Source organism: Sphingobium sp. KCTC 72723 (assembly GCF_014280435.1).
Classification (GTDB): Bacteria; Pseudomonadota; Alphaproteobacteria; order Sphingomonadales; family Sphingomonadaceae; genus Sphingobium.
The window spans coordinates 4,136,613-4,246,863 of sequence record NZ_CP060388.1; the positions used below are offsets into that span (position 1 = coordinate 4,136,613).

The following is a 110,251-nucleotide window of genomic DNA, read 5'->3' on the forward strand; positions in this document are numbered from 1 at the left end:
GAACGAGGATATGGTGGGTCATAAGTTGGGCGAATTCGCTCCGACCCGCTTCTTCCCCGGCCACGCTGCCGACAAGAAGGGCAAGCGCTAATGAGCAAGGAAAAAGCTCCCCGTCGCGTCGCCGACAATGAAGCGCTGGCCGTTGGCACGCAGATCCGTGGTTCGGCTCAGAAGCTGAACCTAGTTGCGACGCTCATCCGCGGCCGCAAGGTCGAGGACGCGCTGAACATCCTCGCCTTCTCCAAGAAGGCGATGGCCGTGGACGTTCGCAAGGTGCTGGCTTCGGCCATCGCCAATGCGGAAAACAATCATAACCTGGACGTCGATGCACTCGTCGTCGCGGAAGCATCGGTAGGCAAGGCGTTCACGCTCAAGCGCTTCCATGCCCGTGGCCGCGGCAAGTCGACCCAGATCCTCAAGCCTTACAGCCGCGTGCGCATCGTCGTTCGTGAAGCTGGCGAAGAAGCGGAGGCGTAAGCACATGGGTCACAAGAGCAATCCGATCGGTCTGCGTCTCCAGATCAACCGTACCTGGGACAGCCGCTGGTTCGCCGAAGGCGCCGACTATGGTCGCCTGCTGCTGGAGGATCTCAAGATCCGCCAGTATATCTTCAAGAACATGCCGCAGGCCGCGATCTCCAAGGTCGTGATCGAGCGTCCGGCCAAGCTGTGCCGCGTGTCGATCTATGCCGCTCGTCCGGGCGTCATCATCGGCAAGAAGGGTGCAGACATCGAAAAGCTTCGTCGGAAGCTGGGTGCGCTGACCTCGTCCGACGTGTCGCTGAACATCGTCGAAATCCGCAAGCCGGAAGTCGACAGTCGTTTGGTCGCACAGGGCATCGCTGACCAGCTGGAACGCCGCGTGGCATTCCGCCGGGCCATGAAGCGTGCGGTGCAGTCGGCTCTGCGTCTGGGTGCCGAAGGCATCAAGATCACCTGCGGCGGCCGTCTTGGCGGCGCAGAGATCGCGCGTGTCGAATGGTATCGCGAAGGCCGCGTTCCGCTGCACACGCTGCGTGCGAACGTCGACTATGCCGAAGCCACGGCGCACACCGCCTATGGCGTTTGCGGCATCAAGGTATGGATCTTCAAGGGCGAAATTCTCGGCCATGATCCGTTCGCGACCGACCGGCTTATGCTGGAGGCTCAGACCTCCGGCGTGCGTCCGGCGCGCTGAGAATAAGAAGGTAATAGCGTCATGCTGCAACCGAAGAAAATGAAGTTCCGCAAGACCTTCAAAGGTCGGATCAAGGGCGATGCGAAGGGCGGCACTGCGCTGAACTTCGGATCCTATGGTCTTAAGGCGATGGAGCCGGAGCGGATCACTGCGCGTCAGATCGAAGCGGCTCGCCGTGCGATCACTCGCCACATCCGTCGTCAGGGCCGTTTGTGGATCCGCGTGTTCCCCGACGTCCCCGTGACGAAGAAGCCGGCGGAAGTCCGTCAGGGTAAGGGCAAGGGTTCGGTCGAATATTGGGCGGCTCGCGTCGCTCCCGGCCGTATCCTGTTCGAACTGGACGGCGTTCCCGGTCCGCTCGCAGCAGAGGCCTTCTCGCGCGCCGCGATGAAGCTGCCCATCAAGACCAAGGTCGTTGCCCGCCTCGGCGACACCTCGCATCTGGAGGGTTAAGTCATGGCGAACGTTGCTGACCTCAAGACCAAGACGGACGACGAACTGTCGACCGAACTCAACAACCTGAAGCGCGAGCAGTTCAATCTGCGTTTTCAGGCGGCCACCAACCAGCTGGAAAAGCCCAGCCGGGTCAAGGAAGTCCGCCGCTCGATCGCGCAGATCAAGACCCTGCAGACGGAGCGTAACAGCTCCGCCGCGAAGTAAAGGAAACACACGATGCCCAAGCGCGTGCTGACGGGAACTGTGGTTTCCGACAAGGCCGACAAGACGGTGGTCGTTCGCGTGGAGCGCAAGGTAAAGCACGCGCTCTACGGTAAGATCATTCGTCGCTCGAAAAAATATCATGCCCATGACGAGGGCAATGTCTACAAGGAAGGCGAGACGGTCCGCATCGAGGAAACCGCTCCGATTTCCAAGCTCAAGACCTGGAAGGTCATCGAGCGCGTGGACACCCACAAGTCGCCGGAAACGGCGGCCTGAGGGAAAGCTCACCGACTCTTTGAGTCTAATTGCGACGCGGGGCTGGCCTTTTCGATCAGAAAGGGTTACAGGCCCGCGCTTCGCGTATGACTCCTAGGGTCCAGGCACGAAATTCGGAACCGCCGGGAATCTTCCCGGTAGGCCAAATAAGAAGGAACCGGATCCATGATCCAGATGCAATCCAATCTTGACGTCGCTGACAACAGCGGCGCCAAGCGCGTCCAGTGCATCAAAGTGCTGGGCGGGTCGAAGCGTCGCTTCGCTGGCGTAGGCGACATCATCGTCGTTTCCGTCAAGGAAGCCGCGCCACGCGGCAAGGTTAAGAAGGGTGACGTGCATCGCGCGGTCATCGTTCGCACCGCCAAGGACATTCGTCGCGCCGACGGCAGCGTCATCCGTTTCGACGGTAACGCCGCTGTCCTGATCAACAAGAATCAGGAGCCGATCGGCACGCGCATCTTTGGCCCCGTGGTTCGTGAGCTGCGTGCAAAGCAGCACATGAAGATCATCTCGCTTGCTCCTGAGGTGCTGTAATGAGCGCTGCTAAGATCAAGAAGGGCGACAAGATCGTCGTCCTCGCTGGCAAGGACAAGGGCCGCACTGGTTCCGTGCTCCAGGTGCTTCCCAAGGACGACAAGGTCCTGGTGGAAGGCATCAACGTGCATGTGAAGCACCGCAAGCCCGACCAGGCCAATCCGCAGGGCGGTATCGAGCGCAAGGCTGCGCCGCTCCACATTTCGAACGTGGCGGTCGCTGACAGTGATGGCAAGCCGACGCGCGTTCGCTTCGAGGAGCGCGACGGCAAGAAGGTTCGCGTCGCCGTCAAGTCCGGTGAGGTGCTGTAATGGCTGATACTTACATTCCGCGCTCCAAGGCGCTCTATGACGCTGAAATCGTGAAAGCGATGACCGAAAAGTTCGGTTACAAGAACGTTATGGAAATTCCCCGGATCCAGAAGGTCACGCTCAACATGGGTGTGGGCGAAGCGACCCAGGATAAGAAGAAGGTCACGTCGGCCGCCGAGGAAATGGAACTGATCGCTGGTCAGAAGCCGGTCATCACCAAGGCGAAGAAGTCGATCGCACAGTTCAAGCTGCGTGAAGGTATGCCGATCGGTGCGAAGGTTACGATGCGCCGCGAGCGCATGTATGAATTCCTTGACCGTCTGATCAACATCGCGCTGCCTCGCGTGCGCGATTTCCGTGGTCTGAACCCCAATAGCTTTGATGGCCGTGGCAATTTCGCCTTTGGCATCAAGGAGCAGATCATCTTTCCGGAGATCAGCTATGACCGCGTCGATAATGTTCGCGGCATGGACATCATCGTGACCACCACTGCGAAGACGGACGACGAGGCGCGCGAGCTGCTGCGCCTGTTCGGTTTCCCGTTCCCGCAGGAAGAAGAGAAGCAGGCGGCCTAAACGGTCCCGCTTCTCTCCCCCACCGTTAGGCTAAGGAAGAGAACTTAAGTCATGGCGAAACTGAGTTCGATCAATAAGAACGAGCGCCGCAAGCAGTTGGTAAAGAAATATGCCGGCCGTTATGCGAAGCTCAAGGCGATCGCGAATGATACCAGCGCAGACGATACGGATCGTTTGATGGCGCGTCTGAAGATGGCGGAAGTTCCGCGTAACGGCAACCCGACTCGCGTGCGTAACCGCTGCGAACTGACGGGGCGCCCGCGCGCTTATTACCGCAAATTCCGGCTCTGCCGCATTCAGCTGCGCGATCTGGCCAACAAAGGCCTGATCCCCGGCGTCACCAAGTCGAGCTGGTAAGGATATCATCTCATGGCATTGACCGATCCCCTGGGTGACATGCTCACCCGCATCCGTAACGGGCAGCAGGCGAAGAAGGACAGCGTTATGTCCCCCGCTTCCAAGCTGCGCGCTCGCGTGCTCGACGTGCTTCAGCGCGAAGGCTATATCCGTGGTTATTCCGAGGAAACCCTTGGTGCCCACCCCGGCCTGCGCATCGAACTGAAATATTTTGAAGGCCAGCCGGCCATCAAGCATGTTGCTCGCGTGTCCAAGCCTGGCCGCCGCGTCTATTCGGGTTCCAAGGAACTGCCGATCGTGCGCAACGGCCTGGGCATCACCATTGTCTCGACGCCCAAGGGTGTTCTGTCCGACGCGGAAGCGCGTGAACAGAATGTCGGCGGCGAAGTACTCGCGGAGGTGTTCTGATGAGCCGCACGGGTAAAAAGCCGGTTGCCGTCCCTGCGGGCGTCACCACGTCGATCGAAGCCGGCCAGCTGTCGGTCAAGGGCCCCAAGGGTACCCTGGCCATGCCGCTGTCGGACGAAGTGACCTACACGCTCGAAGACGGCTCCGTCACGGTGAAGCCTGCAAATGACGGCAAGCGCGCTCGCGCTTTCTGGGGTATGCAGCGCACTCTGATCCAGAACCTGATCACTGGCGTGACCGAGGGCTTCTCCAAGAAGCTCCTCATTACGGGCGTTGGTTACCGCGCCAACTCGCAGGGCAAGACCCTGAAGTTGCAGCTTGGCTACAGCCATGACGTCGATTTCGCGATCCCTGAAGGGATCGAGATCAAGACCCCGGATAATACCACGGTCGAGATCAGCGGGATGGACAAGCAGCAGGTCGGTCAGGTCGCTGCCGAGATCCGTCGCTGGCGTAAGCCCGAACCCTATAAGGGCAAGGGCATTAAATACGCTGGCGAGTTCATCTTCCGCAAGGAAGGGAAGAAGAAGTAAGATGGCAAAGCTTTCCCTCTTCGCGCGGCGTCGCCGCCGCGTTCGCACCGCGCTCAAGGCTGTTTCGGGCACCCGCCCGCGCCTCAGCGTCCACCGTTCTGGCCGTCACATCTACGCCCAGGTCATTGACGACGTCGCCGGTACAACCGTCGCTGCCGCCTCGACCCTGGACAAGGATGTGCGCGGTAAGACCGGTGCCACTTCCGAAGCTGCTGCTGATGTCGGCAAGCGCGTTGCCGCTGCGGCAACGGCTGCTGGCGTCACGCGCGTCGTTTTCGATCGTGGTGGCTTCCTTTTCCATGGCCGCGTCAAGGCGCTGGCCGATGCGGCCCGTGAAGCCGGGCTGGAGTTCTGAGCATGGCTGACGAAAACACCATCGAAACCGGCACGCCTGTCGAAAGCGCGCCTGTCGAAGCGACCGAAGGTCGCGGTCCCGGCCGTGGCGGTCGTGGCAACCGTGGCGGCGGCGGCGATCGCAACCGTGGCGAGCGTGGCGGCCGTGGCCGTCGCGACGACCGCCGTGGCGGCAATCGCGATGAAGATCAGGGCGAAGAACTGATCGAAAAGCTGGTTCACATCAACCGCGTCAGCAAAACCGTAAAGGGCGGTAAGCGCTTCGGTTTCGCGGCTCTGGTCGTCGTTGGCGACGGTAAGGGTCGTGCGGGCTTTGGTCATGGCAAGGCGCGCGAAGTGCCTGAAGCCATCAGCAAGGCGACGGCTGCTGCCAAGAAGGCAATGGTTCGTGTTCCGCTTAAGGAAGGCCGCACGCTGCACCATGATGGCCTGGGCCATTTCGGTGCCGGCAAGGTGACGGTTCGTTCGGCTCCGGCCGGTACGGGTATCATCGCAGGTGGTCCGATGCGCGCTGTGTTCGAAAGCCTCGGCGTTGCAGACGTCGTGACCAAGTCGAACGGCACGTCGAACCCCTACAACATGATCCGTGCGACTTTCGCTGCACTTGGCGAACAGACCAGCCCCAAGTCGGTGGCGCAGCGTCGCGGCAAGAAGGTCGCTGACCTTCTGCGTCGCGGTGGCGCTTCGGTCGAAGTCGCGGCGGCTGATGCCGACGCGATTGTGGAGTAAGCGACATGGCCAAAATCAAGATCAAACAGATCGGTTCGCCGATCCGTCGCCCCGCCGACCAGAAGAAGATTCTGATCGGTCTGGGCCTTGGCAAGATGAACCGCGTGGTGGAACTTGAAGACACCGCCGAAGTGCGCGGTGCGATCAAGAAGCTGCCGCACATGGTGGCGGTCGTCGAAGGCTGAGCCTTCCGACCCGATGAAAAGAGGCGAAGGAGGGGGTGACCCCTCTTTCGTTTTTTTCAGAGGCGCGTTACAGGCGCGCTTCTGAAAATCCCAGCATAGGCAGGGATCTCATGCCGGATGGCGCGTCCTTGCAAGAGGAAACCCCCGGCTCTCACTGGCTGGCTGCACCCGCAAGGGCGCGTCCAGATCAACCCGGCCCCAGCCTCCGCTGGGGCATCGGTATGATTGTCCAAAGACAATCATACCTCGCGCGAACCAAGCGAAAGCGAGTGCACGATATGACTTTCAAACTGAATGACATCCGCGACAATGATGGCGCCCGCAAGGGCCGTATGCGCGTTGGACGCGGCATCGGCTCCGGCAAGGGCAAGACTGCCGGTCGCGGTCAAAAGGGCGCCAAGGCGCGTTCGGGCGTCGCCATCAACGGGTTTGAGGGTGGTCAGATGCCGCTCCACATGCGTATCCCTAAGCGTGGCTTCAACAACATCTTCGCGAACGATTATGCGATCGTGAACCTGGGTGCCGTGCAGGTGGCGATCGACGCCGGTAAGCTGGACGCCAATGCGACCATCGACCAGGCAGCCCTTAACGCTGCCAACCTGACGCGCGGTGGCAAGGACGGCGTCCGTCTGCTGGCCAAGGGCGAACTGACCGCGAAGGTCAGCTTCCTGGTTGCCGGCGCTTCCAAGAGCGCGATCGAAGCGGTCGAGAAGATCGGTGGTAAGGTCGACGTGATCGAATTCATCCCGGCTGCTGAAAAGGCAAAGGCGAAGAAGGGTACCACTCTGGCCGCCAAGAAGGCCGCTCGTAAGGCCTGATCTGCCTTTCTGAGACTTGCAAGCGCGGCCCCGCTGCCCGATATGGGTTGGCGGGGTCGTGCGTATCGGGGGCCAGCTTTGTCGTTTGTGCGGCAACTCCCCGTTCGACACGCCGGACCCGTCCCGCTAAGGGATGAGCGATTCCGCGCCGGAGCATGTGCTTTCCGGCCAGAGTGATTTGAAGGGCAGCCACCATGGCATCGAGAGCCGACCAGCTCGCATCCAATCTCAGCCTCGCGAAGTTCAGCCAGGCGACCGACCTCAAGAAGCGCCTGTGGTTTACACTGGGCGCCTTGATCGTGTTCCGTTTCCTCAGCTTCGTGCCGTTGCCCGGCGTCGATCCGACGGCCTTGTCGCAGTTGTACAGCCAGACCAATGGCGGCATCCTCGACATCTTCAACACCTTCTCCGGTGGGTCGCTGTCGCGCATGAGCCTGATCGCGCTGGGCGTGATGCCTTATATCACGGCGTCGATCGTCGTGCAGCTTGCCGCCAGCCTCTCGCCGCAGCTTGCTGCGATCAAGAAGGAAGGCGAGAGCGGTCGCAAGAAGCTGAACCAGTGGACGCGCTACGGCACCGTCGGCCTGACCGCCGTGCAGGGCTATTTTATTGCGGTGGGTCTTGAAAGCTTCGGCGCGCAATCGGGTGTAGCGGCGGTCATCGAGCCGGGCCTGCTGTTTCGCCTGACGGCGGTCGTATCGCTGATCGGCGGCACGATGTTCCTGATGTGGCTGGGTGAGCAGATCACTTCGCGCGGGATTGGCAATGGCGTATCGCTCATCATCATGGCAGGCATCGTTGCGCAATTGCCGGTGACGCTCAGCAACCTGTTCAAATCTGGCAGTGAAGGGTCGATTTCCGGTCTGCTCATCATGCTGGTCATGATCATGGCAGTCGGTCTCGTCCTTTTGATCTGCTTCATGGAGCGTGCGCAACGCCGGGTACTGATCCAATATCCCAAGCGTCAGACCCGCCAGGGTTTGATGCAGGCCGATCGCAGCCATTTGCCGCTCAAGGTGAATACCGCTGGCGTCATCCCGCCGATCTTCGCCTCGTCGTTGCTGCTGATGCCACTGACGATCTCGCAGTTCGCGGGCCAGACAGTTGCAGGCGAAAGCAAATGGGGCGACTTCGTCCTGACGTTGAACCAGTATCTGTCGCATGGCAGCCCGGTCTATATGGGTCTTTATGGCCTTGGCATCGTATTCTTCTGCTTCTTCTACACTGCCGTGGTGTTCAACCCGGAAGAGACGGCAGATAATCTCAAGCGCAATGGCGGCTTCATTCCCGGCATCCGTCCGGGCAAGAATACCGAGCATTATCTGGATTATGTGCTGACGCGCATCACGGTGATCGGCGCTGCCTATCTGGCCTTCATCTGCCTGGTGCCGGAGTTCGCAATCGCCAGGGCGGGAATTCCATTCTACCTTGGTGGGACTAGCCTGTTGATCGTCGTCAATGTTACGGTGGATACCGTGACCCAGATACAGAGCCATCTGCTCGCCCATCAATATGGCGATCTGATCAAGAAGGCGAAGCTAAAGGGCCGGATGCGCTAAGCGCGACGACAGATAAAGCGCAAAAATAGGGGAGTATGCGCGCGATGAACATCATTCTGCTTGGTCCTCCAGGTGCGGGCAAAGGGACGCAGGCTACGCGCCTGGTCGACAGCCGTGCCATGGTTCAACTCTCGACGGGCGATATGCTCCGTGCCGCCGTGAAGGCCGGAACGCCCGTGGGCCTTCAGGCCAAGGCGCTGATGGAAGCGGGCGCATTGGTGCCTGACGAAGTCGTGTCCGGCATCATCGGCGAAGCGCTCGACGCGCTATCGCCGGATACCGGGGTGATCTTCGATGGCTATCCCCGCACGGAAGCGCAGGCCCATTCGCTCGACACCATCCTGGCCGATCGCAAGCGGTCGCTCGATCATGTCATCGAACTGGAAGTGGACGAAGACGCGCTGGTCGAGCGTATCACTGGCCGCTTCACCTGCGCCAGTTGCGGCGAAGGCTATCACGACCTGTTCAAGGCACCCAAGGTCGATGGCGAGTGCGACAAGTGCCAGGGCCATGAGTTCAAGCGTCGCCCCGATGACAATGAGGAAACGGTGCGCACGCGCATGGCCGAATATCGCGCCAAGACGGCGCCGATCCTGCCCATCTACGAAGCGCGCGCTATCGTGTCGCGGGTGGACGGGATGGCGGACATGAACGATGTCAGCCTTGCCGTTGCCGCTATCTTGGATGGCGAGGCGGCCTGAGCTAATCTCCTCCTTTCAATTGGGGAGGGGTTGTGATGCGCATGGCGAAACTATTGGCATGGGCCGGAGCAGCGATGGCAGTTCCGGCCCATTGTGCTGTCACGGCGACCAGCGATATCGGTTTCGCGACCCAAAGCAGCATGGAGATTGCCGCCGACGCGCAGACTGTCCATGGCTTGCTGGTAAAGCCTGAGCGGTGGTGGAACGGTGCGCACACCTACAGTGGCGACGCGGCGAATTTGCGAATCGATGCGCGCGCCGGGGGCTGTTTTTGCGAGACGATTCCTGCACCCGCTGGACAGGCGGGCAGCATAGAACATGGCCGGGTCATCGCCATCATGCCTGGCAAGCAGCTGCGCCTCTCGGCCGCCTTGGGTCCGCTGCAAAGCGAGGGAGTGATTGGCACGCTCGATTTCGTGATCATGCCGTCGGGCAAAGGCGTTCGCGTCACCATGACCTATGTCGTGGGTGGCTATCTGCGCAGCGGTCCGGCCCGGATGGCCCCTCTGGTCGATCAGGTGTTGAGCGAGCAGTTGCAGGGGCTGAAGCGGGCAAGCGAGGCACCCGCATTATAACCCTCCACCCCAGTCAGAGCGACCGTCTGCAATAAACGGGAAATAAAAAAGCTGGGCCGATCCGGCTATATTAACTGCGATATTAACGGATTCATTGCTGCGATATTGCTATGGCATGGCAATGGCCGGATCTTCCCCATCCCGCGCTCGCCTGACCGAGCTGGACGCCTTGCGCGGTATCGGGGCGCTGTGCGTGCTGGTATTTCACTACAGCACGCGCTTTCACGAAATCTTCCCACAGGCCAGTCATGTCCCTTTTACCTTTCCGGGCGGGAATTACCGGGTTCTGCTGTTCTTCACCATTTCGGGCTTTGCCATCTTCTTCACATTGGAGCGGATCGGGTCCGTTGCGGATTTCATTGTCAATCGCTTTGCGCGGCTTTACCCGGCCTATCTGGTGGCGATGTTGCTGACGCTGTCGATCGAATATCTTGCCCATGCCACGCGGCTGCTGATCGGTCCGGCGGCGATTCTGGCCAATTTCACCATGTTGCAGGGCTTTGCCTTTCTGCCCGAAGTGGATGGTGCCTATTGGACGCTGACGATCGAGATTGCATTCTATGTGTGCATGATCGCGCTGTGGCGGTTCGCCGGGTTGAAGCGGTTGGAGCCTGTCGCAGCGCTGTGGCTGGGGGTGCGGTGGGTCTATGCGCTGTGGCCCGATATGCCCGAACGTATCATCATGCTGCTGGTGCTGCGTTACCTACCTTTCTTCGTCATCGGGATGCTGTCCTACCGGGTGTGGGCGGGGCAGCGGCGTTGGCGGCAACAGGCGCCCTATGCCCTGCTGGCGCTGGCGTCGGTGGCGACGATCGAGACATGGGATGTGACGCTGGTCGCTTGCGTCCTGCTGGTGGCCTTTGCGGCGCTGATCGCGGGGCGGCTGCGTATCCTGTGCCTGCGTCCGCTCGTCTGGCTGGGCGGGATCAGCTATTCCTTCTACCTGATCCATCAACATGTCGGTTTCGTCGTCATGCTGGAGATCGCAAAGGCAGGCTATAGCCCATGGCTGGGCTTCTTTGCCGCCTTTGCTGTAGCGTTGATATTGGGGACGCTGATCAACCGGCTGGTCGAGCGGCCTGCGGGGGAGGCGATCCTTGCTTGGTGGAAGCGTCGTCGCGCCCGGCAATGCGTGACCATCGCCCCGGCCTGAGAGCGAGGGCGCTGCCGGACTGGCAGCGCCCCTTTCATCACTTGGCGAGCGGTGCGGCCGCGGCCGCGTTTTCGGGCAGCCCGCCCATTTGCGTCACCATCTTGGTATAGGCGTCCAAATAGGCCAGCACGATGACCTGACCGATGTCGGTGCTTTGATAGCCACCGCCACCGACCGCCGCCAGGCCGCCCATCCAGCCAAGGCCGCCACCGCCGCCGAAGCTGAGGTCGGATTTGCGGAAATAGCCTTCGGCCATCACTTCTTCTTCGGTGGTGCGGGCGTTGACGACCGACAGCATGACGTTCGCCTCGCTCTTTTTGACCGAGATGCCGCCCAGCAGCGCGCCGCCGATCCGGCCACCCAGCATCCCGCCCAGCATCCCGCCAATGGCGTTGCCGCCGCTATTCTTGTTGGTGGTCACGATGTCTGGCTGGATGAAATAGTCCGCTGCCTTGACCTGTCCCTTGCCCAGGTTCGACCCGGCCTGCAATTCGCCGGAGTCGGCCATTGCCCGTTCCAGATTGCGGCTGGCCATGGAGCGGCCGCGATTGACCAGACCGAAACAGCCGGACTGTTGCACGAACAGTTTGATGATCGCTTCGGGGCTGCCCAGATTGAGTTCGCGCCACCATTGATTGTCCGGTTCCACGATGGCGACGGTGCCAAGGCGTTTGGTGCAGCGGGGAATTTCCATCTGCTTCTTGGTCTGGGCCTGCCGACCCGACGACCCCCTGTCCGCCGCCATCACCGGGCTTGCGACCATGGTCAGCGCGGTGGTGAGGGTCATGAATTTCGTGAAAATCCGCATCTTGTGCATCCCCGTTTAGTTGCCGAAGTCCTGTTTGATACGCGCCCCGATTTTCCATCCCGACTTTAGCACATGCCCGATACTGTTCAAGGCAAGGCGCGGTATAGGACAGGCCTTTTATCGGTCATGCGCGATCCTGCTGACAGGGCCGACGACTCCTGCTATCGGCGCGCAATGACGCAGCTTAGCCACATCCGTAACTTTTCTATCATCGCCCATATCGACCATGGCAAGTCCACGCTGGCCGACCGCCTGATCCAGCGGACCGGCGGCCTGACCGACCGTGAAATGAGCGCCCAAGTCCTTGATAACATGGACATTGAGAAGGAGCGCGGCATCACGATCAAGGCGCAGACGGTGCGCCTCGACTATGTCGCCAAAGACGGCCAAACCTATGAACTCAATCTGATGGACACGCCGGGGCATGTCGACTTCGCCTATGAAGTGTCCCGTTCGCTGGCCGCGTGCGAGGGCGCTTTGCTGGTCGTGGACGCGGCGCAGGGCGTGGAAGCGCAGACGTTGGCCAATGTCTACCAGTCGATCGAGCATGATCATGAGATCGTGCCGGTACTCAACAAGATAGATCTGCCGGCTGCGGAACCCGAAAAGGTGCGCAAGGAAATCGAGGATGTCATTGGCCTGGACGCATCCGAAGCGGTGCTGGCCAGTGCCAAGTCGGGCATTGGCATCGACGAGATTCTGGAAGCCATCGTCAAGAAGATCCCGCCGCCAAAGGGGGACCGCGACGCGCCGCTGGAGGCGATGCTGGTCGATAGCTGGTACGACCCCTATCTGGGCGTCGTCATCCTCGTCCGTGTGGTCAATGGCGTCATCAGGAAGGGGCAGGCGATCAAGTTCATGATCGGCGGCACCGAACATCTGATCGACCGGGTCGGATGTATGCGGCCCAAGATTGAAACGCTGCCCGAACTGGCAGCGGGTGAGATTGGCTTCATCACCGCACAGATCAAGGATATCACAGAAACGCGCGTCGGCGACACCATCACCACAGTGAAGAATGGCGCGTTGAAACCGCTGCCGGGCTTCAAGGAAGTGCAGCCGGTGGTGTTTTGCGGGCTGTTCCCGGTGGACGCCAACGACTTCGACAAGCTGCGCGATTCGATCAGCAAGCTGCGCCTGAACGATGCGTCGTTCAGTTTCGAGATGGAAAGCAGCGCGGCTTTGGGCTTTGGCTTCCGCTGCGGGTTCTTGGGGTTGCTGCATCTGGAGATTATTCAGGAGCGGCTGACGCGCGAATATGATCTGGACTTGATCACCACTGCGCCGTCGGTGGTCTACAAGATCCAGCTGACTTATGGCGCGGGCGAGATCGAGCTGCACAACCCGGCCGACATGCCCGACCCGACGAAGATCGCGGATATCGAGGAGCCGTGGATCGAGGCGATCATCTATTGCCCCGACGAATATCTCGGCTCCATCCTGAAACTATGTCAGGACCGGCGTGGCATCCAGAAGAACCTCACCTATGTCGGCGGACGGGCGCAGGTGACCTATGAACTGCCGCTCAACGAAGTGGTGTTCGATTTCTACGATCGGCTGAAGTCGATCAGCCGTGGCTATGCCAGTTTCGATTATCACCAGATCGGTTATCGCGAAGGCGATCTGGTCAAGATGAGCATCATGGTCAATTCGGAAGCCGTCGATGCGCTGTCCATGATCGTCCATCGCGGCACGGCGGAATCGCGCGGGCGCGGTATGTGCGAGCGGTTGAAGGATCTGATCCCCCGCCATCTGTTCAAGATCCCGATTCAGGCGGCGATCGGTGGCAAGGTGATCGCGCGCGAAACGATCGCCGCGATGCGGAAGGACGTGACCGCCAAATGCTATGGCGGCGACATCAGCCGCAAGAAGAAGCTGCTCGACAAGCAGAAAGAAGGCAAGAAGCGGATGCGCGAATATGGCAGTGTCCAGATTCCGCAGGAAGCCTTCATCGCCGCGCTGCGCATGGGCGACGAGAACTGATCGACCCGCGCGCCGCGCTCACCGGACAGTTGGTTCGGATCGAGCGGGCGGCGGCGTTTCTGGCCAATGGCATGTCGCTGGGCCGCTGTCCGCGCGCGGCGGCGCGGCGACGCGGCGCGATGCCCGCCAAGATGATCGGCAACGGGTTGCGCGAACTCGACCTGTTCCTGACCGACCTGATCGTGGAAGCGCAGCGCGTGAACCGGCTGGGCGCGGGCGCGGGCGCGGACCCCGGCGTGCATCCGGGGCGGCGGATTTACAGTGCGGCAGAAGCATGGCGACGCGCGGGCGGTCCGCTGGGGCTGGCAGGCGTGGAGTGCGCGCGGTTGCGAAGGATGCGGGCGGCGCAGAACCGGCTATGTTTCGGGCGATTGCGCGGGGGCGACGCGGAAGCGGCGATGGTGCGCGATTGCGGGGAATATGCGCGGTTGGCGGGTGTTGTGCTGGCGGCGGTGGCTTCGCGCCATTCGCAGCTATTCAGCGGCTTGATCATTGAGCCTAAAAGCTGACATAGTTTTTCCGTCAACCAGCGCGCGCGAATGGTGGCATTGAAGCTCGACACTGGTGCCGTCGCAAGTCTCGCGATAAAAGGCGTTCGGAAGTAGGACTACAAGGGGTAGCGATGGACATTGTTTCCGGCATTGGCGCCGTAACGTCGGCACTTGGCATTGCCAAGACCCTGCGTGGCATCGAAAAGACCTATGATGAAGCGACGTACAAGGCACAAGTCGCGGATCTCATTAACGCATTGACTGACGCCAAGCTGGCGATGGCTGATGCCAAAGAAAGTCTTGCTGAGAAGGATAAGGAAATTGAGCGGTTGAGGGCCAGCTTTGAATCTAAGGCGAGGCTTGTTCTAGGTGACGGTGGCTATAGTTATTTGACTGATGAACAGTCCAATCCCTTGGGCTATCCAGTTTGCCCGAAGTGCGAACAAGTCAACGGCCGGATTATCCAGACTAAGGAGCATGAAAGCAGCGGGAAGGCCCGGTGTCCCGCCTGTAGCGACGTTTACACGCCCGTAATCTGCTACCTCCCCAAAGGTAGCGGTTATGTAACCAAGCAAGATAAAGAAAGCGCCGATTGGAGTGCGGCAATGTCGAGTTCTCGCACTAGCCCCTACTTTTAACGATTTTGCTAGGCATGAGAGGCGAGACGTCCGCTTTGGCTTGCGGCTCTCTCGAAAGCCGTTCGTCGGCTCTCGGCCCCCCCCCCTCACAACTCCCCAATCCTCGGCCCGCCCTTCGCCGCCTCATCGCCACCCGCCACTCCTTGCCCTTGCGCATACCAGCGTTCGAACGCCAGCCGTTCGTCGCCCTGGATGGTGCGCGGGCCGCGTGGGTCGGCTTCTTCCTTCGCGCGGAGGCGGCGGATTTCGGCCAGGACGCGGTGCATATGGGCGAGGGCGTCTTCGCTGCCAGGGCCGCCTTTTTGCTGATGTTCCTTGAAGGCGGCATATTCGACCGGGTCGACGCCCTGGGGAATGAAGCGACCCGCCGCGCGGCTGCGCAGCAGGAACATCAATAGCGCGTCATTATAGGCGCGGCGGGTGCCGACCAGCTTGCCATGGCTGTAGATTGGCATTTCCACACCATAAAGCGCGCGTTCCATCGCCACATCTTCCAGTCGGGCGATGCCATGGCCAAGCGCGGCGCGCCAGGCTTCGTTGAAACCGTTCGCGCCCTTTTGCCGCCGCAACTGATAGGCGCTGTCCGCCGACATGCCCACCTGCGCGGCGGCTCGTTTGACCGATCCGCTATCGGCCAGCGCGGCGATGAAGGCGTGCTGGCGCTCCGGCGTCCAGCCATCGGCGCGGAACCGGGGTGAAATCCGGCAGCGAGGCCGGCGCGATCCGGCGGGTCATGGCATGTTTCTGCATGGGCAAGCATATAACCTATATGGTTATATGTAGGATAGGCCTAAGGCATATTGCGACGCAGGTGTCGGCGGGAAGCTCTCGGTCGGCCCTAAGCGCCCGCGCACCAGTTGATCGGCGTACGCGACCATGGCTTTGCGTAGCGTTTGAGGATCATGAGTTGGCCTAGCGATACGCCGTCGCGCACCAACAGGCGAGCGGACGTATCTGTGTCCGCGCTGTCGGGGAGAGCCTGAAAACTGCCGCCGTTCAGCATGGCGGCGAGCGCGATGCGGCCCTCATGCGCGCGCTTTGCCTCGCACGCCGGGCCGGTCTGGCTTGGCACGCGAATGTCGGACAGGTGGTAACGGCGCCCGGCATAGGCGTAACTGTCGGGGGAAAGGACGCAGGCCTGGCCCCTGGGATCATCGCACAGGGCAAATTCGGTGGTGATGAGCGTGGCCGTTTCCGCAGGCGCCATGTTGCCGGTGGAAGCGGGCATCGCGGTGCGGAACAGGAAAATCGCCGCGCCCGCGACTATCAGCGCCAGCAGGACCATGCCGATCGGCACGATGCGCGATCGGCTTTCGGGAGTATCGTCCGCTGCTTCGTCCGATTGGTCGGGCGTGCGGTCACCAAGGTCGTACAGGTTGCGGGCCATGAGCGGTTTTCCAGTAATATATGTAAGTTTAGCGCTATCGGTGCAAAGATTTCGTTAACCAGCGGGCCGGGCGCTGGCAGCTTGACGCAAGGGCGGGCGGCGTGGTGAAAGCGGGCGGGCAAGGCAATGGAGGCGGCATGAGCGAGGCATGGTTGTATGACGAGCATCCCGCGATGTTCCGGGCGCATCCTTTGCTGTTCACGCTGCTGCTGGTGTCGGTGGTCGGCATCGTGGCGATCGGCATTTGGTGGGTGCTGCACAAGGGCGAACGGCTGGCGCTGAGCGAGCGGGAAGTGCTGCTGGAGCGGGGCTTGCTGGCCAAGCAGCGCACGGAAGTGGCATTGTCGAGCATCCGCAGCGTGCGCATTACCCAGAGCCTGGGCCAGCGCCTGTTCGATGTCGGCCATGTCGAATTGTTCAGTGCGGGCGATGTCGCCGAAATCGCGGTGAAGAACATGCCGCGTCCGGGCCGGATTCGCGCGATCGCGGCAGCGCGCAACCTGGATCTTTTGCCGCAACGATAGGCTATTCGCATCGCCGCCCTTGACTTGGGCGCAATTATTCCAACGATAGCAATCATAAGGGAGCCGCCAGAGAGCATCCCCGCAGGCAGGATGGACGCCAGGAAAGGACGCCGGTTGCATCACGCGACACGGCGATCGAAAGGGACGTCTGCATGGTGGGCTTGCGCGTGATGCCGTCATTACTGGACCTGACGGCGCAGCAGCGGGCGGACATCCGCCAGGCGTGCAGCTTTGCCTGCGTGCGGTGCGGGGTCACTATCTATCGCTATCTGGGCCTGCCCGACGGGCCGGGCGCGACATTGCTATGCCCCACCTGCCACGGGCTGGTCGAGGAAGGGCGGCTGACCCCGACGCAGGTGCATAGTTTCCACGCCAACCCGGTGGTGCGCCAGCGCCATTTCGCGCGCGACCGTCTGCCCTTTTCCGCCGAATTGCCGCAACTGATCGTCGGGGGATCGCGCCTGCTGCGCGACACGCCGATACCGATCATGCTGGATGGCGAACCGATCCTGATCTTTGCCCCGCCGCGCCGGACCAATGGCGCGACTCGCATCAGCGTGCGGCTGGGCGGGGCGGATGGCGAGCCGGTGCAAGTGATCGACGGCAATGAATGGATGCCGACCGATGGCAGCTGGCACTTCCTGCTGCGCGGCGACCGTTATTCGATGATGGCGGCGCGGGGCGATGGCCTGGCCGTGCTGCGCGTGGTGACGCGCAACCGGATCGCGGTGGAACATTTGCGCACCACGATTCGCGGGCGACGACTGGAAGTGACGCCCGACTGGCTGGAAATCGACGGCAAACGTTATGTCGACCGGATCGGCAGCGGGACGCTGATCGGGCTGGAGTTATAGCGGGCGCTTTTGACACTCGGGGCGGATAGGCCCAAGGCGGGCCGATGCAACTGACCCATTTCGATATCGACATTTTCCTGCGCGACCATTGGCAAAAGAAGCCGGCGCTGATCCGCAATCCGTGGGACCAGTGGCGCAACCCGCTGGACCCGGACGAGCTGGCCGGGCTGGCGTGCGAAGATGGCGTCGAATCGCGCCTGATCCGCGCGACCGACACGATGCTGGCGATGGAAAGCGGGCCGTTGCCGCAGGACCGCTTCGGTGCGCTGGGGCGGGAGCCGTGGACGTTGCTGGTGCAGGCGGTGGACCAGATGGTGCCGGACGTCGCGGCGCTGATCGAACCGTTCCGCTTCGTGCCGGACTGGCGGATCGACGATGTGATGGTCAGCTATGCCACCGATGGCGGCGGCGTGGGCGCGCATTTCGACCAGTATGACGTGTTTCTGATTCAGGGGCTGGGGCGCAGGCGATGGCGGGTGGGGCCGCGTTGCGACGCGGCGACGCCGCTGTTGCCACATGACGATTTGCGCCTGATCGCGGATTTTCAGGCGACCGACGAATGGGTGCTGGAACCGGGTGACATTCTCTACGTCCCGCCCTGCTTCGCGCATGACGGCGTGGCGGCGGGCGATGATTGCATGACCTATTCGATTGGATTTCGTGCGCCATCGCGCGCCGAACTGGTCGAACATTGGAGCGAGCAGCTGGTCGACGCCCTGACCGATGAAGATCGCTATGCCGACCCCGATCTGGCGCGGCAGGACCATCCGGGGGAAATTGCTCCGGCGGCGATCGGCAGGCTGCATGGGCTGGTGCTGGAATCGCTCAATGACCGGGATGCCTTTGCGCGCTGGTTCGGGCAATATAGCAGCCAGCCCAAATATGCCGACACCGATTGGCGGCCCGAAGAAGCGGCGGACAGCGACCTGATCCGCGCGCTGATCGCGGCGCATGTGCCGTTGTGCCGCAATCCTGCGAGCCGTTTTGCCTTCATGGCGCGGGGGGCGGACGGAGTGACGCTGTTCGTGGACGGGCAGAGTTTCGACTGTGCGGGGGAGGGCGCGGCGTTCGCGCGGGCCGTGTGCGGGCGGGGGGATATGGATGTCGATCCGGCGCTGGCCGGGTCGGACGCCGCCGTGGCGCTGATCGCGGCGCTGATCGACCAGGGCAGCCTGGCCTTTGACGAGGGGGAGTGACGATATGGCGCTGATTTTGTTCAACAAGCCGTTCAATGTGCTGTGCCAGTTCACCCCGGAGTCGAACGGGCCGGAACGCGCGACGCTCAAGGATTATATCGCCGTGCCGGGCGTCTACCCCGCCGGGCGGCTGGACACCGATAGCGAAGGGCTGCTGCTGCTGACCGACGATGGCCGGTTGCAGGCGCGGATCGCCGACCCCCGGTTCAAGATGGCCAAAACCTATCTGGCGCAGGTGGAGGGCGAACCGGACGAGGCGGCGCTCGACGCGCTGCGGCGCGGCGTGACGTTGAAGGACGGGCGGACCCTGCCCGCCGAAGTCGAGCGGATCGACGACCCCGCTTTATGGCCGCGCGACCCGCCGGTGCGGTTTCGCAAGACGGTGACCGATTGCTGGATCAGCCTGACCATCCGCGAAGGCAAGAACCGCCAGGTCCGCCGCATGACCGCCGCCGTGGGCCATCCCACGCTGCGGCTGGTGCGCTGGCAGGTGGGCGAATGGACGCTGGACGGCGTGGAGCCGGGGACCTGGCGGGATGTTGGGTGAGGGAAGGGCAGGATTGACTGGCCGCCCGCTGCGCATCCTTGCCAAATCTGCAAAGTTCACACCGTCGCAGGCTCCGCATTTGCGCGAGGACGGACGGGTAGCGCGGATTTCGCAATAGGAGAATTTTTGCGAAGTGCGGGGCAAGGCGCATGGACGCGCGGGGAGGATGAGGCGGACGGGGAGAAAGAGCAGAGCGATAGTGGTATGAGGTGAGGGTGTAGGACAGGGGTGTTGTGGCCGATTTCGGAATGTCGGCTCACCGGAGGGTAAGAAGGCATAGCCGCCGGTCCTCTCTGGGGCAGGCGACACGATCGTAGGCGGCAATAGCTGCCTGTCGCCCATTGGCCAAGGTGCGACCTCTGTCCCTATCGATTCAATCATGCCAACGTCAGCCCAACGATCCAAGCGTGACCGCGCGTTCGATCCTGCTATGGCCGAGGCGGGCAGTGTTCAATCATGGCGTGGCCCAAGTAGGAGAAGATGCATGCTTTTTCACACGATGGTGGGGTCGAACGACATCGACCGGGCGAAGCGCTTTTACGACACGGTGCTCGGCACCCTCGGAGTTGGGGAGGCGACGATCAACGTGGCCGACAGTGGCCACACGCGCCTGATCTACAACAGTGGAAATGGGGCCAATTTCATTGTCACCCAGCCCATCAATGACGAACCGGCATCCGTCGCGAATGGCAGCACCGTTGCTTTTTCATGCGATTCGCCAGAACAGGTGAAGCAGTTTCATGATGTTGCAGTCGCCAATGGTGGCACGTCGATCGAGGTAGCGCCCGGTCCTCGCGAAACAGCGTCTATGGGTACGATCGTACTCGCGTACTTCCGCGATCCAGATGGAAACAAGCTATGCGGCATCCACTTCCCCAAATAACCCTGCTTTGCATCGTTTAGCCTGAGTCAGCTGCCCGCCAATGCTTTGGTGGGGCAGCTGGGCGCTCTCTTCCCGTTCCATTTTTCGTCCGAAGGTGGATAATCCGTTCACTGCAAGGCCGTAGCGATTTAGGCGGGCGATATGCCCTCGATGGTGAAGGGTTTCGGACGCTTGCGTACGAAAGCCTCCCATGCAGGAACCCGCGGGCCCAACAGGATGACCTATGGGGATTTAAGCTTTGGGCTGGTTTGGTCGAGTGGAGCGGAGGCGTCGATTGACGCGCGACGCTGGCGGCGCAGCCGGCGTTGGTGTGCTTTAGGTATATGTCGGCGGGTTTCGCCGTGACGCTGCCAGGGTCCGAAGTCGGGATAGCCGATGGCAGGCACAAGCCTTGTCCCTGGCCACAGCGCGGGGCGCACGGCCATTGTTGCAGGTTGATCATGCCGGGTCATGACGCGAACTCCCGGATCGGGAGGAGCAACGGTGGCGGTGCTCGTGGCTGACACCAGCGTGCGAAAGTCTCGATGACGACCATCCGCCCGCCGCAACACGGGCATGGTGAGCAGGTGTCGAGCGGAGCATCAGGCGTCGGCACCTCCGGCTCAGACGGAACGGCCAGCAGTCTGCGGGCGAGCGCGAGATTATCCCTGCGCGTTGCGCTGGCGAGCAGGCCGTAGTGTCGGATGCGATGGAAGCCACGCGGCAGGACATGCAGCAGGAAGCGGCGGATAAACTCGTTGGCGGTCAGGGTCATGATTTGGTGGCGTTCAGCGCCGTCGTGTCGATAATCCTTGTAGCGGAGCGTGACGCCGTCCTGGTCGAAGCTGATCAACCGCCGGTTCGAGATGGCGACCCGGTGGGTATAGCGCGACAGATAGGCGAGCACTGCCTCGGGACCAGCAAAGGGTGGTTTTGCGTACACAACCCAGCGCTTTTGCCGCACCGGTGCCAGGTGCCGCAGGAAGGTCCGGCGGTCAGCCAGATTGCTCATGGCTCCAAAGAAGTTGAGCTGCCCTGCATCATGAAGGGCGATGAGCCGGGTGAGGAAGATGCGGCGGAAAAGCTTTCCCAGAACACGTACCGGCAGGAGGAAGGCGGGACGCGAGGATATCCAGCGCGTCCCGTCGTGCGCGATGCCCCCGCCTGGCACGATCATGTGGACATGGGGATGGTGGGTCATGGCTGATCCCCATGTATGGAGCACCGCCGTGATGCCGATCCGGGCACCCAGATGCTTGGGATCGGCGGCAATGGTCATCATCGTCTCTGACGCTGCCCGGAACAGCAGATCATAGACCAGCGTCTTGTTCTGCCATGCGATGTTGGCGATCTGGGCCGGAAGCGTGAACACGACATGAAAGTAGCCGACCGGCAGCAGGTCGGCCTCGCGCTCGGCCAGCCAGGTGCGCGCGGCTGCGCCCTGGCACTTGGGGCAGTGTCGGTTCCGACAGCTGTTATAGGCGATCCGCCAATGCCCGCAGTCCTCGCAGGCCTCGACATGGCCGCCCAGAGCAGCGGTGCGGCAATGTTCAACCGCGGACATCACCCTGAGCTGGTGCAGGCTGAGATGACCGGCATGTGCTATCCGGTAAGCAGGCCCGGCGGACCGGAAGATGTCGGCGACCTCAATGTTGGGGCGCACCGCCTCAACCGGCGGGCACCTTCCCCTCCATCAACGCCATCAGCGTGTCGAGCGGGCCCGATACGGCGTGGATCGTTCGGGTGGAGACCTTGGTATAGAGAGCCGTCGTCTCGAGTTTGCTGTGGCCAAGCAGGACCTGGATCACGCGGATATCGACATTCTGTTCCAGGAGATGCGTTGCGAAGGAGTGACGCAGGGTGTGGGGGCTGATGCGTTTGCGGATTCCCGCCACTTCGGCAGCCTCCTGAACGGCCCGGTGCAGTTGCCGCGTCGATATTGGATCAGTGATATTCTGGCCTGGTAACAGCCAGCCATGCGGGATCAGGACACCGTGCTTCCTGCCCTCGCGCCACCACATCCGCAGCAGTTCGAGCAGTTGCGGCGAAAGCATGGCATTACGGTCCTTGCCGCCCTTGCCCTGTTCGATACGGATCAGCATACGCTGGCTGTCGATATCGTCGACCTTGAGGTGGGCAACCTCCGACACACGCAGGCCCGCGCCGTAGGCCACGCCCAACGCCGCCTTATACTTGATACTCGCGGCGGCCTGGAGCAACTGCGCGGCTTCTTCGACGCTCAGCACTTGCGGTAGTCGGGGCACGTTACGGGTGATCACCAGTGCGCGTGACAGATCCCGCCGCTTGAGCGTGGTCGTGAACAGGAAGCGCAGCGCCGACACCGCGCCGTTGATCGTGCTCGGCCTGACGCCGCTCTCATGCTGCATTAACTGAAAGCTGCGCAGATCCTCTTCCGTTGCCGTATCGGGCGGGCGGCCCAGAAAGGCGGCCAGACGCTTCACATGGCGGATATAATCCTTCTGTGTATGGGGCCCAAGACCTCGCATTATCATGTCGTGCTGCATCCGTTGACGCAGTGGGCTGATCGGAGCAGTATTGATCGAGACAGTCATGGCAAGTTCCTCTTCGTTGAAGGAACTTCCAACCTCAGACGGCGACCTCGCCCCGCCAAAGGCCCTTATTTACAGCACTACGACGCCCCACGCGACCCTCCCGCGAAGCGGGTTCGTGCAGGGGTGGATAGCAGACGGTCCGATTTTTTGAGCTGCCCAGGCCAATTGAGATGCCAAGATAGTCTAACGGTGTTTGTCAGTCGCAAGACTCGGGTGGAGTAAGCCTGCTGAGCAGAGCTGGAACTGCACGATATCCTCGGTCGGTGAGGCGATATTGCAGTATTTGAACAGAGGCCACCTGCTCGCTTGCTTCGGTCATCCAACCATATTCACTCAGACAATGCCAGAACTGCGCATTCGGGCTGCTGTGTATCGTCGTGCCGACACCGGCATCATTTTCAAGCAATAAGGAGAGAATTGAGCGATCCCCGGCAGAGAGCGATCCATATAAAAGCTTAATTTCAGGATCGCACGCCAATGCCTCGGTGATTTCGTCGAAGATGGTCATCATCAGCTTCTCAAATAATCTTCCATCATGGCGACGTGGCGGAGTTGAAGCGTGACCTTCTCGCAAAAGCCACTTCTCGGTTGCGGCGCAGGTTCGAAATCATCGGGACAATCGCTGAAGCCGATGTGATCGGCGCGCTGAAGTTTGTCGAACGCTTCCCATCGTTCGGCCTTCGCATAACAGTCGAGACGGAAGCCTTCGACTACGATGAAGCCCGGAACTTCCTTTTCCTTTCCCCACCAGAAAATAGCGCGCCGTCCGGTGGGGCGCAGCCATTCGGCTAGCTTGGGAACAAGTAGAAGGGCGTTGCTAGGGGCGGGAGTCCAAACGCGATCTCCCGGGGTGACACTGGTCAGTCGGTCGAACGACGATTCAAGATCGATGCCAGCGTAGAATGGGCAGTGGCGGCCTTCGCTTCCATCGGGCCGGCGTAGATTGAACCTGCTGGTCAAGGGTTCATTATGGAAAAGGTCCACTTCGCGATGCAGATTAGCAAGGCCAGCCAAATTCCTACGTTCTAGAAATACGACCCTTCGGGCGATCATGGCCGCCGTATCTTCGGGATATCCGCGATGTCTGGCCATCGCATTCGCGTAGGCGGCCACCTGCTTCATATCGAGCTCAACGTCTCCTCCATAGCAGTCGGGCTGCGTGGGCAAGCCCGATACGACGTTCTGTTGAACGGGTGGTGTCGTTCGCCTGCCGAATACACGCTTGAGGATCACGTCGGTTGCTGCCTGTCAGTTCAAACATTGGCCGACGTTGAACATGACGGCTGACAATACGCTCGCTTTTAGCGAGCATCTCTTAAGATTTGATCTCTGTGCCGACGACAAAGCCGATCGCAGACAGATGTCTGCTTTTGGTCGGCGGCGGACCGGCAGCTTTTCCCTCGCCAGATGGGCCGGTCGAATCTGAACGAATGGCCGCTTCCGGGAGATGAGAATGAGCCGCTGGATGGCCACAAATGTGAAGGGTTTCGGGCGCTTGCGTACGAAAGCCTCCAGTGCAGGAACCCGCGGGCCCCATGTGCTGGTCTATGGGTAAAAAGGCTTTGGGATGGTGCTGGCGGGTAAGCGCTGCCGATCCAGAAGTGCCGCTGCTGGTCCGATCAACGTGATTTCGTGCGGCGTCAGATTGCTAGGTGCGTTTGTTTTGCTGGCCGGTGTGCCCTGGGCCCGGCGTAATTCTATGATGGGCATGCACTGGGTCATCGGCCAGGACACCATGGGCGTGACCGTCATGCAAGGCGAGCCATGCCGGATCATGGCGCATGTCTCCGGGCGGGCGGCGCTGGCTGCGGCGGAGCGCGCGGTTGGTACCAGCGGACGAGGGTTTCGACGATAGTCATATGCCCGCCGCAACATGGGCATGGCGGTCGATGATCGGGCAGCTTGTCGGGCTCGGGTTCCTCGATCGGCGCAGCAACGCCCAGCAGCCTGCGGGCGAGCGCCATGGCCTCCTTGTGCGTCGAACTGGCGAGCAGACCGTAATGCCGGATACGGTGGAAGCCACGCGGCAGGACATGGATCAGGAAGCGGCGGATGAACTCGTCGGTCGCCAGCGTCATGACCTGCTGGCGTTCGGCCCCGTCGCGGCGATAGTCCTTATAGCGGAAGGTCACGCCGGTCTCGTCGAAGCCGATGAGGCGCCGGTTCGAGATGGCGACACGGTGGGTATAGCGCGAGAGATAGGCCAGCACCGCCTGCGGCCCTGCAAATGGCGGTTTGGCATAGACCACCCAGCGCTTCTTACGGATGGGCGACAGATATCGCAGTAAGGCCTTACGCGAGGCCAGGCCCGCCAAGGCGTTGAAGAAGGCCAGCTTCCCAGCGTCGAACAACGCCAGCAGGCGTGTGAGGAACAGTCGGCGGAACAACGCGCCCAGCACGCGCACCGGCAGTAGGAAGGCTGGACGTGACGAGATCCAACGCTTGCCGTCCAGCGTGATACCGCCGCCGGGTACGATCATGTGCACATGCGGGTGGTGAGTCAGTGCCGATCCCCAGGTGTGCAGGACGGCGGTGATGCCGACCCGCGCGCCGAGGTGTTTGGGATCGGCGCCGATGGTCAGCATCGTGTCCGCAGCTGCGCGGAACAGCAGGTCATAGACCACCGCCTTGTTCTGCCAGGCGATGTCAGCGATCTCGGCGGGCACGGTGAACACGACGTGGAAGTAGCCGACCGGCAACAGATCAGCCTCGCGCGCGGCCAGCCAGGTGCGCGCTGCGGCGCCCTGACATTTGGGGCAATGCCGGTTGCGGCAGGAGTTATAGGCGATCCGCCAATGCCCGCAGTCGTCGCAGGCCTCGACGTGGCCGCCCAGCGCGGCGGTGCGGCAGTTCTCGATCGCCGTCATGACCTTGAGCTGGCCGAGACTGAGATGCCCGGCATGGGCTGCGCGATACGCTGGCCCGGCGCTACGGAAGATGTCGGCGACCTCGAGTGAGGTGCGCACCGGTTCAACCGGGAGGACCCCTGCCTTCCATCACGGCAACGATCTGGTCGAGCGGACTGGCCACCGCCCGCATGGTCTTGCTCGAAACCTGAGTATAGATGCCGGTGGTGTTGATGTTCACGTGTCCCAGCAGGACCTGGATGACGCGGATATCGACACCCTGCTCGAGCAGGTGAGTGGCGAACGAATGCCGCAATGTGTGCGGGCTTACCCGCTTGTAGATCTCGGCGCGCTCAGCTGCTTCCTGCACGACGCGATGCAACTGGCGCGCTGAGACCGGATCCGTGCCGTTGCGGCCAGGGAACAGCCAGCCATGCGGCAACATCACTCCGCGCCGCTTGCCTTCGCGCCACCATTGGCGAAGCAAATCGAGCAGGTGCGGTGAGAGCATGGCGTTGCGATCCTTGCGTCCTTTGCCCTGCTCGACACGGATGATCATGCGCTCGCTGTCGATGTCATCGACCTTGAGGTGGGCAACCTCCGAGACGCGCAGGCCCGCGCCATAGGCAACGCTGAGGGCTGCTTTGTATTTGATGCCTGGCGCAGCCTCGAGCAGCCGCGCTGTCTCCTCAACGCTCAAAACCACCCGCAATTTGGGTGTGAAGCGAACGACGACAAGCCCCAGCGCCATCTCCGGTCGCTTGAGAGTTATACTGAACAGGAAGCGCAGTGCCGATACGGCTCCATTGATTGTTGCCGGACCAACGGCGCGTTCATGCTGATCAATCTGAAAGCGCCGGAGGTCTTCGATCGTGGCCGTATCGGGAGGGCGACCGAGAAACGCGGCAAATGATCGGACGTGCCGGATATAGTCCTTCTGCGTGTGCTCCCCAAATCCACGCATCGTCATGTCCTGCAACATACGCTCGCGCAGTGAATTGTTCGGGGTCGGGGAAGTGATGGCATCCATGGTGAGTTCCTTTCCGTTGAAGGAACTCCACGGTCGCGAGGCGACATCGCCGCTCGCAAAGCCTGAACAATACTACGCTACGTCACCCCAAGCGACCCTCCCGCGGAGCGGGTTCGTGCAATGGCGCATTCCCGCCATCCGCCTCAGCCATATTTCGTACCCGTAAACAGAAAGGGCGCAGCACCATCGTGCCACGCCCGTTTTCTATCTCTCTCCGACCGGCGAACCGATCGCCCTGCTTATTCCGCCGCGTTGGCCGCTGCGTTTTCGGCGGGGGCTTCTGTCGCGTTACCAGCTTCGGCGGCGTTCGCGCCTTCTTCCGCTGCGGCTGGCGCGGCATCGGCGGCGGGGAGGGGGAGGTTGGAGCCTTGGGTGTTGAGCCAGGCGATCAGGTTGGCGCGGTCGACCGGGTTGCCAAGGCCAGCGAAGGTCATCTTGGTGCCGGGCGCATATTCGCGCGGGCTGGTCAGCCACTTGTCCAGTGCTTCGAACGTCCAGTTGCCCGGAACCGACTTCAAGGCTTCGGAATAGGCGAAGCCGGCGACATGGCCGTGCGCCTTGCCAACCGCACCGAACAGGTTGGGACCGATGCCATTGGCACCGCCCGACGTGACGGTGTGGCACGCGGCGCACTTGGCGAACACCTTTTCACCGGCAGCCACATCGGCGCTGGCGAGCAGGGTGTTGAGGCCGGGACCGGCAGCAGCGCCTGCGCCTTCGGCTTCGACGCCTTCGATGGCGTAGCCCATTTTTTCGGGGCGTTCGTCATGGAAATATTTGGAACTGACGATCGCGCCGCCCAGCGCTATGATCCCCGCGAACAGCGCCCAGCCCGCTACGGTGTTGAAACGATCGCCCATTTCGCTCGATTTCCCTTGCGTTTCTGTCTTGGCGGCTGTCTTCCGCGCCCCCTCTTGTGCGCTGCCATAATGGCGGGAACGCGAGTGTGCAAGCCGGGTTGGCACGGGAAATGCGCGGTCTGGCTTTGCGCGCCGCCCTGCCGATGCTTGCACGGGGGCGGTCAACTGCCTAAGCGGCCAAGCATCCATGGAAAACTATCCCGCACCCGCGCGCGCGATCGTCGCGCAATTGGCCCAAAAGGCCGCCGCCGATCCGGCGCGCGCCGTCGCCTATCAGGGCGCGCCCGGCGCCAATTCGCATCTGGCGGCGCTCGGCTACGCCCCCGATTGCGTGCCGTTGCCATGCTTTGCGTTCGAAGATGCAATTGATGCAGTGCGGAACGGTCAGGCGGCGCGCGCCATCATCCCGATCGAAAACAGCCTGCATGGCCGGGTGGCGGACATGCATTTCCTGCTGCCCGAATCGGGGCTGCACATCATCGACGAATATTTCCTGCGCATCCGCCATTGCCTGATGGCGCCGGACGACAGCCCGGTCAAAAGCGCGATCAGCCACCCGCAGGCGCTGGGCCAGTGCCGCCATTATCTGCGCGAACGCGGGATTCAGCCCGTCGCCTATGCCGACACGGCGGGCGCGGCGGCGCTGGTGGCGGAAAACCGCCTGCCCGGCGAAGGCGCGATCGCGCCCTATCTGGCGGCGGAACTTTATGGCCTGCGCCTGATCGCCGAGAATATCGAGGATAGCGACGATAATATGACGCGCTTCCTGGTGCTGGCGCGCGAACCCAAGATGCCGGTGGCCAATGTCGGCCCGGTGATGACGACATTTTTGTTCGAGGTGAAGAATGTCCCCGCCGCGCTCTATAAGGCGATGGGCGGTTTTGCGACGAACGGCGTCAACATGACCAAGCTGGAAAGCTATCAGCGCGGCGCGAGTTTCGCCGCGACGGAATTTTTCTGCGATATTGAGGGGATGCCGGGCGATCCGGCAGTCGACCGGGCGCTCGCGGAGTTGGAATTTCATACCAAATGGGTGCGGCAACTGGGCAGTTACCGGCAGGCGCGTCCAAGAACCTGAGGCATAGCCAATCCGGTTGGTGACGGGCGGACGGGGTGCGGCTATAGGGACCGGCAATGGTCGCAGCTATCCTCTATTCCGCCGTGGCGATGAGCGTCATCGTCGGCGTGCGTTACCTGATCGCCAGCGGCGGATTCGCGCTGGCGACGCGGCTGCGCCAGCCGGGCCTGTATCGCGGGCTGGACCGGCAGATCGCACGCGAAATCTCCTGGTCACTGGCGTCCGCCTTCATCTATGGCATTCCGGCGGGGGTCGTTGCGTGGGGGTGGCAGGCGCGCGGCTGGACCAAAATATATAGCGACATGGACAGTTACCCGCTCTGGTATCTGCCGCTGTCGGTGATTGTCTATCTCGCTGTCCATGACACATGGTTTTACTGGACCCACAGGTGGATGCACCGGCCAAAGCTGTTCCGCATCGCCCATGCCGTCCACCATGCAAGCCGCCCGCCGACGGCGTGGGCGGCGATGAGTTTTCACCCGTGGGAAGCGTTGACCGGCGCGGTGGTCATCCCCGCGCTGGTGCTGCTGGTGCCGATCCATGTCGGCGCGCTGGCCGTGGTGCTGAGCATCATGACGGTGATGGGGGTCAGCAATCATATGGGGTGGGAAATGTTCCCGCGCGCTTTGGTGCGCGGACCGGCGGGCCGGTGGCTGATTACTGCGACCCATCATCAGCGGCATCATGACTTTTATAATTGCAATTACGGTCTGTATTTCCGGGTGTGGGACCGGCTGTGCGGCACCGATAAGGGGCTGGGCGATTTTGCGAAGGTGAAGGCGTGACGCGGCGTGCTTTGGCCGCGTTGCTGGCGATGGCGGGATTGACCGGGGCTGCGCCGGTCACGCAACCGCAGGGGCTGAGCATGGCAGTGGAAGGGATGCGATCGGCCAGGGGGCAGCTGTTGGTATGCGTCACCCGCACGCCCGCTTATTTCCCCGATTGCAGCCATGACCCCGACAAGCGCCATTTTGCGGTCGCGGCGCAGGGCGCGGCCAAAGGCGGGGCAGTGTCACTCGGCATGTTGACGCCCGGCGACTATGCCATTGCCATCGTCCATGACGAAAATGGCAATGGCAAGCTGGACACGTTCGCGGGCATCCCGCGCGAAGGGGTGGGCTTTTCCCGCAACCCGGTGCTGCGCTTTGGCGCGCCCAGTTTCCGGTCGGCCAGCTTCCCGGTCGCAGGCGGCCCGGTGGAACAGGATATTCGCGTCAAATATTTCCTGTGAAGTGCGCGGGGAACCTGCAACAGTTCTGAAACATTATTGCCCCCGACAGCCATTGTCGCATCAGGGGTCCTATGAACCAGCTTTCCCGCATCTTCGCTTTCTCGCTCTGTTTCGCCGCTGCCACGCCTGTGCTGGCGCAGGAGGTGGAGGATCATAGCAGCCTGACGGTGGGCGTGGGGCTGGCCGCGCTTCCCAGCTATGAAGGGTCGGATAGTTCGCGCACGATCGTGGGACCGCAGGTGCGCGGCAAGCTGCACGATTATGCGTTCTGGACGCGCGGCCCGGCGCTGTTCATCGATGCCATCCCCAATCGCGACGACAGCGGCATCGACCTGCAACTTGGCCCGGTGCTGGGCGCGCGGTTCGACCGGACGAGCCGCAAGGCGATCAACGATCGCGCAGTCGAGGCGCTGGGCAAGCGCGACGTGGCGATCGAAGTCGGCGGCTTCGTGGGCGTGGGCAAGACCGGGATCATCACCAGCGCCTATGACAATCTGTCTGCGCGGGTCGCGGTGACCAAGGATGTCGCGGGCGCGCATGAAAGCTATATCGTCACGCCTGCGATCGAATATTTCACGCCATTGTCGATCAAGAGCTTCGTCGGGCTGGCGCTGTCGGCCGATTATGTCGGCAAGAAATATGGCCGCTATTATTTCGACGTGACCCCGGCGCAGGCGATTGCCAGCGGCCTGCCCGCCTATGGCAATGCCGGGTCCAAATCAGGCTTTCGCCGCGTCAACGCCAACATTACCGGCGGCTATTCCCTGTCGGGCGACATTCGCCGGGGCTGGACCATCTTCGCGCTGGGCGGCTATTCGCGGATGCTGGGTCGCTATGCCGACAGTCCGGTGGTCGCCATCGCCGGGTCGAAGGACCAGTGGATCGGCGCATTGGGCGTAGGCTATACTTTTTAACCGATCTTGCGCGTGAAGGGTGACGCTTCCCATATTGGAAGATATGGCAAGCGGCATACCGCATAGGCAGGAGAATGAAGCGTGGCGACCCTGGGATTGAGCGAAGCGGACAAGGCAGCAGTCGAGGCGTTTCGCCGCGACGTGGTGGACCCGTCGCGCACTCAGTTGGTGATCGTGGATTTCTGGGCCGAATGGTGCGGTCCGTGCAAGCAACTGACCCCGGTGATCGAAAAAGTGTGCGCCGATTATGCGGCCAAGGGCGTCAGCCTGGTCAAGGTCAATGTCGACGAAAATGGCTTCATCGCCAGCCAGTTTCGCGTCCAGTCCATCCCCACCGTCTATGCCGTTTTTCAGGGGCAGCCCGTCGCTGATCTCTCCCAGGCGCGAACCGAGGGGCAGTTGAAGCAGATGATCGACCAGCTGCTGGCCCAATTGCCGATCGAATCGGACGAAAAGGCGCAGCTTGTGGAAATCGCGCCGATGATCGCCATGGCGGAGGAGATGCTGGCGCAGGGTGACGCAGAGCGTGCCTTGTCGGCATTCATGCAGATTGCCGATATGGTGCCGGACAATGTCGATGTGGCGGCGGGACTGGCGCGGGCTTTGATCGCGCTGGGCGATCTGGACGATGCGCAAGCGGTGCTGGATGCGCTGCCCGCCGAAGCGGCCAAGCATGGCGCGGTCGCGTCGGCCCGCGCGGCGATTGCACTGGCGCGCGATGTCCGCCCGGTGGCGGATCTTTCGGCGGTAGAGGCGCGGGTTGCCGCCGATCCCGACGATCATGCAGCGCGCTTTGAACTGGCGGGCGGGCTGATGGCCAATGGCGACCGCGACGGCGCGGCAGAAGCGCTGCTGGACATCGTGCGGCGCGACCGGACGTGGCAGGACGGCGCAGCGCGCACGCAATTGCTCACCATATTCGAAGCTGTGGGTCTGGAAGACCCATGGGTGTCGGCGCAGCGGCGCAAGCTGTCGCAAATCCTGTTTTCATAAAGGCGCCGACCATGCCCATCGCCCGCGTCTCCATATTCCCCTTGTCGGGCGCGCTGCTGCTGCCGGGCATGGACCTGCCGCTGCATATTTTCGAGCCGCGTTATCGCGCGCTGATCCATGACGCCATGGCGCGCGACCGACGCATCGGCATGATCCAGCCACGCAGCGAAGGGCCGGTGCCGAGCCTGTTCGATGTCGGGTGCCTGGGTCATGTCAGCCAGATCGAGGCGCTGGACGACGGGCGCTTCAACATCATCCTGACGGGACTGGCCCGGTTCCGGTTCGTGCGCGAATTGCCGGTGACGACGCAATTCCGCCAGATCGAGGCGGATGTGGAGCAGGCGCCGCAGGAAGATGAAACGCTGCACATGGTGGAGCGGGCTGCATTGGAGCAGGAATCGCGCCGCTTTGCCGATTCGCTTGGCTATGTGGTCGATTGGACCGCCGTGTCGCGGCTGGACGATACGGCGCTGGTCAACGGCATCGCCCAGATCGCGCCGTTCGACCCGGCGGCCAAGCAGACGCTGCTGGAAGCGGACACGCTGTCCGAACGGTCGGAGCGGATCATCCAGCTGATGCAGATCGTCGGCCGGATCGAACGTGACGGCGGGGCGACGATGCAGTGACACAGGATGGGCCACCGATCGACCCATGGTTGCTGGAAAAGCTGGTCTGCCCGCTGACCCGCACGCCGCTACGCTGGGACGGCGCGCGCCATGCGCTGCTGTCCGACGCGGCGGGACTGGCTTATCCCGTGCGCGACGGCGTGCCGGTGCTGCTGGTGCGCGAAGCGGTAGCGATCTAGTCGATGACCCGACCCGACCTCCGTTCGTCCTGAGCCTGTCGAAGGACGCCCGCCGACATATGGCTTTCCACGCTTATCTTTTGCGATGCAGCGACGGCAGCTTCTACGCCGGGCATACGGATGATTTGGAAAGCCGCATCGCTGCGCATCAGATGGGTTTGCTTCAGGGCTATACCATTTCACGCAGGCCCGTCTTTCTGGTGTGGACCGAAGGCTTTGGCACGCGGGACGAGGCATTGTCCGCAGAACGGCGAATCAAGGTTGGTCGCGTGCGAAAAAGCAGGCTTTGATCGACGGCGATTGGGACCGATTGCGCCTGTTGGCACGAAACCGACAAGCGCGCGGTGAGGCTGGCGCGCGTCCTTCGACAGGCTCAGGACGAACGGATATTGGTTGATGTGACGCAAGTCATTTGAACGCGGCGATACATTCCACTTCCAGCGGCGCGCCCAGTGCCAGCCCGTCCGCGCCGAACGCGCTGCGGGCGGGCAGGCGGTGTCCCTTGAAATAGGGCAGATAGGCGGCGTTGAAACGGGGCCAGTCGGCCATGTCGTCCAGCATTACAGTGCATTTGACGATGTGGCCAAAGCCCAGGCCATTATCCTTCAATATCTTGCCGATCGAATCCATCGCGCCCCGGACGGCGGCGTCGAACCCGTCCTTATGCGCGTCCATCCCCTGCGGCACCTGCCCGATCTGGCCGGACATATAGAGCGTGTCGCCCACGCGGACGGCGGGGGAGAAGGGCAGGCTGGCAGGCATCGGCTGGGGCGCGGGCTGGGCCAGGGCGGGCGTGGCGGTCAGCAACAGGGCGAGCAGAAGGGGGAGCTTCATGGATATTCTCCTGTTTCTCAGGCGCGGGGGAGGGTGTTGAGCAACCGCTCCACATCCCTGCCATCGTTGAACACCGATGGCGATATGCGCAGATGATGGTCGTGCAGCGACAGGCGCACGCCCGCCTTTGCGAGCGGCGCGGCGAGGCGCGTCTTGGCGTCGGGCAGCAGCGCCGTGAGTAGCGGCGCAGTGGTGCCGGGCGGGGTGATGAGGACATAGCCCTTTGCGCGCAACCCTTCGCGCAATTCGCCGATCAATGCCTGCGCATGGCGCTGGATCGCGGCGACGCCGAGCGATGCGATATAATCCATCGCATGGTCGAGCGCGGCGGTAATCCCCTGCGCATAGGTGCCGGTGCCGAAATGGCCGAGCGTGCCGGGGCGCACACTGTAGCTGGTCGGGGCATCGCCCGGCGGGTCCATCGGAAAGACATGGGTTTGCGGCGGCGACAGGCCGATACCCGGCGGCGCACCGGGGGCAGCAAAGCCATAATAGCCATATTCGCTGCGCGGCAGGGCATCCAGCACGCCGCGCCGGGCATAGAGGAAGCCAAGCCCGAAATCGCCCATCAGCCATTTATAGGTGGCGCAGGCGGCGAAATCGACCCCGCTGGCGTGCAGGTCCACCGGCACCGCGCCCGCCGCATGGATGATGTCGGCATAGACCAGCGCGCCGGCGGCGTGCGCGATGTCGCACACGGTTTTTAGGTCATGCTGGAAGCCATTATAGGTGGAGACGAGCGACAGGCTGACCAATGTCGTGCCGGGTGTGATGGCGCGGGCCATGTCCTCGATGGCGATGCGGCCGTCGCGCGCCTGAACCCAGGCGACGTCCACGCCCTGTTTTGCCATTTCCTGATACATGGGGAAGGCGGCGTAGAAATGGAGCGTATCGGTGACGACCCGGCCTCTGTTGGCCGGGAAGCCCAGCGCGCGCAGCACCGCTTGCTCGCCCATGGTGGTGGACTGGACCCAGGTGACTTCGTCCGGGGCCGCGCCGACCAATGCCGCGAATTTGGCGATCAGCTTCGCGCGGTCCACCGGCGGCCGGGCCATGGCGAAGGGATCGAGCGTGCGGGCGGCGACATAGGCGTCCATCGCGGCGCGCGCGCCCAGGCTGATCGGATGAGTCGATGCGCTGTCGAAATAGGCGAGCGGGGTGGCGGCGAAGCTGGCCTTGTCGGGCAGGGACGGGGCAGAGGCCGGAGTCGCCGCACGGGCCGCCTGCGCCGCCAGCGGCAGCGCGACTGCCGCGCCCAGCGCCTGACGACGGCTCAGCGTCATGCCAGAATCTTGATGAAGGCGGCCTTGAACGCCTGCATTTCGGCGGGTGTGCCAAAGGAGACGCGGACCCAGTCGTCCATATGTTTGCGCGGGCCGCCGATGAAGATTTTCTGCGCGGCAAGCGCGGCGGTGACGTCCGCGCCGGGGCGGTCGACATGGATCATCGCAAAGCTCGCCTCGCCGGGCAGATAGCGCATCCCGCGCGCGGCGAGCCAGGCGTAGAGATCGTCGCGCACGGCCTTGTTCGCGGCCTTGCGGCTGGTGAGCAGCGTGGGGTCCAGCAGGCTGGCTTCCGCCGCGATCACGGCGGGCATCGGCGTGATGTTGGTGCCGTAACGGGCCATGCCGTCGAGCAGATCCTTGCGCCCGGCAATCAGGCCGCAGCGCAATCCTGCTAGGCCGTAAATCTTGGAGAAAGTGCGCGTCACCAGCACGTCCGCGCCCCTGGCGACCAGATCGAGGCAGGAGGTTGCGTCGCTGAAATGAATATAGGCTTCGTCGATCAGCAGGATTGCGCCCTTGGGCTTGTTGGCCAGCAGCCAGTCGATATCGGCGCGGGTCGTGACAAGGCCGGTGGGGTTGTTGGGGTTGCACAGATAATAGACGCCTGCGTCCGGCGCAGCGGCCAGCAATGTGCGCGGGTCGGCGGCGAAATCGCCCGATAATGGCACCGCGACCGACCGGGTGATGCTCTGGTCGTTCAGGCCCAGAAAGCCCTGATCGAAGGTCGGTTCGAAATAGGCGATCGGGCGGTCGGGCGTGGAATAGGTCAGCGCGACCGAACGGAGCGGCATGAAGGAACCGGGATGAACCTGAACCTGATCGGGCATCAGGCCGTTCTGCCGCGCGAACAGGCTTTCCAGTTGCCCGGCAAAGGCCATGCCATAGCGCCCCGATAATGGCGGCAGTTGCGCCAGCGCCGCGAGCGCGGCGGGGCAGGGACCGACGGGATGTTCGTTGCTGTTGAGGAAGATGCCGTCGCTCAGCGTGGCGACCATGCCCGCCGGGTCGTCGGGCAATGCGACCTTGCGCCCGCGCTGGGCCAAAGCAGGTGTCGCAGCGGCAATCGACGTGGCCGCCACCGCCCCGCGCATCAGCATCCGGCGGGACATTATGTCAGGCAATCGGCTCATGCAGTCCCCTCCATAGGAAAAGGGCCGGTTCGTTTCCGAACCGGCCCTCCTTCGTGACGTAGATTAGAATTTGAAGTCGATACGCGCGTAATAATAGCCGCCTGCCGTGCCGTAGGGGCCATGGCCATAGGGGCTGTTATAGGAACCAGCGCCGTTTTGGTATGGCGACACGCCGGGATTGACGACAACCCCCGTGCCGGTCACCAGCTTGGGCACTTCGGGAACCTTGTCGAACAGGTTGTTCGCACCAATCGAGAAGGTCACATTGTCGGTGAAGTCGTAACCGACTTCCAGATCGGTGATGATCGCCGATTTGACCACGCCGTTGAAGTAGAGCTGGTTGGCATTGACGCCATTGACCAGCGCCCCGTCGGCGATCAGGAAGCCGCCGCTAGGCACCACGCCGCTGCCCACGCCCGGACGCACAAGGATGCTGGTCTTGGCATAGAGGGTTTCGCGCAGATTGACGGTCAGCCTGTCTGCCTTGAGCAGCGCACCGAAGCCGACCTTATATTTGGGCGTCGTGTCTTCGATATTGCTTTCCGACGCCGCGTTGAACAGCGGATATCCGACCTTGTTGTTGGTGATCTTCGTCTTGTTATAGTTGCCGTTCACCGACAGGTTCAGCGAGCCAAAGCCCAGTGAAACCGGATAGGCGATGGAGAAGTCCACGCCCGTCGTCTTGGTGTCGATACCGTTGGTGAAGCTTTGCACACCCACGGTCTGGAGCGCAGTGTCGAGGACGATGCCCGCAGCGGCAAGAGCGCTGAAGATCGCGGCGGCGCCGGGCTGGACCACGCCACCCTGAACGGCGTTACGCGACGCGGTAGCAGCAATACGATCCTTGATCTTGATCATATAGGCATCGACCGTGATCGCCAGCTTTGGCACCGGACGCATAACGATACCGGCCGAGAAGTTCTTCGATTTTTCCGGGCCGAGTGGGCCAAAGCCCAGCAGCGCGGCGGCCGGGGTGCCGGCGGGCAGCTGTGCCACCGCGCTGGTCGGCCCCACGTTGATCGTCGAATATTTCTGTTCGGCCAGTGTTGGAGCGCGGAAGCCGGTGCTGGCCGTGCCGCGAATTGCGAAAGCATCCGAGAAATCGTAGCGGGTCGTGATCTTGCCGATCAGCGTATCGCCAAAATCGGTATAGTCTTCATAACGCCCGGCAAGATCGACGCTCCAGCCTTCGACCGGCTCGGCGATGAAGTTGATATAGCCAGCCTTCGAACTACGGTTGAACTTGCCTGCGTCGGTGTTCTTGTAACCGGGGAAGGATTGCACGCCGGTCTTGTAGGTCGAGTAGAAATCGCCCTGGACGATTTCATAGGTGTCCTTGCGATATTCGCCGCCGAAAGCGAAGGTCAGGGGCGACGCCATGCCCGCGTCAAATTCCTTGCGGATGTCGGCGGTGACCGTGGTCTGGCTCAGGCGGAAGCCACCGTCATACGCCTTGTCAGGCGTATTGGGGACGCCCACGCCCAGCCGGGCTGCGGCAAAGCTTTCCTGCCACACTTCGCGATGCGCGGAATTTTCGGTCCAGATGTCGTTCTTCTGATGCCCGTAGCTGGTGCTGAGATCATAGTTCCAGCCGCCGCCGACTTCACCCTTGGCACCGACGGTGAAGCTATACTCATCCTCGATCACATGCTGCAACGGGACCATGCCGAACGTGCCGGTGTCGCTGTAGCAGATGTTGGGGTCATAAGCGGCGGTGGTGACTGCGCCGCCAAGGTTGCCGGTTTCGTAGCAGATGCGCTTGGGATGACGATAACCCTGCTTGGCCCAGCCTTCGCGGCGGGCGACATCGCCAAAGGCATAGACTTCAACGCCACCGAAATCATAGCCTGCGTTGACGAACAGCAGGTTGAGTTCGGTCTTGGGCTGGCCGCCGTTGATGTTGGCGAGCGCGTCGCCGGTCAGGTTGGACCATTGCGCCGGTGCGTTGGGCTGAAGCGTGCCGTCGGCCTTCGTCACCTGAACCTGGCCGTCGCCCAGCGTGGTATAATCCTGACGGCGATGGAACAGGCTGATGTTCATGAAGCCGTCTTCGCCCAGCTTCACGCCATAATTGCCGGAGATGGAGAAGAGTTCGCCCTGGCTGTCATAATGCTGACCGCCGGTAATCTTGATCGAACCGCCTTCGGCATCATCCTTGAGGATGAAGTTGATAACGCCTGCGATGGCGTCGGTGCCGTAAACGGCTGCTGCGCCTTCCTGAAATACTTCGACCTGCTTGACCGAATCTGGCGGGATCAGGTCGATGCTGGGCGCGGCCGAGCCGGAGAAGGCACCCAGAACCTGAAGGATGCCATTGCCGTGGCGACGCTTGCCATTGACCAGAACCAGCGTGTGGTTGGGTGACAGGCCGCGCAGGCGGGCGGATAGCGAGAAGCTGGAAAGGTCAGTACCCTGCGTCTGCGCCGTGAAGGACGGAACGATCTGGGTCAGTACCTGGTTAAGGTTGGGCTGGCCGACATGGGCGATGGCATCTTCGCCCAACACCTGGATGGGCGCTGCGCTGTCGGCGGCCTGCATACCCACGGCGCGCGTGCCGGTGACGATGATCGCGGTGCCTTCATCGACCTGCGGTGCTTCCTGCGGCACTTCTTGCGCGATGGCGCAGGCCGACCAGGACGATGCCAGGATCAAGGAAAGTTTCAGTGCGGAAAAGCGTGTCATTCATGCCCCCTGTTCAATATCTTTTGATGACAAGGGGATGGACGAAGCTGAAACGCGAAGCCGCTAGTGCGCTGCACAAAATTTGAAATATTTTTGGTTTAGGCGATCATCGCGGTAGCAGAAATGGCCAGTTGCCCGATAAAGGCGTCATGGTGCGCCGCATCATATATGCAGCGCACCCGATATAGACAGCGTGCAGGGTCAGGATGCCATCGCCGCGTCGATCAGCGCCTTGGCCTCTGCGCCTTCCCAATCCATCGCGCCGATCACTCGCACCATTTCCTTGCCCTGCGCGTCATACAGGACGGTTGTAGGCAACAGGCCAGTGGCATAGTCGAAGCCGAAATGATTTTCAGGGTCGGCCCAGCCTTTCAAATGGGGCAGATCATGTTTGGCGAAGAAGGGTTTGACGGCCTTTTCGCCCTGCGTATCCTGAGAAATGGTCAGCACGGCCAGCCCCTTTGGCCCATAGGTCGCGGCGATCCGGTCGAGCGTGGGCATTTCCGCGACGCAGGGGGTACACCATGTGGCCCACAGGTTGACCAGCATCGGCTTGCCGGCAAAATCCTGCAACGTCGTTTCGCCGCCATCGGGATTCTGGAAGGCAAAGGTCGGCGCGGGCGTCCCCGCCTTGCTGCGGTCGAGCCTGTAGTTGAACGCGCCATCCTCTTTCGACGCGGCGTTGCCGGACGCGGGAACCTCATCGCTCATGCTCGCATTGGCTTGCCCAGCGGGCGGGGATTGCCTATCGCAAGCCGCCAGTCCGGCGGTCAGGAGCAGTAACATCAGCGCGCGCGAAACAGGTTCCAAGGGAGAAGGCTCCAACAGCATGTGGGGTGGCCGGTTCGCCGCCGGCCCGGCGTCTGTGATGCGAGAGATAAATGCCTCCATCCCCTTCGACAAGCGATTGTGGAAACAGGATATCGCCGGGTCCAAGGCGCATGTCGCGATGCTGGCCAAACAGGGCATCGTCGAGGGCGAGGATGCGCAGGCGATTACCGAGGGGCTGAACCGGGTTGCGGCGGAATATGAAGCCGACGGCGTGCCGGTCAACATGGACCTGGAAGACATCCATATGGTCACGGAGTCGCGGCTGGCCGAGTTGATCGGCCCGGTCGCGGGGCGGCTGCACACCGCGCGCAGCCGTAACGATCAGGTGGCGACCGATTTTCGCCTGTGGGTGCGCGACGCGATGGATGAGGTCGACGCGGGTCTTGCCGGATTGCAGGCCGCGTTGCTGACGCGGGCCGAGGATCATGCCGACGCAGTGATGCCGGGCTTTACCCATCTGCAATCGGCGCAGCCAGTCACGCTGGGCCATCATCTGATGGCCTATCATGAAATGATTCGTCGCGACCGCAGCCGCTTTGCCGATGCGCGGGTGCGGATGAACGAATGTCCGCTGGGTGCCGCCGCGCTTGCTGGCACGGGCTTCCCGATCGACCGGCACGCGACCGCAGCGGCTTTGGGCTTTGCCCGGCCGACCGACAACAGCCTGGACAGCGTATCCGACCGCGACTTCGCGCTCGATTATCTGATGGCGGCAACGCAACTGGCGCTGCATCTGTCGCGGCTGGCGGAAGAATTCGTCATCTGGGCCAGCCAGCCCTTCGGCTTTATCAAGCTGCCCGACGCCTATTCGACCGGCAGTTCGATCATGCCGCAAAAGCGCAATCCCGATGCTGCCGAACTGGTGCGGGGCCATGCGGGCCGGGTGATGGGTTGCATGACCAGCCTGTGCGTCACGATGAAGGGGCTGCCGCTGGCTTATTCCAAGGATATGCAGGACGACAAGCCGCCTGTGTTCGAGGCACATGACCTGATCGGCCTGTCGATCGCGGCGATGACGGGCATGGTCGAAACCGTGACGTTCCGCACCGACCGGATGCGCGCCCTTGCCGAAAGCGGCTTTGCGACTGCCACGGATCTGGCCGACTGGTTGGTGCGCGAAGGCAATATTCCCTTCCGCGAGGCGCATCATATTACCGGGCGCGCGGTCGCGGCGGCGGAAAGCGCAGGGGTGCAACTGGCCGACCTGCCGATCGAGACGCTTCAGGCCATCGACGCGCGGATCGACGATCGTATCTATGCCGTGCTGACGGTCGATGCGTCGGTCGCCAGCCGCCAGAGCCATGGCGGCACCGCGCCGAGCCAGGTGCGCGCGCGGATCGCGGAAGCGAAAGGAGCATGAGGATGCGCGGTCTTGTCACGCTGGGGTTCGTCATACTGGCGCTGTCGGCCTGCGGCGGTCGCCAGCCGTTGAAGCCGGTGAAGGATCAGGCCTTGCCCGCCGTGCCGGTGGGCGCGGCGACTGCGCCAACGGCCATGGACCTGATGCAGGCCAGCACCCAGGCCCGGCCGCAACGCAACGTGGAATTGCTGACCCAGTCGCAAAAGCGGCAAGCGGACGAATTTGACCTGCCGCCTGAAAAAAAGCCAAAATAAGCAAGAATTGGCGTAAAATCGGATCGTCATTGCTTCGCTGCGCTCGCAATGACGCACTAAACTACAGGACAAGAATTTGGACCATTTCGACTATGTGGACGGTGCCATGCAGGTGGAGCAGGTGCCGATGGCGGCGATCGCCGACGCGGTCGGCACGCCGGTCTATATCTATTCCACCGCGACGCTGGAGCGGCATGTCTCTGTGTTCCGCGCCGGTCTGGCCAGCCTCGACAATCCGCTGATCGCCTTTGCGGTAAAGGCCAACCCCAATGCCGCCGTGCTGGCGACGCTGGCGCAGCTGGGTCTGGGCGCGGACGTGGTGTCGGGCGGCGAATTGCTGCGCGCGGTCGCGGCGGGGATTCCTGCCGACCGGATCGTCTTTTCCGGCGTGGGCAAGACGGCGGACGAAATGCGGCTGGCGCTGGACCATGGCATTTTCCAGTTCAATCTGGAAAGCGAGCCGGAAGCCGAAATGCTGTCGGACGTCGCACTGTCGATGGGCAGGCGCGCCCCTGTGGCCTATCGCATCAACCCGGATGTCGATGCTGGCACCCATGCCAAGATTTCGACCGGCAAGTCGGAAAACAAGTTCGGCATCCCTTATGACCGGGCGCTGGAATCCTATGCCGCCGCGCGCGATCTGCCCGGCCTGGATGTGCAGGGGGTGGCGGTCCATATCGGCAGCCAGTTGACGGACCTGGCTCCGCTGGAGGCGGCTTTCGTCAAGGTCGGCGCACTGGTCGAGAAGCTGCGGGCGGCGGGGCATGACATTCGCACCGCCGATCTGGGCGGTGGCCTTGGCGTCCCCTATGATCCCTCGCAACCTTTGCCACCCAGCCCCGCCGATTATGGCGCGATGGTGACGCGCGTGACGCAGGACTGGCCCGTGCGGCTGATGTTCGAACCGGGCCGGGTGATCGTGGGCAATGCCGGGGCGCTGCTGTCGCGGGTCGTCCGGGTGAAGCAGGGCGCAAAAGCCCCCTTCGTCATCGTGGACGCGGCCATGAACGACCTGCTGCGTCCCAGCCTTTATGACGCATGGCATGATATTCGCGCCGTTGCGCCCACGGGCGAACGGGCGGCGGCCAATGTCGTGGGTCCGGTATGCGAGACGGGCGATACCTTTGCCATGCACCGCGATCTGGACGTGGTGCAGGCGGGCGATCTGGTCGCCTTCATGACAGCGGGCGCCTATGGCGCGACGATGGCGGGGACGTATAACAGCCGCCCGCTGACCCCCGAAGTGCTGGTAACGGGCGACAAATGGGCCGTGGTGCGCGCCCGTCCACCGATCGAGGCGCTGATCGAGGGTGACACTATTCCCGACTGGCTGGCGCAGTAATGCACAGCCTGCCCGTTTTCATCCGCCTGACGGGCAGGCCCGTAATCCTGACCGGGACCGGCGAAGCGGCCGACGCCAAGCGCCGCTTGCTGGAACGGGCAGGCGCGCGGATCGTGGGCGAGGATGACGGGGAGGCGCGCATCGCCATCGTGTCGGATGGCGATGGGGCGACGGCGCAGCGGTTGCGCGCGCGTGGCGTGCTGGTCAATGCGACCGATAATCCCGACCTGTGCGATTTTACTTTGCCCGCGATCGTGGACCGTGATCCGGTGCTGATCGCGATCGGCACCGGCGGGGCGTCGGCAGGGCTGGCCAAGGCGCTGCGGCAACGGTTCGAAGCGATGCTGCCCGCGCGATTGGGGGCGCTGGCGACAGCCTTGTTCGATGCGCGGACGGCGATCCGCGCGCGCTGGCCCGATGCGGCGGCGCGGCGGCGGGCGATCGACGCGGGACTGGCACCGGGTGGAGCGATCGACCTGTTGCGGGCCGAAGCTGCCGATGGCGTGCCGCGCTGGATCGCGGGGCAGGGTGACATGGAAGCCACGCGGCTGGAGCCGATCAGGCTGGCGTCCAACGATCCAGACGACCTGACGCTGCGCGCGGCGCGATTATTGGGGGAGGCGGACCGGGTCTATCACCAGCCTGTCGTGTCGGCGGCAGTCCTGGACCGGGCGCGGGCCGATGCCGTGCGGATCATGGTGGACATGCCGCCAGCCGATCCCGGTGAGGGTCTGTCTTTGTGGGTGACGCTGGGCTTAAGCCTCAGCCGTTAGCGGCGCTCAATCGTTCGACTTCGTCATGCAACGCCTGAATGGAGGACACCAGCCGGGCGCGATCGACCTGCAATTCGCGCAGCGCTTCGCGGGTTTCCCCCAGTTCCACGGCACGCCGGGCGATGCGGGCATCCAGTTCGGCATTGTGCCGGGTCAGCGTTCCGAGCATTTCGGCGCGCTGGCACAAATGCCGCATCCGCGCGTCCAGCACGTCGAAATCGAACGGCTTGACCATATGGTCGTCCGCCCCGGCCTCCAGCGCCTCGACCGTGGACTGGCTGTCCAGCCGCCCCGCCAGCATCACGAAGCAGGCGTTGCCGGCAAGGTTGGCGGCGCGAATCTTCTTCATCGTCGCAACGGCGGGCAGCATGGTCAGCCCCATGTCGACCAGAATGATGTCGACCGGGTGCGTGACCAGCAGGTTGACGGCGACGAAACCATTTTCGGCCAGCGCCACGTCATAATTCAGATGCGACAGCCGCCGGGCGACAACCCCGCGCGCAGTGGGATTTTCGTCGATCAGCAACACGCGCAGGCGGCGCTGCGGGCGCGCGGCTTCGTCGATCGCTGCGGGACGACGGATGGTGTTGCGCTTGAAGAACTGCATGGTCGATGCCTCCTGCCTCACCGTCACGAATAGGATCGCTACGCAAAGAAATGGTTAACGCGGCATTTGCCACATTAACGCGATTTAATTGGTTCGCCTGCGGACCGCGCCATAGCCTGTGCTGGTTCATCCCTGACGGAGAAATGCGATGCCCCAGACCGTGCCTCAAATCGCCATCGACGATATTGCCGACCTGCCCGCAGGGACCAGCCTGTTCGGATTGCAGGACAATGATGTGCTGGACATCAGCCTGATGGACGTTGTGATCGCGATTATCGACCAGCCGTGATTCCGGCGAATCTGGCGGCGGCGCTCGCTGCCGCACAGGACGCGCCGGTGGCCGGGGCGCTGGAGCTGATCGCGCCCTATCTGCGCGACATCGGCTGGTTCGACGCGCTGCTGTCCAATGGTTGCGCCGCCATGGCCACCGACATCTGGCACCTGCCAGCGTTTCGGGCGAGTCGCAGCGGCGCGGCGCGCCACCTGATCCTTGCCCGGACGGAGCGGGTCTGGCTGTCCGCGACGGTCATCGACCCGTCTGCCCGCGCCGCGTCGCGGGTGCATTTTTCCGGCCGTCATAGCCTGTGCCGCCCGCTTAACCGCACGATGCACGGGGATATGTTCGTTCTGGACGGCGACCGGGCCGTGGGCGTGGACGCGCGGTCCTGCGCCGTCGGCGAATTGCTGGAACTGGACGAGGGGCATCAGACGCTGCGCATCCATGCAGGCGACACGCCGTTTATGCTGCTGCGCGCGCAGATTGCGCCTAAAGGTCCGGTGCATTCGCGCATCCATGATGGCGCAAGCGGCGCAGCGGTCGCCATCGCGCAGGCGGATGAGGGCCATGCCCGCGCGCTGATGCTGTTGTCGCTGCTGCGTGTGCAGGGGCGGACGGACGCGGCGGCGCAGTTTCATCAGGCGCTCGATACCCCGATTGGGGGGCAGCGCTGGGCGGTGATGCGCGAATATCTGGCGCTCGATACGCGCGCCGCGCTGCCTGTTTTGCGCGCGATGGTGGACAACGACATGGACGATGCCGTGCGCGTAGTGGCCGCCCAAACGCTTGACCAGCTGGAGCGCGTGCCATGCCCCGCCTGATCGCCCCGACGCAGGAGGATGCGGTCATCGACCTCGACGCACTGGTGGACTGGTGCGAAAGCGCAGCGTTCGATCCGCGCGATGCCGACGGGCTGGCGGCGGCGGCACCGATGTTGCAGGCGCTGGGGCGCAACCGCTCGTTTCTGGCCGACCTTGCGATCGCCGAACTCAAGACCCGTTGTGCCGGGCAGCGCCGCCATAATCCCTATTCGGCGCAAGTGATGCTGTTGCGCCCGCCGACCGGCCGCTATGTGCTGCGCGCGGCCTTCTGGCCTGCGCAAAACGACCATGTCGTGCGGATGAGCGGCACCGCGCCTTTCATCTACCATGTGCCGCACGACCATGGGTTCGATTTCCTGACGGTCGGCTATCTGGGGCCGGGCTATGGGTCGGACTATTATGCCTATGACGGCGATGTCGCGGGCGCGGAAGGAGAGGCGGTGGCGCTGCATTTCGTGGAGCGCAGTTACCTGAGCGAAGGGCGGACGTTGCTCTATCGCGCCAATCGCGACATTCATGCGCAATTGCCGCCTGCCTCGCTGTCCGTCTCGCTCAATATCCTGGCCAGCGCGCCCGATCAGGGCTGGCGGCGGCAATATCGTTTCGACATCGACAACAGTGCGATTGCCGAATGTATGACGGTGGCGAGTGCGCAATTGCTGCTGGAACTGGCGGTCGGATGCGGCAGCGGCAACGCCATGGACCTGGCGCAGGATTTTGCGCGGCACCACCCCGCCGACGCGATGCGCCGCACGGCGTTCGACGCGGTCGGCATGGCAGCGACGGACGATGCCGCCCGGCTGGCGCATTGGGAATGGGGCGTGCGCAGCGACAGCGCGCTGGTGCGGCATGGGGCGGAAGCGGCGCTGCGTCGCGTCCGTAACGGACCGGATTCGCCTTGTCTTTCTGCCGTCGGAACGGTCGAATGACGGGCATCGGCGGATAATGGATCGCATGTGGGCAGGCGCATGGAATGTCATGGATTAGGCAGCGATTTCATGCCGGTGGCGCAGGCGCTGAGCGCGCGCGGTTTCGATGTGGCGATGCTGGCGATCGGTGGGCATCAGCCCAGCGTGAAAACCGGCGACGCGACCATATTATGGCAGGGGGAGGATGATCCCGCTGCCCGCGCCCGCGCGCTAGAGGGCGGCGCGCAGGATGTGGTCGGGCCGTGGATGCACCCGGCCGAAACCGTGGCGCGGATCATCCGGCTGGCACAGGCGGACCAGCCCCGGCTGGTGCTGGGCGACCTTATCATCCATCTGGTCGACCGGCGTGTCGAGCGGGATGGGCGGGCGGTGCCGCTGCTGGCGCGTGAATATGCGTTGCTGCTGTATCTGGCGCGGCGACCGGGCGAAGCGGTCAGCCGCGACGCATTGCTGCACGCGGTCTGGCGGTTGCGGCAAGACCCCGGCACCAACAGCGTGGAAGTACATATGTCGCGGTTGCGGGCGAAGGTCGATCGCGGCTTTGGCCGGGCCTTGCTGCATACTGTGAAGGGGCGGGGTTATGCGCTCTGTCCGGCGGGATTTTCCGTGCCGTCGGGCGCATAGGCGCGCAGGAACAGGGCGACGGCGAAATCGGCATCGGCGTGGATTTGCGCGGGGGAAGCACGCTCGATCTGGCCCATCAGCATCTGTTGATGGCCCCCTGCCATCGCCAGCGCCATCAGCGCGCGGGCGGCGTCCATCGTATCGGCACGGCGCAACTGGCCCCGCGCCATCGCGCCATCCAGAAAGCCCGCCATCAATATCCGCGTATTCCGGGGTGCCAGGTCAAAGAAGATGCGGCTGAGTTCGGGGAAGCGCCGTCCTTCGGCAATGATGAGGCGATTGAGCGCGATCGCTTCGGGCGACGTCACCTTTTCCACCATGCTGCGACATGCGCGGGTCAGGGTGGGACCGATGTCGCCCTGTGGGTCCAATATCTGCGACAGGCGCGCGCGATACGCCTTGGCCACCCGGTCCAGCACGGCGGCGAATAAATCCTCTTTCGACGGAAAATGGTTCCATAACGTGCCTTTCGACCCGCCCAATGCCGCCGCTATTCCCGACATGGTGGTCCCGGCATAACCATGGTCGAGGAAATAGGTTTGCGCCACGGTCAGGATGGCATCGCGCCGGTCCTGCCGTCGGGCTTCCCTGCGCCCCGCAGGCGGCGGGCCGGGGGGCGGAGGGGCATCCACCATCGTCATAAAAGCGTACCATATAGTATGGCAATTTTGTTGACAAGGGTAGGCGGGAGCGGCAAAGGCGAATTTCATACTAGGTGGTACGGTTTGTTATGACGGTGAGTCGCATGGCCCTTCCTTCCCGCGCGATGACGGCGGCGTTCGCAGCCTTGCTGCTGGCGTCCTGTGCGGCGGTTCCCGATCTTGGTACCAAGCCGGTCGTTCGCGCCGCGCAAAGCGTGGAAGCGCAGCGCAGCCTGCCAGGCGCGACCGAGGCGCTCTGGCCCCGCGACGATTGGTGGAGTGGCTATGGCGACGCGCAACTGACCGCGTTGATCGAGGAAGGACTGCGCAACGCGCCTGACATGGCGATCGCTGCGGCCCGTTTCCGTTCGGCGCAGGCCATAGCGCAGCAGGCGGGGGCCGCGTTGCTGCCATCGGCCGATCTGGACGCGAAGGCCGGGGCGACCAAGCAAAGCTACAATATGGGCCTGCCCAAGGAATTCGTGCCACAGGGTTGGCTCGGCACCGGCCAGCTTGCGCTCAATCTGGGTTTCGACCTGGACCTGTGGGGCAAGAACAAGGCGGCGCTGGCCGCCGCCACGTCGCAGGCGCGGGCAGCGGAACTGGACGGGCTACAGGCCCGCCTTGCGCTGACCACTGGCATTGCCGACGCCTATGCCGATCTGGCGCGCCTGTATGACGAAGCCGACATTGCCCAGCGCACGCTGGACATTCGCCTCGCCAGTCAGAAACTGGTGGCGCAGCGGCGCGCAAACGGGCTGGAAACGCGCGGCGGCGTGCGGCAGGCGGACGCCACCGTTTCGACCGCACGGGCGCAGCTTGCAGGCGCGCGCATGGCCATCGAATTGCGGCAGCATCAGATTGCGGCGCTGGTCGGCGCAGGGCCGGATCGCGGGCTGACGATCACGCGGCCGCAACCGGGCAAGCGCGCGGCGATGGGCCTGCCCGCCGATGTCACGACCAATCTGGTCGCGCGGCGGCCCGATATTGCTGCTGCGCTCGCCCGGACGGAGGCTGCGGCCAAGCAGATCAAGGTGGCGCGCGCGGATTTCTTCCCCGCCGTTCGGCTGAGCGCGCTGATCGGCCTGCAATCATTGGGCTATAACACGGTGTTTAACAATGGTGCCGCCAATGGCGTGGCCCAGCCCTTCGTCAACAATCTGTTCAACAAGGATTCGCTGTTCGGCAATGCCGGGCCGGCGGTCAGCCTGCCGATCTTTCATGGCGGCGCATTGCAGGGCCAGTATCGCGGCGCACGCGCCACTTATGACGAAGCGGTCGCGGCCTATGACAGGACCGTGCTGGCCGCCTACAGGGAAGTGGCCGACGCGGTCACCAGCCGTCGCACGCTCGACGCGCGGTTGACCGATGCGCGCGCAGCGATGACGGCATCGCAGGAAGCCTATGGCATCGCGCGCAAACGTTATGAAGGCGGGCTGTCCACCTATCTCGACGTGCTGAATGTGGAGGACCAGTTGCTGTCCACGCGCCGCGCGGTTGCCGATCTGGAAGCCAGCGCTTTTTCACTCGACATCGCTCTTATTCGTGCGCTGGGCGGCGGCTTTGCCGACGGCGCGATCCAGTCCGGGGACAATGCGCATGGCTGACGCCGCATCCGAAACCATTACCGACACCAGCGACACGACCGATGCCGGTCGCGCCAGCACGCGCAAGACATGGCTGACCCGGCTGGCGCTGCTGGTTATCATCCTGGGCCTGATCTGGACCGCCTGGTATCTGCTGGTCGGGCAGAATGAGGTCGGCACCGACAATGCCTATGTCAACGCCGACATGGCGCAGGTGACGCCGCTGATTTCCGCGCAGGCGACGCAGGTGCTGGTCACCGATACGCAGATGGTCAAGCGTGGCGACATATTGGTGAAGCTGGACCCCACCAATGCCCGCATCGCCGTGGCGCAGGCGCAGGCTGATCTCGCGCTGGCGCAGCGCCGCTTTCGCCAGACGGCGGCGACCAGCGGCGCGCTGTCGGCGCAGGTCGATGCGCGCGGGGCCGACATTCTTCAGGCGCGCGCTCAGTTGGCCAGCGCGCAGGGCGATTATGACAAGGCCCGTGTCGACCTGAACCGGCGGGAGGCTTTGGCCCCCGATGGCGCGGTGTCGGGCGATGAACTGACCAGCGCGCGCAAGGCGTTCACATCGGCCCGCGCCGCGCTCGACCTTGCCCGTGCGGGCGTGACCACGGCGCAGGCGACCCGCAGCGCGGCGAGCGGCCAGCTGGCCGCGAACGACGCGCTGGTGCGCGGTGCCAGCGTCGATACCGACCCGTCGGTCATGGCGGCGCAGGCGAAGCTGGATGCGGCCAAGCTGGACATGGACCGCACGATCATCCGCGCGCCGATCGACGGCGTGGTGACCAAGCGGCAGGTGCAGGTGGGTCAGCGCGTCGCGCAGGGCAGCGCGATCATGACCATCGTCCCGCTGGCGCAGGTCTATGTCGACGCCAATTTCAAGGAACGCCAGCTGCGCGGCGTGGCCGTGGGGATGCCCGCCAAGGTCACGTCCGACCTGTATGGCAGCGACGTCGTCTATCATGGCAAGGTCGTGGGCTTTGCCGGTGGCACCGGATCGTCGCTGTCGCTGATCCCGGCGCAGAATGCGACCGGCAACTGGATCAAGGTGGTGCAACGGGTGCCGCTGCGCATCGCGCTGGACCCCAAGGAACTGGCGGCCCATCCGCTGCGTGTCGGCCTGTCGATGGAGGTCGAGATCGACCTTTCGGCCAAATAGAGGACGACTGGCGACATGAGCGGCGCGGACGATATTTTCTCGCGGCTGTCGCCGCGGACCCGGACATTGGCGGGACTTGTGCTGGCCATGAGCAATTTCATGGTCGTGCTGGACCTGACCATCGCCAATGTGTCGGTGCCGCATATCGCAGGCAATCTGGGCATATCGCCCGATCAGGGGACGTGGATCATCACGTCCTACGCCGTTGCCGAGGCGATCTGCGTGCCGCTCACCGGCTGGCTGGCGCAACGCTTTGGCGTGGTGAAGATGTTCACTTGGTCGATGGTCGGCTTTGGCCTGTTTTCCGTGCTGTGCGGCCTGTCCATGTCGCTGACCATGCTGGTCGCCTGCCGCATTGGCCAGGGGCTGTGCGGCGGGCCGATCATGCCGATGTCGCAAACGCTGATGCTGCGCATCTTTCCCCCCGAACAGAGGGGACGGGCGATGGGGCTGTGGGCGATGACCACGCTGCTCGGCCCGGCGATGGGACCGATCATCGGCGGTTACATCAGCGACAACTGGTCCTGGCACTGGATATTCTTCATCAACCTGCCGATCGCGGTCGTGTGCGTATTTGCGGCACAAGCGCTGCTGCGTCCGGTGGAAACCGAAACGGCGCGCGTGCCGATCGACCGGATGGGGCTGTTCCTGCTGATATTCTGGATCGGCTGTTTGCAGATCATGCTGGACATCGGGCGCGACCATGACTGGTTTGCCGATCCGCTGATCGTCATATTAGCGTTGCTGGCGGCGATTGGTTTTGCTGCGTTCATCATCTGGGAACTGACGGAAAAGCATCCGATCGTGGATCTGCGGGTGTTCCGTCATATCGGCTATACGTCGGGCGTATTCACGCTGGCGCTCTGTTTTGGTGCCTATTTCGCCGGCATCGTCGTCATTCCCCAATGGTTGCAGACGTCGCAGGGCTATACCGCGACATGGGCGGGCATGTTGACGGCGATGACTGCCGTGGCGGCGCTGATGGCGGCGCCGGTCGCGGCAAAGATGATGGCGAAAACCGACCCGCGCCTGATGATTTCGGGGGCCGTCGCCTGGCTGGGCCTCATGACGCTGTGGCGCGCGCAATGGACCAGCGGGATCGATTTCTGGTCGATGGCCGCGCCGCAATTCATTCAGGGCTTTGCCATGCCCTTTTTCATGATTCCGCTGACGACGCTGACGCTGGGATCTGTCGAGCCGGATGAAACCGCGTCTGCGGCAGGGTTACAGAATTTCCTGCGCACCATGGCAATTGCGGTGTCCACATCGCTGGTCCTGACCGGCTGGGGCGATGCGCAGCGTGTGTCGCGCAACGACCTTGCCGCCAATTTGCAGCCCACCGATACGCTGTCGACGCTGGCGGCAATGGGCTTTTCGCCGGAACGCGCGCGGCAGATGATTTCCAATATCGTCGAACAGGAAGCGATCGTGATGGCGGTCGATCATATCTTCCTGATATCGGCAGCGGTGTCCTTCTTTGCCGCAGCGATCGTGTGGCTCGCGCCGCGCCCAAGGGCAAACGTGGACACGTCCGCCGCGCATTGAGCGCTGCGGGTGCCTTCCGCCAATTGACGCGGCGCAGCATCACGGCCACCTAGGGGCGCGAAGGGGCGGGACAATGCGAATCGTCATCATCGATGACAGCGGCCTGCGTGCGAGTGTCCTGGAGGAAGGGCTGCGCGACGCGGGTTATGACGATATTCATATCGTGCCGCCGCGCGGCGGGTTCGTCGCGCGGTTGGAACGCATGGCCCCCGATGTCGTGCTGATGGACCTGGGCAGCCCCAGCCGCGACACGCTGGAAGAAATGTTGTCGGTCAGCCGTGCGCTCGCCCGGCCGATCGCCATGTTCGTGGACCAGTCCGACGACGCGATGATCGGCGCGGCGATCGACGCGGGCGTATCTGCCTATGTCGTCGATGGTCTGCGCAAGGAACGGGTCAAGCCCGTGCTGGAACTGGCGGTGCGCCGCTTCAATGCCTTTGCCAAGATGCAAAGCGAACTGGACGAGGCGCGCACGGCCTTGTCCGATCGCAAGGTCATAGACCGGGCCAAGTCCATCCTGATGAATCAGCGCGCTTTGTCGGAACAGGATGCCTATGCGCTGTTGCGGTCCGCCGCGATGAACCAGGGCAAGAGGATCGTGGAGGTCGCACAGGCACTGATTACCGCCAGCGACCTGCTGGGAGGAGGATTATGACGACGAGCCTGCGTATCGCCTTCCTGCCGTTGACCGATGCGGCCGTGCTGGTCGCCGCGCGCGAACGCGGTTTTGCGGAGGAAGAAGGCATCGCCCTAGACTTGGTGCGCACCACCAGTTGGGCGACGTTGCGCGACCGGCTGGTCTATGGTCAGGTGCAGGCCGCCCATATGCTGGCCCCGCTGGCGGTTGCGGTGACGCTGGGGCTGAGCCAGCAGCCTGCGCCGCTGGCCGCGCCCTACAAACTCAACGTCAACGGCAACATGCTGGTGATGGCGTGCGAATTTGCCCGCGCGCTGGACCCGAACCTTGTCAGTCGTCTGGCCGATCCGCTGGGGACCGCGCATGATTTTGCCGCCGCCATCGGCCTGTGGCGGCGCAAGCCGGTAATTGGCGTCGTCCACCGTTTTTCCAGCCATGCCGTCATGCTGCGTTACTGGCTGGCGAGCGCGGGTATCGATCCCGACCGGGACGTGGTGCTGCGCGTGCTGCCGCCGTCGCTGACGGTGGAAGCGATGCGAGGCGGGGAGATTGACGGTTTCATCGCGGGCGAACCGTGGGGCAGCGCTGCGGTCGAGGCGGGACTGGCCGAAACTGTGGCGATCGGCGAACGCATCTGGCAGCGCGGGGTGGAAAAAATACTGGCCTTCCGTGAGGCGTGGATGGAGGAAAATCCCGATACGGTCGACCGGCTGCTGCGCGCGCTGGCGCGGGCGGCGACATGGTGCGACGACCCGGCCCATCATGGCGATCTGGCCGACCTGCTCGCCCGGCCCGATTATGTCGATCAGCCTGCCGACATCATCCTGCGCGCCCTGTCGGGTGGCATAGTGGCGCGAGCGGGCGAAGCGCCGATTCCCAATCCCGATTTTCTGCTGTTCGCGCGCGAAGCCACGCCCTTTCCGTGGCGCAGCCAGGCATTGTGGATCTATTCGCAACTGGTGCGCTGGAACATGGTCGATCATGACCCGGCGACCGCCGCGAAAGCGGCTGCGGTGTTCCGGCCCGACATTTTCCGCCGGGCGCTGGTGAATAGCGACATGGCCATGCCGGGCGCCAGCATGAAAGTGGAAGGGGCGCTGGGTTCTCCCCTGGCGGTGGGATCGCGCCGGGGCGAATTGACGCTGGGACCGGACCGATTCTTCGACGGGCGCATGTTCGACCCGGAACGGATCGAGGAGTTTCTTGCTTCCTTTCCGCCGCTGCGTTGAAAAAGCCGTGAAAATTGTGCCTTGCAACATGATGCGATTCGCGGGATAAAGGCATTGTCGCGCGATGAAGCGCGTTTATACGGATGTGCGTTCCCAAGGGCGGGACTGCCATCCCCATCCACATCGCAGCAAAGCCGCTGACCGGACATGCCATAGGGCGTCGTCCGGCCTGCGGCTTTTTTTCGTGTCCAATTCCGTTTTCTGGGGACGTATCATGGCAACTGCTTATTGGGATCGCGACAAGGAGGGTGAGCAGCCCGCCGTCGCGACCAGCTTCTGGAAGGCCGGCCACACGCCGACCCTTATCGCCGCTTTTCTCTATTTCGACCTTGCCTTCATGGTGTGGGTCTTGCTGGGGCCGCTTGCCCCGATGATTGCCACCACGCTGGCGCTGACCCCGGCCGAAAAGGGGCTGATGGTCGCCACGCCGACGCTGATGGGCGCGCTGCTGCGCGTGGTCAACGGCCTGCTGGTCGACCGTATCGGCCCGAAATTGTCGGGCGCGATCAGCCAGGTGATCGTCATCGTCGGCTTGTTCACGGCCTGGATGATGGGCGTCAGCAGCTTTGAAGGCACGCTGGCGCTGGGCGTCGTGCTGGGCTTTGCGGGGGCAAGCTTTGCCATCGCGCTGCCGCTGGCCAGCCGCTGGTATCCGCCCGAACATCAGGGCAAGGCAATGGGCCTGGCCGGTATGGGCAATAGCGGCACGGTATTGGCGTCGCTGTTCGCCCCGGTGCTGGCCAAGCTGTTCGGCTGGAACGCGGTGCTGGGCCTGGCCTGCATCCCGCTGTCGATCGTGTTCGTGGTCTATATGATCATGGCGAAGGACGCGCCCAATGCGCCAGCACCAAAGAAGATCGTCGATTATTTTCAACCGCTTAAACAAGCCGATGCCTGGCTGCTCATGGCCTTTTACGCCGTCACCTTCGGCGGTTTCGTCGGGCTGGCCGCTTCGCTGCCCATCTACTTCACAGACCAGTTCGGCCTGACGCCGATCGTGGCGGGGTACTGCACCGCAGGCTGCGTGTTCGCCGGGTCGCTGGTCCGTCCGATGGGCGGGGCGCTGGCCGACAAGATCGGCGGCGTGAAAGCGTTGATGATCGTCTACATCATTGCCGCCATCGCGCTGGCCGGGGTCGCTTATGCCACCACCCTGCCTGCGGCGCTGGGCCTGTTCGTCCTTGCCATGCTGGCGCTCGGCACGGGCAATGGTTCGGTGTTCCAACTGGTGCCGCAGCGGTTTCAGGCCGAAATCGGCGTGATGACCGGGCTGGTCGGCATGGCTGGCGGCATTGGCGGCTTCTACCTTGCCAGTTCGCTGGGCTTTGCCAAGCAGCTGACCGGCAGCTTTTCCGCCGGGTTCCTGATCTTTGCCGGGCTTTCGGTGCTGGCCTTCGTCGGCGTCGCGCTGGTCAAGGCCCGCTGGCGCGCAACCTGGACCACGGGCGCACGCATCTGATTTGACGAGTTTGGAGGGGCGGGGGCGGACCTTCCCAAGGAAGGCCGCCTCCTTAACAGTGTCGCAACATCATCCAGGGGGGATGAATTTCCATGAAATATATGATCGCAACGGCGGCCACATTGGCCGTCGCAGGGAACGCCATGCCTGCTGCACATGCTCAGGACATCGTCCTCAAGCCCGTCGCCGAAGCCCGGCTGCGCTACGAACAGGCCGACCAGAAGGGGCTGGCGAGCGAGCAGTCCGACGCGCTGACCGTGCGCGCCCGTGCTGGCCTGACCGCCAGCAGCGGCGCGCTGTCGGCGACCGTGGTGGGGCAGGGGACGCTTGCGGTCATCGACAAATATTATGACGGCCTGAATGGCGCTGCGACTCGGCCGATCGTTGCCGATCCTGAAAATATCGCGCTCTACATCGCCCAGCTGCAATATAAGACCAAGACACTGACACTCACCGGCGGGCGGCAGAAAATCGCGCTGGATGACGAACGCTTCGTCGGCAATGTCGCCTTCCGTGACAACGGCCAGACGTTCGACGCGGTGCGCGCCGAACTGACCCCGGCCAAGGGGCTGAAGGTGGACCTGTCCTACGCCTGGAGCGTGCGCACCATCTGGGGTTTTCAGGGCAAAAATGCGCGGCAGCAGGCGGTGAGCGGCGACAATATCTTCGCTAACCTGTCCTACGTCACGCCCATCGGCGCGCTGACCGGCTTTGCCTATCTCGTCGATCAGGATGAAGCCGCGATGCAGGGCTTTCGCATGTCCAGCCAGACCTATGGCGTGCGGCTGGCAGGCGCGCGTCCGCTGTCGAAGGTGGCGAAGCTCAGCTACCAGCTCAGCTATGCGCGCCAGTCGGACTATCACCGCAATCCCAACGATTACAGCGCCGACTATTGGCTGGCCGACGCGACGCTGGACGTGAAGGGATGGAAGCTCAACGCAGGCTATGAAGTGCTGGGCGCGAGTCGGGGTGCCGCTCTCACCAGTTTTCAGACGCCGCTCGGCACCAATTTCAAGTTTCAGGGCTGGGCCGACAAGTTTCTGATCACCCCTGCCAATGGCATCCGCGACCTGTATGTCGGCGGCGGTTATGGCTGGAAACAGCTGGGTCCGCTGTCGGGCGTGGCGTTGATGGCGACCTGGCATCGCTTCGACAGCGACCGGCTGGACCAGCATTATGGCAATGAGATCAACCTTATCGCATCGGCGAAGGTGAAAAAGACGGCCCTGTCCGTCCGCTACGCCCGTTATGATGCCAAGGTGACGGCGACCGACACTCACAAACTGTGGATTCAGGCCGACTGGGCCTATTGATCGACCGCGAACGGAATCGCTTGAGCGTGTCGGCGATTCCGTTTATGGTGCAATGCAAGAGGACAGAGTTGTCCTTCCAACCATAGCCAATATGATCCAGGGACGGGTCGTTGCGGCACTTATGATGGCAAAGCCGCCATCCTGACTTCCGGTTCTAACCGGGGGTCAGGATGGCGGCTTTTTTGTTTTCTGGAGTGACGAGGATGGAATTTCAGGACGGAGTGAGTCCGGTGACGGACAGCGGGGACGACATCCTCGTACCGATGGACGATGTGCGCGAGCATCTGGTCGTGGTCGGCAACGGCATGGCCGGGTGCCGCGCGGTGGAAGAATTGCTGGCGCGCGACGCTGGACGCTACCGCGTCACCATCTTCGGCGCGGAACCGCATGTGAACTATAACCGCATCATGCTGTCGCCGGTGCTGGCGGGCGAAAAAACGTTCGATGACATCGTCATCAACGACCGCGCCTGGTATGCCGACAATGACATCGAACTGATCGTCGCGGACCCGGTGACCGCCATCGACCGCGCAGCCAAGAGCGTCACTGCCAATAGCGGCCGCACCGTGCATTATGACAAGCTGCTGATCGCCACAGGGTCCGACCCGTTCATCATCCCGGTGCCGGGCAAGGATCTGCCCGGCGTCATCAGCTTCCGCGACATGCAGGATGTCGACACGATGCTGGCGGCGGCTGAGGCTGGCAAAACGGCGGGAGGCGGCAGCGCCGTCGTGATCGGCGGCGGCCTGCTGGGGCTGGAAGCGGCGCACGGGCTGACGTTGCGCGGCATGAAGGTCACCGTCATCCACCTGATGGACACGCTGATGGAACGTCAGCTGGACGAAGCGGCAGGCTGGCTGCTCAAGAGCGCGCTGGAAGCACGCGGCCAGACGATCCTGACCGGCGCGAACACTGCCGAAATCTTTGGGCAAGGCAAGGTCGAGGGCGTTCGTTTGAAGGATGGCCGCGAAATCCCCGCCAGTCTGGTCGTGATGGCCGTGGGCATCCGCCCGTCCACTGCGCTGGCGCGCGAAGCGGGGCTGGCGGTCAATCGCGGCATCCAGGTCGACGATCATATGGTCACCAGCGACGTTGACGTGCTGGCGGTCGGCGAATGTGTCGAACATGACGGCAATGTCTACGGCCTGGTCGCGCCGCTGTGGGACATGTGCCGCAGCCTGGCCGATGGCCTGACCGACCGGCACACAGGCTATAAGGGCAGCGTGACCTCCACCAAGCTCAAGGTTGCGGGTCTGGACGTGTTTTCCGCCGGCGATTTCTCCGGCGGCGAAGGGTGCGAGGATATCGTGCTGCGCGACGCTTCGCGCGGCGTCTACAAGCGCGTAGTCGTCAAGGACGATCGCGTCATCGGCGCGGTGCTGTATGGCGATACCGCTGACGGTGGCTGGTATTTCGACCTTCTGAAAAAGGATGAGGATGTCGCCGACATTCGCGACCTGCTGATCTTTGGCCAGTCCTTCGCCTCTGGAGGAGGCGTGATGGACCCTAAGGCGGCCGTTGCAGCGCTCTCGGACGATGCCGAGATTTGCGGCTGCAACGGCGTGAGCAAGGGGCAGGTCGTCGCCTGCATCGAAAAGGGCGCGTGCAGCCTGGACGCGGTGCGCGCGGGCTGCAAGGCTTCGGCCAGCTGCGGCAGCTGCACGGGGCTGGTCGAAAATATCCTGGCGCTGACGCTGGGCGACGATGTCCAGTCCGGGCCGAAGACGATGTGCAAATGCACCAGCTTTGGCCATGACGATGTGCGCCGCGAAATCGTGGCGCAGGACATGCGTTCCATCCCCGAAGTGATGCAGAAACTGCACTGGTCCACGCCCGACGGCTGTTCTTCATGCCGGCCTGCGCTCAATTACTATCTGCTCTGCGCGCTGCCCGGCGTCTATGTCGACGATCAGCAGAGCCGCTTCGTCAACGAACGGATGCACGCCAATATCCAGAAGGACGGCACCTATTCGGTCGTTCCGCGCATGTGGGGCGGCCTGACCAACCCGCGCGAATTGCGGGCGATTGCCGACGTGGTCGAAAAATATGACGCGCCGATGGTGAAGGTCACCGGCGGCCAGCGGCTCGACATTTTCGGCATCAAGAAGGAAGATCTGCCTGCCGTCTGGGCGGATCTCAATGCGGCGGGCATGGTATCCGGCCACGCCTATGGCAAGTCGCTGCGCACCGTCAAAACCTGCGTCGGGTCCGAATGGTGCCGCTTTGGCACGCAGGATTCGACGGGCCTTGGCGTCAAGACCGAGCGGATGACCTGGGGGTCGTGGATGCCGCACAAGTTCAAGATCGCGGTGTCGGGCTGCCCGCGCAATTGCGCGGAAGCCACGATCAAGGATTTCGGCATCGTGTGCGTCGATTCGGGCTATGAACTCCATGTCGGCGGCAATGGCGGCATTCATGTCCGCGTCACCGATTTCCTGTGCAAGGTATCTACTGAGCAGGAAGCGCTCGATTACTGCGCCGCCTTCACGCAGCTTTACCGCGAGGAAGCCCGCTATTTGGAGCGCACCGCGCCTTGGATCGAACGGGTAGGGGTCGATTATGTCAAAGCCCGGATCGCGGACGATGACGCAGGCCGCGAAGCGCTGCGCGCCCGTTTCCTCTATTCGCAAAGTTTCAGCCAGGACGACCCGTGGGCGCAGCGCGCCGCCGGTGCCGAAACCGAGCTGCACCAGCATCTCCAGCCCATCTCCATCGCTGCGGAGTGAATGACATGACCGACTGGATCGACATCGGCACATTGGCCGACATTCCCCAACGCGGCGCGCGCACCGTCCATATCGGCGGCGAAAAGGAAATCGCCGTTTTCCGCACCGGCGACGACCATGTGTTCGCGCTGATCAACGAATGCCCGCACAAGAAAGGGCCGCTGAGCCAGGGCATCGTCCATGGCCACAACGTCGCCTGCCCGCTGCACAACTGGAACATCGCGCTGAAAACCGGGGAGGCGCAGGGCGAGGATAAAGGCTGCACCCCCACGATCGCGGTGAAACAGGAAGATGGCCGCATCCTGATCGCCCGGCCTGTTTCGATGAAGGATGCGGCGTGAGGAAGCACAACCAAAAGCCCCTCCCCTTCAGGGGAGGGGTTGGGGTGGGGGCGTGCCTGAGACGCTGCGCCCGATGGATAGCCCCCACCCCCGTCCCCTCCCCTGAAGGGGAGGGGCTATAATGGCCGAACCTATCCGCACCACCTGCGCCTATTGCGGCGTCGGCTGCGGCATCGCGGCGACGCCGACCGGCAGCCGCGCCGTGACGATCAGGGGCGACGAAGCGCATCCGGCCAACGCCGGAAAGCTGTGTTCCAAAGGCACGCATCTGGGCGAGACGGTGGGCCTTGAAGGCCGTTTGCTCCATCCCATGATCGGCGACAAGCGCGCCAGTTGGGACAAGGCGCTCGATCTTGTGGCCAAACGTTTCCGCGAAACCATCGCCAGACATGGTCCCGACAGTGTCGCCTTCTACGTCTCCGGCCAATTGCTGACCGAAGATTATTATGTCGCCAACAAGCTGATGAAGGGCTTTATCGGGTCGGCCAATATCGACACCAACAGCCGCCTGTGCATGTCGAGCGCAGTCGCGGGCCACAACCGGGCCTTTGGTGAGGATGTCGTTCCCGCCAGCTATGACGATCTGGACGAAGCGGACCTCATCGTGCTGGTCGGGTCCAACACCGCCTGGTGCCACCCGATCGTCTATCAGCGAATCCAGGCCGCCCGCGCCACGCGCGGCACGAAACTGGTGGTGATCGACCCGCGCCGCACCGAAACCTGCGAAGGCGCGGACCTGCATCTGGCGCTGAGGCCCGGCAGCGACGTCGCGCTGATGAACGGGCTGCTCGCCTGGATGGATCAGGCGGGGCAACTGGACGCGGATTTCATGGCGCGCAGCGTCAACGCGCCCGACGGCTTCTGGGACCATATCCGCACCGGCCATGACCTGTGGACGACGGCCAAGGCGTGCGATCTGCCGCCCGCCATGCTTCAGCAATTTTACGAACTGTTCGCTGCGAACCCGCGCACCGTCACGATGTTCAGCCAAGGCATCAACCAGTCGATTCGCGGCACCGATCAGGTCAATGCGATCATCAACGTCCACCTCGCCACCGGCCGCATCGGCAAGCCGGGTGCCGCGCCCTTTTCGATCACGGGTCAGCCCAACGCCATGGGCGGGCGCGAAGTCGGTGGCCTTGCGTCCACGCTGGCGGCGCATATGGATTTTGCGCCGGACAATGTCGCGCGCGTCGGCCGCTTCTGGGCCGCGCCGACCATGGCGACCAGGCCGGGGCTGAAGGCCGTCGACCTGTTTCGCGCGATCAACGAAGGGCGGATCAAGGCGCTGTGGGTGATGGCGACCAACCCCGCCGTTTCGCTGCCCGACGCCAATCGCGTCCGCGAAGCGCTGGAAAGCTGCCCCTTCGTCGTCGTGTCGGACGTGATGGCCACCACCGACACCGCCGTCCACGCCCATGTCCGCCTGCCCGCCGCGGCATGGGGCGAAAAGGACGGCACCGTTACCAACTCGGATCGCACGATCAGCCGCCAGCGCGCGCTGCTGCCGCTGCCTGCCGAAGCGAAACCCGACTGGTGGATCGTGACGGAAGTCGCGCGGCGCATGGGGTTTCGCAATGCTTTCGCTTATGATCGGCCCGCCGACATCTGGCGCGAACATGCGCGCCTGACTGCTTATCAGAATGACGGCGCGCGGCTGCTGAACCTGCGCGGTCAGGCGACCATGGGCAACGAAGCCTATGACGCGATGGAACCGTTCCGCTGGGGCGACACGCCCTTCGCCGATGGGCGTTTTTCGACTCCCGATGGCAAGGCGCGGCTGCTGCCGGTCAGCCAGATGGATGTTCAGGCACCGCTGCGCGACTGGCCGATGACGCTGAACACCGGGCGCTATCGCGACCAGTGGCATACGATGACTCGCACCGGCCTGTCGCCCAAACTGGCGCGCCATCGCGAGGAACCGCTGGTCGAAATCCATCCCGCCGACGCCGCCGCGCTCGGTATCGCCGATGGCGATCTGGCCCGCGTCGCCACGCCGCAGGGCGAAAGCCTGTTCCGGGCGGCGATCAGCACTGGCCAGCGCGTTGGTGAAATATTCACCCCGATCCACTGGACAGACCAGCAATCGAGCGGGGGGCGCACGGGCTTGCTGCCCCGCCCGTTGGTCGATCCCCATTCGGGTCAGCCGGGCTTCAAATCCACGCCCGTTCGCGTCGAAAAAGTCGCTACCGAATGGAAAGGCTTCCTCATCCTGCGCGGCGACGAACCCGTGCGCGTGCCATGCCTGTGGGCCACCCGCATCACCGTACCGGGCGGCGCGCTGTATGAAGTGGCGGGCAATGGCGATGCGGCGCGGCTGGAAGCCTGCCTGCCCAAGGGTGAGCGCGTAGAGGCGATCGACCAGACGCGCGGTACGCGCCGCGTCGCGATCATCCGCGACGGCAAGCTGGCGGGCGTGCTGATCGTCACCCGCACCGGCATATTGCCGACCCGCGACTGGCTGATCGGCCAGTTGGCGGTCGAAAGCGTCGGTGCATCGGTGCTGGCGGCACGTGGGCCGGGCAATCAGCCGGATAAGGGCGCAATCATCTGCGTCTGTTTCGACATCGGTTTGAACACTATCGTCGCCGCCATCCGCAGCCAGCAACTGGTGGACGTGCCTGCCATCGGTGCAGCCCTTGGCGCAGGGACCAATTGCGGTTCCTGCCGCCCCGCACTTGCCAACATCCTTGCCCAGACTCGACAGGAGACGCTCCATGCAGCCGAATGAACTGATCGCGCGCGGCGAAGTCTGGCTGGTCGGCGCGGGGCCGGGTGACCCGGATCTGCTGACGCGCAAGGCGGAAAAGCTGATCTGCGCTGCCGACATCGTCTTTTACGATGCGCTGGTCGGGCCGGGCGTGCTGGACCTTATCCCCGATGACGTCGAGCGAGTGAGTGTGGGCAAGCGTTCGGGCCGCCACAGCAAGCAGCAGGAAAGCATCAACGATCTGTTGCTGGCCGCCGCGCGCGCGGGCAAGCGCGTCGTCCGGCTGAAGGGTGGCGATCCGTCGATCTTTGGTCGTTCGGCGGAGGAAATGGATCATCTGGGCGAAGGCGGCGTGCGCGTGCGCATCTGCCCCGGCATCACTACGGCCAGCGCGGCGGCGGCCAGCGGCCACGCCTCGCTCACTCTGCGCGGCAAGGCGCGCGGGCTGACGCTGGTGACGGCGCATCTGAAAGCGGGCGAACCGCTCAAGCTGGACTGGGACGCACTGGCCCGGCCCGGCGGCACGCTGGGCATCTATATGGGCCGCGCGGCGGCAGGCGAAATCGCGCGCAGCCTGATCGGTGCGGGGCGTGACCCCGAAACCCCGGTGATGGTCGCGGTCAACGTCTCGCTGCCCGGCGAACGCCTCATCCGGGGCAAGTTGTCGGCGCTCGCTTTTCTGGTCCAGACGATCAGCGACGAAGACCCGACGCTATTGCTGATCGGCGAAGCGGTCGCAGGCAATGGCGTTCCAGTGGAAGTTGCGGCGCGCGTGGCCGCGACGGTTTGATCCAGCGAATCACAACCCCGCCAGATCCTCCGGCCGGTTGATATTGGGCAGTATCAGCCCCGGCATATCCACCACGCGCGCGCCGATCCGATCGACAAAGCCCCGGATCGAACGATTATTCTCCTCCGCCAGCTGCGCGTCCAGCACATCGGCCAGCGTCACTGGCCACCAGCCCAGCAAAGGCTGACCTTTAAGGATCGCTGCCTCTGCGCCGATCAGCGCCACGGGCAGATCCGCCGGATAGAGCGGCATGTCGCATCCGTTGGTCAGCACCCCGGCAAAACCTTCCGCGCGCGCATGATGCAGCGCAGCGTTCAATCCCCCCAATGGTCCCAAGTCCGGCGCGGGCCGATCTGCCAGGCCACCCTCACGCCCGCAAATCACGATGCTTGCGACATGCGGCGCAAGTCCTGCCACCGCATGGTCGATCAGCGTCCGCCCGTCCGGCATCACCGCCAGCGCTTTGTCGCTGCCAAAGCGGCGCGATCGTCCACCGGCCAGCACCGCGCCCAATATCCCTGACCCTGCCATATCGCCCCGCACATGAATGTCCCAAGCCGATAGCATATGAGTGTCATGGTCACCCCCGTCAAAAAGCGTGCCGGACCTGCATGGCATTGCGTTGCGGCACGCCGGGCCATAGGGTCGCTTCATGCCCGCAGCGCCGCCGATCCTGTCCGTTACCTTCGGACACCCCACATCGTGACGCACCATTCGCCCGATGTCCCCTTCACTCGCCTGACCCCGGACGGTCAGGCCGATCCGGTCGCCCGCGCGTTGGCGCAGGAAGTGCCGATCGCGGTCGAGTTTAACGGCGTCGGCTATGCGGTGTTGATGGCGACCCCGCATGATATTGGCGATCTCGTGCTGGGCTTCGCGCTGGCCGACCGGCTGATCGGACCGGACGACGCGCCCTTCGCCGTCGATGTCCATGATACCGGGCAGGGGATGGTCGCGCGCGCCACGCTGCCTGCCGACCGGACCGATGGTCTGCTGGACCGGGTGCGGCACCGCCTGTCGGAATCGGGGTGCGGCCTGTGCGGCGTTGAAAATCTGGAACAGGCGATGCGCCCGCTGCCGCCCGTTACGGCGCAATCACGCGCAGAACCCGCCGCCATTTTCCGTGCGCTGGGTGAACTGGCTGCGCACCAGCCGCTTAACGCTGCCACCGGCGCGGCCCATGTCGCGGCTTATGTCGGCGCGGACGGGACGATCGGCTGCGCGCGCGAAGATGTCGGGCGGCACAATGCTTTCGACAAGCTGATCGGGGCGATGAAACGCGCAGGCACCGACTGGGACGGTGGCTTTGCCTTGCTGTCGTCGCGCTGTTCCTATGAACTGGTGGAAAAAGCGGTGCTGAGCGGATGCCCGCTGCTCGTCACCATTTCCGCGCCCACCGCGCTGGCAGCCCAGCGTGCGGAACAGGCCGGGCTGCCGCTGGTCGTGCTGGCCCGGCCCGACGCGCTGTTGCATCATGGCAACGCTTTGCGGCCTTAGCGACACGGGCGGCTTGGCACCGCTCCACCTTTCCCCTAGAGCGCGCGGCGCAGGGGCGGTTCATCGTCCTTGCAATAGATCGCGCCGGTGCCTCGCAAGAGGCTGAAAACGGGAATGTGGTGCGGGCGGGAAACTGCCCTATTCCACGGCTGTCCCTGCAACTGTAAGCGGTGAGCGCGATGCACAGAGGGTTTCAAAGACCCGGTCACTGAACCTTTTGGGTTCGGGAAGGCTTGTGCATCGCCGCTATGACCCGCGAGCCAGGAGACCTGCCGGCGTCTGGTCGCTCTTGCCCTGATCCAGGGGATGGTCATGGCACGGTGGTTTTCCGTCGAGCGACGCTATGCGGCCGGGGCCGCATCGTGCCGTGCGGCGGGGGGTGGCGTCATCCTGCATCGCGGCGCGACCGTTGCGAAACGGACGCCCCGGCCTTGAAGTCGCACATGACGCTCAGGGCTATTATCATGGTAAAAACAGGGATTTCTCTTCTCGCGCTGCTGGCGGCCACGCCTGCTTTGGCACAGGATGACAATATCGTCGTCACCGCGTCGGGCATTGCCCAATCGCGCGACGAAGTCGGCCAGGCAATCACCATCATCGATGCAAAGACGATCGACACGCGGCAGGCGGTCGATGTGGTCGATCTGCTGGCGACCACGCCGGGGGTCCGCTTCAACCGCAATGGTTCCACTGGCGGCGTGACCGGCGTGTCGCTGCGCGGCGCGGAAACGACGCAGACGCTGGTGCTGATCGACGGGGTCAAGGTCAACGACCCCAGCGGCATTGGTGACGGCTATGATTTCGGCCATTTGCTGACCGGCAATATCCGCCGGATCGAAGTGCTGCGCGGCTCCAACTCGGTCGTGCATGGCAGCCAGGCGATCGGCGGCGTGGTCAACATCATGACCGGCGTGCCGGCGGAAGGTTTCGGGGCCAACGCCTCGGTCGATTATGGCTATAGCGATACGCTGAACGCGAAAGCAGATGTGTCTGGCACCAGCGGCATGGCGTCGGGCGGCATTGGCGCAGCCTATTTTCGCACCGATGGCATTTCGTCGGCTGTGGGTGGCACGGAAAAGGACGGCTATGAAAATATCGCCACCAATGCCCGGCTGAAACTGGCGTTCAGCGACGCGCTGAGCCTCGATCTGCGCGGCTATTATATCCATGCTGACCTCGACTATGACAGCTTCTTCGGCGCGCCTGCCGACAGCAGCGACGTGTCGAAAATGGACCAATATGTCGGCTATGCGGGCCTCAACCTTGCCCTGCTCGACGGTCGCCTGACCAGCCGCGCGGCGGTGACTTACTTGCGCAACGACCGCGACTATTATTTCGTGCGCGGCACCGACGCGGATTATGGCTATTCCGGCACCAACCTGCGCTTTGAATATGAAGGCGTATATGCCCCGGTCGATCAGGCCAAGCTGGTGTTCGGCTATGAACATGAGCGCCCCGATTACGACTTCTTCGGTTTCGGCAGTACGTCGTCGGCGAAGATCAATATCGACAGCGTCTATGCGCTGGCGATCGTCAAGCCCTTGACTGGCCTGTCCGTCACTGGCGGCGTGCGCCATGACGACCATAGCCAGTTCGGCGGCGCAACCACGTTCGGTGCGAACGCCAACTACACGCCCAATGCGGGCGCGACCAATGTGCGATTAAGCTATGGCGAAGGGTTCAAGGCACCCTCGCTCTATCAGCTTTACGACACATTCAGCGGCAACAGCGCGCTGCGCCCCGAACGATCGAAAAGCTACGACATCGGCTTCGACCAGAGCCTGGACGGGGAGCGGGCGATCCTGTCGGTCACGGCGTTCCTGCGCAACACCACTGACCAGATCAATTACGACAATGCGACCTTCAGCTACAGCAACCTCGACCGCACCCGTGCCAAGGGCGTGGAAGCGAGCATTGCGCTGAAGCCCGTGGACGCGCTGACCGTGACCGGCAGCTATAGCTATGTCGATGCGCGCGATCGGTCGGGTGGGGCTACGGATGGCAACCTCCTGCCGCGCCGCGCGGTCAACGCGGTCAGCGTCTCGGCAGACTATGTCTGGTCCTTCGGCCTGTCCACCGGCGCGACGCTGACTATGGTGGGCGACAGCTTCGACAATGCCGCCAACACCCGCCGCCTCGACGGCTATGCGCTGGCGGGCCTGCGTGCCGCGTTGTCGCTGGGCGAGCATCTGGAAGTCTATGGCCGCATCGACAATCTGTTCGATGAAGCCTACGCCACCGCCTATGGCTATGGCGTTTATGGCCGCTCCGCCTTTGGCGGCGTGCGTGTCCGCTTCTGACGGGGGACAAGGGGGGACGGGCGCGCAGCCCGTCCCTTCACTTATGCGCGTTCAACCGCGCAATGATACCCTGCGCCGCCTGCACATAGGCCGGGCCGCCACATACGGTCCAGCTTTGCGGCACGCTGATGCGCGGCACGGATTTCAGCGCGGGATGCTGGAGCATCTCGGTCCCCTGATCGACCACCGCCACGCTGCCGCTTTCGACGATCAGCCAGTCGGGCCGCGCCGCGACCATCGCCTCCAGCGGCACCTGCGCCAGCGCGGGCTTGCCCAATTTGCCTGCCAGATTCACAAGGCCCACCCGGCGCATCAGGTCGTCGACCAGCGTGCCGGTGCCGGTCATATAGCCGCGCCGCTGATAATAGGCCGCTACCCCGCCACGCTTCGCTTTTGGCAGCGCTGCCAGATCGCGGTTCATCCGCGCGATCAGCCGCTCGCCGCGCTCAGGATGCCCCACCGCCCGCGCGACCTGCCGTATCTGATCGAGGATCGCGCTATAGCTGTCCGCACTGGCCAGCCCCAGCATGGTCCATTGCCCCGGCGGCGCGCCCGCGACCCTGTTCGGCCCGATGGGATAGCCCAATATCAGGTCGGGCCGGATCGCCAGCACCTCCTCCGAAGCGCGCCGCAGCACGCGAAGCCCAAGTGCAGCCTCTGCCGCCGCCGACAATTCGGGATCGCGCGCATTGCTGCTGAGTGCCGCAATCTGCCCCTTGTCCGCCAGCGCGATCAGATACTGGTCGGCACAGACATTGAGCGACACGATCCGGCGTGGCGCAGCATGGGCCGCGCTGGTGAGTGTCAGGGCGGCCGCTGCAAGGGTCAGGAAACGGGTCATGGAGCCTGTCTGTTAGCACGTCATGTTCTTGCGAAGGCAGGAATCCAGTCCCACCGTCAGAACTGGGTTCCTGCCTTCGCAGGAACACCCTGCTTTGCCAACCGCCAAGGCGCTCACAAATGACCGTCCGCCGCCATCCTCTCCTCATCCCCGCGCTGCTCCTCATTCTGCTCGTCGCGGCACTGGGGTCGGTGCTGCTGGGCGCTGTCGCGATCAGCCCGGCGCGCATCCTTGCCGTCCTGACCGGCGGCGGAGACGATATCGCGCGCGCCATCATCCTGGACCTGCGCCTGCCGCGCCTGCTGCTGGGCCTCATCGTCGGAGCCATGCTGGGCCTGTCGGGTGCGGCGTTGCAGGGCTATCTGCGCAATCCACTCGCCGAACCCTCGGTGCTGGGTGCATCCAATGCAGCGGCGCTGGGCGCGGTGTGTGCGCTCTATTATGGCATCAGCGCGCTTCACCCGCTCGTCCTGCCGATGCTCGCCATCACATCTGCGCTCGTCGCCATTGCTGCCCTGTTCCTGCTGGCCGGATCTTCGGAAAGCCCGCTCACCTTGATCCTCGCCGGAATCGCGGTCGGCACGCTCGCGGGCGCGGGGATCAGCCTGTCGCTCAACCTGTCGCCCAATCCCTTCGCCGCGATGGAAATCATGAGCTGGCTGATGGGCAGCCTGGAAAACCGCAGCTATGTCCATGTCGCTGTCGCATTGCCCTGCGTCGCGATCGGCGCGGCGCTGCTGCTGGCCGACGGGCGGACGCTCGACGCCCTGACATTGGGGGAGGAAGGCGCGCAGGCGCTGGGCGTCAATCTCAATGCCGCGCGTTGGCGGATGATGCTGGGCGTCGCGATCGGCGTGGGCGGGGCGGTGGCGGTGTCGGGCGCGATCGGCTTTGTTGGCCTGATCGTCCCGCATATCGTCCGCCCGCTGACCGATCGCTCGCCCTCCGCCGTGCTGCTCCCCTCGCTGATCGGCGGGGCGGCGCTGCTGACACTGGCGGATGTTGGCGTGCGGTTGATCCCCACCGCCAATGAACTCAAGCTGGGCGTCGTTACCGCGCTGCTGGGCGTGCCGATATTCCTCATGCATCTGATGCGGGAGCGGCGGCTATGGTGAGCATCAGCGCGCAAAGCCTGTCGGTTCGCCTTGGCCGCCATGCAGCGGTGCAGGCCGTTGATTTGATGCTGGAGCCGGGCCAACTGGTCGGCATCATCGGACCCAATGGCGCGGGCAAATCCACATTGATCCGGGCGATGCTGGGGCTGGCCAAGCCGCAGGCTGGCCGGGTGCTGATCGATGGGCAGGACGTGTCCCGGCTCGACCGGCGCAGCATCGCGCGCGCCATCGCCTATCTGCCGCAGGGGCAGACGCTCCACTGGCCGCTGGCCGTCGAACGGCTGGTCGCGCTGGGCCGCCTGCCGCATCTGGGACCGCTATCGCGCCTGGCGCCTGCTGACGAAACCGCCGTTGAAGCCGCCATGACTCGCGCCGATGTGGCGCATCTCAAAGGTCGGATCGCCACCGAATTGTCGGGCGGGGAGAGGGCGCGGGTGTTGCTGGCGCGCGCGCTGGCCGTGGGCGCGCGCGGCCTGATCGCCGACGAACCGCTCGCCGCGCTGGACCCCGGCCACCAGATCGACGTGATGGACCTGTTGCGCGAAGAAGCCCGCAGCGGCGCGCTGGTCGTCACCGTGTTGCACGACCTGGGCATGGCGGCGCGCTGGTGCGACCGGCTCGTGCTGATGGATCGCGGCGCGCTGGTCGCTGACGGCGCGCCGCTCGACGTGCTGACCGCCGACCGGCTGGCCAGCGTCTATGGCATCACTGCCTGCATCGATCCGGGCAATGGCTGGCCCCTCATCCTGCCGACCGGGCGCATCAAAAATCCTCCCCTGTAAGGAGAGGGGGACCGTTCGCGCAGCGAATGGTGGAGGGGTGTCATGCTATCGAGAGTGCGACACCACTCCGTCTGCCCTGCGGCCAGCCACCTCCCCTTGCAGGGGAGGATTGGACACTATTCCCCAAAGCCCTTTGGCGCAGGTGCCACGACCGTCACCGTGCCAGCGCCCACTTCCGACACTTCCAGCGCCCGTTCGGCCACTCCGTTACGGCCAAAGCGGAACGCGCCGTCGATCCCCGAAAAACCGCCGCCATCGCGCAGCCGCGTAGCGGGGAAGGGGGTGCCGGGCTTCCAGTCGCGCGCGATTCGCACGGTCAGCAGCACCGCGTCATAGCCCAGCGACGACAGGCGAAATGGCGTGCTGCCATAGCGCGCGCGATATTTGCCCGCCAACTGGCCATAGAGCGTGTCCGAAACGCTGGCGAACCATGCCCCGCGCAGCACCGGGCTGGCGGCCAGCGTGCCTTCGGTATTCCACAATTCGGTGCCGAGCAGCCGCGCCGTCGCGCCGCCATTTTTCCGCACGATCGGCGCGACCTGCAACGCCACCTTGCCACTGTCGGCGATCAGGACCGCGTCATAACTGGACGCGGCCTGCAATTTTTTCACCGCTGCCGTGATCGACGCCGGGCTGCGGTCGAACGTCTGGAGCGATACGACCGTGCCGCCCGCCTGCTCCACCGCGCGCAACATCGCATTGCCCGCCCGCTCGCCATAGGTGCCACGCGGCACCAGCGCGGCGAACTGGCTCAGTCCCTTTTCCCGCGCAAAGCCCACGACCCGTTCGATCGACTGGTTGGGGTTATAACCCATGATGTAAACGCTGCCGCCTGCAACGCCGGTGTCGTTGGAAAAGCTGATGACAGGCACATTGGCGCGCGCGGCGATTGGCCCGATCACGCGCGCATCCTCCGCCAGCAACGGTCCCAATATCAGGCGGTTACCCTCCGTCAACGCCCGGTTCGCCGCTGCCGCTGCGCCCAGCGCGGTGTCGTAAGTGGTGATGCGTACCTTGTCCGTTTTGGTGTCCATCAATGCCAGTGTGGTCGCGTTGGCGATCGACTGACCCACGCCCGCATTGGGTCCGCTCATTGGCACCAGCAAGGCGACACGATGGCGCAAGGTGTCGGTGGGCAGCCCTTCGCTGACTTGCGGTCCGGTCGGCTGGACGGGTCCGGTGGGCGTGGTCGGTGCCGGTCCCTTTGGCACGATGGATTGACAGGCGGCCAGCAGCAGCGTGCCTGCCGCAAGCACAATGCGCGCGCCGCGCTTTAGCGAAGCGAACAAGTCCGCTTGCGGGATGGCATCCGTCTCTGTCATCTGGCGTCCTTATGGAAACTCAATCATCGGGTCTTGAACCTGGGCTTTACATCGTCGCGGGGCCGATCGGCAACCTTGGTGACCTTACGCCGCGCGCGGCGGAAATTTTGCGGCTGGCCGATGTGGTCGCCGTGGAAGATACACGGGTCAGCGCGCGCCTGTTGCGCCATGCCGGGTCGGATCGGCCGATGGTCCCCTATCATGATCATAGCGCTGACCATGTCCGCAACCGGCTGGTCGAGCGGATGGCGGGCGAATCGGTCGCACTCCTGTCGGATGCTGGCACCCCACTGATTTCCGATCCGGGCTACAAGCTGGTGCGGGATGCGCGCGCGGCGGGGCGCAGCATCACGACTCTGCCCGGACCCAGCGCGGCGATCGCGGCGCTGACGCTGTCGGGCCTGCCGACCGACCGTTTCCTGTTCATGGGTTTTCTGCCCAGCAAGGCGAAGGCGCGCGGCGACGCGCTGGACGAAGTGGCGGGTCTGCGCGCCACGCTGGTCTTTTACGAAAGCGGCCCGCGCCTGTCGGAAAGCCTGTCGTCTATGGCCGCGCATCTGGGTGACCGGGACGCTGCCGTCAGCCGGGAAATCAGCAAGACGTTCGAGGAAACGGCGACCGGCACGCTGCTTGAGCTGTCCGCCCGTTACGCCGACGCCCCGCCCAGGGGCGAAATTGTCGTCACCGTCGGCCCGCCCGGCGAAGCGCCGCCCGCCAGCGCGGAAGATGCCGACGCTGCGCTGATCGAAGCCATGACGCGCCTGCCCGTGTCGAAAGCGGCGGGGGAGGTCGCCAAGAAACTGGGTCTGGACCGGCGCACGCTTTACGACCGGGCGATGGACCTGAAGGGGTGACGCGCGCGCAGGCGGAAAGGAAGGGACGTCAGGCCGAACGCATTGCCGGCTGGTGGCTGCGGCTCAAAGGCTGGCAGATTATCGGACGACGGATGCGCACCCCGGCGGGCGAAGTCGATCTGGTCGCCCGGCGCGGCGCGATGATCGCTTTTGTCGAGGTGAAGGCGCGCGCCACCGCAGCAGAGCTTGACCTGGCCATCGACGAACGGCGGCTGGCCCGCGTCGCGGCGGCGGCGGAAATTCTCTGGTATGATCTCGCCAAACCGGGCGACGACATGCGAATCGACGTCATCCTCCTTGCGCCGGGGCGTGCGCCACGCCATCTGGCGAACGTCTGGCATGGGGGATAACGGCCCCTTCCGCCCCCAAAGGAAGAAGGATGAGCATGACCACCCTCAACCCCCTGACCGTCGCTGTGCAGATGGACCCGATGGAGGGCATTGGCATTGCGGGCGATTCGACCTTCCACATCATGCTGGCGGGGCAGGCGCGCGGGCATCGCCTCTACCATTATCTCGCCAACGACCTGACTTTCCGCGATGGCCGCGTGCTGGCGAAGGCGCATCCGGTCAAGGTGCAGAAGGTGCCGGGCGACCATTTCGCCTTCGGCCCGGCGGAAATGATCGACCTTGGCCGCGACGTCGATGTCGTGCTGATGCGGCAGGATCCGCCCTTTGATTTAAGCTACATCACCGCCACCCACCTGCTCGAACGGGTGCAGGAAGAAACGCTGGTGGTGAATGATCCCGCCAGCGTCCGCAACGCGCCCGAAAAATTGTTCGTGCTGGATTATGCCCGCTTCATGCCGCCCACCATGATCACGCGCGATCTGGCCGAAGTGCGCAGTTTCCTGGCCGAACATGGCGAAATCGTCGTCAAGCCGCTCTACGGCAATGGGGGCGTCGCCGTGTTTCATGTCGATGCGAAAGGATCGAACCTGTCGTCGCTCGTGGAACTCTTCAAGGCGTCATGGGTCGAGCCTTTCATGGTGCAGGCATTCATCCCCGGCGTCGCGGAAGGCGACAAGCGTATCGTGCTGGTGGATGGCGATGTCGCAGGCGCAGTGAACCGCATCCCCGGCGCGGGCGAAATCCGCTCCAACCTGGCCGTCGGCGGATCGGCGGCAAAGACACAACTGACCGACAAGGAACGCGAAATCTGCGCCGCGCTCGGCCCGGAACTCAAGCGACGCGGCCTGTTGTTCGTGGGTATCGACGTGATCGGCGGCGAATGGCTGACCGAAATCAATGTAACTTCGCCCACCGGCATCGTGTCGATCGACGCTTTCGACGGCACCGACACCGGCGGCCTGATCTGGGACGCGATCGACGCCCGGCTGGCGGCACGGGCAGCGGCCTGACCCCCATGCCCCACCCCCGTCATCCCGGCGCAGGCCGGGATCTCCCTTTTCTTTGGGACCTGAAATGCAGGCGAGATGCCCGCCTGCGCGGGGATGACGGAGCGTTGAACCCATGACGGACTGGGTTCTCCGCCTGATCGACGCGGGTGGCTATTGGGGCATATTCGCGCTGATGGTGCTGGAAAATGTCTTTCCGCCGATCCCGTCCGAACTCATCATGGGCATTGGTGGCATCCGCGTGGGTCAGGGGCGGATGGCGATGGAGTGGCTGCTCGTCGCCGGGACGATCGGCACTACCGTCGGCAATTATTTCTGGTATCTGGTCGGGCATATATTGGGCTTTGGCCGGTTGAAACCGCTGGTGGATCGCTTTGGCCGCTGGGCGACGCTGGAATGGCGCGATGTCGAGGCGCTGGACCGGCTGTTCGGCAAATATGGCCAGATCGTCGTCTTCGTGTTCCGCTTCATGCCCGCGCTACGCACCATGATCTCGCTGCCCGCCGGCCTGTTCCGCATGGGTCATATCCGCTTTCTCGCCTGGACGGCGGGCGGGGCGCTGATCTGGAACATATTGCTGGCTTATGCGGGCGTTATTTTGGGTAAGAATTTTCAGGACATCGACCGCTATGTCGGTCCGGCCGCGACGGCCTGCGTCGTGGGCGCGATACTGATCTACCTGTGGCGGCTGGCGACCTGGCGACCCAAGGGTTAAAACGGCACCTTAACGCCCACCATCACCCGTTTCGACGTCGTGCCATTGCCAAAGCTCTGGCTTTCGACATGGACATTCCCCTTCACATTGCCGAACAGACGGAACTCCGCGCGGCCCAGCGGTGGCTCGATGCCGACAGGCTCCCGCTCGATCCGCTGGCTCTGCTTGCGCGCCGTCACGACGATGGCGTCGGGCGGCGCGGCGGGACGCACCGTGCGCAGGTCGAAATCGGCAGGCACGCCTTGCAGGGCCAGGATGAGACGCAGCATGGCGACAGGCTGGCGCGCAATTACGGCATCATGATGACGCGGTCAGGCGCGCGGATGCGCGGCGCGATAGACGTCCATCAGGTGGGCTGCGTCCACCTGCGTATAGACTTGGGTGGACGACAGGCTGGCATGGCCCAGCAATTCCTGCAACGACCGCAAATCCGCCCCGCGCCCCAGCAGATGCGTCGCAAAGCTGTGGCGTAACGCATGGGGCGTCGTCCGATCCGACAGGCCCAGCCGCCCGCGCGCACCCTGCACCGCGCGGCGAATCAGCGCAGGCGATAATGGTCCGCCCCGCGCGCCGCGAAACAACGGCTGGTTGCGCGCCTGTGGATGGGGGCATTGCTCGACATAGGCCAGCATCGCGTCGCGCACCTGCGGCAGCAGCGGGACCATCCGCGTCTTGTTGCGCTTGCCCGTTACCCGCAGCACATCGCCCAGCGGCAGCACGTCACCCTGCAACCCCATCGCTTCGCCAATGCGCAGCCCCGCGCCATAAAGCAGCAGCAGCACTGCCCAATCGCGCGCGCCGATCCACGGCTCGCGCGCGCCCTCGGCAATGTCCTGCGCCAGCGCCACGACTTCATCAGGCGAAATGGGTCGGGGCAGGCCACGCTTGACCCGTGGGCCTTTCAACTGCGGGATCGCCGCATCCTCTCCCCCGCAAAAGCGCAAAAACCCGCGCACGGCAGACAATTCCCGTGCCGCCGACAGATTGCCGATGCCATCCATCCGCCGCGCCGTCAGAAACGCGCGCAGGTCCGCCTGTTCCAGCTTTGCCAGCCGCGCCGCATCGGCGACTTGCCCATGATGTTCGGTCAGAAAGGCCTGCAACCGCTCCGCCGTGGCGACATAAGCCCGCACCGTATGAGTCGAGCGCCGCCGGTCGAGCGCCAGATGCGCGCGCCAGCGTTCGATAAGGTCGGATGCAGCCATATCCCCGGTCTAGAGCAGGACGGAGGCCGATGGAATCCCTCCCGCCCTTGAAATCCAGCCGGAAAGTGGCACATGGACCTTATGGCACTCCCTTTCGATCCGGCCGATCTGCCGACCGGCATAGCGATGCCGCTGTCTCCACTGGTGGCGCGGGTGCTGGCACCCAATCCATCGCCCTTTACCTATACCGGCACGCAAACCTATCTGGCCGGGGCGCACGATGTCGCAGTGATCGACCCCGGCCCGGACGATCCGGCGCATCTGGCCGCGCTGACTGCCGCCATCGCTGGCCGTCCGGTCGTCGCGATCCTCTGCACCCACACCCACCGCGACCACAGCCCCGCCGCGCGCCCCTTGAGCGACGCAACCGGCGCGCCGATCATCGGTTGCGCGCCGCTGACGCTGGACGATGACGGCCCGCGTGCCGACGCCGCGTTCGATGCGGCCTATCGCCCCGACCGGGTGCTGGGCGATGGCGACCGGGTGAGCGGGCAGGGCTGGACGCTGGAAGCCGTCACGACGCCCGGCCACACCTCCAACCACCTCTGCTTCGCCCTTTCGCAAGAACAGGCGTTGTTCACGGGCGATCATGTCATGGGCTGGTCCACCAGCGTCATTTCGCCCCCCGATGGCGACATGAGCGCCTATATGCGCTCCATGCAGCGGCTGCTCGACCGGGACGACTACGTCTATTACCCCGCCCATGGCGAACCGATCGACAATCCCCAGCGGCTGGTGCGCGGCATGATGGGTCATCGCAAGCAGCGGGAGGGGCAGATATTGCGCTTCCTCGAACGCAACGGCACCAGCGCCATCCCCGACATGGTCGCCGAAATGTACAAGGGCGTCGATCCGCGCCTGCACCCGGCCGCCGGGCGCTCGGTGCTGGCGCATCTCATTGATCTCGACGGGCGGGGCATCGCCGCGCCGCAGCCGGACGGACGATGGCAGATCGCCTGAAACGCTACGCCGGGCCGGTGGCCGTCGCGCTGCTGATCCTGATCGTCGGCGGCGCGATGCTGGTCGGCTGGCAGCGCTATAATCGCGACTATGTCGTCAGCGTGGAGGATGACGGGTCCGCCGTGACCAAGGTGATCGCCGCGCGCATCGCCGGGACCAGCAGCCTCAAAGTGTCGGAAATGTCCGGCACCATACAAAGCACGGCGCAGGACGTGCGCGGCTTTGGCCTGCTCAAATCCGACCAGTTGGTGAAAATGCCCTTCACGGTCGATTATTTCGTGGACGTCAGCCGCCTGTCCGCAAGCGATCTGGAATGGAATCCGCAGACCCGCACCCTCATCGTCCATGCGCCCGACGTTGCGCCGGGCCGCCCCAATGTCGATGAAAGCCGCCGCACGCTGGTTCGCACCGGCGGGCTGTTCGTGACCCGGCAGGCGGGCGAGGCACTTAACCGCCGCGTGTCCGCCCATGCGCAACAGCGCGCGCAGGCCACCGCGCGCGCGCCCGAACGCATGGCGCAGGCGCGCGATTATGGCCGTGCGGCGATCGGCCGGCTGATGGCCGCCCCGCTCGCCGCCGCCGGATTTGGCGACGCGCAGGTGGTCGTCACCTTTCCGCCAGAACGCACCGCCCGCAACGGCGAACAATGGGACGTGACCACGCCGCTGAACGAGGTACTGGCCAACACGCCGCCACAGCGTTAGGGCGCAGTCGAGGACCGAGGAGTTACAGGGTATGAACGCTATCACCGGCATCCCGCAGGGTACGGACCTGCGCGCGGAAATCGATCGGCTGCGCAAGGAACGCAACGCCGTCATCCTTGGTCATTATTACCAAAGCCCGGAAATTCAGGATCTGTCCGATTTCGTCGGCGATTCGCTTGAACTGTCGCGCAAAGCGGCGGAAACCGACGCTGACGTCATTGCCTTTTGCGGCGTGCGCTTCATGGCCGAAACCGCCAAGATATTGTCGCCCGACAAGATCGTCATCCTGCCCGACATGGACGCCGGATGCAGCCTGGAAGACTCCTGCCCCCCCGCCCAGTTCAAGGCGTTTCGCGAAGCCCACCCGGACCATATCGCCTTGAGCTACATCAACTGCTCGGCCGAAGTGAAGGCGCTGTCCGACATCATCGTGACGTCCTCGTCCGCCGAAAAGATCCTGTCGCAAATCCCCAAGGACCAGAAGATCATTTTCGGTCCCGACAAGCATCTGGGCGGCTATCTCAAGCGCAAGCTGGGCCGCGACATGCTGTTGTGGCCGGGCGTGTGCATCGTGCATGAAGCCTTCAGCGAGACCGAATTGCTGAAACTGAAACTGCTGCACCCCGACGCGCCGATCGCCGCCCACCCCGAATGTCCGCCCTATATCGTCGATCATGCCGACTATGTCGGATCGACCAGCGGCATCCTCGACTTTGCCAAGACGATGCCCGGCGACACGCTGATCGTTGCCACCGAACCGCATATCATCCACCAGATGGAAAAGGCGGTCCCGCACAAGCATTTCATCGGCGCGCCCGGCGCGGACGGCAACTGCAACTGCAACATCTGCCCCTATATGGCGCTCAACACGATGGAAAAGCTGTATATTTCCCTGCGCGACTTGCAGCCCCGCATTGAAATGAACGAAACCCTGCGCCTCGCCGCAAAAAAGAGCCTCGACCGGATGCTGGAAATGGCCAGCGGCACGGTAGGGCAGGGGGATGTCGGCGCGCGATGACTGTCTCGTCCCCTGCCTTCAGTCTGGCCGGTTTCGACCTTGCCACCTTCGTAGCCGCCACGCTGGCGGAGGATCTGGGACCGGACAATCGCGACGTCACCAGTGAGGCGGTGATTCCCGCCGATGCGATCTTCGACGGAGTGATGGACAGCCGGGACACAGTGACGCTGGCCGGACTGCCGATCGCGGCGGCTTTCTTCCGCGCGCTCGACCCCGATGTGGAAATCGCACTGCTGGCCCAGGATGGCGATCGGGTGGCGGCGGGGACCGACATCCTGCGCATCCGGGGCAAGGCCCGCGCGATGCTGACGGCGGAACGGTCCGCGCTCAACACCGTCCAGCATCTGACGGGCATAGCCACCATGGCGCGCGCCTATGTCGACGCCATCGCCGGGACCGGCGCGACATTGCTGGATACGCGCAAGACTATTCCGGGCCTGCGCATCCTTGAAAAATACGCCACCCGCATGGGCGGCGCGACCAATCACCGCATGGGGCTTTGGGATGCGGCGATGATCAAGGATAATCATGTTGCCGTCGCCGGATCGGTGGAGGAAGCCGTGCGCCGCGCCGTCGCCGCCGGGGTCGCCAGCATCATCGTGGAAGTCGACCGGATCGACCAGATCGAACCCGCGCTGGCCGCTGGCGCAACCCATTTGCTGCTCGACAATATGGACGCGGCCACACTGCGCGGCGCGGTCACACTGGTTGGCGGGCGCGTGCCGACCGAAGCGTCGGGCGGCGTCACGCTCGACACCATCCGGGCAAAGGCGGAAACCGGCGTCACCTATATCAGCGTCGGCCGCCTGACCCAGTCGGCCCCTGCCGCCGACATCGGATTGGATTTCGCTTATGCATAAGTTGCTGGCTGCTTTGCTGTTGATCGCTGCGCCCGGCACGGCGCTGGCGCAGGCGAACCAATGCCGCTTGCCCGCGATGATCGCGCGTCCGCATGTGGAGGGACCAACTGTCGACGATCCCAAGCGTATCCTGCCGATCGGCTATTACACGCTCGCGGTCAGCTGGACGCCGCAATATTGCAAGACGTCGCGCGGCGGCGCGCGCGATGCGCTCCAGTGTCGATCGGACAATGATTTCGCCTTCACCCTGCATGGCCTGTGGCCCGACGGATATGGCAGGGAATGGCCGCAATATTGCAAGCCGTCCGGCCTGCTGCCGCGCAAGGTGATCCGCGATCATCTGTGCGCGACGCCGTCTGTCCAACTGATCCAGCATGAATGGGAAAAACACGGCACCTGTATGCCGACGACCCCGACCAGATTTTTCGCCCTGTCGCGCCAGCTTTATTCCGCGCTGCGCTACCCGGACATGGCGGCGCTGGCGCAGCGGCCGACCCTGTCGGCTGGAGATTTCAGAGCGGCTTTCGCGGCACGAAATAAGGGCATGGTCGCGGACGGCCTGCGCCTGAACGTCACACGCGACGGCGCGCTCAGCGAAGTGTGGATCTGTATGGATCGCAAATATCGCTACATCGCCTGTCCGCCGCAGCAGGGCGGAGTCGCGAACCGCGCGCAATTGCGGATCGAACCGCCGCGCTGATCCTACCCGTCGATCATCGCGGTCGACGGATGATGCCGGTCCAGATGCCTGCGGATGATGCGCAGGTTGCGCGTGTTGGAGCGGAAGGCGAAATCGAAAATATCCCCGGCGAAGGGTATCGCCCCGACCAGCGTATCGACCCCGACATTGGCGGCCATGCGCGTCAGTTGCCATTTCGACATGCCAAGGTTGCGGGCTTCCCACACCATCCACGCGCCCATCGACGCGGTGGCCAGGTCGCCGATGACCGGGATCAGCCCGACGATCGTGTCCAGCCCGACCCGGCGGTTGATGCCGGGAATGACGAACAACCCTTCCAGCAATTGTTCCATCGCTTCGATCCGGCGGCGGACGGACGCTGCGTCGCGGCCCATGCCGGGTATCGCGCGCGCGGCGGCTTCGAACTGGTTGGGTGAAATCGCCATGGGGCTTGTCGTCTCCTTGCACCCTTCACTTGGTGTCGCGCAGCAGCCGGTTCAATGGGTGGCGTGCGCGGGGGGAGGGCAGGAAGCCGTTGAGCCGCCGCGACACCAGCGACCAGCGGATCGGCGTGCCAAGCGGAATATAGCCATTATGCGCCATCATCAGCGCTTCGGCGTCCGCAATGCGGGCGCTGCGTTCATCGGCTGAACTGGCCAGGCTGGCGGCCTGCAACTGCGCATCGGCTTCCCGGCTGCAATGGACTTTGCGCGCGCACCCGATGCGGCCCAGATACCAGAGCGCGCTGTCATAGGCGGCCACTTCATCGACCATCCTAAGGTCGGCCTGCGCGCGCATATCGACCCGAACGGCCACCAGTCCGATCGCCGCCAGATCGCGCCGCACCAGCCCGAACAGCAAGGTCGCGCCCGGTCCCTTGGGCAGGGCAATGCGGATCGGGGGCGGCGCACCATTCGCTTCGCGCCAACGGGCCACGGCATCGGCAGCCTGCACCCGCCGTTCGGGCAGCGGCAGCGCCGCCCATTCCGCCACGCTTGGCGGGCGCGGCAGGTCCATCTGGTCCGGCACGATCCGTTCGCTCGTCGCCCATCCGCCCAGCGGCAGGAAGGGGGGCAACTGGCTGCGGTCGATCGCCATGTTGATCGCCGCGCGCACGCTCGCATCGTCGATCAGCGGGCCGTCCCCCGTCACTGCCAGCCCGAACAATCCCTGCACCGGGTCGGCGCGCACGGCATTGCGCTCTACCCCGGCAGGGACCAGCAGCGGAAGATCGGTAAAGCGCCCGCCCAGCACTAATGCCGCGCCACCCTGCTGAAACCGCACGATCGCCATCGCCGCCCGTTCGGCCCGCAATACGCGCAGGTCGCGTGGCGGCGTCGCTTCGTCCTCGCCATCGGCACCGCCCGGCTGATCGGCTGGCGTCAGCATGACGGCGCTGCCCTGTCGCGTGCGCCGGTACGGACCCGTGCCGCCTTCGCGGGTCAGCACCGCCATTTGCGGCTGCGCCAGCATCTGGAGCAGATAGGGGCGGGCGGCGGCCAGTTTGATTTCGATCACTTCGCCCGTCATCGGCACCACCGTCTGCACTGCATCGAGCGGCCCGTCGGGGTCCAGCCGACGCAACGCCGCGATCCGCGCCGTCAGCATCCGGGCGACATCGGTCGCCGTGACGCGCGTGCCATTGCCCCAGAATGCACGGCGGATGCGGAAGATATAGCTGCGCCCGTCATCCTCGACGATCCAGCGCTGGGCCAGGGCAGGCAATATGTCGCCACTGGCGTCGAACGCGACCAGCCCCTGCGCGGTGGCTTCCAATATCAGCTTCGCCCCCGGATCGGGCAGGTTCTGCAACGGTCGCGCCAGATCGTCGGCATCGCCGACCACGCTGACCGCCACTGGCCCGCTCGCTTCGCCCGAACAGCCCGAAAGTGCCGCGCAACAGGCCATCATCGCCGCAAGGGCAAGGCGATGGAAGCGCCGGGAAGAAGGATGGGAAGCAGCTATCACGGGACCGTCACCCTAGCCTGCCATGCTGCCACCGCCAACCATGATGGCATCATCATCCGCAATAGGAAAAACGTCATAAAAATGACTTATATACTACGCCATATTGTAACTTGATGGTCATATTGGCGACCCGGAAACACCGGGGACATATATGACACCGCAATCTCGACTCGCCGCCGGCACTGCGCTGGCCCTGTTGCTGGCGCCGCTTCCGGTCGCTGCGCAGGCCATGGACGCGGCGGAGGCAGAGGCTTTGCGCGCGCAGGTCGCGGCTCTGAAGGCGCAGGTAGACCGGCTGGAAGCACGGTTGAACAACACGCCACCCACTGTCTCTGTCGCTGTCGCCAAAACGGAACAAGCCGCTGAAACGACAGCGGTTTCCCCGGCCAAAGTCGCGCAGGCAAAACCGGCGGGCGACACCGCAATCAACTGGAAGGGCGGACCTGTATTCACCAGGGGCGCGGCCAGTTTCCACGTCAAGGGTCGCATCCAATATGATGCTGGCCTGCTCATGACCCCGGCCAGCGTGAACGACCGGGCCAAGGGCTATGGCAATGAATTGCGCCGCCTGCGGCTGGGCGGGGAAGGGCAGTTGGGCGGCGGATTCGGCTACAAGCTGGAACTGGAGCTGTCGGACAATGTCTCCGATCTGGTCGACACGTTCATCACCTATGAAAAGGGCAAGTGGCTCGTCACGCTGGGCAATCACAATGCCTTCCAGTCGCTCGACGAACTGATCGGCGACACTGGCGGTTCGGTGATGGAACGCGCCGCCTTTACCGACGCTTTCGGGTTTGAACGGCGTCTGGGCCTGTCCGCCCAATATCGTTCCGGCATCCTGCTGGCGCAGGCGGGCATCTTCTCCGACAGCGCCGATTCGCTGACCAATGCGTCGGACGGTGCCAATGGTGGCGACGAAAATAACAGCTATGGCGTCGATGGCCGCATCGTGCTGGCCCCCAAATTCGGCGCGACCCAGCTTCATTTCGGCGCATCGGCCCATTGGCGTGACTTTCAGCGCCTGTCCGAAACGCCCCAGCGCTACCGCCAGCGCGCCTATCTCCACACCGGCAACAGCCGCTTTCTGGCGACGCCCAACATCCCGGCGGATGGCGAAAGCCATTATGGCGTCGAACTGGCTGGCACTCGCGGTCCGCTCTGGTGGGCGGGGGAAGGGCATTGGCTGCGCGTGTCGCGTCCCGGCCTGTCGGACCCCACTTTCTTCGGCGGCTATGGCGAAGTGGGCTATGTGTTCACCGGCGAAACGCGCGGATACAAGAACGGCATATTAGGCACCGTCAAACCCGCCCGCCCAATGGGCAGCGGCGGCTGGGGCGCGTTGCAGGCGACGGTGCGCTACGACTATCTGAACATGAACGACAAGGGCATCGTCGGCGGCACCCAGAACGCCGTCATTGCTGCGCTGGTGTGGACGCCGATCGAAAATCTGCGCTTCAACATCAATTACGGCCATCTCGACTATACCAACGCGGCGATCCTGGCCGGTACGAAGCGGGACTATGGCGTCGATGTCGTGGGCTGGCGCGCGGAACTGGATTTCTGACGGTTCACTCCGAAACCATCCCCGGATCGCGCGCCACCGCCATTGGCAGGTGCAGGATGAAGCACGCCCCGCTCAGATCATCCTGGCGGTCGGCGATGCTGATCCGGCCCTGATGCCCGTCGATGATCGAACGGGCGATGGCGAGGCCAAGGCCCGAATGCTTACCGAAACTCTCGCCCTCCGGCCGCACGCTGTGGAACCGGCGGAACACATGTTCGCGCTCTGATTCGGGGACGCCTGGCCCTTCATCCTCGACGCTGACCAGCACCTGATCGTCCGCCACCGTCGCCACGATCCGCACCAGCCCGCCTTCGGGGGAGAAGGATATGGCATTGTCGATAAGGTTGTCGAGGACGCGGATCAGCCGCCCTTCCTCGCCCAGCACCACCGCCACATCCTTGCGCGGGCGGGCAAAGGCCAGACGCACGCCACGCGGCACCCCGCGCGCTTCCCGTGCGATCACCATCTTTTCGATCAGCAGGCCAAGGTCGATCGGCTCGAACCGGGTGCGGGAAAGCTCCGCGTCTACGCGCGACGCTTCGGCAATATCAGTGACCAGCCGGTCGAGTCTGCGCACATCATCCTGCGCGATCGCCATCAACTGCGCGCGCAGGTCCGGCCGATCCACCCGGTCCAGCGCCTCTATGGCCGACCGCAGCGATGCGATCGGGTTCTTCAATTCATGGCTGACATCGGCGGCGAACGCATCGGTCGCGTCGATCCGCTGGCGCAGGGCATGGCTCATGTCCGATAGCGCGCGCGCCAGCATACCGATTTCGTCGCGCCGTTCGGGCAGGCGCGGCACCGTCACTTCGCGCGCGCGGCCCAGCCGCACCCGCACGGCGGCGCGCGCCAGTCGCTGGAGCGGCTGGACGATGGTCCGCGCCAGAAACAGCGATAGCAGCACCGACGCCAGCGCCGCCACGCCCAGCACCATGCCCAGGCGCAGCCGCTCCGCCCTGACCGTGCGTGTGATGTCGCGAGCATTTTCGGTCGCGAACAGGCTGGTGCCGTCGCGCATCATGACGGCGGCGGATATGACGATCGTGCGGTCGGGGGCATATCGGTTCACGGCCTGCGGTCGCCCGGTCTTGCGCGCCATCAGCAGTTCGGGCCACGCTTCGGCGCGATCGACCGTCGGTTCTGTGAAATTGGGCGGCCGGTCGGCGGACACGACCCGGTCCATCGCCTTGTCCAGAAAGCGCGCGACATGGCGCTGCCACCCTTCTTCCGAAGGCAGGCGCAGGCGATAGCGCGGCGCGTTCATCGCAAAACTGTCGGACAGGCGATGGCCATCGGGTGCATAGCGCCGCACCCGGTCGCCGGTCTGGCGCGCATAGGCCGCGATCAGCGCGCCCTGCCGGTCGGTCCGCGCATTATCCAGGCCGATCGCCAGCAGTTTCAGCTCGCGCGCCGACTGTTCCAGCCGCGCGTCGATGATGCGCGTGCGATAGCTGTCGAGGTAGAAGAACCCCCCCGCCAGCAGCGCCAGCGCAAAGACGTTCACCGCCAGGATGCGCGGCGTCAGGCTGATCCGGTTGGACCAGCGCAGCCGGGCGCCCGGCGCATCATTCCTCGGAGAATCGGTATCCGGCGCCATAGAGTGTGTCGATCGCGTTAAAATCGGAATCTACCTCGCGGAATTTGCGGCGCAGCCGCTTGATATGACTGTCGATCGTCCGGTCGTCGACATAGACATCATCCTGATAGGCGGTGTCCATCAACTGGTTGCGGTTCTTCACCACGCCGGGCCGCTGGGCCAGCGCCTCCAGGATCAGGAATTCGGTGACGGTCAGCGTCACATCCTCCCCCTTCCATTTTACCCGATGGCGCGCCGGATCCATTTCCAGCCGCCCCCGCACGATCGGGTCGGCAACCGGCTCGTCCGGCGCATCGGGCATCCGGCTGACTTCGGCCCGGCGCAGGATGGCGCGGATGCGGGCGATCAGCAGCCGTTGCGAGAAGGGCTTGGAAATATAATCGTCCGCCCCCATCGCCAGCCCCAGCGCCTCGTCCAGTTCATCGGCCTTGGACGTCAGGAAAATGACCGGCATCGCGCTCTTTTCCCGCAACCGGCGCAACAGTTCCAGTCCGTCCATGCGCGGCATCTTGATGTCGAACACGGCCAGGTCGGCGGGATTGTCCAGCAACGCCTTGAGCGCGCCTTCGGGGTCGGAATAGACCCGCGTCATAAAGCCTTCGGTCTGGAGGGCGATCGACACGGACGTCAGGATATTCTTGTCGTCATCCACCAAGGCGATGGTTGCGGTCATGCGGTGTCCCAGATGATCGTGAAAGCGTGGACCAGAGCGTTAGACGATGCCGTGGGCCGCCGCAAGGAAAGGGCAATGGTGGCGATCCACATGATCGTGCCGCCACCTGTCGGAATTCGGCACATATGCCAGATGACGGGGATTTGACGGTCCAATCGCAAAGCCTTATGCGATGTCCGTCAGCAACAAGGGACATCGCGCAACAGACAGCGGTGCCGGAGGAGCGGAACGCGCGCGACCATGGAAATGGCAGCGACGCGACAACATCATATCAGGAGCAAAGGCGTGCAGGCCAAATCCTCAATCACCCTGGCCGATCAGGGCATTTCCACCCATGCCACCCAGTTCTGGAATATGGGCACCGCGCAGCTTGTCGAAGCGGCGGTCCGCAATGGCGAGGGCATATTGTCCAAGGACGGCCCGTTGGTCGTCAAGACCGGCAAGCACACCGGCCGCAGCGCCAAGGACAAGTTCATCGTCCGCGATGCCGAAACCGAATCGACCGTCTGGTGGGGTTCCACCAACGTTGCGATGACGCCCGAACATTTCGCCGCGCTCAAGGCGGACTTTTTCAAGGCGCTGGGCGAAAAGGACACGCTCTATGTCGCCGACCTGTTCGGCGGGTCGCAGCCTGAACATCGCGTCAATGTGCGCGTCATCAACGAACGCGCTTGGCATAATCTGTTCATCCGCACGCTGCTGGTGCGTCCGGGCGCGGAAGAACAGGCCAGCTTTGCGCCGGAATATACCATCATCGACCTGCCCACGTTCAAGGCGGACCCGGCGCGTCATGGCTGCCGCAGCGAAACCGTGGTCGCGGTCAACTTCACCGAAAAGCTGATCCTGATCGGCGGCACCGCTTATGCCGGCGAAATGAAGAAGTCGGTATTCGGCATCCTCAACTATCTGTTGCCGATGAAGGGCGTGATGCCGATGCATTGTTCGGCCAATATCGGCGCGAATGGCGACACAGCCGTCTTCTTCGGCCTGTCTGGCACGGGCAAGACGACGCTGTCGGCCGACGCCAGCCGCACGCTGATCGGCGATGACGAACATGGCTGGTCGGACACGGCGGTCTTCAATTTCGAAGGCGGCTGCTATGCCAAGATGATCAACCTGTCGGCCGAGGCCGAACCGGAAATCTTCGCCACCACCAAGCGGTTCGGCACGGTGCTGGAAAATGTCGTGATCGACGAAGAAACGCGCACGATCGACCTGGACGACAACAGCCTGGCCGAAAACAGCCGGGGTTCCTATCCGATCGACTTCATTCCCAACACTTCGGAGAAGAATCTGGGTCCGGTCCCGAAGAATATCATCTTCCTGACCGCTGACGCCTATGGCGTGCTGCCGCCGATCGCGCGGCTGACCCCGGAACAGGCGATGTATCACTTCCTGTCGGGCTATACCGCGCGCGTCGCAGGGACCGAAATCGGCGTGACCGAGCCGACCGCGACCTTCTCCACCTGCTTTGGCGCGCCGTTCATGCCGCGTCATCCCTCGGTCTATGGCAATCTGCTCAAGGAACGGATCAACAAGGGTGGCGTCACCTGCTGGCTGGTCAACACCGGCTGGGCGGGCGGCAAGGCGACGATGCCGGGCATCAAGCGGATGCCGATCAAGGTGACCCGCGCGCTGCTCAACGCCGCACTCGACGGCAGCCTGAACGCAGCGGAATTCCGCACCGATCCCAATTTCGGGTTCGAAGTGCCGGTCGCTGTGGCGGGTGTTGAGGACAAGATCCTCGACCCGCGCGCCATGTGGGCGGACGCGAGCGCTTATGACGAAACGGCTGCGGTCCTCGTCAAGCAGTTCGTCGATAATTTCACGCAGTTCGAAGATCATGTCGATGAAGGCGTGCGCAGCGCGGCCCTGACGGCAGCCTGATTGCGGTAAAATCAACTTTTAGGGCCGGGGAGAGCGATCTCCCCGGCCCTTTTTTTGCGCCAATTCTTTTGATGGATGCGTAACGATGCTATGCTGCGCGCTGACCTTTAGTGGGAGTAGCGGGCATGTTTGGTGATATGATCGGTAAATTGGGTGGTCTGGAAACGATCGCGGCGCAAATCGGGATGACGCCCGAACAGATGCAGGGTCTGATGACCGAGATCAGCGGCAAGATCGGTTCGGGCGAAACCAGCGTCGCGGCGCTTGCCGAAACCGCCGCCGCCCATGGCGTGTCCGCTGACAAGTTGCAGGAATTGCTGGGCCAGTTCGGTGGACCCGAAGCGATATTGGGCAAGCTGGGCGGCATGTTCGATCGGGACGGCGACGGTAATCCGATGAACGAACTGGGCGGCATCGCCAAGGGTCTGTTCGGCTGAAGGTTCAGGGACGCCGGCAACGGCGTCCTTTTGCCTGCACAAGATTTTTTCGCCTTGCCTTCATGCTGCGTTGGCTCCATTCGCGTAACAGATTAGTTATTGCGAACGATACGCAACTGGCGCGACCTCTGATGGTGGACGCCGATGGATTGGCAAGGAAGAAGGTCTTGAACGACGTGACGATCGAAAAGCCGGTGCTGGAACCGACGGGCGCCCTTTCCGTGGAAACCGTGCTGTCGGTGCGCCACTGGAACGAACATCTGTTCAGCTTCCGCATTTCCCGCCCCGCCAGCTTCCGTTTCCGGTCGGGCGAATTTGTCATGATCGGCCTGAAGGGCGACAATGGCAAACCGCTGCTGCGCGCCTATTCGGTTGCGAGTCCTTCGTGGGACGAGGAACTGGAGTTTCTCTCGATCAAGGTGCAGGATGGTCCCCTGACCTCGCGGCTCCAGCTGATCGAACCGGGCGACCAGATTTACCTTGGTCGCAAGCCGACCGGCACGCTGGTCACCGACGCGCTGCTGCCGGGCAAGCGGCTGTTCATGCTGTCGACCGGCACGGGCCTTGCCCCTTTCCTCAGCCTGTCGCGCGACCCGGACGTGTATGAATTTTACGAACAGGTCGTCGCCGTCCATTCGGTCCGCCGTGTCAGCGACCTGGCGTTTCGTGACGAACTGTCAACCAAGCTGGCGGAAGATCCGCTGGTGGCCGAACAGGCCGCGACCCAGTTTCACTATGTGCCGACCGTGACTCGCGAACCTTTCGACGGCAACACCGCGCGCATCGACAAGCTGGTCGAAAGCGGCACCTTGTTCGAAGGCGTGCCGGGCGCGGCGAAATTCGACCCCGAAACTGACCGGATCATGATGTGCGGCAGCATGGAAATGATCAAGCAGTTCGCTGCCTGGTTCGAGGAAAACGGCTTCACCGAAGGCTCCAACGCCGCGCCGGGCCAGTTCGTGATCGAACGCGCTTTCGTGGGCTAACCCCGGCCTGCCTTGAGACAATGAAGGGCCAGGAGAGCGATCTCCCGGCCCTTTTTTATGCGCGCTGCCCCGCGACCCACGCCTCGACATTCTTCGCCAGTACCGTCATCGGCACCCCGCCGCCGCCAACCACCGCGTCGTTGAACCGGCGAAAATCGAAACGCGCACCCAGCGTCTCTTTCGCTGTCGCGCGCAGGCGGACGATTTCGCCATGGCCGACCTTATATCCGCACGCCTGCCCCGGCCATGCGCAGTAGCGATCGACCTCGGCCTGCACATCCTCGACGGTCGATCCGTTGGTAGTGGCGAACCAGTGGATCGCCTGTTCCCGCGTCCAGCGTTTGGCATGGAGGCCGGTGTCCACCACCAGTCGGCAGCAGCGATAGGCGATCGACTGGAGATAGCCTAGCTTGCCCGCGACATCGCCATCATAGGCACCCAGTTCGTCGCCCAATTGCTCGGCATAGAGCGCCCACCCCTCGCTATAGGCATTGAACGCCAGCAGCGAGCGGATGAGCGGTAGCTTGTAACTATATTCCCCCTGCCAGATATGGCCCGGTATCCCCTCATGATAACAAAGCGTCGGCAGGCTGTAGCGCGGCCAGATGCCGGTATCGCGCAGGTTGATATAATAATTGCCCGGCGTCGATCCGTCGATCGACCCTGCGCCCGCATAAGCGCCCGGTGCGCCTGCCTCAATCTCCACCGGCACACGCTTGACCACCAGTTTGGCCGGCACCAGCGTCGCAAAGGCGCGGGGCAGGCGCGTGCGGATGTCGGCCAGCCGCCCGTCAATGAACGACAAGATCTGCTGCCGCCCCTCGTCCGTGTTGGGGAACAGGTAGCGCGGATCCTTGCCCATCGCGGTCATGCGCTCGCCGACCGTTCCCTGCGTCATGCCCAGCCCCTTGAGCAGGCCATCCATCTGCCCCTGCAACGCCGCCAGCTGCTCCATGCCCAGCCGGTGAACCTCGTCCGGGGTCATCATCGTCGTCGTCCCGGCTTTCAACGCCCAGGCATAATAGGCATCCCCCTGCGGCAGCTTCCAGACGCCAGCATCCATGGTGGCACCGCCGCGCTGGCGGCGCAGCTCGGCGGCCTGCCGCTCCAGCGCCGGGGCCACGGCATCGCGCACGATTCGCTGCGCCTTCGCCCCATAGTCGCCGGACATGTCCTTTGTCCGCCGCGCGATGGATGCGACCGGCACCCACTGGTCGATGGGTTGCGCCCGCACCATGTCGATCTGGCGCAGCATCTTGTCGAGCAGGAAGGCAGGCGCGACGACACCGATCCCGGCGTCATGTTTCAACCGTTGCGTTTCGCCATCCAGATTGGCGGCATAGGCGTTCAGGCGGGCCAGATAGGCGTCGGCATCGGCGGGGGCGGCAATGCCATGGTTGCTGTCGAGGAAATCGGGCGTTTCGACGAATGCGCCGGTATTCTGCGCCACCGCATAGGGCGAATTGCGGTAGGACCAGTTGCTGTTCATGATCGCCATGTCGCCGAACGGAAAGGCAAAGCCTTCTGCCGCCAGTTCATGCGCGGTCCGCGCTACATCGACATTGGTGCGCGTGACCGGCGATAGCGGGCCAAGGTCGACTGCACGCAATTTGGCCAGCCTGTCGCGCACATGCACGGCGGTCTGCGCCTGTCCGGCCGGGCTTTTGTTGCCAAGCCGGTTTTTGAGCGCGGCGCGCGGTCCCGTGTCGATGCCAAGGCCGCTGGCGCTTTCGGGGGCATCGTTCAGCATCTGCTCCGCCATGTCGGCCAGCATCGCTTCGGCCTGCGCATCGGGAGCCGCCATATTGAGGGCTTGGGCCGCGCGCGCGGGTAGCGCGGTCAGGCCGATGGCAGATGCACCAGCGGTCAGAATAGTGCGGCGCGTGATGGTCATGGAATGGCTCTCCGGCGGACTGATCCTGCCCGACTTGGCATAAATTTGCGAGCGCCGACATGGCAATTTCCATGTTGGCGGGGCTTCACCTGTTGCGCGCTTCCTGTCACGGAGGGGCCAGTCGATAATGGAGAGTCCGTCATGATACATCTGCGCCATGCCCGTTCGCTGCTGTTCCTGCCCGCCTCCAACGCGCGGGCGATCGCCAAGGCGCGGACGCTGTCATGCGACATGGTGATACTGGATCTGGAAGATGCCGTGGCGGATGATGCGAAGGAGGCGGCGCGCGCAAACGCCATCGCCGCACTGGCTGAGGGCTTTGGCTCCCGCATCGCGGCGGCGCGGATCAATGTGGAAGGCACCCCGTGGCATGGCGCGGAAATGGTGGCGCTAAAAGGCAGTGCGGCCGACTATGTCGTGTTGCCCAAGGTCGAGCATCCCAAACAGGTGCGCGATGTGTTCAGCGTGGCGCAAAAGCCGGTGATCGCGATGATAGAAAGCGCGCGCGGCGTGCTGGCCGCGGCGGACATTGCAGCGACGGAAGGGTGCGCGGCCCTGTTCATGGGCAATAACGACCTGCGCAAGGATCTGAACATTCCTGCGTCGGCCGGGCGCGAAGGACTGGCCTTTGCAATGCAGTCGGTGGTGCTGGCGGCACGGGCGGCGGGACTGGCCGTGTTCGATGGGGTGTATAACCGGCTGGGCGACGCGCCGGGGCTGGCGGACGAGTGCCGGGATGGTCATGCGCTGGGTTTCGATGGCAAGACGCTGATCCACCCCAACCAGATCGCGGTCGCCAATGATGCCTTCGGCCCGGACGCGCAGGCGCTGGACGACGCTCGTCGGCTGATCGCAGCCGCAACCGGAGGGGCGGAACGGTTCGAAGGCGCGATGATCGAAACCATGCATGTCGAGCAAGCCCGCGCGCTGATTGCCCGTGCGCACGCTGTGGGAGCTTAGCCAATGGGCAGGCGGCGCTGTCACCGGGGCATCTAGGCATGGCGCACCATGGTCACGCGCACTGACTTGTAGGACGGAGTGCCGCTCGCGCGATCATAGTTCTCCAGCGGCACTAGGCAGTTCGCCTCTGGATAATAGGCCGCAAGCGACCCCCGCGCGATGGCATGGGCGACAACGGTATAGCCTGTCAGCGACCGCCCCGGCCCGGCATGGATATCTACGCTGTCGCCATGCGCCAGCCCCAGCTCAGCCAGATCTGCCTCATGAGCGAAGATCACGTCCCGGCGGCCGGTAATGCCGCGATAGCGGTCGTTCATGCCGTAGATGGTGGTATTATACTGGTCATGGCTGCGGATCGTGGTGAGGAGCAGCGCACCTGCTTCGCCCGACGCGCCGGTTAGTGGATGGACCAGGAAATGGGCTTTGCCCGATGGCGTGTTCCACTTACGCTCCGATGCGCCGACCGTAAGGCGAAAGCCGCCTTTCTGCCGCACACGCAGGTTGAAGTCGCGAAAATCGGGAAACACCGCTTCGATGGCATCCCGAATGCGGTCATAGTCGGCGACCAGCCAGTCCCAGTCGATGTCGCTGTCGGGAAGGGCCGCCTTGGCGATGCCTGCGACGATGGCTGGTTCTGATCTGAGTTCCGGCCCGGCAGCTTTGAGCATACCGCGTGAGGCATGGACCATCGACATGCTGTCTTCGACCGTGATCCATTGCTCGCCCTCCGCCTGCTCGTCCAGTTCGGTGCGGCCAAGGCAGGGCAGCACGATGCTTTCCCTGGCGAGGAGCAGGCAGGTGCGATTGAATTTGGTCAGTATGTTGACTGACAGGTCCAGCTTGCGGAATGCCTCGAAACAGGCATCCGGGTCGGGCATGGCGATGGCAAGGTTACCGCCGAGCGAAATGCACGCCTTCGATCGCCCCTCCCGCATCGCCTGGAGCGATTCCACTGCGGCATGGCCATGGGCGCGGGGGCTGGTGATGCCGAATCGGGCGTCGATCCGCGCCAGCATCGCCTCGCCCGGAGTCTCCGTGATGCCGACCGTCCGGTCGCCCTGCACATTGCTGTGCCCCCGGAGAGGACAGATGCCCGCACCCGGCTTGCCCATATTCCCGCGCAGCAGCAAGAGGTTGGCCAGCTGCTGCACATTGGCCGTGCCATTCTCATGCTGGGTGATGCCCATGCCATAGCAGAGGATGACCCGTTCGGAGCTCCAGTAGGTTTCGGCCATGCTCTCGATCGCTTCGCGCGTAAGGCCGGAGCGACGGATGATCTCGTCCCATCCGGTCGCCTCTATGTCCGCACGCAGCTCCGTGATGCCCAGCGTATGTTCGGCAATGAACGCCCGGTCGAGCAGGCCCGGCCCGCCAGCAGCCAGGTCGACCGTATCGGCCGCGAACAGCGCCTTCATCATGCCTTTCAGCATAGCGCTGTCGCCGCCGACGCGGACCTGATGATAGGCCGAGGCGAGCTGGGTGGAACTGGACGACAGCATCTCGGTCGGATGCTGCGGCGATTTGAACCGTTCCAGCCCCCGTTCCTTCATCGGATTGGCGACGACGATCGATGCACCCCGGCGCGCGGCAGCGCTGAGCGTCGAGAGCATACGCGGATGGTTCGTGCCGGGATTATGGCCGATGCAGAAGATCGCATCTGCATGGTCGAAATCTTCAAGCGTTACCGTGCCTTTGCCAATGCCGATGGATTTGGGCAGGCCCACGCTGGTTCCCTCGTGACACATGTTCGAACAGTCAGGGAAATTGTTCGTGCCATAGGCGCGTGCCATCAACTGATAGAGGAATGCCGCTTCGTTCGATGCCCGGCCCGAACAATAGAATTCGGCCTGATTGGGATCGTCCAGCGCCCGCAAACCTGCCCCGATGCGCGCAAATGCCTCATCCCATCCGATTGGCACGAAATGGTCGCTGTCCCGGTCATAGCGCAGGGGATGGGTAAGGCGCCCGGCATCCTCCAACTGGTGGTCGCTCCATTCCCACAGCGACGTGGCACTATGCCGGGCGAAGAAATCGCTATCGACGCGCTTGGCTGTGGCCTCCCAGGTGACGGCCTTGGCGCCGTTCTCGCAAAATTCAAAGGAGGATGTCTTGGCCGGATCCGGCCAGGCACATCCTGGACAATCGAAGCCGGTGGGCTGGTTCATCTTGAGAAGTGCGCGCGTATCGGTGGAGGCACCCATCTGGTCCCTTATGGCAACAGCAACGGCCTTCAGCGCACCCCAGCCGCCTGCCGGACCGTCATATGGCTCGACGCCGGGCACCTGCGCGCAGCCTGCGTCAATGCTATCCTCGCTCATGCCTGCCTCCTTTGGGTATGCCTTTTTCTGGCACCCATCACATTGGGAGAATGATGGATAGATGTTTTCCATCATAAAGCGCTGAAATATTGCGCCACTATGAGCGCTCTAGCGACGGCGAGGAACGCGTCTTCAACCGGCGGTTCCTGCCCGCACAGCGCAATATCGTCCTGGTCGGCGGCACAGGCACCGGCAAGACCCATCTGGCCATCGCCATCACCGCCAACGTTGTGCGCTCCGGCGCCCGAGGCCGATACTCCAACCCGGTCGATCTGGTGATCCGCCTCGAAGAGGAGGCCAGGATCGGCAAGAGTGGCGCTCTCGCCGCCCAGCTATTCCGTCTCGATCTCATCGTGCTCGATGAACTGGGCTATCTGCCGTTCGCTCGATCAGGCGGCCAGTTGCTGTTCCACCTGATCAGCAAACTCTATGAGCAGACCAGCGTCATCATCACCACCAACCTCTCCTTTGGCGAGTGGCCCACCGTGTTTGGCGATCCCACCCTTAGCGGGTCGGCAGCGGGACTCCCATCCATCGTATCACAGGCTTTTCTCAACTCCTTCAGTCGCCATTCGGAACGATCAGGATGACCCGATTTGATCGCGACCTGAAGCGCGGCGATTCCCCCTTTGGGTGAAGGAAGGATGGGATGAGGGTTTATCCGAATCGCGCAACCAACCGGATATGATCTCGCCCTTATGCCCTTCGGGCGCTAACGCCGCGCGCAGAGCTTCTAACAGTGGCGGCAGTGTCTGCGTGAAAGCATAGGGCGGATTGACGATATAGAGGCCTGCGCCGTTATAGATGCCGGGTTGCTCGCTATCGTATAGCCAATGCTCCACCACCAGCAATTTCGGGATGTCGAGCTTGCGTAGCTGCGCCTTCCATTGCCGATGCGTGGCGCGCTCTTTCAGCGGATACCAGATCACCGTCACGCCATGCGCCCATTTGCGGTGAGCGGCAGCGAGGGTGGCGGTGATGCGCGCGCGTTCGTCGGTCTGCTCATAAGGCGGATCGACCACCACAACGCCGCGCGCGGCTCGGGGCGGCACCATAGCCAGCCAAAGTTCGTAGGCGTCGCGTTCATGCACGGCCGCGCGGGTTCCCCGCATCACGCCGCGCAGAATGCCAGCGTCTTCCGGGTGCTTTTCGTTGAGGATCAGGAAATCCTGCGGACGCAAAAGCTGCGTTAGAAACTGCGGCGAGCCGGGGTAAAGCTGCGGCTCGCCACCCACATTCACTGCCTGCACGGCGGCGCGATAGTCGTCCAGCAAGGGGTTCGGGTCGGCAAACGCCCGCAGCACGCCCTGCGTCGCTTCGCCAGTGCGTTGGGCTTCGTCGCCGCCAAGGTCGTACAGCCCGCAGCCGGCATGGGTGTCGATGAGAGTCAGCGCGCCTTGCTTGTGCTGCAAGGCCCGCACCAAGGCGATTAGGAGGCTGTGCTTCACGACATCCGCACTATTGCCAGCATGAAAGGAATGGCGATAATTCATTGTGTCTCAAGATTCTAACGATAGGCATTTACACGAGCAGCTGGACCTTCTGCAAAGCAAAGCTATGACCGCGGCGGGGTTGCCGGGCGCCAAGGTCGAGTACTAAGCGAAGGAACCAATCTGGCGGTCGCATAGAGTAGTACGGAAATCGACCCTTCACAGACGCTCCGAGCCAGATTTTTCGATCCCCAGCTGCAAACGGTCCACTTTTCAGGCGGCTGTCGGCAACTCGCGACCAACTCAAGTCGTTCCCCGACCAGTGCGCTCATGGCTCCTCTTAACTGGAATCCGTCATTGCCAAAGCACCTTCGATCGCGTGCGTGATGAATTCCACAACGCTGACAAACTGCCGCCCGGCATTCCGGCTCGCCTTGCGCGAAGAAAACAGGATGTCGAGTACCGGCGCAGCGCCGCTGAGCCGCCAGCCTCGCAGCTGGCCTGCCGCGACTGCCTCAAAGACATATCTCTCCGGCAGAAGCGCATATCCAATGTCCGACTGCACCAGTTCCTTGATGAGACGCGTCGAGTCCGCTTCCATCTGGACGTCCAGGTTTAGCCCGCTCCGCTGCGCCGCATCGTTGATCGCAGCCCTGATACCCAAATGATGGGATGGAATGATCAATGGCAGCGCAAGAGCCTCTTCGATACCAACGGAGGAGCCCGAAGGTGCTTCAATACCAGGCGGGCCAACCAACATGAAAGGCAGGGACAGGAGTTTCTGCTCGATGAGAAGATCGTTACGGGAAACCTCTTCGAGAACGGCGAAGTCGATCATGCCGCGGCCCAGCCAATCTCCCAGCCCACCGGTCGGTCCCTCGACCAGTCGGAAGCAGATTTCGGGAAAGGCGGAGCGCAGCTGGAGCGCCAGTGACCGACCGATGAGATCGGCGATGCTGGGAGGCAGGCCAAGAGCAAGATGCGCCGCCCCGCGCGAGGGCCCAGAACGTATTCCCTGAATCGCCAATTCCAGTTCGCGCAGCGGCGCGGCGACAGAGGCATGCAACCTTTCACCGTCACTAGTGAGGCGCATTCCTCGCGCCGTGCGCTCGAACAGGGGCACGCCCAATTCCTCCTCCAGCAAGCGCATTTGTCGACTGAGCGCAGACTGGGCCACCCGCACCATGCCCGCTGCGCGTGTCAGCGAACCATCCTCGGCAATCCGCACGAAGTAGCTGAGCCGTCTGATTTCCATGAGCCGCCCTTCCAACCTATCCATTTCTGATATGACAGTACGCGAAAATTGTAATGGCGGCATAGCCGGTAATTCTTCATCTACACGTCGGCACATGAAGATGCAGGAGCGGGATATGGGAATATACGAGAAGTATGGACCGTGGGCTTTGATCGCAGGAGCATCGGAGGGAACCGGGGCAGCCTTTGCCCATCGCCTCGCATCCGAGGGGCTGAAGATCATCCTGATCGCCCGCCGCGAGCAACCGCTGGCAGCACTGGCGGTCGAATTGCAGGCCGCCTATGGCACCGAAACCCTTACGGCCTCTATCGATCTCGCTGCTCCGGACGCCATCGAAAAGATTGCGGCGGTCGCAGAAAGCCGCGAAGTGGGCTTGTATATCAGCAACGCGGGCGGTGATCCGAATGGCACCGCCTTTTTCGAGACGGATATCAAGGCGTGGACGGATTTGGTCGCGCGCAACGTGGTCGCGGTAATGCAGGCGTCCCATCTACTCGGTGCCAAGATGCGCGAGCGCAAGCGTGGGGGAATCATTCTCGTCGGGTCCGGTGCCTGTTATGGCGGCGCGTCGGGGTTGGGAGTCTATTCTGGCAGCAAGGCGTTCGACCTGTGCTTTGGCGAAGGGCTTTGGGCCGAATTGCGACGCCATGACGTCGATGTGCTGAACCTGATCCTGGGCCGCACCGATACGCCGGAATTTCGCCGATGGCTTGAAAGTCGCGGCGCGCCGATGCCCAGCGATGTCGCAACGGCCGCAGATGTGGCCCGCGTCGGATTGGAACGACTGCCATATGGACCCGTGCATAACTGGGGTCTTGAGGATGACGATGCGGGGCGTGTGCCGCAATCGGCCGCTGCAAGGCGAAACCGCATTCTTGCCATGGAAGCGGCAATGCAAAACTTGAGGCCCGCTCAAGGATGACCCGTTCCGATCCGAACGACAGGCAAGCGATCGCTGACCTGATCCATATCTATTGCCGGTCCGTGGACAGGCTGGACGTTCCGCTGGGTCACAGCATCTGGCACGAAGAGGCGACCGCCGATTATGGCGCGAGTTTTCATCAGGGGCCGGGAAAAGCCGTGATCGACAAGATATGTGCCTCCCATCGCGGTCTGCTCGCTCATTCCCACCAGATCAGTAACATCCTCATCACGCTCGACGGCGACCGGGCCGGGAGCGAGGCCTATTGCACCGCAACCCTGCGGATGCAGCGCGGCGAGACACTTATGCAGATGAGCGTTTGGACCCGCTATGTCGATCGCTGGTCGTTCCGGGATGGGCGCTGGGGCCTCGATCATCGCATCGCGATCCGCGACTTCGACGAGACCCGGCCCGTGACTGCAATGAGCCAGGCTGACATGGGCAGTCGTGACCGGAGCGATCCATCCTACGCGGCGCTCAACCTAAACGAACAGGATAGACCATGAAAGCAGCCTATATTCAGAACGGCAGCGTTCATGTGGGCGAGATGCCCGATCCGGTGCCCGGCAAGGGCCAGGCGCTTGTGCGCACCCATAGCTGCGGGATGTGCGCTTCAGAGGCGCATTTCCTCCATTCTGGCGAGACTATCATCGGTTTGTCGAAAGTGCATGGCGGACCCTATGCAGGTCTCGACTTCAACCGTCCGTTCGTCCCCGGACATGAATATGTCGGTGGGGTCATCGACTATGGTCCAGGCAGCAAGCGCACGGTGAAAGTCGGCAGGAAGGTCACCTCCATTCCGATCATGCGGCAGTCTGGTGCCCATGCCATCGTCGGCTTCAGCCACGACTGCCCAGGCGGCTTTGGCGAGTACATGTTGCTGGACGAAGACATGATGCTCGAAGTCCCCGGCGACTTGGACGACGATCTCGCGGCGATGACCGAACCGCTTGCGGTGGGTCTGGAACATGCGCGGCGGGGGCGGCCCGACAAGGACGATGTCGTTCTGGTGCTGGGCTGCGGTGCGATCGGCCTTGGCGTCATTGCGGGTTTGAAGCTGATGGGTATCGCACCGATCGTCGCCGCCGATTTCCATCAAGAGCGGCGCTCCCTGGCCATTGCAATGGGCGCAGATATTGTCATCGATCCGCGCGAGCTGTCCCCTTATGGGCGGCTTCCAGATCTCGGCGACCGTCGGGCGAACCTCATCTACGAATGCGTCGGCCAGCCTGGGCTTTTGCAACAGGTCATTACCGGCGTCGGCTTTGGGGCTCGGATCGTGATGGGTGGCTATTGCATGGAGCCGGAACAGCTCCTCGTCTTTGCAGCGCAGAACAAGCGGCTCAACATCCAGTTCGCGGGCGGTGAAGAGCCGGAGGACATGGAACTCGCGTTGCGCGCGATCGCAGACGGGCGGATCGATGTACGCCCTTGGTTGGGAACGCGCATCGGGCTGAACGACGTGAGGGCTGCAATGGCCGACATGTCCAATCCACTGTCACCGATCCGGACAGTGGTCGATCCACGCGGGTTGTAGAACCGGCCTTGGTGGCGATCGATCCGGCGATTGTCACCGTCCACCGTGCGAGTGTCACGCGGCAACTCCGGAGACTCATCGCGCTAGAACCGGGGTTTCGGCGGGAAAGATAACAGACGGTGATAAGGGTTCGAATTATCAGCGCGAATTGGGGCGCCTGCGCCCCACAGGAGCGCATGAGAAGCGATCGACAGGGTCGCCGCCCAAAAAATGCCCGCTCCAAACAAAAATAGCCATCAGTCACCACAATCTTGAAACGTAGAAATGTCGCCGACCCCGCCAATGTTGACCCTTTGTCGCCGTTCAGCCGCCAATTTTTCTCTTCTACTAGGTCTGTCTGCTTAACCATTCCAGAGGCCCAAATTGGTCGCAAGCTGCCGATCCGCTATGAGGCGCTGAGGGGAGATAAGCGGACGTAGGCGGCTTGCACCTACAGCCATTCGCGTTGTCATGCTTTCCTCGTCGATGAGCACAGGCAGCAAGAATCCGAATTCACGAATCGAGGCTTCCAGCGCGACCAGTTGCTTTTCTGGATGACGGCGAGGGTTGTTGGCGTAGCGCAAGAGCGCGCCAGGCGCGCGATGCTCGATGGGGCCTAGCTGGCGTTCGAGAGACGCCAACTGGTATGGAAAGGCGCAATCACTGCTGCAGGTTTGGACGTCTTGTTGCTTTCACAGCGGTAGCGGAGAGCTTTCCCATGCCACCAATTCTCCAACATTCTTTCCCACATTTCCAATCGGTCACCGGTGGACGGGCAGGGATGCAAGTGGATGCGAATCACGCTGAAAGCCACAGAAATGCTGGGCTTTCGTGATTCGGAACGGATGTGTAAGGAAAAGTTGGTGGCGGAGCGGCAGGGATTCGAACCCTGGATACGCTTTTGGCGTATACTCACTTTCCAGGCGAGCGCCTTCGACCACTCGGCCACCGCTCCGCATTGCTCTGGAAGTCCGGCTCCCTATCGCGGCAAGAACGGATAGGCAAGGGGGATGGGGCGCTTTACTTTGTTCTGCTTCGCCTGTCTGATGGCGGCATGATCCGATCCCTTGGCTCCGTGCTGTTCGCTTCCCTGCTGACCCCCGCCGCTCTGGCGTCCGATCCGCCGGTGACGCCGTCCGCCGTCGTGGCGCAGGCACCGGCGAGCGCGTGGCGGGTGATTGCGGCGGATGACTTGCTGGTCATGACGATCGGGGGTGGCAAGCGGGTGGTCATTCAACTGGCACCCGCCTTTGGTCCGCGCCATGTCGGCAATATCCGGGCGCTGGCGAAGGCGCATTGGTGGGACGGGACCAGCATCAACCGGGTGCAGGACAATTATGTCGTGCAATGGGGCGACGTGACCGAGAAGAAGCCGCTGCCGCCTGGCCTGTCGCCCACCAGTCCCGCCGATTATGTCCGGTCGATCGCCAATGTGCGGCTGGCCGTGACGCCCTTGCCCCATGCCGATCCTTATGCGCCCGCGACTGGCTTTGTCGATGGCTGGCCGGTGGCGATGGATGGCGACGGGGCGTGGTTGCCGCATTGCTATGGCTTTGTCGGGGTAGGGCGCAACACTTCGCCGGACGCGGGGACAGGGGCGGAGCTTTATACGGTGATCGGGCAGGCACCGCGCCAGCTGGATCGCAACATCGCGGTGGTGGGCCGGGTGATCGAGGGGATGGCGCATCTGACCAGCCTGCCGCGCGGTTCGGGGGATCTGGGCTTTTATACTGCGGACGAGAAAACCGTGCCGATCCTGTCGGTGCGGCTGGCGAGCGACATGGCCGAAAAGATGCGGCCCCGCTATGAAGTGATGGATGTCGGGTCGGCCAGCTTTGCCGAGTATCTGCGGTTGAGGGCCAACCGTAAGGATGATTTCTACGATCGTCCGGCGGGCGGGGTGGACCTGTGCAATGCGCCGGTTCCCATCAGGCCAATCTCCGTCAAACCAGCCCCCTGATGCCGCGCAGGCGATAGCCGCGCCAGTCGCGGATACGGCGGATGGCAAAGCTGGTGCGGATCGCCGAAACGCCGGGCAGGCGGGCGAGGCAATCGCGATGGATGGCGTCGAACCCTTTCAGGTCGGCGGCGGCGACGCGCAGCATATAGTCGGCATGGCCTGCCATCAGGTGACATTCCAGTATCTCCGGGAAGTCGGCCACGGCGGTTTCGAAACGGTCCATCGCTTCGCGGCTCTGGCTGGTCAGCGAGATTTCCACGAAGGCCAGCAGGTCGAGGCCAAGCGCGGCGGGATCGAGCCGGGCGGCGTAGCCGGTGATGACGCCGCTATCCTCCAATGCCTTGATGCGGCGGTGGCAGGCGGAGGGGGAGAGGCCGATAACTTCGCTAAGTTCGCCCATGGACGGCTGCGAGTTGGATTGTAGCGCTTCGATGATGGCGATGTCGAACCGATCCATGCAAGAAAATCCCGTTTAATCCGATAAGTTCGGGATAACATCCCGCGGAGCCATGGCAAAGTCCGAAAATCAGGGAACATTCGCTGGTGGTTCCGCGCTATGTTCGCGTCACAAGGACGCGGGCAACGCGCCGCGCCAAAATTTGCTGTTTCGGAGAGTCATCATGATCGTCGGCACCATCAAGGAAATCAAGAATCACGAATATCGCGTCGGCCTGACGCCCGAAAGCGTGCATGAACTGACCGCCCATGGTCACACCGTGCTGGTCGAGACGGGCGCGGGCGAGGGGATCGGCGCGAGCGATGCTTTGTATGAGAAGGCCGGTGCGGAGATCGTCGCGACTGCCGCCGAAATCTTCGCCACCGCCGAAATGATCGTGAAGGTGAAGGAACCGCAGCCGGGCGAACGCGCGATGCTGCGCCCCGGCCAGATCCTCTACACCTATCTGCATCTGGCCCCCGATCCCGACCAGACCCGCGACCTGATCGCGTCGGGCGCGACCTGCATCGCCTATGAGACTGTGACGGACGCGAGCGGCGGCCTGCCGCTGCTGAAACCCATGAGCCAAGTGGCGGGCCGCATGGCGATACAGGCGGGCGCGACCGCGCTGGAAAAGGCGCATGGCGGCCGCGGCGTATTGCTGGGCGGGGTGCCGGGCGTGCTGCCCGCCAAGGTCGCGGTGATCGGCGGCGGGGTCGTTGGTTTCAACGCGGCGCAGATGGCGGCGGGCCTGGGCGCGGACGTCACCATTCTCGACCGCAGCCCCGAAGTGCTGGAAAAGCTGGGCATGTATTTCGAGGCGCGGGCCAAGACGCGCTTTTCCAACCGTGCCAACCTGGCCGAATGTGTGGCTGATGCCGATCTGGTGATCGGCGCGGTGCTGATCCCCGGCGCGGCGGCGCCCAAGCTGGTCAGCGCCGACATGCTGAAAACCATGAAGAAGGGCGCAGTGCTGGTCGACGTGGCGATCGATCAGGGCGGCTGTTTTGAAACCAGCCATGCGACCACCCATGCCGACCCGACCTATATCGTCGATGGCATCGTCCATTACTGTGTCGCCAACATGCCCGGCGCAGTCGCGCGCACCAGCACCTATGCGCTGAACAATGTCACGCTGCCCCATGCGTTGCGCATTGCCGAGATGGGCTGGAAGGGCGCATTGCGCGCCGACGAACATCTGCGCGCGGGCCTGAATGTATGGAATGGCAAAGTGACATATCGCGCGGTGGCCGAGGATCTGGGGCTGGATTATACGCCGGTGGAAGAAGCGATCGCGTAAAGGCGAGGCTGTGCCGATCCTCGCCTGCAAGGCGGGGCTATCGCATATGGAAATATCTCAAGTTTAATCGTCATGCTGAACTGGTTTAGCTGCGCTGGCCTGCGGCTCAGCATCCATTTCTCGTCTCTCGTCATGAACGGCGGTTTTTGAGGCATGATGGATCCTGAAATAAATTCAGGATGACGTTGTAGGGATGAGGAAAAGTAATATGCGATAGCTCTGTCCTGGCTGGGTAGATGGCAGATCGCAGCCCTGACGGAGAGGCATCGCCATCGCGATAGGGCGACACCCCTCCACCACCCGCTATGCGGGCGGTCCCCCTCCCCTTGCAGGGGAGGAATGAAAAAATGCAACGGCGCCTGTCCCACCGGACCGGCGCCGTTATTATGTCTGCGCCTCTCATCCTTTTGTCGGATGCAGGTGCGGATTCCCCGGCACCGTTCGTTTACCCGACCAAGAGTGCTGCACTTCACTCATTCAGATGGTCCGCCGAAGAGAGGCATTGGTTCAACGACATGCTCGATATTCCCCACCTCACCGCCTTGACCTGCACGGGCGATCGCAACAGCATGGCCAAGGGCAAGGGCGATCGCCCGGCATCGGAACAGGGGGCGCAGTAATGCACGGTGAACTCACGACCTGGCTGGTGCCGTTGATCTCCATGCTGGCGGCGGGCCTGTTCGCAGGCTTTGCGGCGGGTATTTTCGGCATTGGCGGCGGCTTCGTCGTCGTGCCTGCGCTGTTTGTCGTGCTGCCATTGCTGGGCGGCACGCCCGACGCGATCGCTCATGTCGCGATCGGCACGTCGGCGGCGACGATCATCGTCACGTCGATCCGGTCGCTGCTGGCCCATGCCAAGCGCGGCGCGGTGGAATTTGAGATACTGAAAACATGGGCGCCGTGGATCATTCTGGGCGATGGCGTGGGCGTATTGCTGGCGGGCCATGTCGATGGCGACATTTTGACCATGATCTTTGCGGTCGGGGTGTTCCTGATGTCGCTCAATTTCCTGCTGCCCAAGATCGGCGACAAGGTCATCAGCGAGGATATGCCATCGGGCATCGCCCGTGTCGGCATTGCTGGCGGTCTGGGGACATTTTCCGCGCTGCTGGGTATTGGCGGCGGCACCATCGCCATCATGGTGATGACGCTGTGCGGCCGGTCGATCCACCGCGCAATTGCGACGGCTTCGGGTGTCGGCACGCTGATCGCCATTCCCAGTGCCATCGGTTTTGCGCTGATCGGTTTGAAGGAAACTGGCCTGCCATGGGGATCGCTGGGCTATGTCAATGTGCCTGCGACGCTGGCCATTGCGTCGATGTCGGTCCTGACGGCACCATTGGGCGTCGCAGTCGCTCATGCGTTGCCGGCCAAGCCACTGAAAAAGATTTTCGGCGTCTATCTGATCGTCATTGCGGTCGTGATGTTCCGCAACGCGATCAAGATGTAATCTGTGATGGGGGGCGGCGTCACTACGCCGCGCCGGTCATGAGAAAAGGGGGGATGGCGGTTCGCGCCATCCCCCTTTTTGCGTTCAGCATTTGGAGTTGCGGTCGATCGCCCGGCCAGCCAGTGCGCCTGCACCTGCGCCAACGATAGTGCCGGTGGCGCGTTCGCCGCGCGTATCGACGGCCCGGCCCAGCAATGCGCCCGCTACGCCACCCAGCAACAGCCCGGTGGTGCCGCCCGACTTGCGGCAGCGGTCGTTGCGATAGTCGCGGCGGTTGGCATAACGATCACCCCGGTCATAGTCGCCGCGATATTCGCGATGGCCCCGGCGATCATGATCGCGGGCATAGGACGTTGCCGGAATGACGGCCGTCATGGTCGCGGCGGCGAGGGCGGTGGCCAAAATGGCTTTGCGGATCATCATGGTGTTTCTCCTCCAGATTCGAAAACTTGTGGAGGATGATATGGCAGGGCGGGCTTGTGCCTTTGCTGAACCGGACTGTTATCCCCGGTTCAGTATCGGGATTTGTCGCCCGTCAGCCGATGTCGGGCAGCGACCAGTCGATCGCGCCGCGACCGTGTGCCTTCAGAAAGGCGTTGGCCTGAGAAAAATGGCGGCATCCGTGGAAGCCATTATGGGCCGACAGGGGTGAGGGGTGGGCAGCTTTCAGCACCAGATGACGGGGTTGATCGACAAAGGCGGCCTTGCGCTGGGCATAGGCGCCCCAGAGCAGGAACACGACCGGCTGGTCCTGTTGCGCGACGGTGCGAATGATGGCGTCGGTGAAGATTTCCCAGCCCTTGCCCTGATGCGATGCCGCGCGGCTCATTTCGACGGTCAGCACGCTGTTGAGCAGCAACACGCCCTGTTGCGCCCAATGTTCGAGGAAGCCGTGGCGCGGGCGGGGAAGGCCAAGGTCGCTTTCCAGTTCCTTGTAGATATTGACCAGCGATGGCGGGGTGCGCACGCCCGGCTGCACCGAAAAGCACAGGCCATGCGCCTGCCCTTCGCCATGATAGGGATCTTGCCCCAGGATCACGACTTTCACCTGGTCGAGCGGGGTCAGGTCGAGCGCGCGGAAATATTCGCTGCCCTTGGGGAAGATGCGTTTGCCCGCTGCCTTTTCCGATTCGAGAAAGCTTTTCAGCCCGGCCATGTGCGGGGCGGCGAACTGGTCGGCCAGCGCGATGCGCCAGCTTTCATGCAGTTTGATGGGGGCGGTCATGCTGTGCCTGATGGCCTGTGGGGTGGAGACGTGTCAACTGGCCGCGATTTCCGGTAAACACCCTTGCGCCGTGCGCGCGCTTTGGCGAGATAGTGCCATGCCGTTTCTTCGTTCGATCAGCTATTTTGCCGCCCTTGGCCTGTTCCTTGCGCCGCTTCCCCATGCCGTGGCGTTCGGCCCGACCAAATCGGCGGTGCAGCAGACTGCCGAAACCCGGCTGATCGGGCAGTTTCAGCGCTTTGCGACCCTGACCGACGGGACCGTGGGCATCGTCGTGCGCGAACTTGGCACCGGGGAGACGCTGTCGCTGAACGGGGACATGCTGTTCCCGATGGCCAGCGCCTATAAGGTCGCGGTGGCGGGCAAGATATTCGCGATGGTGGATAGCGGCGCGCTGTCGCTGGAGGAGAAGGTGGCCGGGCCGGGCGGGATGCCGACCATCTATGGCCTGATCGACCTGATGCTGACACGCAGCGACAATGACGCGACCGACGTGCTGGTGGCGCGGGCGGGTGGTCCGGCGGCCGTCAACGCCTGGGTCGCCGGACTGGGCGTGCGGGGGCTGCGCGTCGACAGCAATACTGCCGACCTGCTGTGGCGGGCGATGGGGCTGACGCCGCGTCCGGGTAATTTCAACCGCAATGTGGCAGCGGCCATGGCGGCCGATCCGGCGCTGCGCGAACGGGACGCGCGCGACACGCCCAACATCGCCTTTGCCCGCGATCCCCGCGACACGGCTACCCCCGCCGCGATGACGCAACTGATCACGGCGATCCGCACGGGCAAGGCGCTGTCGGGGCAAAGCACCGCGACGCTGCTGACCATCATGGAACGGTGCAAGACCGGCAAGGCGCGGCTGCCGGGCATGTTGCCGCCCGGCACGGTGGTGGCGCACAAGACCGGGTCGCTCAATGGCACGGGCAACGATACCGGGGTCGTCACGCTGCCCGATGGGCGGTTGTTTGCGATCACCGTGTTCGTGATGCAGGACCATCGGGGCCATGTGGCGCGCGACCGCATCATGGCGGAGGCAGCGCGCGCGGCCTATGATTATTTTCTGTTTGCGCCCGATCGGGCCACGGCCTGACGCATCGGGCTTAACAGCGATCGGACATTTGGCTAAACGGAGGCTCCACAGGGAGAGGATGACCGTGGCCATCACCCGATTTGCCGATTTCTGGCCTTATTATTTGCAGGAACATGCGCGGCCCGGCACGCGGGCGCTGCATTATGCGGGGACCAGCGTGGTCGTGCTGCTGCTGGCGGCGGCCCCTTTGGCCGGGCGGTGGTGGATGGCCGCCGCGCTGCCGCTGGCGGGTTATGGCTTTGCCTGGGCGGGTCATGGGCTGATCGAACGGAACCGGCCCGCGACATTCCGCTATCCGCTCTGGTCGCTGCGCGCCGATTTCGTGATGTGGCACCGTTTCCTGACCGGGCATATGCCGCGCGATCTGGCACGGGCGGGGGTGCGGGCCGATGGTACGGTCGATCCGGCGCGGCGCGTGCGCGGCTGATCGCTTGACCGGACGGGCCGCTCTGCCACAAGAGGCGACATGGCTCTTACCGCTACATTTTCGCTGCCCGATCGCGCGGCGCTGGCCGGGCGCTGGCAGGCGCTGGAGGCGCAGTCGGACGCGGCCTTTTTCCTGGGCTGGACATGGACCGGCAGCTGGATCGACAGCTATGGCGTGCGGCCAGAATTGCTGGCGGTGAGCGATGCTGCGGGGCGCGATGTCGCGCTGGCGCTGGTGGGTCATGCGATGGTGCCGCGTTTGCTGGGGCGGGTGGCGACGCTCTGCCTCAACCAGTCGGGCGATGTGGCCGCGGACCGGCCCTATGTCGAATATAATGGCCTGATGGTCGCGCGGGGGCAGGATGACGCAGCCGCTGCTGCTGCCATGGCGGCATTGACCCGGCGGCGCGACTGGCGGGTGTTGCGACTGAGCGGGGTTGCGCCCGATTCGCCGCTGCTGGGCCTGGCTGCGCGGCGGGCAGTGCGGGTGGATGCTTCGCCCGTCTATCAGGTCGATCTGGACGCGGTGCGCGGCGCGGGGGGTGATTATCTGTCGCTGCTGAGCGCCAATACGCGCAGCCAGATTCGCCGCGCGATCAAGGATCATGGCGGGGCATTGCCCGATATCGCGCGGGCGGAGGCGGCGGATATCGCGCCTTGGCTGGCGGAGATGGCGGCGCTGAACGGTGGACGCCATGCCGACAATGCTTGGGACGATGCGGGATTTCGCGGCTTCGTGGCGATGATCGTGGCGCGCGGGCTGGAAAGCGGGGCAGTGGACCTGTTGCGCTTTACCGATGCCGGTGGCGTCGTGGGGCTGCTGGTCAATTTCGTGCATCGTGGGCAGGCGCTCAATTACCAGTCTGCCTTTGCCGATCCGCGCACGGCCAAGGACAAGCCGGGCCTGCTGTGCCACACAGCGGCGGTCGCCCATTATGGCGGACGTGGCCTGACGCTCTATTCTTTGCTGGCGGGCAAGGACCGCTACAAGCAGAGCCTGTCCACGCGCGAGGAACAGCTGGAATGGTGGCAGCTGGAGCGATTTTCGCCCCGGCTGGAGGGGGAAGCGCTGTTGCGCCGGGTGCTTAAACGCCCGGTTGCGTGAGAGTTTGTCGCGAAATGCGCGAAAGAGCGCATTTCGGGTCCGCACCGGCCCTCTCCCCCACCCGGCCACCCAACGGCAGTATCATATGGGTGGCCGGGTGGGGGAGAGGGCCGGTGCGGCCATGCGCCGTAAGGCGCATTCGAGAAAGACTCTAAACGTCCAGTTTGCGCATGATGCGATAGGCCAGCCGCCGGACGCCCTGCCGTTCGGGTGCCACGCTGATCGTGCCGACCGGCAGGCCGCGCCGCCGCAGCAGCGCGTTAAAACTGTGCAGTTCCCCCTCCGCCACGCTGCGTTGCGATCGCCATGTCACGGACAGGCTGACCGAGACGGCGGGACCGTTGTGGACGAAATGGGGTGCCTTGACCGGCACATGGATGGCGTCGCCGGGGACGAGCGGAAAGGCGGTGCCATGGCTGGCGAAACCGTCCTGCCACACCAGGTTGCGGTGGCCGCCGCCGTGAAATTCCTCGCTCTTTTGCGCCGGGACCAGCGCTTCGTCATGGGCGGGAAACACGGTCATCACCTTGGTCCCCATGATCTGGAGCAGGATATTATGTTCCGGGTCCATATGAAATGGCGTGATGCTGCCCGGCGACGACAGGAAGATGAAGGCTTCGCGGTGGAGCATCGGCCCGGTGCTGGCGCGCACGATGGGATCGAGGTCGGCCAGCGCGGCATCAAGCAAGGCGGCATAGGCCGGATCGCGCTCGACATTTTTTAGCACCGCCCAGCTGCCGTTGGTGTCGATGGTGCGGATGGTTTCGCCCAGCGTCAGGCCGTTGGCCGGCGTATCTTCGGGGCGGACGCCCAGCGGCAGCTTGCCCAGATTATATTCCACGCTGGACGCGGGCATCCGTTCGGCCAGCACCGCCAGCGCGTCGAGGCAAAGCAAATCATGGCCGACAAGGGCGTGGGTGAGTTTCGCCGGCTGGTCGGGATAGGCGGCAGCGAAAGTCGTGCGCGCCGTGTCGGGAAAGATCGCGGCGGGATTATGCCGGATCGGGCTGTGGGCAGTCATCCCTGTCCTTTCAGAAGGCTGGCAACGGATTCGACGCCATTGGCGATGGCAAAGGCAGCGGCGCGCTGAACACGGGCCGGGCCGGACCCGTGCAATGCGATGCGATATTGCACGATGGTGCGCCGTTCCGCCCACAGGCTGTCGATCATCGGATGATCGGGCGCGGCGCAACTGTCCATCCAGTCGATCGCGGGATCATCCTGCACCGCGTGAAGATTGGCGATTTCGATCAGCACGCCGGGCGAAAAGCGGCCCAGCGCTTCGTCGAACGCGATCTTGAAGGAGAAAGCGCCGGTGCCATGGCGGAAATTGGCCAGCATCGCGATCGCCCGGCCATCCAGGTCGATGCGCAGCATGTGCAGCCGCCCGGCGTCGAACGCAGCGGCGCAGGCGGCGCGGAAGAAGGCAGCGTCGGCGGGCTTGCACGACAGGGCCGTGCCTTCGCGGCCCTTCCACCCCGATGCTTCGAGTGCCAAGAAATCCGCGCACCAGCGGGCCAGTTCGCCGCGATCGGCCAGCAGCCGGGTCTCCACCGTGCCGCTTTCGGCCAGGCGTTTTTGCAGGCGGCGCAATTCCTTGCGCTTTTTGGAACGGACATTGGTGTCCCAATAGGCGTCGGCGGACAGGCCCGACCGCAGCATCGCCCGGTCGTAACGGTGGATTTCGCGCCGTCCGCGCCGTTGTTCGACGCATAGTGCTTCCAGCGCGGCGGCGTTGGCCCCGGCTGCGTCCAGTCCCTGAAGATGCAGGAAGCCGCGCGCCCAAGGCGCCGCATCCAGTTGGCCAAGCAGGCCGCGCCATGCCGCCACTTCCTGCCCGCGCGCGATCATCGGCGCGCTAAAGAAGCAATGATCGTGCATCCAGTTGGCAACGCAGCCGATGGGCAGGCGGCCATGGCGCGGTTGCACCATGATGGGCAGCAGGCCGATGACCGCGTCGCCCGCCCGTGCCTCGATCAGACGGACCGATCCTTCGTCGGCCAGATGGTCGATCGCCGCGCCCAGCATGTCGGGTGCGTAAAAAGCGTTGGATTCCGCCGCGTCAGCCGCCAGCGCGGCCCAGCGCGCACGCTGGGGCGGCCCCGGCAGGTGCGGGGCGGGGGGCGATGGATGCGATGCCATGTCCATAGCGTTCGGGCATAGAAGGCAAAGATTAGGGAAAGCCTAAACATTGTCCGTCATGGAGCGGACAAGTCGGCGTGGCGCGGGGACAAGTCCCTTTACAAAGCCCGCCATATTGGTTGTGACGCAATGGGCGATTTGCGGTTGGAGATTGTGGCATGACGATATTGATCACCGGGGCGGCCGGCTTCATCGGCATGGCCGTTGCCGACCGGCTGATGGCGCAGGGTCATGCCGTCGTCGGCATCGACAATATGAACGATTATTATCCGGTGTCCCTCAAGCAGGCACGGCTGGACCGGCTGCGTGCCGCGCATGGCAAGCTGTTCACGTTCCACGAACTGGATTTTGCCGACATGGAGGCAGTGCAGCACGCGCTGGCCGATCAGGTGATCGAGGCGATCGTCCATCTGGGTGCGCAGGCGGGGGTCCGCTATTCGCTGATCAACCCGCACGCCTATGTCCGGTCGAACCTGGCGGGGCATGTCAACCTGCTGGAACTGGCGCGCGAACGGCGGGTGCGGCATCTGGTCTATGCGTCCTCCTCCTCCGTCTATGGCGGCAACGATACGCTGCCTTTCCGGGTAGAGGACCGGGCGGATCATCCGGTGTCGCTATACGCCGCAACCAAGCGCGCCGATGAACTGATGAGCGAAACCTATGCCCATCTGTTCCGCATCCCCATGACCGGGCTGCGTTTCTTCACTGTCTATGGCCCGTGGGGGCGGCCCGACATGGCGATGTGGATATTCACGTCGAAGATATTGGCAGGGCAGCCGATCCCGGTGTTCAACCATGGTCGGATGCAGCGCGACTTCACCTATATCGACGATATCGTGTCGGGCGTGGTCGGTTGCCTGGACCATCCTCCGGCCGATGATGGCGCGCCTAAGCCGGGTGGCAGCCGCGCGCCGCACCGGCTCTACAATATCGGCAACAACCGGCCGGAGGAGTTGATGCACCTGATCGCCGTGCTGGAAGATGCGTTGGGGACCAAGGCGCAGATTGATTTTCAGCCGATGCAGCCGGGTGACGTTCCGGCCACTTTCGCCGACATCAGCGCAATTGCGCACGACATCGGTTTTGC

Annotated in this window: 118 protein-coding genes, 1 tRNA gene, 2 pseudogenes and 1 riboswitch (2 of these 122 only partly in view); of the genes and pseudogenes, 84 read left to right on the forward strand and 37 right to left on the reverse strand. The window is 63.6% G+C overall.

Annotated features, from left to right (window positions below):
• From rpsS to SPBM01_RS20160, 20 genes are all read left to right on the forward strand, one after another.
• Positions 1-91 carry the final stretch of a 30S ribosomal protein S19 gene (gene rpsS / locus SPBM01_RS20065; protein ID WP_007707899.1) on the forward strand. It extends 185 nt beyond the left edge of the window, so only the last 91 of its 276 coding nucleotides appear in the window; its start codon lies off the left edge, out of view; the stop codon is at positions 89-91.
• Complete coding sequence (gene rplV / locus SPBM01_RS20070) at positions 91-477, forward strand: 50S ribosomal protein L22 (protein WP_188063217.1); 387 nt, start codon at positions 91-93, stop codon at positions 475-477. Before rpsS ends, rplV begins: the two co-directional genes overlap by 1 nt.
• A gap of 4 nt (positions 478-481) precedes the next feature.
• Positions 482-1,177: a 30S ribosomal protein S3 gene (gene rpsC / locus SPBM01_RS20075; protein WP_188063218.1), complete on the forward strand. Its 696-nt coding sequence runs from the start codon at positions 482-484 to the stop codon at positions 1,175-1,177.
• 21 nt (positions 1,178-1,198) lie between these two features.
• On the forward strand, positions 1,199-1,630 hold the full coding sequence (gene rplP / locus SPBM01_RS20080) for a 50S ribosomal protein L16 (protein ID WP_007707896.1): 432 nt from the start codon (positions 1,199-1,201) through the stop codon (positions 1,628-1,630).
• Between the two features lie 3 nt (positions 1,631-1,633).
• Complete coding sequence (gene rpmC / locus SPBM01_RS20085; protein WP_056691689.1) at positions 1,634-1,837, forward strand: 50S ribosomal protein L29; 204 nt, start codon at positions 1,634-1,636, stop codon at positions 1,835-1,837.
• A 12-nt stretch (positions 1,838-1,849) separates the two neighbouring features.
• Entirely contained in the window at positions 1,850-2,113 is a 264-nt protein-coding gene (gene rpsQ / locus SPBM01_RS20090) for a 30S ribosomal protein S17 (protein WP_188063219.1), read from the forward strand.
• A gap of 165 nt (positions 2,114-2,278) precedes the next feature.
• Positions 2,279-2,647 (forward strand): 50S ribosomal protein L14, encoded by a 369-nt coding sequence (gene rplN, locus SPBM01_RS20095; protein ID WP_188063220.1) that lies wholly within the window; start codon positions 2,279-2,281, stop codon positions 2,645-2,647.
• Positions 2,647-2,958 (forward strand): 50S ribosomal protein L24, encoded by a 312-nt coding sequence (rplX, locus tag SPBM01_RS20100; protein ID WP_188063221.1) that lies wholly within the window; start codon positions 2,647-2,649, stop codon positions 2,956-2,958. Before rplN ends, rplX begins: the two co-directional genes overlap by 1 nt.
• Complete coding sequence (gene rplE, locus SPBM01_RS20105) at positions 2,958-3,533, forward strand: 50S ribosomal protein L5 (protein WP_188063222.1); 576 nt, start codon at positions 2,958-2,960, stop codon at positions 3,531-3,533. The genes rplX and rplE overlap by 1 nt, the downstream gene beginning before the upstream one ends.
• A gap of 51 nt (positions 3,534-3,584) precedes the next feature.
• Positions 3,585-3,890 carry a 30S ribosomal protein S14 gene (gene rpsN / locus SPBM01_RS20110; RefSeq protein WP_188063223.1) on the forward strand — a complete coding sequence of 102 codons (306 nt, stop codon included), beginning with the start codon at positions 3,585-3,587 and terminating at the stop codon, positions 3,888-3,890.
• A gap of 12 nt (positions 3,891-3,902) precedes the next feature.
• Complete coding sequence (gene rpsH, locus SPBM01_RS20115; protein ID WP_188063224.1) at positions 3,903-4,298, forward strand: 30S ribosomal protein S8; 396 nt, start codon at positions 3,903-3,905, stop codon at positions 4,296-4,298.
• Positions 4,298-4,831, forward strand: coding sequence for a 50S ribosomal protein L6 (gene rplF, locus SPBM01_RS20120; protein ID WP_188063225.1), 534 nt, complete (start codon positions 4,298-4,300; stop codon positions 4,829-4,831). The genes rpsH and rplF overlap by 1 nt, the downstream gene beginning before the upstream one ends.
• Position 4,832: 1 nt before the next feature.
• On the forward strand, positions 4,833-5,186 hold the full coding sequence (gene rplR, locus SPBM01_RS20125; protein ID WP_188063226.1) for a 50S ribosomal protein L18: 354 nt from the start codon (positions 4,833-4,835) through the stop codon (positions 5,184-5,186).
• Between the two features lie 2 nt (positions 5,187-5,188).
• Positions 5,189-5,914 (forward strand): 30S ribosomal protein S5, encoded by a 726-nt coding sequence (gene rpsE, locus SPBM01_RS20130; RefSeq protein WP_188063227.1) that lies wholly within the window; start codon positions 5,189-5,191, stop codon positions 5,912-5,914.
• A gap of 5 nt (positions 5,915-5,919) precedes the next feature.
• The gene (gene rpmD, locus SPBM01_RS20135) at positions 5,920-6,099 is read left to right on the forward strand and encodes a 50S ribosomal protein L30 (RefSeq protein ID WP_056691667.1); all 180 of its coding nucleotides are present in this window, start codon (positions 5,920-5,922) and stop codon (positions 6,097-6,099) included.
• 278 nt (positions 6,100-6,377) lie between these two features.
• Positions 6,378-6,917: a 50S ribosomal protein L15 gene (gene rplO, locus SPBM01_RS20140; RefSeq protein ID WP_188063228.1), complete on the forward strand. Its 540-nt coding sequence runs from the start codon at positions 6,378-6,380 to the stop codon at positions 6,915-6,917.
• A 194-nt stretch (positions 6,918-7,111) separates the two neighbouring features.
• Positions 7,112-8,476, forward strand: coding sequence for a preprotein translocase subunit SecY (gene secY, locus SPBM01_RS20145; RefSeq protein WP_188063229.1), 1,365 nt, complete (start codon positions 7,112-7,114; stop codon positions 8,474-8,476).
• Between the two features lie 44 nt (positions 8,477-8,520).
• Positions 8,521-9,177 (forward strand): adenylate kinase, encoded by a 657-nt coding sequence (locus SPBM01_RS20150; RefSeq protein WP_188063230.1) that lies wholly within the window; start codon positions 8,521-8,523, stop codon positions 9,175-9,177.
• 35 nt (positions 9,178-9,212) lie between these two features.
• Positions 9,213-9,752: an ATPase gene (locus SPBM01_RS20155; RefSeq protein ID WP_188063231.1), complete on the forward strand. Its 540-nt coding sequence runs from the start codon at positions 9,213-9,215 to the stop codon at positions 9,750-9,752.
• Between the two features lie 121 nt (positions 9,753-9,873).
• On the forward strand, positions 9,874-10,905 hold the full coding sequence (locus SPBM01_RS20160) for an acyltransferase family protein (RefSeq protein ID WP_188063232.1): 1,032 nt from the start codon (positions 9,874-9,876) through the stop codon (positions 10,903-10,905).
• Positions 10,906-10,942: 37 nt separating this feature from the next.
• On the opposite strand, the gene SPBM01_RS20165 is transcribed toward SPBM01_RS20160, so the two are convergent.
• Complete coding sequence (locus SPBM01_RS20165) at positions 10,943-11,713, reverse strand: penicillin-binding protein activator LpoB (protein WP_410483015.1); 771 nt, start codon at positions 11,711-11,713, stop codon at positions 10,943-10,945.
• 174 nt (positions 11,714-11,887) lie between these two features.
• Between SPBM01_RS20165 and lepA the strand changes: the two genes are divergently transcribed.
• From lepA to SPBM01_RS20180, 3 genes are all read left to right on the forward strand, one after another.
• The gene (gene lepA, locus SPBM01_RS20170; protein ID WP_188063234.1) at positions 11,888-13,696 is read left to right on the forward strand and encodes a translation elongation factor 4; all 1,809 of its coding nucleotides are present in this window, start codon (positions 11,888-11,890) and stop codon (positions 13,694-13,696) included.
• Positions 13,697-13,725: 29 nt separating this feature from the next.
• A complete protein-coding gene (locus SPBM01_RS20175; RefSeq protein WP_262504275.1) occupies positions 13,726-14,205 on the forward strand; it encodes a hypothetical protein in 480 nt (159 codons plus the stop codon).
• Positions 14,206-14,318: 113 nt separating this feature from the next.
• Entirely contained in the window at positions 14,319-14,825 is a 507-nt protein-coding gene (locus tag SPBM01_RS20180) for a hypothetical protein (protein WP_188063235.1), read from the forward strand.
• A gap of 86 nt (positions 14,826-14,911) precedes the next feature.
• Here SPBM01_RS20180 and SPBM01_RS20185 read toward each other — a convergent pair whose 3' ends face one another.
• Both SPBM01_RS20185 and SPBM01_RS20190 read right to left on the reverse strand, forming a co-directional pair.
• Complete coding sequence (locus tag SPBM01_RS20185; protein ID WP_188063236.1) at positions 14,912-15,418, reverse strand: hypothetical protein; 507 nt, start codon at positions 15,416-15,418, stop codon at positions 14,912-14,914.
• A gap of 245 nt (positions 15,419-15,663) precedes the next feature.
• Positions 15,664-16,212, reverse strand: coding sequence for a nuclease (locus SPBM01_RS20190; RefSeq protein ID WP_188063237.1), 549 nt, complete (start codon positions 16,210-16,212; stop codon positions 15,664-15,666).
• A gap of 137 nt (positions 16,213-16,349) precedes the next feature.
• Here SPBM01_RS20190 and SPBM01_RS20195 point away from each other — a divergent pair, with 137 nt between their 5' ends.
• The 5 genes from SPBM01_RS20195 to SPBM01_RS20215 all read left to right on the forward strand — a co-directional run bounded on the left by SPBM01_RS20195 (position 16,350) and on the right by SPBM01_RS20215 (position 20,216).
• On the forward strand, positions 16,350-16,736 hold the full coding sequence (locus SPBM01_RS20195; RefSeq protein ID WP_188063238.1) for a PH domain-containing protein: 387 nt from the start codon (positions 16,350-16,352) through the stop codon (positions 16,734-16,736).
• A gap of 170 nt (positions 16,737-16,906) precedes the next feature.
• A complete protein-coding gene (locus SPBM01_RS20200; RefSeq protein WP_188065857.1) occupies positions 16,907-17,590 on the forward strand; it encodes a hypothetical protein in 684 nt (227 codons plus the stop codon).
• A 44-nt stretch (positions 17,591-17,634) separates the two neighbouring features.
• The gene (locus SPBM01_RS20205; protein WP_188063239.1) at positions 17,635-18,786 is read left to right on the forward strand and encodes a cupin domain-containing protein; all 1,152 of its coding nucleotides are present in this window, start codon (positions 17,635-17,637) and stop codon (positions 18,784-18,786) included.
• Between the two features lie 4 nt (positions 18,787-18,790).
• The gene (locus SPBM01_RS20210) at positions 18,791-19,333 is read left to right on the forward strand and encodes an rRNA large subunit pseudouridine synthase E (RefSeq protein ID WP_188063240.1); all 543 of its coding nucleotides are present in this window, start codon (positions 18,791-18,793) and stop codon (positions 19,331-19,333) included.
• 484 nt (positions 19,334-19,817) lie between these two features.
• Positions 19,818-20,216 carry a VOC family protein gene (locus SPBM01_RS20215; RefSeq protein ID WP_056688298.1) on the forward strand — a complete coding sequence of 133 codons (399 nt, stop codon included), beginning with the start codon at positions 19,818-19,820 and terminating at the stop codon, positions 20,214-20,216.
• A 448-nt stretch (positions 20,217-20,664) separates the two neighbouring features.
• Here the strand turns inward: SPBM01_RS20215 and SPBM01_RS20220 are convergent, their stop codons facing one another.
• The 7 genes from SPBM01_RS20220 to SPBM01_RS20250 all read right to left on the reverse strand — a co-directional run bounded on the left by SPBM01_RS20220 (position 20,665) and on the right by SPBM01_RS20250 (position 27,504).
• A complete protein-coding gene (locus SPBM01_RS20220) occupies positions 20,665-21,858 on the reverse strand; it encodes an IS91 family transposase (protein ID WP_188063241.1) in 1,194 nt (397 codons plus the stop codon).
• A gap of 4 nt (positions 21,859-21,862) precedes the next feature.
• Positions 21,863-22,768 (reverse strand): tyrosine-type recombinase/integrase, encoded by a 906-nt coding sequence (locus tag SPBM01_RS20225; protein ID WP_188063242.1) that lies wholly within the window; start codon positions 22,766-22,768, stop codon positions 21,863-21,865.
• 196 nt (positions 22,769-22,964) lie between these two features.
• Positions 22,965-23,279 (reverse strand): hypothetical protein, encoded by a 315-nt coding sequence (locus SPBM01_RS20230; protein WP_188063243.1) that lies wholly within the window; start codon positions 23,277-23,279, stop codon positions 22,965-22,967.
• Positions 23,279-24,001 (reverse strand): hypothetical protein, encoded by a 723-nt coding sequence (locus SPBM01_RS20235; protein WP_223177753.1) that lies wholly within the window; start codon positions 23,999-24,001, stop codon positions 23,279-23,281. Before SPBM01_RS20235 ends, SPBM01_RS20230 begins: the two co-directional genes overlap by 1 nt.
• A gap of 539 nt (positions 24,002-24,540) precedes the next feature.
• Positions 24,541-25,734 (reverse strand): IS91 family transposase, encoded by a 1,194-nt coding sequence (locus SPBM01_RS20240; RefSeq protein ID WP_188063245.1) that lies wholly within the window; start codon positions 25,732-25,734, stop codon positions 24,541-24,543.
• Between the two features lie 4 nt (positions 25,735-25,738).
• Positions 25,739-26,644, reverse strand: a complete 906-nt coding sequence (locus tag SPBM01_RS20245) for a tyrosine-type recombinase/integrase (RefSeq protein WP_088189994.1) — start codon at positions 26,642-26,644, stop codon at positions 25,739-25,741.
• 239 nt (positions 26,645-26,883) lie between these two features.
• The gene (locus tag SPBM01_RS20250; protein WP_188063246.1) at positions 26,884-27,504 is read right to left on the reverse strand and encodes a c-type cytochrome; all 621 of its coding nucleotides are present in this window, start codon (positions 27,502-27,504) and stop codon (positions 26,884-26,886) included.
• A 187-nt stretch (positions 27,505-27,691) separates the two neighbouring features.
• Here SPBM01_RS20250 and SPBM01_RS20255 point away from each other — a divergent pair, with 187 nt between their 5' ends.
• The 8 genes from SPBM01_RS20255 to SPBM01_RS20290 all read left to right on the forward strand — a co-directional run bounded on the left by SPBM01_RS20255 (position 27,692) and on the right by SPBM01_RS20290 (position 32,815).
• On the forward strand, positions 27,692-28,582 hold the full coding sequence (locus tag SPBM01_RS20255) for a prephenate dehydratase (protein ID WP_188063247.1): 891 nt from the start codon (positions 27,692-27,694) through the stop codon (positions 28,580-28,582).
• Positions 28,583-28,638: 56 nt separating this feature from the next.
• Positions 28,639-29,367, forward strand: coding sequence for a sterol desaturase family protein (locus SPBM01_RS20260; RefSeq protein WP_188063248.1), 729 nt, complete (start codon positions 28,639-28,641; stop codon positions 29,365-29,367).
• Positions 29,364-29,813 carry a DUF2141 domain-containing protein gene (locus SPBM01_RS20265; protein WP_410483016.1) on the forward strand — a complete coding sequence of 150 codons (450 nt, stop codon included), beginning with the start codon at positions 29,364-29,366 and terminating at the stop codon, positions 29,811-29,813. Before SPBM01_RS20260 ends, SPBM01_RS20265 begins: the two co-directional genes overlap by 4 nt.
• 71 nt (positions 29,814-29,884) lie before the next feature.
• Positions 29,885-30,727: a MipA/OmpV family protein gene (locus SPBM01_RS20270; protein WP_188063249.1), complete on the forward strand. Its 843-nt coding sequence runs from the start codon at positions 29,885-29,887 to the stop codon at positions 30,725-30,727.
• 81 nt (positions 30,728-30,808) lie between these two features.
• Positions 30,809-31,720, forward strand: a complete 912-nt coding sequence (locus tag SPBM01_RS20275) for a tetratricopeptide repeat protein (RefSeq protein WP_188063250.1) — start codon at positions 30,809-30,811, stop codon at positions 31,718-31,720.
• An 11-nt stretch (positions 31,721-31,731) separates the two neighbouring features.
• Positions 31,732-32,346, forward strand: coding sequence for an LON peptidase substrate-binding domain-containing protein (locus tag SPBM01_RS20280; protein WP_188063251.1), 615 nt, complete (start codon positions 31,732-31,734; stop codon positions 32,344-32,346).
• Entirely contained in the window at positions 32,343-32,525 is a 183-nt protein-coding gene (locus SPBM01_RS20285; RefSeq protein WP_188063252.1) for a Trm112 family protein, read from the forward strand. The genes SPBM01_RS20280 and SPBM01_RS20285 overlap by 4 nt, the downstream gene beginning before the upstream one ends.
• A gap of 59 nt (positions 32,526-32,584) precedes the next feature.
• Complete coding sequence (locus SPBM01_RS20290) at positions 32,585-32,815, forward strand: GIY-YIG nuclease family protein (RefSeq protein WP_262504276.1); 231 nt, start codon at positions 32,585-32,587, stop codon at positions 32,813-32,815.
• Between the two features lie 118 nt (positions 32,816-32,933).
• Here the strand turns inward: SPBM01_RS20290 and SPBM01_RS20295 are convergent, their stop codons facing one another.
• The 5 genes from SPBM01_RS20295 to SPBM01_RS20315 all read right to left on the reverse strand — a co-directional run bounded on the left by SPBM01_RS20295 (position 32,934) and on the right by SPBM01_RS20315 (position 39,243).
• Positions 32,934-33,359: a RidA family protein gene (locus SPBM01_RS20295; protein WP_188063253.1), complete on the reverse strand. Its 426-nt coding sequence runs from the start codon at positions 33,357-33,359 to the stop codon at positions 32,934-32,936.
• A 17-nt stretch (positions 33,360-33,376) separates the two neighbouring features.
• On the reverse strand, positions 33,377-34,642 hold the full coding sequence (locus SPBM01_RS20300; protein ID WP_188063254.1) for an aminotransferase class V-fold PLP-dependent enzyme: 1,266 nt from the start codon (positions 34,640-34,642) through the stop codon (positions 33,377-33,379).
• Positions 34,639-35,775, reverse strand: coding sequence for an aminotransferase class I/II-fold pyridoxal phosphate-dependent enzyme (locus SPBM01_RS20305; protein WP_188063255.1), 1,137 nt, complete (start codon positions 35,773-35,775; stop codon positions 34,639-34,641). The genes SPBM01_RS20300 and SPBM01_RS20305 overlap by 4 nt, the downstream gene beginning before the upstream one ends.
• A gap of 63 nt (positions 35,776-35,838) precedes the next feature.
• On the reverse strand, positions 35,839-38,457 hold the full coding sequence (locus tag SPBM01_RS20310; RefSeq protein WP_188063256.1) for a TonB-dependent receptor plug domain-containing protein: 2,619 nt from the start codon (positions 38,455-38,457) through the stop codon (positions 35,839-35,841).
• A gap of 201 nt (positions 38,458-38,658) precedes the next feature.
• The gene (locus SPBM01_RS20315; RefSeq protein WP_188063257.1) at positions 38,659-39,243 is read right to left on the reverse strand and encodes a TlpA family protein disulfide reductase; all 585 of its coding nucleotides are present in this window, start codon (positions 39,241-39,243) and stop codon (positions 38,659-38,661) included.
• A gap of 43 nt (positions 39,244-39,286) precedes the next feature.
• On the opposite strand from SPBM01_RS20315, the gene argH reads away from it, so the two are divergent.
• From argH to SPBM01_RS20335, 4 genes are all read left to right on the forward strand, one after another.
• A complete protein-coding gene (gene argH, locus SPBM01_RS20320) occupies positions 39,287-40,648 on the forward strand; it encodes an argininosuccinate lyase (protein ID WP_188063258.1) in 1,362 nt (453 codons plus the stop codon).
• Positions 40,645-40,902 carry a hypothetical protein gene (locus SPBM01_RS20325; RefSeq protein ID WP_188063259.1) on the forward strand — a complete coding sequence of 86 codons (258 nt, stop codon included), beginning with the start codon at positions 40,645-40,647 and terminating at the stop codon, positions 40,900-40,902. Before argH ends, SPBM01_RS20325 begins: the two co-directional genes overlap by 4 nt.
• Before the next feature lie 76 nt (positions 40,903-40,978).
• Complete coding sequence (gene lysA, locus SPBM01_RS20330; RefSeq protein WP_188063260.1) at positions 40,979-42,244, forward strand: diaminopimelate decarboxylase; 1,266 nt, start codon at positions 40,979-40,981, stop codon at positions 42,242-42,244.
• Positions 42,244-43,017: a bifunctional precorrin-2 dehydrogenase/sirohydrochlorin ferrochelatase gene (locus tag SPBM01_RS20335; RefSeq protein ID WP_188063261.1), complete on the forward strand. Its 774-nt coding sequence runs from the start codon at positions 42,244-42,246 to the stop codon at positions 43,015-43,017. Before lysA ends, SPBM01_RS20335 begins: the two co-directional genes overlap by 1 nt.
• Here the strand turns inward: SPBM01_RS20335 and SPBM01_RS20340 are convergent.
• On the reverse strand, positions 43,007-43,624 hold the full coding sequence (locus SPBM01_RS20340) for a response regulator transcription factor (protein WP_188063262.1): 618 nt from the start codon (positions 43,622-43,624) through the stop codon (positions 43,007-43,009). The genes SPBM01_RS20335 and SPBM01_RS20340 overlap by 11 nt on opposite strands.
• Positions 43,625-43,772: 148 nt before the next feature.
• Here SPBM01_RS20340 and SPBM01_RS20345 point away from each other — a divergent pair, with 148 nt between their 5' ends.
• From SPBM01_RS20345 to SPBM01_RS20360, 4 genes are read left to right on the forward strand one after another with little or no spacing between them, the layout of a single operon-like run.
• A complete protein-coding gene (locus SPBM01_RS20345) occupies positions 43,773-43,913 on the forward strand; it encodes a hypothetical protein (protein ID WP_188063263.1) in 141 nt (46 codons plus the stop codon).
• On the forward strand, positions 43,910-44,722 hold the full coding sequence (locus tag SPBM01_RS20350) for a hypothetical protein (RefSeq protein ID WP_188063264.1): 813 nt from the start codon (positions 43,910-43,912) through the stop codon (positions 44,720-44,722). The genes SPBM01_RS20345 and SPBM01_RS20350 overlap by 4 nt, the downstream gene beginning before the upstream one ends.
• Positions 44,710-45,651 carry a transposase gene (locus tag SPBM01_RS20355; RefSeq protein ID WP_188063265.1) on the forward strand — a complete coding sequence of 314 codons (942 nt, stop codon included), beginning with the start codon at positions 44,710-44,712 and terminating at the stop codon, positions 45,649-45,651. Before SPBM01_RS20350 ends, SPBM01_RS20355 begins: the two co-directional genes overlap by 13 nt.
• Positions 45,652-45,678: 27 nt before the next feature.
• Complete coding sequence (locus SPBM01_RS20360) at positions 45,679-46,275, forward strand: winged helix-turn-helix domain-containing protein (protein ID WP_262504277.1); 597 nt, start codon at positions 45,679-45,681, stop codon at positions 46,273-46,275.
• On the opposite strand, the gene SPBM01_RS20365 is transcribed toward SPBM01_RS20360, so the two are convergent.
• On the reverse strand, positions 46,230-46,916 hold the full coding sequence (locus SPBM01_RS20365; protein WP_262504278.1) for a TetR/AcrR family transcriptional regulator: 687 nt from the start codon (positions 46,914-46,916) through the stop codon (positions 46,230-46,232). The two genes, SPBM01_RS20360 and SPBM01_RS20365, sit on opposite strands and share 46 nt — an antisense overlap.
• 89 nt (positions 46,917-47,005) lie before the next feature.
• Here SPBM01_RS20365 and SPBM01_RS20370 point away from each other — a divergent pair, with 89 nt between their 5' ends.
• The 11 genes from SPBM01_RS20370 (at position 47,006) to cobA (ending at position 62,414) form a co-directional block, all read left to right on the forward strand.
• Entirely contained in the window at positions 47,006-48,523 is a 1,518-nt protein-coding gene (locus SPBM01_RS20370) for an efflux transporter outer membrane subunit (protein ID WP_188063266.1), read from the forward strand.
• Positions 48,516-49,664: an EmrA/EmrK family multidrug efflux transporter periplasmic adaptor subunit gene (locus tag SPBM01_RS20375; protein WP_188063267.1), complete on the forward strand. Its 1,149-nt coding sequence runs from the start codon at positions 48,516-48,518 to the stop codon at positions 49,662-49,664. The genes SPBM01_RS20370 and SPBM01_RS20375 overlap by 8 nt, the downstream gene beginning before the upstream one ends.
• Before the next feature lie 15 nt (positions 49,665-49,679).
• Positions 49,680-51,209: a DHA2 family efflux MFS transporter permease subunit gene (locus SPBM01_RS20380; RefSeq protein ID WP_188063268.1), complete on the forward strand. Its 1,530-nt coding sequence runs from the start codon at positions 49,680-49,682 to the stop codon at positions 51,207-51,209.
• Positions 51,210-51,282: 73 nt separating this feature from the next.
• A complete protein-coding gene (locus SPBM01_RS20385; RefSeq protein ID WP_188063269.1) occupies positions 51,283-51,864 on the forward strand; it encodes an ANTAR domain-containing response regulator in 582 nt (193 codons plus the stop codon).
• The gene (locus SPBM01_RS20390) at positions 51,861-53,075 is read left to right on the forward strand and encodes an ABC transporter substrate-binding protein (protein ID WP_188063270.1); all 1,215 of its coding nucleotides are present in this window, start codon (positions 51,861-51,863) and stop codon (positions 53,073-53,075) included. Before SPBM01_RS20385 ends, SPBM01_RS20390 begins: the two co-directional genes overlap by 4 nt.
• Before the next feature lie 214 nt (positions 53,076-53,289).
• Positions 53,290-54,534 (forward strand): nitrate/nitrite transporter, encoded by a 1,245-nt coding sequence (locus SPBM01_RS20395; RefSeq protein ID WP_188063271.1) that lies wholly within the window; start codon positions 53,290-53,292, stop codon positions 54,532-54,534.
• A gap of 92 nt (positions 54,535-54,626) precedes the next feature.
• On the forward strand, positions 54,627-55,847 hold the full coding sequence (locus SPBM01_RS20400; RefSeq protein WP_188063272.1) for an alginate export family protein: 1,221 nt from the start codon (positions 54,627-54,629) through the stop codon (positions 55,845-55,847).
• Positions 55,848-56,050: 203 nt separating this feature from the next.
• Positions 56,051-58,573 (forward strand): nitrite reductase large subunit NirB, encoded by a 2,523-nt coding sequence (nirB, locus tag SPBM01_RS20405; protein ID WP_188063273.1) that lies wholly within the window; start codon positions 56,051-56,053, stop codon positions 58,571-58,573.
• Positions 58,574-58,578: 5 nt separating this feature from the next.
• Positions 58,579-58,914, forward strand: coding sequence for a nitrite reductase small subunit NirD (gene nirD, locus SPBM01_RS20410; protein ID WP_188065861.1), 336 nt, complete (start codon positions 58,579-58,581; stop codon positions 58,912-58,914).
• A 121-nt stretch (positions 58,915-59,035) separates the two neighbouring features.
• The gene (locus tag SPBM01_RS20415) at positions 59,036-61,645 is read left to right on the forward strand and encodes a nitrate reductase (RefSeq protein WP_188063274.1); all 2,610 of its coding nucleotides are present in this window, start codon (positions 59,036-59,038) and stop codon (positions 61,643-61,645) included.
• Positions 61,632-62,414: a uroporphyrinogen-III C-methyltransferase gene (gene cobA, locus SPBM01_RS20420; protein WP_188063275.1), complete on the forward strand. Its 783-nt coding sequence runs from the start codon at positions 61,632-61,634 to the stop codon at positions 62,412-62,414. Before SPBM01_RS20415 ends, cobA begins: the two co-directional genes overlap by 14 nt.
• A 9-nt stretch (positions 62,415-62,423) precedes the next feature.
• Here cobA and SPBM01_RS20425 read toward each other — a convergent pair whose 3' ends face one another.
• On the reverse strand, positions 62,424-62,945 hold the full coding sequence (locus SPBM01_RS20425) for a molybdenum cofactor guanylyltransferase (RefSeq protein WP_188065862.1): 522 nt from the start codon (positions 62,943-62,945) through the stop codon (positions 62,424-62,426).
• 36 nt (positions 62,946-62,981) lie between these two features.
• On the opposite strand from SPBM01_RS20425, the gene fdhD reads away from it, so the two are divergent.
• Positions 62,982-63,911 carry a formate dehydrogenase accessory sulfurtransferase FdhD gene (gene fdhD, locus SPBM01_RS20430; protein WP_262504279.1) on the forward strand — a complete coding sequence of 310 codons (930 nt, stop codon included), beginning with the start codon at positions 62,982-62,984 and terminating at the stop codon, positions 63,909-63,911.
• A 68-nt stretch (positions 63,912-63,979) separates the two neighbouring features.
• A riboswitch (cobalamin riboswitch) is annotated at positions 63,980-64,203 on the forward strand.
• Positions 64,204-64,375: 172 nt separating this feature from the next.
• On the forward strand, positions 64,376-66,211 hold the full coding sequence (locus SPBM01_RS20435) for a TonB-dependent receptor plug domain-containing protein (RefSeq protein WP_188063277.1): 1,836 nt from the start codon (positions 64,376-64,378) through the stop codon (positions 66,209-66,211).
• A 37-nt stretch (positions 66,212-66,248) separates the two neighbouring features.
• On the opposite strand, the gene SPBM01_RS20440 is transcribed toward SPBM01_RS20435, so the two are convergent.
• The gene (locus tag SPBM01_RS20440; protein ID WP_188063278.1) at positions 66,249-67,052 is read right to left on the reverse strand and encodes an ABC transporter substrate-binding protein; all 804 of its coding nucleotides are present in this window, start codon (positions 67,050-67,052) and stop codon (positions 66,249-66,251) included.
• 119 nt (positions 67,053-67,171) lie between these two features.
• Between SPBM01_RS20440 and SPBM01_RS20445 the strand changes: the two genes are divergently transcribed.
• Together SPBM01_RS20445 and SPBM01_RS20450 are read left to right on the forward strand one after the other, a co-directional pair.
• On the forward strand, positions 67,172-68,167 hold the full coding sequence (locus SPBM01_RS20445; protein WP_188063279.1) for a FecCD family ABC transporter permease: 996 nt from the start codon (positions 67,172-67,174) through the stop codon (positions 68,165-68,167).
• Positions 68,161-68,949: an ABC transporter ATP-binding protein gene (locus SPBM01_RS20450; RefSeq protein WP_188063280.1), complete on the forward strand. Its 789-nt coding sequence runs from the start codon at positions 68,161-68,163 to the stop codon at positions 68,947-68,949. Before SPBM01_RS20445 ends, SPBM01_RS20450 begins: the two co-directional genes overlap by 7 nt.
• 116 nt (positions 68,950-69,065) lie before the next feature.
• Here SPBM01_RS20450 and SPBM01_RS20455 read toward each other — a convergent pair whose 3' ends face one another.
• Positions 69,066-70,271, reverse strand: a complete 1,206-nt coding sequence (locus SPBM01_RS20455) for a penicillin-binding protein activator (RefSeq protein ID WP_188063281.1) — start codon at positions 70,269-70,271, stop codon at positions 69,066-69,068.
• A gap of 11 nt (positions 70,272-70,282) precedes the next feature.
• Between SPBM01_RS20455 and rsmI the strand changes: the two genes are divergently transcribed.
• The 4 genes from rsmI (at position 70,283) to SPBM01_RS20475 (ending at position 73,197) form a co-directional block, all read left to right on the forward strand.
• Positions 70,283-71,125 (forward strand): 16S rRNA (cytidine(1402)-2'-O)-methyltransferase, encoded by an 843-nt coding sequence (gene rsmI / locus SPBM01_RS20460; protein WP_188063282.1) that lies wholly within the window; start codon positions 70,283-70,285, stop codon positions 71,123-71,125.
• Positions 71,122-71,475 carry a YraN family protein gene (locus SPBM01_RS20465; RefSeq protein ID WP_188063283.1) on the forward strand — a complete coding sequence of 118 codons (354 nt, stop codon included), beginning with the start codon at positions 71,122-71,124 and terminating at the stop codon, positions 71,473-71,475. Before rsmI ends, SPBM01_RS20465 begins: the two co-directional genes overlap by 4 nt.
• 35 nt (positions 71,476-71,510) lie before the next feature.
• Positions 71,511-72,485 (forward strand): glutathione synthase, encoded by a 975-nt coding sequence (gshB, locus tag SPBM01_RS20470; protein WP_188065863.1) that lies wholly within the window; start codon positions 71,511-71,513, stop codon positions 72,483-72,485.
• A 112-nt stretch (positions 72,486-72,597) separates the two neighbouring features.
• Positions 72,598-73,197, forward strand: coding sequence for a DedA family protein (locus SPBM01_RS20475; RefSeq protein ID WP_188063284.1), 600 nt, complete (start codon positions 72,598-72,600; stop codon positions 73,195-73,197).
• Here SPBM01_RS20475 and SPBM01_RS20480 read toward each other — a convergent pair.
• Together SPBM01_RS20480 and SPBM01_RS20485 are read right to left on the reverse strand one after the other, a co-directional pair.
• Positions 73,194-73,466, reverse strand: a complete 273-nt coding sequence (locus tag SPBM01_RS20480; RefSeq protein WP_188063285.1) for a hypothetical protein — start codon at positions 73,464-73,466, stop codon at positions 73,194-73,196. The two genes, SPBM01_RS20475 and SPBM01_RS20480, sit on opposite strands and share 4 nt — an antisense overlap.
• A 42-nt stretch (positions 73,467-73,508) precedes the next feature.
• Complete coding sequence (locus SPBM01_RS20485) at positions 73,509-74,402, reverse strand: tyrosine recombinase XerC (RefSeq protein WP_188063286.1); 894 nt, start codon at positions 74,400-74,402, stop codon at positions 73,509-73,511.
• Between the two features lie 81 nt (positions 74,403-74,483).
• On the opposite strand from SPBM01_RS20485, the gene SPBM01_RS20490 reads away from it, so the two are divergent.
• Genes SPBM01_RS20490 through SPBM01_RS20510 form a run of 5 tightly spaced genes read left to right on the forward strand, consistent with a single transcriptional unit; the run spans position 74,484 to position 78,644 of the window.
• Positions 74,484-75,362, forward strand: coding sequence for an MBL fold metallo-hydrolase (locus SPBM01_RS20490; protein ID WP_188063287.1), 879 nt, complete (start codon positions 74,484-74,486; stop codon positions 75,360-75,362).
• Entirely contained in the window at positions 75,347-76,066 is a 720-nt protein-coding gene (locus SPBM01_RS20495) for a DUF4230 domain-containing protein (RefSeq protein WP_188063288.1), read from the forward strand. The genes SPBM01_RS20490 and SPBM01_RS20495 overlap by 16 nt, the downstream gene beginning before the upstream one ends.
• A gap of 31 nt (positions 76,067-76,097) precedes the next feature.
• Positions 76,098-77,084, forward strand: a complete 987-nt coding sequence (gene nadA / locus SPBM01_RS20500; protein WP_188063289.1) for a quinolinate synthase NadA — start codon at positions 76,098-76,100, stop codon at positions 77,082-77,084.
• Positions 77,081-77,944, forward strand: coding sequence for a carboxylating nicotinate-nucleotide diphosphorylase (nadC, locus tag SPBM01_RS20505; RefSeq protein ID WP_188063290.1), 864 nt, complete (start codon positions 77,081-77,083; stop codon positions 77,942-77,944). The genes nadA and nadC overlap by 4 nt, the downstream gene beginning before the upstream one ends.
• On the forward strand, positions 77,937-78,644 hold the full coding sequence (locus tag SPBM01_RS20510) for a ribonuclease T2 family protein (protein WP_188063291.1): 708 nt from the start codon (positions 77,937-77,939) through the stop codon (positions 78,642-78,644). Before nadC ends, SPBM01_RS20510 begins: the two co-directional genes overlap by 8 nt.
• A 2-nt stretch (positions 78,645-78,646) precedes the next feature.
• Here the strand turns inward: SPBM01_RS20510 and SPBM01_RS20515 are convergent, their stop codons facing one another.
• Both SPBM01_RS20515 and SPBM01_RS20520 read right to left on the reverse strand, forming a co-directional pair.
• Positions 78,647-79,069, reverse strand: a complete 423-nt coding sequence (locus SPBM01_RS20515) for a DUF4112 domain-containing protein (RefSeq protein WP_188063292.1) — start codon at positions 79,067-79,069, stop codon at positions 78,647-78,649.
• Between the two features lie 25 nt (positions 79,070-79,094).
• Positions 79,095-80,534, reverse strand: coding sequence for an ABC transporter substrate-binding protein (locus SPBM01_RS20520; protein ID WP_188065864.1), 1,440 nt, complete (start codon positions 80,532-80,534; stop codon positions 79,095-79,097).
• Between the two features lie 208 nt (positions 80,535-80,742).
• Between SPBM01_RS20520 and SPBM01_RS20525 the strand changes: the two genes are divergently transcribed.
• A complete protein-coding gene (locus SPBM01_RS20525; protein WP_188063293.1) occupies positions 80,743-82,155 on the forward strand; it encodes an OprO/OprP family phosphate-selective porin in 1,413 nt (470 codons plus the stop codon).
• 4 nt (positions 82,156-82,159) lie between these two features.
• On the opposite strand, the gene SPBM01_RS20530 is transcribed toward SPBM01_RS20525, so the two are convergent.
• Positions 82,160-83,755, reverse strand: a complete 1,596-nt coding sequence (locus SPBM01_RS20530; protein ID WP_188063294.1) for an ATP-binding protein — start codon at positions 83,753-83,755, stop codon at positions 82,160-82,162.
• Positions 83,724-84,428, reverse strand: a complete 705-nt coding sequence (locus SPBM01_RS20535) for a response regulator transcription factor (protein WP_188063295.1) — start codon at positions 84,426-84,428, stop codon at positions 83,724-83,726. Before SPBM01_RS20535 ends, SPBM01_RS20530 begins: the two co-directional genes overlap by 32 nt.
• A 285-nt stretch (positions 84,429-84,713) precedes the next feature.
• Between SPBM01_RS20535 and SPBM01_RS20540 the strand changes: the two genes are divergently transcribed.
• The 3 genes from SPBM01_RS20540 to SPBM01_RS20550 all read left to right on the forward strand — a co-directional run bounded on the left by SPBM01_RS20540 (position 84,714) and on the right by SPBM01_RS20550 (position 87,738).
• Positions 84,714-86,315 carry a phosphoenolpyruvate carboxykinase gene (locus SPBM01_RS20540; protein WP_188063296.1) on the forward strand — a complete coding sequence of 534 codons (1,602 nt, stop codon included), beginning with the start codon at positions 84,714-84,716 and terminating at the stop codon, positions 86,313-86,315.
• Between the two features lie 125 nt (positions 86,316-86,440).
• Entirely contained in the window at positions 86,441-86,752 is a 312-nt protein-coding gene (locus tag SPBM01_RS20545) for a hypothetical protein (RefSeq protein WP_188063297.1), read from the forward strand.
• Positions 86,753-86,919: 167 nt separating this feature from the next.
• Entirely contained in the window at positions 86,920-87,738 is an 819-nt protein-coding gene (locus SPBM01_RS20550; protein WP_188063298.1) for a ferredoxin--NADP reductase, read from the forward strand.
• Between the two features lie 55 nt (positions 87,739-87,793).
• On the opposite strand, the gene SPBM01_RS20555 is transcribed toward SPBM01_RS20550, so the two are convergent.
• Complete coding sequence (locus tag SPBM01_RS20555; RefSeq protein ID WP_188063299.1) at positions 87,794-89,632, reverse strand: DUF885 domain-containing protein; 1,839 nt, start codon at positions 89,630-89,632, stop codon at positions 87,794-87,796.
• Positions 89,633-89,776: 144 nt separating this feature from the next.
• On the opposite strand from SPBM01_RS20555, the gene SPBM01_RS20560 reads away from it, so the two are divergent.
• Positions 89,777-90,592, forward strand: a complete 816-nt coding sequence (locus SPBM01_RS20560) for an HpcH/HpaI aldolase/citrate lyase family protein (protein WP_188065865.1) — start codon at positions 89,777-89,779, stop codon at positions 90,590-90,592.
• A gap of 32 nt (positions 90,593-90,624) precedes the next feature.
• Here the strand turns inward: SPBM01_RS20560 and SPBM01_RS20565 are convergent, their stop codons facing one another.
• Positions 90,625-92,910, reverse strand: coding sequence for an FdhF/YdeP family oxidoreductase (locus tag SPBM01_RS20565; protein WP_188063300.1), 2,286 nt, complete (start codon positions 92,908-92,910; stop codon positions 90,625-90,627).
• Between the two features lie 143 nt (positions 92,911-93,053).
• On the opposite strand from SPBM01_RS20565, the pseudogene SPBM01_RS20570 reads away from it, so the two are divergent.
• Positions 93,054-93,419 (forward strand): annotated as a pseudogene (locus tag SPBM01_RS20570) (ATP-binding protein); the annotation flags it as partial.
• A gap of 156 nt (positions 93,420-93,575) precedes the next feature.
• Here the strand turns inward: SPBM01_RS20570 and SPBM01_RS20575 are convergent.
• Positions 93,576-94,403 (reverse strand): annotated as a pseudogene (locus SPBM01_RS20575) (23S rRNA (adenine(2030)-N(6))-methyltransferase RlmJ); the annotation flags it as partial.
• Between the two features lie 277 nt (positions 94,404-94,680).
• Positions 94,681-95,595 carry a LysR family transcriptional regulator gene (locus tag SPBM01_RS20580; RefSeq protein WP_188063301.1) on the reverse strand — a complete coding sequence of 305 codons (915 nt, stop codon included), beginning with the start codon at positions 95,593-95,595 and terminating at the stop codon, positions 94,681-94,683.
• A gap of 94 nt (positions 95,596-95,689) precedes the next feature.
• On the opposite strand from SPBM01_RS20580, the gene SPBM01_RS20585 reads away from it, so the two are divergent.
• From SPBM01_RS20585 to SPBM01_RS20595, 3 genes are read left to right on the forward strand one after another with little or no spacing between them, the layout of a single operon-like run.
• Positions 95,690-96,517: an SDR family NAD(P)-dependent oxidoreductase gene (locus SPBM01_RS20585; RefSeq protein ID WP_262504280.1), complete on the forward strand. Its 828-nt coding sequence runs from the start codon at positions 95,690-95,692 to the stop codon at positions 96,515-96,517.
• On the forward strand, positions 96,514-97,023 hold the full coding sequence (locus SPBM01_RS20590) for a nuclear transport factor 2 family protein (protein WP_188063302.1): 510 nt from the start codon (positions 96,514-96,516) through the stop codon (positions 97,021-97,023). The genes SPBM01_RS20585 and SPBM01_RS20590 overlap by 4 nt, the downstream gene beginning before the upstream one ends.
• Positions 97,020-98,054, forward strand: coding sequence for a zinc-binding dehydrogenase (locus SPBM01_RS20595; protein ID WP_188063303.1), 1,035 nt, complete (start codon positions 97,020-97,022; stop codon positions 98,052-98,054). Before SPBM01_RS20590 ends, SPBM01_RS20595 begins: the two co-directional genes overlap by 4 nt.
• 341 nt (positions 98,055-98,395) lie before the next feature.
• Here SPBM01_RS20595 and SPBM01_RS20600 read toward each other — a convergent pair whose 3' ends face one another.
• Together SPBM01_RS20600 and SPBM01_RS20605 are read right to left on the reverse strand one after the other, a co-directional pair.
• Positions 98,396-98,617, reverse strand: coding sequence for a hypothetical protein (locus SPBM01_RS20600; protein ID WP_188063304.1), 222 nt, complete (start codon positions 98,615-98,617; stop codon positions 98,396-98,398).
• A gap of 280 nt (positions 98,618-98,897) precedes the next feature.
• Positions 98,898-98,988: transfer RNA gene (locus SPBM01_RS20605), tRNA-Ser, on the reverse strand.
• A gap of 99 nt (positions 98,989-99,087) precedes the next feature.
• Between SPBM01_RS20605 and SPBM01_RS20610 the strand changes: the two genes are divergently transcribed.
• The gene (locus tag SPBM01_RS20610; protein WP_188063305.1) at positions 99,088-99,993 is read left to right on the forward strand and encodes a peptidylprolyl isomerase; all 906 of its coding nucleotides are present in this window, start codon (positions 99,088-99,090) and stop codon (positions 99,991-99,993) included.
• Here SPBM01_RS20610 and SPBM01_RS20615 read toward each other — a convergent pair.
• Complete coding sequence (locus SPBM01_RS20615; RefSeq protein WP_188063306.1) at positions 99,977-100,450, reverse strand: Lrp/AsnC family transcriptional regulator; 474 nt, start codon at positions 100,448-100,450, stop codon at positions 99,977-99,979. The genes SPBM01_RS20610 and SPBM01_RS20615 overlap by 17 nt on opposite strands.
• Positions 100,451-100,613: 163 nt before the next feature.
• Between SPBM01_RS20615 and ald the strand changes: the two genes are divergently transcribed.
• Both ald and SPBM01_RS20625 read left to right on the forward strand, forming a co-directional pair.
• Positions 100,614-101,729: an alanine dehydrogenase gene (gene ald, locus SPBM01_RS20620; protein ID WP_188065867.1), complete on the forward strand. Its 1,116-nt coding sequence runs from the start codon at positions 100,614-100,616 to the stop codon at positions 101,727-101,729.
• A 619-nt stretch (positions 101,730-102,348) separates the two neighbouring features.
• On the forward strand, positions 102,349-103,179 hold the full coding sequence (locus tag SPBM01_RS20625; protein WP_188063307.1) for a sulfite exporter TauE/SafE family protein: 831 nt from the start codon (positions 102,349-102,351) through the stop codon (positions 103,177-103,179).
• A gap of 84 nt (positions 103,180-103,263) precedes the next feature.
• Here the strand turns inward: SPBM01_RS20625 and SPBM01_RS20630 are convergent, their stop codons facing one another.
• The gene (locus SPBM01_RS20630; RefSeq protein ID WP_188063308.1) at positions 103,264-103,602 is read right to left on the reverse strand and encodes a glycine zipper 2TM domain-containing protein; all 339 of its coding nucleotides are present in this window, start codon (positions 103,600-103,602) and stop codon (positions 103,264-103,266) included.
• 112 nt (positions 103,603-103,714) lie between these two features.
• Positions 103,715-104,404: a uracil-DNA glycosylase gene (gene ung / locus SPBM01_RS20635; protein WP_188063309.1), complete on the reverse strand. Its 690-nt coding sequence runs from the start codon at positions 104,402-104,404 to the stop codon at positions 103,715-103,717.
• Positions 104,405-104,501: 97 nt separating this feature from the next.
• Here ung and SPBM01_RS20640 point away from each other — a divergent pair, with 97 nt between their 5' ends.
• From SPBM01_RS20640 to SPBM01_RS20650, 3 genes are read left to right on the forward strand one after another with little or no spacing between them, the layout of a single operon-like run.
• Positions 104,502-105,491, forward strand: coding sequence for a serine hydrolase (locus tag SPBM01_RS20640; protein WP_188063310.1), 990 nt, complete (start codon positions 104,502-104,504; stop codon positions 105,489-105,491).
• A gap of 58 nt (positions 105,492-105,549) precedes the next feature.
• Complete coding sequence (locus SPBM01_RS20645; RefSeq protein WP_188063311.1) at positions 105,550-105,918, forward strand: DUF962 domain-containing protein; 369 nt, start codon at positions 105,550-105,552, stop codon at positions 105,916-105,918.
• Positions 105,919-105,957: 39 nt separating this feature from the next.
• Complete coding sequence (locus SPBM01_RS20650) at positions 105,958-107,022, forward strand: GNAT family N-acetyltransferase (RefSeq protein WP_188063312.1); 1,065 nt, start codon at positions 105,958-105,960, stop codon at positions 107,020-107,022.
• A gap of 151 nt (positions 107,023-107,173) precedes the next feature.
• Here SPBM01_RS20650 and SPBM01_RS20655 read toward each other — a convergent pair whose 3' ends face one another.
• Positions 107,174-108,043 carry a cupin-like domain-containing protein gene (locus tag SPBM01_RS20655; RefSeq protein WP_188063313.1) on the reverse strand — a complete coding sequence of 290 codons (870 nt, stop codon included), beginning with the start codon at positions 108,041-108,043 and terminating at the stop codon, positions 107,174-107,176.
• Positions 108,040-109,170: a GNAT family N-acetyltransferase gene (locus SPBM01_RS20660; RefSeq protein ID WP_188063314.1), complete on the reverse strand. Its 1,131-nt coding sequence runs from the start codon at positions 109,168-109,170 to the stop codon at positions 108,040-108,042. Before SPBM01_RS20660 ends, SPBM01_RS20655 begins: the two co-directional genes overlap by 4 nt.
• 152 nt (positions 109,171-109,322) lie before the next feature.
• On the opposite strand from SPBM01_RS20660, the gene SPBM01_RS20665 reads away from it, so the two are divergent.
• A protein-coding gene (locus SPBM01_RS20665) for an NAD-dependent epimerase/dehydratase family protein (protein WP_188063315.1) crosses the window boundary here: on the forward strand, positions 109,323-110,251 show its 5' portion. It continues 73 nt past the right edge of the window; only the first 929 of its 1,002 coding nucleotides appear in the window; its start codon is at positions 109,323-109,325; its stop codon lies off the right edge, out of view.

Bases quoted from the DNA above. Each gene is read 5' to 3' on its own strand.
- rpsC (WP_188063218.1), top strand. From the start codon at position 482: ATGGGTCACAAGAGCAATCCGATCGGTCTGCGTCTCCAGATCAACCGT.
- SPBM01_RS20250 (WP_188063246.1), bottom strand. From the start codon at position 27,504: ATGGGCGATCGTTTCAACACCGTAGCGGGCTGGGCGCTGTTCGCGGGG.
- SPBM01_RS20270 (WP_188063249.1), top strand. From the start codon at position 29,885: ATGAACCAGCTTTCCCGCATCTTCGCTTTCTCGCTCTGTTTCGCCGCT.
- rplP (WP_007707896.1), top strand. From the start codon at position 1,199: ATGCTGCAACCGAAGAAAATGAAGTTCCGCAAGACCTTCAAAGGTCGG.
- SPBM01_RS20580 (WP_188063301.1), bottom strand. From the start codon at position 95,595: ATGGAAATCAGACGGCTCAGCTACTTCGTGCGGATTGCCGAGGATGGT.
- lepA (WP_188063234.1), top strand. From the start codon at position 11,888: ATGACGCAGCTTAGCCACATCCGTAACTTTTCTATCATCGCCCATATC.
- SPBM01_RS20415 (WP_188063274.1), top strand. From the start codon at position 59,036: ATGGCCGAACCTATCCGCACCACCTGCGCCTATTGCGGCGTCGGCTGC.
- SPBM01_RS20280 (WP_188063251.1), top strand. From the start codon at position 31,732: ATGCCCATCGCCCGCGTCTCCATATTCCCCTTGTCGGGCGCGCTGCTG.
- SPBM01_RS20150 (WP_188063230.1), top strand. From the start codon at position 8,521: ATGAACATCATTCTGCTTGGTCCTCCAGGTGCGGGCAAAGGGACGCAG.
- SPBM01_RS20530 (WP_188063294.1), bottom strand. From the start codon at position 83,755: ATGGCGCCGGATACCGATTCTCCGAGGAATGATGCGCCGGGCGCCCGG.
- rplO (WP_188063228.1), top strand. From the start codon at position 6,378: ATGACTTTCAAACTGAATGACATCCGCGACAATGATGGCGCCCGCAAG.
- rpsN (WP_188063223.1), top strand. From the start codon at position 3,585: ATGGCGAAACTGAGTTCGATCAATAAGAACGAGCGCCGCAAGCAGTTG.
- SPBM01_RS20310 (WP_188063256.1), bottom strand. From the start codon at position 38,457: ATGACACGCTTTTCCGCACTGAAACTTTCCTTGATCCTGGCATCGTCC.
- SPBM01_RS20245 (WP_088189994.1), bottom strand. From the start codon at position 26,644: ATGGATGCCATCACTTCCCCGACCCCGAACAATTCACTGCGCGAGCGT.
- SPBM01_RS20425 (WP_188065862.1), bottom strand. From the start codon at position 62,945: ATGGCAGGGTCAGGGATATTGGGCGCGGTGCTGGCCGGTGGACGATCG.
- SPBM01_RS20445 (WP_188063279.1), top strand. From the start codon at position 67,172: ATGACCGTCCGCCGCCATCCTCTCCTCATCCCCGCGCTGCTCCTCATT.
- SPBM01_RS20205 (WP_188063239.1), top strand. From the start codon at position 17,635: ATGCAACTGACCCATTTCGATATCGACATTTTCCTGCGCGACCATTGG.
- SPBM01_RS20315 (WP_188063257.1), bottom strand. From the start codon at position 39,243: ATGTTACTGCTCCTGACCGCCGGACTGGCGGCTTGCGATAGGCAATCC.
- SPBM01_RS20395 (WP_188063271.1), top strand. From the start codon at position 53,290: ATGGCAACTGCTTATTGGGATCGCGACAAGGAGGGTGAGCAGCCCGCC.
- nadC (WP_188063290.1), top strand. From the start codon at position 77,081: ATGACTGTCTCGTCCCCTGCCTTCAGTCTGGCCGGTTTCGACCTTGCC.
- SPBM01_RS20155 (WP_188063231.1), top strand. From the start codon at position 9,213: ATGCGCATGGCGAAACTATTGGCATGGGCCGGAGCAGCGATGGCAGTT.
- rpsH (WP_188063224.1), top strand. From the start codon at position 3,903: ATGGCATTGACCGATCCCCTGGGTGACATGCTCACCCGCATCCGTAAC.
- SPBM01_RS20590 (WP_188063302.1), top strand. From the start codon at position 96,514: ATGACCCGTTCCGATCCGAACGACAGGCAAGCGATCGCTGACCTGATC.
- rplX (WP_188063221.1), top strand. From the start codon at position 2,647: ATGAGCGCTGCTAAGATCAAGAAGGGCGACAAGATCGTCGTCCTCGCT.
- SPBM01_RS20340 (WP_188063262.1), bottom strand. From the start codon at position 43,624: ATGCAGTTCTTCAAGCGCAACACCATCCGTCGTCCCGCAGCGATCGAC.
- SPBM01_RS20545 (WP_188063297.1), top strand. From the start codon at position 86,441: ATGTTTGGTGATATGATCGGTAAATTGGGTGGTCTGGAAACGATCGCG.
- SPBM01_RS20440 (WP_188063278.1), bottom strand. From the start codon at position 67,052: ATGACCCGTTTCCTGACCCTTGCAGCGGCCGCCCTGACACTCACCAGC.
- rpmC (WP_056691689.1), top strand. From the start codon at position 1,634: ATGGCGAACGTTGCTGACCTCAAGACCAAGACGGACGACGAACTGTCG.
- SPBM01_RS20380 (WP_188063268.1), top strand. From the start codon at position 49,680: ATGAGCGGCGCGGACGATATTTTCTCGCGGCTGTCGCCGCGGACCCGG.
- SPBM01_RS20255 (WP_188063247.1), top strand. From the start codon at position 27,692: ATGGAAAACTATCCCGCACCCGCGCGCGCGATCGTCGCGCAATTGGCC.
- gshB (WP_188065863.1), top strand. From the start codon at position 71,511: ATGACCACCCTCAACCCCCTGACCGTCGCTGTGCAGATGGACCCGATG.
- SPBM01_RS20565 (WP_188063300.1), bottom strand. From the start codon at position 92,910: ATGAGCGAGGATAGCATTGACGCAGGCTGCGCGCAGGTGCCCGGCGTC.
- SPBM01_RS20435 (WP_188063277.1), top strand. From the start codon at position 64,376: ATGGTAAAAACAGGGATTTCTCTTCTCGCGCTGCTGGCGGCCACGCCT.
- SPBM01_RS20355 (WP_188063265.1), top strand. From the start codon at position 44,710: ATGCCCCGCCTGATCGCCCCGACGCAGGAGGATGCGGTCATCGACCTC.
- SPBM01_RS20525 (WP_188063293.1), top strand. From the start codon at position 80,743: ATGACACCGCAATCTCGACTCGCCGCCGGCACTGCGCTGGCCCTGTTG.
- SPBM01_RS20180 (WP_188063235.1), top strand. From the start codon at position 14,319: ATGGACATTGTTTCCGGCATTGGCGCCGTAACGTCGGCACTTGGCATT.
- SPBM01_RS20515 (WP_188063292.1), bottom strand. From the start codon at position 79,069: ATGGCGATTTCACCCAACCAGTTCGAAGCCGCCGCGCGCGCGATACCC.
- SPBM01_RS20615 (WP_188063306.1), bottom strand. From the start codon at position 100,450: ATGGATCGGTTCGACATCGCCATCATCGAAGCGCTACAATCCAACTCG.
- rpsQ (WP_188063219.1), top strand. From the start codon at position 1,850: ATGCCCAAGCGCGTGCTGACGGGAACTGTGGTTTCCGACAAGGCCGAC.
- SPBM01_RS20190 (WP_188063237.1), bottom strand. From the start codon at position 16,212: ATGGCCCGCAACCTGTACGACCTTGGTGACCGCACGCCCGACCAATCG.
- SPBM01_RS20335 (WP_188063261.1), top strand. From the start codon at position 42,244: ATGCACAGCCTGCCCGTTTTCATCCGCCTGACGGGCAGGCCCGTAATC.
- SPBM01_RS20625 (WP_188063307.1), top strand. From the start codon at position 102,349: ATGCACGGTGAACTCACGACCTGGCTGGTGCCGTTGATCTCCATGCTG.
- rplF (WP_188063225.1), top strand. From the start codon at position 4,298: ATGAGCCGCACGGGTAAAAAGCCGGTTGCCGTCCCTGCGGGCGTCACC.
- SPBM01_RS20160 (WP_188063232.1), top strand. From the start codon at position 9,874: ATGGCCGGATCTTCCCCATCCCGCGCTCGCCTGACCGAGCTGGACGCC.
- rplV (WP_188063217.1), top strand. From the start codon at position 91: ATGAGCAAGGAAAAAGCTCCCCGTCGCGTCGCCGACAATGAAGCGCTG.
- argH (WP_188063258.1), top strand. From the start codon at position 39,287: ATGTGGGGTGGCCGGTTCGCCGCCGGCCCGGCGTCTGTGATGCGAGAG.
- rplN (WP_188063220.1), top strand. From the start codon at position 2,279: ATGATCCAGATGCAATCCAATCTTGACGTCGCTGACAACAGCGGCGCC.
- SPBM01_RS20325 (WP_188063259.1), top strand. From the start codon at position 40,645: ATGAGGATGCGCGGTCTTGTCACGCTGGGGTTCGTCATACTGGCGCTG.
- SPBM01_RS20215 (WP_056688298.1), top strand. From the start codon at position 19,818: ATGCTTTTTCACACGATGGTGGGGTCGAACGACATCGACCGGGCGAAG.
- rpsE (WP_188063227.1), top strand. From the start codon at position 5,189: ATGGCTGACGAAAACACCATCGAAACCGGCACGCCTGTCGAAAGCGCG.
- SPBM01_RS20655 (WP_188063313.1), bottom strand. From the start codon at position 108,043: ATGACTGCCCACAGCCCGATCCGGCATAATCCCGCCGCGATCTTTCCC.
- SPBM01_RS20300 (WP_188063254.1), bottom strand. From the start codon at position 34,642: ATGACGCTGAGCCGTCGTCAGGCGCTGGGCGCGGCAGTCGCGCTGCCG.
- SPBM01_RS20520 (WP_188065864.1), bottom strand. From the start codon at position 80,534: ATGATGGCCTGTTGCGCGGCACTTTCGGGCTGTTCGGGCGAAGCGAGC.
- cobA (WP_188063275.1), top strand. From the start codon at position 61,632: ATGCAGCCGAATGAACTGATCGCGCGCGGCGAAGTCTGGCTGGTCGGC.
- SPBM01_RS20535 (WP_188063295.1), bottom strand. From the start codon at position 84,428: ATGACCGCAACCATCGCCTTGGTGGATGACGACAAGAATATCCTGACG.
- SPBM01_RS20630 (WP_188063308.1), bottom strand. From the start codon at position 103,602: ATGATGATCCGCAAAGCCATTTTGGCCACCGCCCTCGCCGCCGCGACC.
- rsmI (WP_188063282.1), top strand. From the start codon at position 70,283: ATGGAAACTCAATCATCGGGTCTTGAACCTGGGCTTTACATCGTCGCG.
- SPBM01_RS20370 (WP_188063266.1), top strand. From the start codon at position 47,006: ATGACGGTGAGTCGCATGGCCCTTCCTTCCCGCGCGATGACGGCGGCG.
- rplE (WP_188063222.1), top strand. From the start codon at position 2,958: ATGGCTGATACTTACATTCCGCGCTCCAAGGCGCTCTATGACGCTGAA.
- SPBM01_RS20400 (WP_188063272.1), top strand. From the start codon at position 54,627: ATGAAATATATGATCGCAACGGCGGCCACATTGGCCGTCGCAGGGAAC.
- fdhD (WP_262504279.1), top strand. From the start codon at position 62,982: ATGAGTGTCATGGTCACCCCCGTCAAAAAGCGTGCCGGACCTGCATGG.
- secY (WP_188063229.1), top strand. From the start codon at position 7,112: ATGGCATCGAGAGCCGACCAGCTCGCATCCAATCTCAGCCTCGCGAAG.
- SPBM01_RS20305 (WP_188063255.1), bottom strand. From the start codon at position 35,775: ATGAGCCGATTGCCTGACATAATGTCCCGCCGGATGCTGATGCGCGGG.
- SPBM01_RS20195 (WP_188063238.1), top strand. From the start codon at position 16,350: ATGAGCGAGGCATGGTTGTATGACGAGCATCCCGCGATGTTCCGGGCG.
- SPBM01_RS20660 (WP_188063314.1), bottom strand. From the start codon at position 109,170: ATGGACATGGCATCGCATCCATCGCCCCCCGCCCCGCACCTGCCGGGG.
- SPBM01_RS20510 (WP_188063291.1), top strand. From the start codon at position 77,937: ATGCATAAGTTGCTGGCTGCTTTGCTGTTGATCGCTGCGCCCGGCACG.
- SPBM01_RS20455 (WP_188063281.1), bottom strand. From the start codon at position 70,271: ATGACAGAGACGGATGCCATCCCGCAAGCGGACTTGTTCGCTTCGCTA.
- SPBM01_RS20210 (WP_188063240.1), top strand. From the start codon at position 18,791: ATGGCGCTGATTTTGTTCAACAAGCCGTTCAATGTGCTGTGCCAGTTC.
- SPBM01_RS20375 (WP_188063267.1), top strand. From the start codon at position 48,516: ATGGCTGACGCCGCATCCGAAACCATTACCGACACCAGCGACACGACC.
- SPBM01_RS20480 (WP_188063285.1), bottom strand. From the start codon at position 73,466: ATGCTGCGTCTCATCCTGGCCCTGCAAGGCGTGCCTGCCGATTTCGAC.
- SPBM01_RS20225 (WP_188063242.1), bottom strand. From the start codon at position 22,768: ATGACTGTCTCGATCAATACTGCTCCGATCAGCCCACTGCGTCAACGG.
- rplR (WP_188063226.1), top strand. From the start codon at position 4,833: ATGGCAAAGCTTTCCCTCTTCGCGCGGCGTCGCCGCCGCGTTCGCACC.
- SPBM01_RS20490 (WP_188063287.1), top strand. From the start codon at position 74,484: ATGGCACTCCCTTTCGATCCGGCCGATCTGCCGACCGGCATAGCGATG.
- SPBM01_RS20640 (WP_188063310.1), top strand. From the start codon at position 104,502: ATGCCGTTTCTTCGTTCGATCAGCTATTTTGCCGCCCTTGGCCTGTTC.
- ald (WP_188065867.1), top strand. From the start codon at position 100,614: ATGATCGTCGGCACCATCAAGGAAATCAAGAATCACGAATATCGCGTC.
- nadA (WP_188063289.1), top strand. From the start codon at position 76,098: ATGAACGCTATCACCGGCATCCCGCAGGGTACGGACCTGCGCGCGGAA.
- SPBM01_RS20450 (WP_188063280.1), top strand. From the start codon at position 68,161: ATGGTGAGCATCAGCGCGCAAAGCCTGTCGGTTCGCCTTGGCCGCCAT.
- SPBM01_RS20365 (WP_262504278.1), bottom strand. From the start codon at position 46,916: ATGACGATGGTGGATGCCCCTCCGCCCCCCGGCCCGCCGCCTGCGGGG.
- SPBM01_RS20495 (WP_188063288.1), top strand. From the start codon at position 75,347: ATGGCAGATCGCCTGAAACGCTACGCCGGGCCGGTGGCCGTCGCGCTG.
- SPBM01_RS20650 (WP_188063312.1), top strand. From the start codon at position 105,958: ATGGCTCTTACCGCTACATTTTCGCTGCCCGATCGCGCGGCGCTGGCC.
- SPBM01_RS20645 (WP_188063311.1), top strand. From the start codon at position 105,550: ATGACCGTGGCCATCACCCGATTTGCCGATTTCTGGCCTTATTATTTG.
- SPBM01_RS20260 (WP_188063248.1), top strand. From the start codon at position 28,639: ATGGTCGCAGCTATCCTCTATTCCGCCGTGGCGATGAGCGTCATCGTC.
- SPBM01_RS20390 (WP_188063270.1), top strand. From the start codon at position 51,861: ATGACGACGAGCCTGCGTATCGCCTTCCTGCCGTTGACCGATGCGGCC.
- nirD (WP_188065861.1), top strand. From the start codon at position 58,579: ATGACCGACTGGATCGACATCGGCACATTGGCCGACATTCCCCAACGC.
- SPBM01_RS20345 (WP_188063263.1), top strand. From the start codon at position 43,773: ATGCCCCAGACCGTGCCTCAAATCGCCATCGACGATATTGCCGACCTG.
- SPBM01_RS20610 (WP_188063305.1), top strand. From the start codon at position 99,088: ATGATCCGATCCCTTGGCTCCGTGCTGTTCGCTTCCCTGCTGACCCCC.
- SPBM01_RS20485 (WP_188063286.1), bottom strand. From the start codon at position 74,402: ATGGCTGCATCCGACCTTATCGAACGCTGGCGCGCGCATCTGGCGCTC.
- SPBM01_RS20200 (WP_188065857.1), top strand. From the start codon at position 16,907: ATGCCGTCATTACTGGACCTGACGGCGCAGCAGCGGGCGGACATCCGC.
- SPBM01_RS20585 (WP_262504280.1), top strand. From the start codon at position 95,690: ATGAAGATGCAGGAGCGGGATATGGGAATATACGAGAAGTATGGACCG.
- SPBM01_RS20385 (WP_188063269.1), top strand. From the start codon at position 51,283: ATGCGAATCGTCATCATCGATGACAGCGGCCTGCGTGCGAGTGTCCTG.
- nirB (WP_188063273.1), top strand. From the start codon at position 56,051: ATGGAATTTCAGGACGGAGTGAGTCCGGTGACGGACAGCGGGGACGAC.
- rpmD (WP_056691667.1), top strand. From the start codon at position 5,920: ATGGCCAAAATCAAGATCAAACAGATCGGTTCGCCGATCCGTCGCCCC.
- SPBM01_RS20290 (WP_262504276.1), top strand. From the start codon at position 32,585: ATGGCTTTCCACGCTTATCTTTTGCGATGCAGCGACGGCAGCTTCTAC.
- SPBM01_RS20185 (WP_188063236.1), bottom strand. From the start codon at position 15,418: ATGTCGGCGGACAGCGCCTATCAGTTGCGGCGGCAAAAGGGCGCGAAC.
- SPBM01_RS20475 (WP_188063284.1), top strand. From the start codon at position 72,598: ATGACGGACTGGGTTCTCCGCCTGATCGACGCGGGTGGCTATTGGGGC.
- SPBM01_RS20595 (WP_188063303.1), top strand. From the start codon at position 97,020: ATGAAAGCAGCCTATATTCAGAACGGCAGCGTTCATGTGGGCGAGATG.
- SPBM01_RS20165 (WP_410483015.1), bottom strand. From the start codon at position 11,713: ATGCGGATTTTCACGAAATTCATGACCCTCACCACCGCGCTGACCATG.
- ung (WP_188063309.1), bottom strand. From the start codon at position 104,404: ATGACCGCCCCCATCAAACTGCATGAAAGCTGGCGCATCGCGCTGGCC.
- SPBM01_RS20555 (WP_188063299.1), bottom strand. From the start codon at position 89,632: ATGACCATCACGCGCCGCACTATTCTGACCGCTGGTGCATCTGCCATC.
- SPBM01_RS20295 (WP_188063253.1), bottom strand. From the start codon at position 33,359: ATGAAGCTCCCCCTTCTGCTCGCCCTGTTGCTGACCGCCACGCCCGCC.
- SPBM01_RS20230 (WP_188063243.1), bottom strand. From the start codon at position 23,279: ATGATGACCATCTTCGACGAAATCACCGAGGCATTGGCGTGCGATCCT.